79 protein-coding genes (2 of these 79 only partly in view) are annotated in these 115,343 nt (G+C 60.2%); 47 read left to right on the top strand and 32 right to left on the bottom strand.

Going from position 1 to position 115,343, the window contains the following annotated elements; all coding sequences use genetic code 11:
• A protein-coding gene (locus Enr13x_RS06640; protein ID WP_145385281.1) for a c-type cytochrome crosses the window boundary here: on the bottom strand, positions 1-793 show its 5' portion. 35 nt of this gene lie to the left of the window's left edge; 793 of the gene's 828 nt are visible here — the first part of the coding sequence; it begins with the start codon at positions 791-793; the stop codon falls past the left edge of the window.
• A 360-nt stretch (positions 794-1,153) separates the two neighbouring features.
• Here Enr13x_RS06640 and Enr13x_RS06635 point away from each other — a divergent pair, with 360 nt between their 5' ends.
• The 3 genes from Enr13x_RS06635 to Enr13x_RS06625 all read left to right on the top strand — a co-directional run bounded on the left by Enr13x_RS06635 (position 1,154) and on the right by Enr13x_RS06625 (position 7,166).
• A complete protein-coding gene (locus Enr13x_RS06635; RefSeq protein WP_197455844.1) occupies positions 1,154-4,093 on the top strand; it encodes a DUF1549 domain-containing protein in 2,940 nt (979 codons plus the stop codon).
• 6 nt (positions 4,094-4,099) lie between these two features.
• Entirely contained in the window at positions 4,100-5,599 is a 1,500-nt protein-coding gene (locus Enr13x_RS06630) for a DUF1501 domain-containing protein (protein WP_145385279.1), read from the top strand.
• 151 nt (positions 5,600-5,750) lie between these two features.
• The gene (locus tag Enr13x_RS06625; RefSeq protein ID WP_145385278.1) at positions 5,751-7,166 is read left to right on the top strand and encodes a pectate lyase; all 1,416 of its coding nucleotides are present in this window, start codon (positions 5,751-5,753) and stop codon (positions 7,164-7,166) included.
• Positions 7,167-7,245: 79 nt separating this feature from the next.
• On the opposite strand, the gene Enr13x_RS06620 is transcribed toward Enr13x_RS06625, so the two are convergent.
• The 3 genes from Enr13x_RS06620 to Enr13x_RS37750 form a co-directional block, all read right to left on the bottom strand.
• Positions 7,246-10,851, bottom strand: coding sequence for a M56 family metallopeptidase (locus Enr13x_RS06620; RefSeq protein ID WP_145385277.1), 3,606 nt, complete (start codon positions 10,849-10,851; stop codon positions 7,246-7,248).
• Positions 10,848-11,246 carry a BlaI/MecI/CopY family transcriptional regulator gene (locus Enr13x_RS06615; protein WP_145385276.1) on the bottom strand — a complete coding sequence of 133 codons (399 nt, stop codon included), beginning with the start codon at positions 11,244-11,246 and terminating at the stop codon, positions 10,848-10,850. The genes Enr13x_RS06620 and Enr13x_RS06615 overlap by 4 nt, the downstream gene beginning before the upstream one ends.
• A gap of 62 nt (positions 11,247-11,308) precedes the next feature.
• Positions 11,309-11,476 carry a hypothetical protein gene (locus tag Enr13x_RS37750; RefSeq protein ID WP_197455843.1) on the bottom strand — a complete coding sequence of 56 codons (168 nt, stop codon included), beginning with the start codon at positions 11,474-11,476 and terminating at the stop codon, positions 11,309-11,311.
• A 98-nt stretch (positions 11,477-11,574) separates the two neighbouring features.
• On the opposite strand from Enr13x_RS37750, the gene Enr13x_RS06610 reads away from it, so the two are divergent.
• The 3 genes from Enr13x_RS06610 (at position 11,575) to Enr13x_RS06600 (ending at position 19,395) form a co-directional block, all read left to right on the top strand.
• Entirely contained in the window at positions 11,575-13,038 is a 1,464-nt protein-coding gene (locus tag Enr13x_RS06610; RefSeq protein WP_231744129.1) for an SAM-dependent methyltransferase, read from the top strand.
• A 177-nt stretch (positions 13,039-13,215) separates the two neighbouring features.
• Entirely contained in the window at positions 13,216-16,119 is a 2,904-nt protein-coding gene (locus Enr13x_RS06605) for a response regulator (RefSeq protein WP_145385275.1), read from the top strand.
• 207 nt (positions 16,120-16,326) lie between these two features.
• A complete protein-coding gene (locus Enr13x_RS06600; protein ID WP_145385274.1) occupies positions 16,327-19,395 on the top strand; it encodes an FG-GAP-like repeat-containing protein in 3,069 nt (1,022 codons plus the stop codon).
• Positions 19,396-19,657: 262 nt separating this feature from the next.
• Here the strand turns inward: Enr13x_RS06600 and Enr13x_RS06595 are convergent, their stop codons facing one another.
• The 6 genes from Enr13x_RS06595 to Enr13x_RS06570 all read right to left on the bottom strand — a co-directional run bounded on the left by Enr13x_RS06595 (position 19,658) and on the right by Enr13x_RS06570 (position 32,415).
• Complete coding sequence (locus Enr13x_RS06595; protein ID WP_145385273.1) at positions 19,658-22,711, bottom strand: FG-GAP-like repeat-containing protein; 3,054 nt, start codon at positions 22,709-22,711, stop codon at positions 19,658-19,660.
• 10 nt (positions 22,712-22,721) lie between these two features.
• Complete coding sequence (locus Enr13x_RS06590) at positions 22,722-25,637, bottom strand: FG-GAP-like repeat-containing protein (protein WP_197455842.1); 2,916 nt, start codon at positions 25,635-25,637, stop codon at positions 22,722-22,724.
• Between the two features lie 611 nt (positions 25,638-26,248).
• A complete protein-coding gene (locus Enr13x_RS06585) occupies positions 26,249-29,224 on the bottom strand; it encodes an FG-GAP-like repeat-containing protein (protein ID WP_145385271.1) in 2,976 nt (991 codons plus the stop codon).
• Between the two features lie 211 nt (positions 29,225-29,435).
• Complete coding sequence (locus Enr13x_RS06580; RefSeq protein ID WP_145385270.1) at positions 29,436-30,719, bottom strand: DUF1559 domain-containing protein; 1,284 nt, start codon at positions 30,717-30,719, stop codon at positions 29,436-29,438.
• A 379-nt stretch (positions 30,720-31,098) separates the two neighbouring features.
• Positions 31,099-31,296: a hypothetical protein gene (locus Enr13x_RS06575; protein ID WP_145385269.1), complete on the bottom strand. Its 198-nt coding sequence runs from the start codon at positions 31,294-31,296 to the stop codon at positions 31,099-31,101.
• A 345-nt stretch (positions 31,297-31,641) separates the two neighbouring features.
• Positions 31,642-32,415 carry a hypothetical protein gene (locus tag Enr13x_RS06570; RefSeq protein ID WP_145385268.1) on the bottom strand — a complete coding sequence of 258 codons (774 nt, stop codon included), beginning with the start codon at positions 32,413-32,415 and terminating at the stop codon, positions 31,642-31,644.
• Between the two features lie 451 nt (positions 32,416-32,866).
• Here Enr13x_RS06570 and Enr13x_RS06565 point away from each other — a divergent pair, with 451 nt between their 5' ends.
• From Enr13x_RS06565 to Enr13x_RS06550, 4 genes are all read left to right on the top strand, one after another.
• Positions 32,867-33,976: a multiheme c-type cytochrome gene (locus tag Enr13x_RS06565; protein WP_145385267.1), complete on the top strand. Its 1,110-nt coding sequence runs from the start codon at positions 32,867-32,869 to the stop codon at positions 33,974-33,976.
• On the top strand, positions 33,973-35,436 hold the full coding sequence (locus tag Enr13x_RS06560; protein WP_197455841.1) for a tetratricopeptide repeat protein: 1,464 nt from the start codon (positions 33,973-33,975) through the stop codon (positions 35,434-35,436). The genes Enr13x_RS06565 and Enr13x_RS06560 overlap by 4 nt, the downstream gene beginning before the upstream one ends.
• Entirely contained in the window at positions 35,414-35,905 is a 492-nt protein-coding gene (locus Enr13x_RS06555) for a hypothetical protein (RefSeq protein ID WP_145385265.1), read from the top strand. Before Enr13x_RS06560 ends, Enr13x_RS06555 begins: the two co-directional genes overlap by 23 nt.
• Positions 35,906-36,329: 424 nt before the next feature.
• Positions 36,330-37,472: a glycosyltransferase family 4 protein gene (locus tag Enr13x_RS06550; protein WP_145385264.1), complete on the top strand. Its 1,143-nt coding sequence runs from the start codon at positions 36,330-36,332 to the stop codon at positions 37,470-37,472.
• Here the strand turns inward: Enr13x_RS06550 and Enr13x_RS06545 are convergent.
• Positions 37,469-38,752 carry a glycosyltransferase family 4 protein gene (locus Enr13x_RS06545; RefSeq protein ID WP_145385263.1) on the bottom strand — a complete coding sequence of 428 codons (1,284 nt, stop codon included), beginning with the start codon at positions 38,750-38,752 and terminating at the stop codon, positions 37,469-37,471. The two genes, Enr13x_RS06550 and Enr13x_RS06545, sit on opposite strands and share 4 nt — an antisense overlap.
• Before the next feature lie 114 nt (positions 38,753-38,866).
• Between Enr13x_RS06545 and Enr13x_RS06540 the strand changes: the two genes are divergently transcribed.
• A complete protein-coding gene (locus tag Enr13x_RS06540) occupies positions 38,867-39,928 on the top strand; it encodes an ROK family protein (RefSeq protein WP_145385262.1) in 1,062 nt (353 codons plus the stop codon).
• The gene (gene lepA / locus Enr13x_RS06535) at positions 39,925-41,724 is read left to right on the top strand and encodes a translation elongation factor 4 (RefSeq protein ID WP_145385261.1); all 1,800 of its coding nucleotides are present in this window, start codon (positions 39,925-39,927) and stop codon (positions 41,722-41,724) included. Before Enr13x_RS06540 ends, lepA begins: the two co-directional genes overlap by 4 nt.
• A 566-nt stretch (positions 41,725-42,290) precedes the next feature.
• Here lepA and Enr13x_RS06530 read toward each other — a convergent pair.
• Positions 42,291-43,778: an O-antigen ligase family protein gene (locus Enr13x_RS06530; protein ID WP_145385260.1), complete on the bottom strand. Its 1,488-nt coding sequence runs from the start codon at positions 43,776-43,778 to the stop codon at positions 42,291-42,293.
• A 674-nt stretch (positions 43,779-44,452) separates the two neighbouring features.
• Positions 44,453-45,757, bottom strand: coding sequence for a replication-associated recombination protein A (locus Enr13x_RS06525; RefSeq protein WP_145385259.1), 1,305 nt, complete (start codon positions 45,755-45,757; stop codon positions 44,453-44,455).
• 97 nt (positions 45,758-45,854) lie between these two features.
• Here Enr13x_RS06525 and Enr13x_RS06520 point away from each other — a divergent pair, with 97 nt between their 5' ends.
• The 6 genes from Enr13x_RS06520 (at position 45,855) to Enr13x_RS06495 (ending at position 55,300) form a co-directional block, all read left to right on the top strand.
• Positions 45,855-46,337, top strand: a complete 483-nt coding sequence (locus Enr13x_RS06520) for a DUF1499 domain-containing protein (RefSeq protein WP_231744128.1) — start codon at positions 45,855-45,857, stop codon at positions 46,335-46,337.
• 165 nt (positions 46,338-46,502) lie between these two features.
• Entirely contained in the window at positions 46,503-50,066 is a 3,564-nt protein-coding gene (locus Enr13x_RS06515) for a PSD1 and planctomycete cytochrome C domain-containing protein (RefSeq protein ID WP_145385258.1), read from the top strand.
• 12 nt (positions 50,067-50,078) lie between these two features.
• A complete protein-coding gene (locus Enr13x_RS06510; protein ID WP_145385257.1) occupies positions 50,079-51,551 on the top strand; it encodes a DUF1501 domain-containing protein in 1,473 nt (490 codons plus the stop codon).
• 137 nt (positions 51,552-51,688) lie between these two features.
• Positions 51,689-53,146 carry an APC family permease gene (locus Enr13x_RS06505; RefSeq protein ID WP_145385256.1) on the top strand — a complete coding sequence of 486 codons (1,458 nt, stop codon included), beginning with the start codon at positions 51,689-51,691 and terminating at the stop codon, positions 53,144-53,146.
• A 153-nt stretch (positions 53,147-53,299) separates the two neighbouring features.
• Positions 53,300-54,442, top strand: coding sequence for a helix-turn-helix domain-containing protein (locus Enr13x_RS06500; RefSeq protein WP_145385255.1), 1,143 nt, complete (start codon positions 53,300-53,302; stop codon positions 54,440-54,442).
• Positions 54,443-54,463: 21 nt separating this feature from the next.
• The gene (locus tag Enr13x_RS06495) at positions 54,464-55,300 is read left to right on the top strand and encodes a class I SAM-dependent methyltransferase (RefSeq protein WP_145385254.1); all 837 of its coding nucleotides are present in this window, start codon (positions 54,464-54,466) and stop codon (positions 55,298-55,300) included.
• A 376-nt stretch (positions 55,301-55,676) separates the two neighbouring features.
• On the opposite strand, the gene Enr13x_RS06490 is transcribed toward Enr13x_RS06495, so the two are convergent.
• Positions 55,677-56,375, bottom strand: a complete 699-nt coding sequence (locus Enr13x_RS06490; protein WP_145385253.1) for a hypothetical protein — start codon at positions 56,373-56,375, stop codon at positions 55,677-55,679.
• Positions 56,376-56,875: 500 nt separating this feature from the next.
• Here Enr13x_RS06490 and Enr13x_RS06485 point away from each other — a divergent pair, with 500 nt between their 5' ends.
• Positions 56,876-58,156, top strand: a complete 1,281-nt coding sequence (locus Enr13x_RS06485; RefSeq protein WP_145385252.1) for a 6-phosphofructokinase — start codon at positions 56,876-56,878, stop codon at positions 58,154-58,156.
• Between the two features lie 549 nt (positions 58,157-58,705).
• Here Enr13x_RS06485 and eboE read toward each other — a convergent pair.
• Positions 58,706-59,923 carry a metabolite traffic protein EboE gene (eboE, locus tag Enr13x_RS06480; protein WP_231744127.1) on the bottom strand — a complete coding sequence of 406 codons (1,218 nt, stop codon included), beginning with the start codon at positions 59,921-59,923 and terminating at the stop codon, positions 58,706-58,708.
• A gap of 188 nt (positions 59,924-60,111) precedes the next feature.
• On the opposite strand from eboE, the gene Enr13x_RS06475 reads away from it, so the two are divergent.
• From Enr13x_RS06475 to Enr13x_RS06430, 10 genes are all read left to right on the top strand, one after another.
• Positions 60,112-60,564, top strand: coding sequence for a nucleoside deaminase (locus Enr13x_RS06475; RefSeq protein ID WP_145385251.1), 453 nt, complete (start codon positions 60,112-60,114; stop codon positions 60,562-60,564).
• 467 nt (positions 60,565-61,031) lie between these two features.
• Positions 61,032-63,404: a M1 family metallopeptidase gene (locus tag Enr13x_RS06470; RefSeq protein WP_231744390.1), complete on the top strand. Its 2,373-nt coding sequence runs from the start codon at positions 61,032-61,034 to the stop codon at positions 63,402-63,404.
• Positions 63,401-63,979 carry a DUF6702 family protein gene (locus Enr13x_RS06465; RefSeq protein ID WP_197455838.1) on the top strand — a complete coding sequence of 193 codons (579 nt, stop codon included), beginning with the start codon at positions 63,401-63,403 and terminating at the stop codon, positions 63,977-63,979. The genes Enr13x_RS06470 and Enr13x_RS06465 overlap by 4 nt, the downstream gene beginning before the upstream one ends.
• 77 nt (positions 63,980-64,056) lie before the next feature.
• Positions 64,057-65,328, top strand: coding sequence for a competence/damage-inducible protein A (locus Enr13x_RS06460; protein ID WP_145385249.1), 1,272 nt, complete (start codon positions 64,057-64,059; stop codon positions 65,326-65,328).
• A complete protein-coding gene (locus Enr13x_RS06455; RefSeq protein WP_145385248.1) occupies positions 65,325-66,098 on the top strand; it encodes an RluA family pseudouridine synthase in 774 nt (257 codons plus the stop codon). The genes Enr13x_RS06460 and Enr13x_RS06455 overlap by 4 nt, the downstream gene beginning before the upstream one ends.
• A complete protein-coding gene (locus Enr13x_RS06450) occupies positions 66,095-66,607 on the top strand; it encodes a putative molybdenum carrier protein (RefSeq protein ID WP_145385247.1) in 513 nt (170 codons plus the stop codon). Before Enr13x_RS06455 ends, Enr13x_RS06450 begins: the two co-directional genes overlap by 4 nt.
• A 416-nt stretch (positions 66,608-67,023) precedes the next feature.
• Positions 67,024-69,198 carry a tetratricopeptide repeat protein gene (locus Enr13x_RS06445; protein WP_145385246.1) on the top strand — a complete coding sequence of 725 codons (2,175 nt, stop codon included), beginning with the start codon at positions 67,024-67,026 and terminating at the stop codon, positions 69,196-69,198.
• An 8-nt stretch (positions 69,199-69,206) separates the two neighbouring features.
• Positions 69,207-70,361: a bifunctional diaminohydroxyphosphoribosylaminopyrimidine deaminase/5-amino-6-(5-phosphoribosylamino)uracil reductase RibD gene (ribD, locus tag Enr13x_RS06440; RefSeq protein WP_145385245.1), complete on the top strand. Its 1,155-nt coding sequence runs from the start codon at positions 69,207-69,209 to the stop codon at positions 70,359-70,361.
• Positions 70,362-70,839: 478 nt separating this feature from the next.
• On the top strand, positions 70,840-71,838 hold the full coding sequence (locus Enr13x_RS06435) for a hypothetical protein (RefSeq protein ID WP_145385244.1): 999 nt from the start codon (positions 70,840-70,842) through the stop codon (positions 71,836-71,838).
• A gap of 354 nt (positions 71,839-72,192) precedes the next feature.
• Complete coding sequence (locus Enr13x_RS06430) at positions 72,193-73,098, top strand: DUF1571 domain-containing protein (protein ID WP_145385243.1); 906 nt, start codon at positions 72,193-72,195, stop codon at positions 73,096-73,098.
• Between the two features lie 245 nt (positions 73,099-73,343).
• Here Enr13x_RS06430 and Enr13x_RS06425 read toward each other — a convergent pair whose 3' ends face one another.
• Positions 73,344-74,699, bottom strand: coding sequence for a leucine-rich repeat domain-containing protein (locus Enr13x_RS06425; RefSeq protein ID WP_197455837.1), 1,356 nt, complete (start codon positions 74,697-74,699; stop codon positions 73,344-73,346).
• Positions 74,700-75,164: 465 nt separating this feature from the next.
• Between Enr13x_RS06425 and Enr13x_RS06420 the strand changes: the two genes are divergently transcribed.
• Complete coding sequence (locus Enr13x_RS06420; RefSeq protein WP_145385241.1) at positions 75,165-76,574, top strand: Gfo/Idh/MocA family protein; 1,410 nt, start codon at positions 75,165-75,167, stop codon at positions 76,572-76,574.
• A gap of 288 nt (positions 76,575-76,862) precedes the next feature.
• Here the strand turns inward: Enr13x_RS06420 and Enr13x_RS06415 are convergent, their stop codons facing one another.
• The gene (locus Enr13x_RS06415; RefSeq protein ID WP_145385240.1) at positions 76,863-77,282 is read right to left on the bottom strand and encodes a hypothetical protein; all 420 of its coding nucleotides are present in this window, start codon (positions 77,280-77,282) and stop codon (positions 76,863-76,865) included.
• 585 nt (positions 77,283-77,867) lie between these two features.
• Here Enr13x_RS06415 and Enr13x_RS38810 point away from each other — a divergent pair.
• The 3 genes from Enr13x_RS38810 to Enr13x_RS06400 all read left to right on the top strand — a co-directional run bounded on the left by Enr13x_RS38810 (position 77,868) and on the right by Enr13x_RS06400 (position 80,841).
• Positions 77,868-78,065 (top strand): hypothetical protein, encoded by a 198-nt coding sequence (locus tag Enr13x_RS38810; RefSeq protein WP_231744126.1) that lies wholly within the window; start codon positions 77,868-77,870, stop codon positions 78,063-78,065.
• A 352-nt stretch (positions 78,066-78,417) separates the two neighbouring features.
• Positions 78,418-79,389, top strand: coding sequence for a serine O-acetyltransferase EpsC (gene epsC, locus Enr13x_RS06405; protein ID WP_145385238.1), 972 nt, complete (start codon positions 78,418-78,420; stop codon positions 79,387-79,389).
• Positions 79,390-79,698: 309 nt separating this feature from the next.
• On the top strand, positions 79,699-80,841 hold the full coding sequence (locus Enr13x_RS06400; protein WP_145392149.1) for an iron-containing alcohol dehydrogenase: 1,143 nt from the start codon (positions 79,699-79,701) through the stop codon (positions 80,839-80,841).
• A gap of 273 nt (positions 80,842-81,114) precedes the next feature.
• On the opposite strand, the gene Enr13x_RS06395 is transcribed toward Enr13x_RS06400, so the two are convergent.
• The 3 genes from Enr13x_RS06395 to Enr13x_RS06385 all read right to left on the bottom strand — a co-directional run bounded on the left by Enr13x_RS06395 (position 81,115) and on the right by Enr13x_RS06385 (position 84,403).
• Positions 81,115-81,858 carry an ABC transporter ATP-binding protein gene (locus tag Enr13x_RS06395; protein ID WP_231744125.1) on the bottom strand — a complete coding sequence of 248 codons (744 nt, stop codon included), beginning with the start codon at positions 81,856-81,858 and terminating at the stop codon, positions 81,115-81,117.
• 83 nt (positions 81,859-81,941) lie between these two features.
• A complete protein-coding gene (locus Enr13x_RS06390; RefSeq protein ID WP_145385236.1) occupies positions 81,942-83,528 on the bottom strand; it encodes an ABC transporter permease in 1,587 nt (528 codons plus the stop codon).
• Between the two features lie 239 nt (positions 83,529-83,767).
• Entirely contained in the window at positions 83,768-84,403 is a 636-nt protein-coding gene (locus Enr13x_RS06385; protein WP_145385235.1) for a cytochrome c oxidase subunit 3, read from the bottom strand.
• A 172-nt stretch (positions 84,404-84,575) separates the two neighbouring features.
• Between Enr13x_RS06385 and Enr13x_RS06380 the strand changes: the two genes are divergently transcribed.
• From Enr13x_RS06380 to folP, 6 genes are all read left to right on the top strand, one after another.
• Positions 84,576-85,529 (top strand): hypothetical protein, encoded by a 954-nt coding sequence (locus Enr13x_RS06380; RefSeq protein ID WP_145385234.1) that lies wholly within the window; start codon positions 84,576-84,578, stop codon positions 85,527-85,529.
• 2 nt (positions 85,530-85,531) lie between these two features.
• Entirely contained in the window at positions 85,532-85,867 is a 336-nt protein-coding gene (locus Enr13x_RS06375; RefSeq protein WP_145385233.1) for a tetratricopeptide repeat protein, read from the top strand.
• Positions 85,868-86,626 carry a DNA repair protein RecO gene (gene recO, locus Enr13x_RS06370; protein ID WP_145385232.1) on the top strand — a complete coding sequence of 253 codons (759 nt, stop codon included), beginning with the start codon at positions 85,868-85,870 and terminating at the stop codon, positions 86,624-86,626.
• Positions 86,623-88,020 (top strand): tetratricopeptide repeat protein, encoded by a 1,398-nt coding sequence (locus Enr13x_RS06365; protein ID WP_231744124.1) that lies wholly within the window; start codon positions 86,623-86,625, stop codon positions 88,018-88,020. Before recO ends, Enr13x_RS06365 begins: the two co-directional genes overlap by 4 nt.
• Before the next feature lie 143 nt (positions 88,021-88,163).
• Positions 88,164-88,682 carry an LPS assembly lipoprotein LptE gene (lptE, locus tag Enr13x_RS06360; protein ID WP_231744123.1) on the top strand — a complete coding sequence of 173 codons (519 nt, stop codon included), beginning with the start codon at positions 88,164-88,166 and terminating at the stop codon, positions 88,680-88,682.
• 20 nt (positions 88,683-88,702) lie between these two features.
• Positions 88,703-89,566: a dihydropteroate synthase gene (gene folP, locus Enr13x_RS06355; RefSeq protein WP_449337075.1), complete on the top strand. Its 864-nt coding sequence runs from the start codon at positions 88,703-88,705 to the stop codon at positions 89,564-89,566.
• A gap of 453 nt (positions 89,567-90,019) precedes the next feature.
• On the opposite strand, the gene gyrA is transcribed toward folP, so the two are convergent.
• The 5 genes from gyrA to Enr13x_RS06330 all read right to left on the bottom strand — a co-directional run bounded on the left by gyrA (position 90,020) and on the right by Enr13x_RS06330 (position 98,624).
• Complete coding sequence (gene gyrA / locus Enr13x_RS06350) at positions 90,020-92,863, bottom strand: DNA gyrase subunit A (RefSeq protein ID WP_390621061.1); 2,844 nt, start codon at positions 92,861-92,863, stop codon at positions 90,020-90,022.
• Positions 92,864-93,139: 276 nt separating this feature from the next.
• Positions 93,140-94,444, bottom strand: coding sequence for a 3-keto-disaccharide hydrolase (locus Enr13x_RS06345; protein WP_145385230.1), 1,305 nt, complete (start codon positions 94,442-94,444; stop codon positions 93,140-93,142).
• A gap of 91 nt (positions 94,445-94,535) precedes the next feature.
• A complete protein-coding gene (locus tag Enr13x_RS06340) occupies positions 94,536-96,956 on the bottom strand; it encodes an ABC transporter permease (protein ID WP_231744122.1) in 2,421 nt (806 codons plus the stop codon).
• Positions 96,953-97,942: an ABC transporter ATP-binding protein gene (locus Enr13x_RS06335; protein ID WP_145385229.1), complete on the bottom strand. Its 990-nt coding sequence runs from the start codon at positions 97,940-97,942 to the stop codon at positions 96,953-96,955. The genes Enr13x_RS06340 and Enr13x_RS06335 overlap by 4 nt, the downstream gene beginning before the upstream one ends.
• A 235-nt stretch (positions 97,943-98,177) precedes the next feature.
• Positions 98,178-98,624, bottom strand: a complete 447-nt coding sequence (locus Enr13x_RS06330; RefSeq protein WP_145385228.1) for a hypothetical protein — start codon at positions 98,622-98,624, stop codon at positions 98,178-98,180.
• A gap of 411 nt (positions 98,625-99,035) precedes the next feature.
• Here Enr13x_RS06330 and Enr13x_RS06325 point away from each other — a divergent pair, with 411 nt between their 5' ends.
• From Enr13x_RS06325 to Enr13x_RS06310, 4 genes are all read left to right on the top strand, one after another.
• Positions 99,036-99,971 carry a sensor histidine kinase gene (locus tag Enr13x_RS06325; protein ID WP_145385227.1) on the top strand — a complete coding sequence of 312 codons (936 nt, stop codon included), beginning with the start codon at positions 99,036-99,038 and terminating at the stop codon, positions 99,969-99,971.
• Between the two features lie 67 nt (positions 99,972-100,038).
• Positions 100,039-100,785, top strand: coding sequence for a response regulator transcription factor (locus Enr13x_RS06320; RefSeq protein ID WP_145385226.1), 747 nt, complete (start codon positions 100,039-100,041; stop codon positions 100,783-100,785).
• A 201-nt stretch (positions 100,786-100,986) separates the two neighbouring features.
• Positions 100,987-101,388 carry a hypothetical protein gene (locus Enr13x_RS06315; RefSeq protein WP_145385225.1) on the top strand — a complete coding sequence of 134 codons (402 nt, stop codon included), beginning with the start codon at positions 100,987-100,989 and terminating at the stop codon, positions 101,386-101,388.
• A 35-nt stretch (positions 101,389-101,423) separates the two neighbouring features.
• A complete protein-coding gene (locus Enr13x_RS06310) occupies positions 101,424-101,645 on the top strand; it encodes a BON domain-containing protein (RefSeq protein WP_231744121.1) in 222 nt (73 codons plus the stop codon).
• Between the two features lie 114 nt (positions 101,646-101,759).
• On the opposite strand, the gene Enr13x_RS06305 is transcribed toward Enr13x_RS06310, so the two are convergent.
• Positions 101,760-103,190 (bottom strand): IS4 family transposase, encoded by a 1,431-nt coding sequence (locus Enr13x_RS06305; protein ID WP_145385223.1) that lies wholly within the window; start codon positions 103,188-103,190, stop codon positions 101,760-101,762.
• 199 nt (positions 103,191-103,389) lie between these two features.
• Positions 103,390-104,175, bottom strand: coding sequence for a TIGR00282 family metallophosphoesterase (locus Enr13x_RS06300; protein ID WP_145385222.1), 786 nt, complete (start codon positions 104,173-104,175; stop codon positions 103,390-103,392).
• Positions 104,176-104,433: 258 nt separating this feature from the next.
• Between Enr13x_RS06300 and Enr13x_RS06295 the strand changes: the two genes are divergently transcribed.
• Together Enr13x_RS06295 and rpmA are read left to right on the top strand one after the other, a co-directional pair.
• On the top strand, positions 104,434-105,711 hold the full coding sequence (locus tag Enr13x_RS06295; protein WP_145385221.1) for a glutamate-5-semialdehyde dehydrogenase: 1,278 nt from the start codon (positions 104,434-104,436) through the stop codon (positions 105,709-105,711).
• A 165-nt stretch (positions 105,712-105,876) separates the two neighbouring features.
• Positions 105,877-106,122 carry a 50S ribosomal protein L27 gene (gene rpmA, locus Enr13x_RS06290; RefSeq protein ID WP_095738091.1) on the top strand — a complete coding sequence of 82 codons (246 nt, stop codon included), beginning with the start codon at positions 105,877-105,879 and terminating at the stop codon, positions 106,120-106,122.
• A gap of 66 nt (positions 106,123-106,188) precedes the next feature.
• Here rpmA and Enr13x_RS06285 read toward each other — a convergent pair whose 3' ends face one another.
• Positions 106,189-107,370, bottom strand: a complete 1,182-nt coding sequence (locus tag Enr13x_RS06285; protein ID WP_145385220.1) for a Gfo/Idh/MocA family protein — start codon at positions 107,368-107,370, stop codon at positions 106,189-106,191.
• A 424-nt stretch (positions 107,371-107,794) separates the two neighbouring features.
• On the opposite strand from Enr13x_RS06285, the gene Enr13x_RS06275 reads away from it, so the two are divergent.
• A complete protein-coding gene (locus tag Enr13x_RS06275; protein ID WP_145385218.1) occupies positions 107,795-108,577 on the top strand; it encodes a LuxR C-terminal-related transcriptional regulator in 783 nt (260 codons plus the stop codon).
• Between the two features lie 197 nt (positions 108,578-108,774).
• Here Enr13x_RS06275 and Enr13x_RS06270 read toward each other — a convergent pair whose 3' ends face one another.
• The 3 genes from Enr13x_RS06270 to Enr13x_RS06260 all read right to left on the bottom strand — a co-directional run bounded on the left by Enr13x_RS06270 (position 108,775) and on the right by Enr13x_RS06260 (position 112,335).
• A complete protein-coding gene (locus Enr13x_RS06270) occupies positions 108,775-110,256 on the bottom strand; it encodes a sulfatase (protein ID WP_145385217.1) in 1,482 nt (493 codons plus the stop codon).
• A gap of 178 nt (positions 110,257-110,434) precedes the next feature.
• The gene (locus Enr13x_RS06265) at positions 110,435-111,352 is read right to left on the bottom strand and encodes a DUF58 domain-containing protein (RefSeq protein WP_145385216.1); all 918 of its coding nucleotides are present in this window, start codon (positions 111,350-111,352) and stop codon (positions 110,435-110,437) included.
• Positions 111,349-112,335 carry an AAA family ATPase gene (locus Enr13x_RS06260; protein WP_231744388.1) on the bottom strand — a complete coding sequence of 329 codons (987 nt, stop codon included), beginning with the start codon at positions 112,333-112,335 and terminating at the stop codon, positions 111,349-111,351. The genes Enr13x_RS06265 and Enr13x_RS06260 overlap by 4 nt, the downstream gene beginning before the upstream one ends.
• A gap of 435 nt (positions 112,336-112,770) precedes the next feature.
• Between Enr13x_RS06260 and Enr13x_RS06255 the strand changes: the two genes are divergently transcribed.
• Positions 112,771-115,083, top strand: coding sequence for a DUF4159 domain-containing protein (locus Enr13x_RS06255; protein ID WP_145385214.1), 2,313 nt, complete (start codon positions 112,771-112,773; stop codon positions 115,081-115,083).
• An 88-nt stretch (positions 115,084-115,171) separates the two neighbouring features.
• Here Enr13x_RS06255 and Enr13x_RS06250 read toward each other — a convergent pair whose 3' ends face one another.
• Positions 115,172-115,343: the 3' portion of an extracellular solute-binding protein gene (locus Enr13x_RS06250; protein ID WP_145385213.1), read on the bottom strand. It continues 920 nt past the right edge of the window; only the last 172 of its 1,092 coding nucleotides appear in the window; its start codon lies beyond the right edge, outside the window; the stop codon is at positions 115,172-115,174.

Genomic DNA, 115,343 nt, shown 5'->3' with positions numbered 1-115,343 from the left:
GGCGTGGGTGTGAATTGACGAAGGCCGCGATGTCGAAGGCTTGTTGCTCGGTCAGGTCGGCGTCATCGGGCGGCATCGCGACTTTCAACCACGACGCCATTTTGAGCACCTTGGAAAGACCGGCCCCGTCATTGAATGACTGTTCACCCCACAGCGGCGGCCCCTCACCCGACCCACTACCGTCGGCGAGATGGCAATCCGCACAACGGTCGCCATAGAGTGCTTCGCCCCGTGCAACGTCTGGCTTGATCGCGTCGGCGTCGAGCAATTCCAGGCGATTCGGTCCGAGCGGTGCGATCGGGTTCATGTCGATCGGCGTGTGTCGCGACAACCAGGTGATGTAAGCTGCGATGGCGACCGAGACCTTCCCGCCAGGGGCAGGACGCGAGCCATTTTGACTGCGCAAGAAACAGTGGGCGATCCGTTCTTCCAGTGTGATGACCGCCGATTCGCGTGGCGAATAGGCTGGATACGCCGCCGCCACCCCGACAAAGGAAGCGGCTTTGGGATGCCGTCCGGCGTCCAAGTGGCAGGACGTGCAGTTCAAGGCGTTGCCGACCAGTGGCTGCGTCATCGGATGCGAACTTGTTTCCGTAACGAGCGTTTCGCCCAAGCGAACCGTCTCGCCCAAGGGCCCTTGCGGATCGTCCGCCGTTGGCTCAATCAAGCCTTCGTCTGCTGTCCCCTCGGGAACGACGGTTGCTTTCGAGCCTGCATCCTGACTCCATACGCTTGAGCCGATCGTGATCGCGAGCGTGAGCAGACAGAGGATTGTTGCTGAAAAACGATTCATGAAGCTGGTTCCTCAATTGAGATTTCGGGCTCGGCGATCACGCCGCCTTCCATTTCGCAGGTTGCACCATGAGCTTAAGGTGGAGTGGTATTGTAGGGAATCCGGCCCACGCCTTCACCAGCCCCGCACGACTGCATCTCAACAAACGATGTGTGATCAGATCGCTGTTCGAACAACAAAGTCATTTCGTCGAGCCTCCCACGGGGTTGAACCAGTCCATCCGCCCGACTCGCCTCATCACAGGTTTCGCTTCGACGTCGTCGCCATCGGGTGGTTCTCAGTTGTGTTATAATGAAGGCCCCACCGACGGACTTCCGTCACCCTCCCGCCCCGAATCACGCCGGACGACTGGAATTCGTGATGCGATCCCGCTTTGTTTTCGCTGCCGCGTTGTCGGTCTGTCTCGCTGGGCCTGCGGTCAGCCAATCCGACTCCACTGAGCCTTCTGAAACGATTTCGTTTGAACGCGATGTCCGCCCGATCCTGAAGAAACATTGTCTGCATTGCCATGGCGAAGGAGACGAAATCGAAGGCGGTCTGGATCTTCGCTTACGCAAATTCATCCTGGTCGGCGGCGAGAGTGGACCGGCAATCGTCGCCGGCGATCCGGATGAGAGTCCCTTGATCGAACGGACCGTTGCTCAAGACATGCCGCCGGGGGACGTCAAGCTGACGTCCTCCGAACAGGAGGTGCTTGATCGCTGGGTCGAGTCCGGAGCGAAGACACTGCGTCCGGAGCCGGAGTCCATTCCCGATGGAGTGTACGTACCGGCGGAGGAACGCGAGTTTTGGTCGTTCTTACCGATTCAAAATCCTGCGATCCCGGAGGTCTCCGCGGAGGATCGTGTCCGCACTCCGATCGACGCCTTCCTGTTGAGACGCCTCGAAGAACAGCAGCTCAGCTTTTCTCCAGACGCTGACCGGCGGACCTTCATTCGGCGAGCCACGTATGATCTGATCGGATTGCCTCCCACCCCACAACAAGTCCAAGACTTCATCGCCGACCCGTCCCCGGATGCCGTGGAGCACTTGATCGACCGATTGCTTGAATCACCACAGTACGGTGAACGCTGGGGGCGGCACTGGTTGGACGTCGTCGGCTATGCCGATTCCGAAGGCTACACGATCGACGATCCCATTCGCCCGCACGCGTATCACTACCGTGATTACGTCATCAGGGCGATGAATGACGACATGCCATTTGATCGTTTTATCCGCGAACAGTTGGCCGGCGACGAAATGATCGGCTTTCCCAAAAAGAATCTGACGGCCGACGAAACGGAGAAACTGATCGCCACCGGTTTCCTACGCATGGTTCCCGATGGGACGGGAAAAGTCAGCGGCGAAGAATTGCCACTGGCTGAAAACCAAGTCATCGCCGACACGCTGCATGTGGTGGGCAGCTCCCTGCTGGGGCTGACGCTGAATTGTGCGCAGTGCCACAATCATCGCTACGATCCGATTCCCCAGGCGGAATATTTTCAGATCCGAGCGATCTTTGAACCCGCTTATGACTGGAAGAACTGGCGTAAGCCGTCGGCCCGATTGGTGTCGCTGTACACCGACGACGATCGCAAGGTGGCCGCCGAAATCGAAGCTCAAGCCAAACGGATTGATGCGGAATACAAGCAACGCGCCGAAGAGCTGATCGCCGAAACGTTGGAGGATCAACTCGTCCAGCATGTTCCCGAAGCGTTGCGTGATGCACTACGGGTCGCTTACCAAACCCCGGTAGCCAAGCGCACCAAGGAGCAACAAGACCATCTAAAAAGGTATCCCAAAATCCTGAAGATCTCGGCCGGTGCGCTGTATCTGTATGACCGCGAACTTCGTAGCAAGCTGGCGGGGTTGAAGAAAGATCAGGCGGAAAAGACAACCGCCGCAATCGCGGAAGCGCAAAAACGCGCACTCCAGTCGCTCGCCGACGACGTCGCAAAGCAAGTGGCGGCGGCGATTGCGGTCCCTCGCGAAAAACGAACCGAGCAGCAACAAGACCTACTGGCCGAACACGCCGGGCTGGAAGTCACTGCCGGCAACCTTGCAACGTTCGACCCACAGGCCGCTGCCGAAGTGGCGCAGCGGCAATCGGTCATCGACCGGACGAAGGAACGGGCGCCACAGTTGGCCGCGATCACCAAACGCGCCAAAGCACTCCGCGCGACAAAGCCGAAAGAGAACTTCGTGCAGGCGTTGACGGAAGTCCCCGGAAAGGTCCCCGAGACGTTTGTCTTTGCGCGTGGTGATTACCACAATCCGACGGACAAGGTGGCCCCAGCCGCTCTCTCGGTGGTGACCGCAAACAATCCCGTTGAAATTCCCACCAATGACGAAGCTCTGCCCACGACGGGACGCCGTTTGGCCTACGCCAACTCTCTCACCAGCGGTCGGCACCCATTACTCGCGCGGGTCTTGGTGAATCGATTTTGGATGCATCATTTTGGTACCGGGATCGTGGCGACCCCCAGCGACTTTGGCAGGCTGGGTGAACCGCCCTCCCATCCAGAACTGCTGGACTGGTTGGCGACGCGATTCATGGACAGTGGGTGGAGCCTGAAGACGTTTCACCGCCTGGTGATGACCTCGACCGCGTACCGCCAAGCGCTGAGGGTGATTCCGCCCGATCGCACCGACGGCGACAATCGGCTGCTCGGCGACAATCGGCTGCTCAGCGGGATGTCGTTGCGTCGTTTGGAGGCGGAAACGATTCGTGACAGCATGCTGGCCATTAGCGGCAAATTGAACTCCAAATCGTTTGGGCCCCCCGTTCCCGTGATGGCGGACAGGGTCGGGCAGTTCGTCCTTGGGATTGAAAATCTGAATGCCGGTCGCCCGGGAGCGTTGATCGACATGAAGGGGGAAGACTTGCGCCGCTCGGTTTACGCCCAGGTGCGACGCAGCCGCCCGCTCAGTTTGCTCGATAGCTTTGACGCACCGCGGATGGACCCTAATTGTGACGTCCGCCGGACCTCGACCGTCGCTCCGCAATCGTTGCTGTTGATGAACAACGAATTTGTGCACGATCGTTCCCGCGATTTCGCCCGCCGACTTGTCGCGCAAGCGGGGGCGGACCGATCCGAACAGGTCAAACTTGCCTGGGAACTCGCTTTTTGCCAATCGCCCAGCGACCAACAGATCGACTCGGCACTGGGCTTCATCGAGCGTGAGACGGCGGTGCTTGCGAATTCTCCCCAGGCGGCCAGTCTCGCCAAGCAGGACAAGACGCAAACGCCCGCGATGTTGGCGCTGTCCAGTTTTTGTCAGACGCTCTTCAGTTCAAACCGTTTCTTGTACGTTGATTGAATCGCTATGAAATCTCAGCAGCCGACCCGGCGTTCGGGAAATTTCGCCTCCACCACTGCGTCATCGCGACGTCATTTCAACGCCACCGGTGCGATGAGTTTGATGGGATTCGCGTTAAATGCGCTTCTGCAAAACGAGCGAGTCAGCGCTGCGGCGCCGGCAGACGACCCGTTTGCCCGCCCGGAAATGGAGCCCAAGTCGTATGACCTGAAACCGAAGTCGCCCCATTTCGAGCCCCGCGCCAAGGCGATGATCTCGCTGTGGATGCAGGGCGGCCCCAGCCATCTGGATCTGTTTGATCCCAAGCCCGAGCTGCAGAAGATGGACGGGAAGGATTTCGAGGGCGACATCAAGTACGACAACGCGGCGGAGGCCAGTTCCAAACTGATGGCGTCGCCGTGGAAGTTCCACAAGCACGGTGGTTGCGGGATGGAGATCTCGGAGCTGCTGCCCGGCTTGGGCGAAGTGGTCGACGACATCACCCTGATCCGGTCGATGCACACCGGCGTCAACAACCACGGCCAGTCGATTCAAGCGATGCAGAACGGACGTATCGTGACCGGTCGACCCACGGTGGGAAGCTGGCTGACGTATGGGCTGGGCTGCGAAACCGAAAACCTGCCCGCCTACGTCGCACTCATCGATCCAGGCCAGTTGCCGGTGATGGGGGTGGAGAATTGGACCAATGGTTTTCTGCCCTCCATCTATCAAGGGACGGTCATCCGCCCGCAAGCCCCGCGTATCCTGAACCTCGATCCGCCCCAGTACTTAAAGGGTGCCGCACAAACAGAAGCGCTCCACTATCTGGAAGAACTCAACCGCGAGCACCTTGCCCGCCGCGCCGGGTACCACGATCTCGAAGCGAGGATCGCCAGTTACGAACTGGCGGCGAACATGCAACTGGCGGCCAAAGAAGCGGTCGACTTCAGTACCGAGACGCAAGCGACGCTAAACATGTATGGGTTGGAGAACCCCGAGACGAAGGAGTTTGGAGCGAGGTGTCTGATCGCGCGGCGGTTGATCGAGCGGGGCGTCCGCTTTGCACAGATCTTTACCGAAAACCAACGCTGGGATCATCATGGCAGCATCGTCAGCAAGCTGCCCACGGCTTGCAAGAAGGTCGATGTGCCGTCGGCCGCGCTCGTCAAGGATCTGAAGCAACGCGGAATGCTCGATTCCACCATCGTGCATTGGGGAGGCGAAATGGGCCGCTTGCCCGTCATTGAAAACAATTCCGGTCCCTCGCGAGTCGGTCGCGATCACAATACGTATGGCTTCAGTATGTGGGTCGCCGGAGGCGGTTTCCGGCGCGGCCACGTTTACGGCGCAACGGACGAACTGGGACACAAGGCGGTCGAGGACGTGGTCAACCACTTCGATTACCATGCCACCTTGTTGCACCTGTTCGGGCTCGACGCCGAACGATTTCACTATGATTCCAACAACCGATCCCTGTCATTGCTGGACAATCAAGGCGGACGGGTGATCACGGGGCTGTTGGCGTAAGCGTTCAAAGCACGTCATCAGGGGTTTTGAAGGCTAATGTACGACAGCCTTTCCAGGCTGTCGCTGATTTCGACGGCCTGGAAAGGCCGTCGTACTTTGTCGTCGCCGGCGCGTACGGCTCACACGATTACACCGCAACTTTCCTGCTGACATGCGAACGCAACTGATTTGCCTGCTGGTTCTCGTTTTGGCGGTTCCCGCGTCGGCGCAGTCCGATTTAAAATCGCAGGCCGTCACAGCGATGCGTGAAGCCGCTGGCTATTACGTCGAGAACGTCGCGACGCACGGAGGCTATGTGTATCACTACTCGCTCGATTTGAAACAGCGATGGGGCGAGGGCGTGGCGACCACCGATCAGATCTGGATCCAGCCGCCGGGAACACCGACAGTGGGGATGGCGCTGCTGGAGGCCTACGATGCGACCGGCGACCCGTTCTATCTGGATGCCGCGACCGCTGCGGCCGGCGCAGTCGTCTACGGTCAACTCAGCTCCGGCGGCTGGACGAACTGTGTCGACTTGAACCCAAAAGGCGAACGTCAGGCGGACTATCGCAACGGCAAGGGCCGGGGGAAGAACCACTCGTCGCTGGACGACGGACAAACGCAATCGGCGCTTCGCTTCCTCGTACTCGCAGACCTCGCAAGTGGTTTTCGCAACGCGGAGATTCACGATTCCGCGATCACGGGACTCGACGCGCTGCTGGCGGCGCAATTCCCCAACGGCGGATTCCCCCAGGTCTGGACGGGACCGGTCAGCGACCAACCGATCAAGCCGGCAAACTATCCCGATTACGATTGGCGGACCGAAGGCCGGATCAAGAACTACTGGGACATGTACACGCTCAATGACAACGTGACCGGGTACGTCGCGGATCTGTTGATCGACGCCCACCGAGTTTACCGCGACGACCGCTACCTGGACGCTCTGAAAAAACTCGGTGACTTCCTGGTCCTCGCCCAAATGCCGATGCCGCAACCCGGCTGGGCACAACAATACAACTACGACATGCAGCCGATCTGGGCACGCAAGTTCGAACCGCCCGGCGTGTCCGGCGACGAGACCCAAGAGGTGCTGCAAACGCTGATGCGGATCTCCCACGTCACCGGTGACGACAAGTACCTTGAACCGATCCCGGCCGCGGCGAGCTGGCTGCGTCAATCGCGACTTCCCGACGGCCGACTCGCACGCTACTACGAATTGCGGACGAACCGTCCCCTGTACATGCAGCGGCGCGGCGACGTGTATGAATTGACCTACGATGATTCCAATCTTCCCAGTCACTACGGCTGGAAGACCGAATCGCAATTGGCCGGACTCCGAGAACAATACAAACGCGTCCGCGGCGGATTATCGCCGGAACCGGAAGTCTCCCAACGGGACTTGGCGAAGCAAGCTCAGCAGATCATCGGGGCGCTCGACGGTCAGCGACGCTGGGTGGTGACCTTCGATGGTCAGCGTTTGGTGGGACAGGCGAAGATGCCGATCGGAACGCCGTACCTGTCCAGTGCCGTCTTCAGCCAGAACCTGTCCGCACTGGCCAGCTACGTCAAATCGCAAACACGGTAGGTTCGCGGGACGAGACGAGCCGGATGGCAGAATGATTCGGGGCAGAATGATAGGTTTTCGAGCTCGACGTCGGACGGATTCACGGTTGCTCGCCGGACGTTTCGGAGAAGGTTTCGTAGGCGTACTTCACACCGCGATAGAACCCGGAATTCTCAAACAAAAACTCTTCGCTCGACGCGTAGCCGCTTCGATCCTCGGTCTTGGTGACTTGTGCGGTCAACCGTATGATGCCGGTGGTTCCCTCGCGTGTCACGAATAAAAATGAATCACCGCTGTGTTGAGCGTCTCTCGGTTTAGGGACGGTGCGGCGCGGGACAAGCAACTCGACCGGGTTGGACAGCGGGTAGGGTTGTTGGCCAAGGGCCATCGCCGGCAGGTTTCGGTGGTCTTCTTCGCTGATCTTCCAAACACTCAATCCCAGTGGCATCAAGCAATACAGCGGTTCGGTACCACCATCGGGCGTGTAGGTGATGCCCGCCACATCAAACCCTTCACGACGTGCCCAGTCGCGGAATTCGGTGGAATCCAATTGGGTCTTTCCGAGCGGGGGCAGTTCGTTCGGCCAGTCTGCCTGGCGTCCGGTGTCGAGGTCGAAGAAACATTTTTTCCCGGTGTCGTGTACCGATTGAATGATGCCACCGGAACCGCCACTGATGATTTCGACACTCGGACCGGCAAGCGGTTGGCGGGCTCCAGTCGGTGCCACGTCAGCATCAGACGACGGTTTTAGATTCACATCCGAATAGACCGGGTCGTCGACGTGATCACGCCAGTTGGCTTCCCACCAATCCGCCCACCGTCTGGCAACCCGATCGAACTGTTGTTGTGCGGCATCCCGTTGCGTTTTCGATCCTTTCAACCGGATCCAATTCAGTTCCATTTCATTGAATTGTTGATTGGTAAGCCTGCGCAATGCGCCGGTCACTTCTCGAAAGGCCCTGCCGTAATCAAACGTTGTCCCAACGCTGCCTTTACCGAGATCATGTTGTTGCATGAACCGCCGAAGCTCGACGTCCTCTTCGAGCAATAGACCGAAGTCGCTTCGACCGGGCAGGAGGGTGCGTGGGAGGGCCCGGATCAAAGCCGGAACGGCGCGAGCATCACCGATCGCTCGTAGCGCAAAGGCCAACTTGCTGATGGGATGATCACGCTGCTCATTGTCGATCGTTTTGATCAGCGCCGGCAACGCTGTCTCAGGATGCTCGGTCAAGAACTTGATGGCCCGTGCCCACACCATCGTCGGCTCGACTCGGGGGCCTTCGGTGAGAATTCCGATCGCATCGTCGACCGTCTTGATCGGCGTGGCGTTGGTTCGGCGTTTCCGTTCGGCTTCGGCAGATTCTTTGGCGGATACCTGTCGGCGTTTTTCTTCGATGTCCGCTTGCGTCAGTTGATCCGACCAAACGTACTCGAACCATGATTCTCCGGTTCGGTCGGTAACCTTGACGCCTGGATCCGGCAAGGCATCGGCAGCGAACTCTTGCATGTCGAAATCACCGATCAACTCGACTTCGATCTTTGACAGATAGTACTTGAACGTGTCTTTTGCTTGGCCACTGGGATGCACGACGACACGATCGGCCTGCATGGGCCAGCGGACACCCGGTGCGATTTCTTGATAGTCCGAAAAGACGGTGAGGTTACCGGGATGAGTCTGATCCCAGGCAGCGGCAGACCAACGTGCCTGCAGTGCGATTTGTTCCTCGGGTGACAATGTCTGGCGATAGCGGTCGTACTGCTGTCGATTTGCGATCGGTTTGCCGGCCGCTTCGGAAGCGATTTTCCATTGTTGCTCGGGGGAAATCCCCGACAAATAGTGGCGACTGACTGCTTTGACAAGCTTGGTCGTCGTTCCGATCCAGATCTGTTCGCTCCGTTCGGGGCCCGTGTAGACGTCGCAAACCTCGCCATCAATTGTCTCGGTCCCCGAGTGGCGGTAATGCGTTTGTTGTGGCGCGACACTGTGCTCGGCGATCAAGACGGTTGGTCCGGGCCAGGGCAGACGATCTCCGGCGGCCGCCCAGTGTGGGTAGCTGAACGGATGGATGTGTTCGGTGAGTCGTTCGAGGGAGGCGTAGCGGTAAACGTTCTTCGTTTTCTTTTCCTGCGTGGACTGGATCTCACCGATCCAGCCGTTTTGGCCGTCCCAGTAGTGCGATTGACGCCAAGACTGATTGGGCTGGAACACGCTGAGCTGACTCAGCAGCAGCCGCTCGCCCTCCCAGCCAATACGTGATTCGGTACGATTCTTGTTCAATTGCGGATCGGTCAACCGGCTGCCCCGAGCTTTCCACAAGCTCGCCAGGTCTCTCTTGGCGTACGACTGCATTCCGGGGACGTTGATTTGGCGAACGGATTGTCGCAGCGCGATCCGATTGGCGTTTTGCAATCCGAACGTTCGGATTCGTGCTTCGGCCACGGCGCGGTCGGCATCGGTGGTTTTGTTTTCCACGGCAGCGACACCGCTGGCCGGTTCCGATTCCTGCGTCGCCCGCTGCGCATTGGCTTGCCACGTTACCGAAGCCCACGCAAGTGGCACGAGCAGGATGGCCATGGCGATTGCACGGCGCGGAACTTGCAACGGTTCACGAATCGGCTGGCCCAGCAAACGCGCGATCCGTCGACGAAGCTCCGAGGGCGTGTGTCCGTCGGCGGCCACGGTGGCCAGGTTCGTCGATTGATTTGGACACGATGCCTCGGCCACCAGTAAAAGTGCTTGCGCATAACAATAGCGTGAATCGCTGTCACCATCCGGGGCGATCTCGCCGGCAACCTGGCAGGCGATTTCATCGCAACAGTGCTCACGCAACACGCTGATTCGACGACTGATCATCCACAGCGGCGGACTAAAAAAGAGAATCGACTCGGCGAGTCGCTGCAGCAAATTGATCCACATATCTTGCCGCCGCACATGGGCAAGCTCGTGCGCCAAGATCATTTCAAGCTGTTCCGTTGAAAGCCCTGTCATGGCAGACGCAGGCATCAAGATGGTGGGTTTTAACAAACCCAGCACCTGGGGAACGACAATTTGCTCGGCCGTCGCGAGTCCGGGCAACACGGAGAGCGACCATCGATCGGCCAGATGACAGATCGCCGTCAATAAAGGCCCGCCGGTCACCGCACGACTTCGCAGGCGTATCTGTTCGGTGCGGATCACGTCCCATCCGAGTCGGGCCAGCATCAGCAATACACCGAGCAAATACAGCCCGGCAATCCATGAACCAACGCCTAGCCATACATGCCCCACCTTTGTCGTGCTGATACCTCGGTCGTTGATCGCGGCATCGACGGATGGATCCGGTCCATTCATCGCTGTGGATTCGACGTGAGCAATGAGAGGGTCGTTTGACGGCACGTTGGTGGTCTGCGGCACAGACGTATGATCAGGCGACTGGACAGATTGGACGATCGCACCTCCGCCGATCGTGGACGCGTAGGCCGCACGGGAGATCGATTCTTCCGTGGGACGGTCGTGTGCGACCAGAACAAATGTCAACGGCACCACGGCAATGCTCAACAACAACCCGGCAACATGGACCAGATACTTCTGTTCGACCGTTGCCCGCTCCCATCGACAAATCAGCCAGACGAAGAAAGCGATCAATGTGATTTGCCACAGCGAATGAAGAAGTGTCGCGCAGATTTGCCAACTTAATTCTGCCGACAAGACGTCCCAAGCGTTCATTGATTCCGCTCCTTGCGTTTGCGGTTGACCAAGCGTCGGATTTCATCCAGCTCATCGGCATCGATGTCACCGGTCTCGAGCAGGTTCAAAACCATGGCGGTCGGCGAACCTTCGAATAGACGCGAAAGCAGGTCCGAAACCATGCCTCCGCTGACATGCTCTTTCTCGACTTTTGGCGAAAACAGAAATGCTTTGCCGGCCTTTTGACGTCTCAGAAAGCCTTTGCGATGCATGATGTTCAGCATCGTGATCACGCTGCTGTGGGCCAGCGTGCGGCCCGCGCCGGCTTCCAATCGGGCGCGGACTTCACGCACAGGAAGCGGAGATGCGTCCCAGAGCACCTTCAAGATCTCGAGTTCAAGCTGCGTCGGATACTCCGACTCTGGCCGTGCCATCGGTCTCTCCCCTAACAATCGTTTAATTCTTTAGATGATGGTATGGGGCGTCGTTGTCGAAGTCAACGAAAATGCAAAAAGTTTCGCAGCAACGTCTTGGTTGTGTAGTCCTGGAAATGTTTTTGACAGGCTAAGCCGCCTTGCCGGCGACGACCGCGTTTGCCGCCGGGGATTTCAAATACCGCCTGAATCGCTTCGGGTGTGGCCTGCTGGACAACGCTGTGAAGCATTCCCCCCCGGGTTTCTTAAGGTTTTAGCGGCAGGGCGCGAGCCCTCCGGTTCTTCCTCTTTGCCAAAACACCGGAGGGCTCGCGCCCTACCGCTAAAATTGCTTCACAGCGAAAAAATTGAACTCGGCGGAGGCGGAGTGTTCTGCTACCGTCGGCAGGTGATGCCGCCCCGCCAGGTCCGATTGGACGTCTCGGGGGAGACCGCATCGACCGTCACCCCGCTGGAGACTGCAAGGATGGGACTTCCCTTTTCGGCTCAAACGCAACTGCGATCGATCAAAGACGTGCTAGGGGCGATCGCCGACCCGTTGGACCTGAACGTCTCGGTGCGGCTTTGGAACGGCGACGTGGTTCCGATCGGCCGCGACGTGGACGGCCGATACACGATCGCCCTGTCCGGTCCGGGCGTTGTCGGGTCGTTGCTGCGGCGGCCGTCCTTGGAAACACTGGTCCGTCTGTACGCGACCGGTCACATCGCGTTCGAGGGCGGTGACTTGATGGAATTCACCGAGGCGTTGAAGACCGAAAAGGCCAACCGCCGGCGTTTGAAGACGATCTCCAAGACGATGCTGGTCAAGAAGACCTTGCCATTTCTGTTCGCCAAAACCGATGCGGGCGATTTGAGTCATCAATTCGCTGACGACGGCGTCGGCCGCAACGAATCACGCCGCGACAACACCGACTACATTCGATTCCACTACGACGTCGGCAACGCGTTTTACAAGCTGTTCCTGGGCAGCGAGATGCAGTACACCTGCGCCTATTTCAAAGACTGGGACAATTCGTTGGATCAAGCCCAACGCGACAAGATGGACATGATCTGTCGCAAGTTGCGGCTCAAGCCCGGCGAGCGGATGCTGGATATCGGCTGTGGCTGGGGCGGGCTGATTCGGTACGCCGCACAGCACTACGGCGTGAAAGCACATGGAATCACGTTATCGCAAGAACAGCACGACTATGCCCAAACCAAGATTGATGAACTGGGGCTGGGCGATCAGGTCAGCGTTGAGATCTGTGACTACGCGGATCACCAAGGAACGTACGACAAGATTTCCAGCATCGGAATGTCCGAGCACATCGGGATCGCCAACTACCCGCGTTACTTTGACAAGATCAATTCGATGCTCCGCGATCGCGGAATCATGCTGAACCATGCGATCGCACGGCGGGCAAAAAAATCGAAGCGAGACGCTCGCAAAATCCGTCCCGAACGGAAATTCATTTTGAAGTACATCTTCCCCGGCTCCGAACTGACTCCGGTGGGGATGACGACTGATTTCTTGGAGAACAGCGGCTTCGAAGTCCACGACGTCGAATCGTGGCGCGAGCACTACGCGTTGACGCTGAAGTATTGGTGCAAGAACCTGTCCGCCAACCGAGACGAAGCGATCCGGCTGGTCGGCCCCGAACGGTACCGTTTGTGGGTCGCCTACATGGCGGGCGGGTCAGCCGGTTTCTCGGCCGGTTCGATCAAGATCTATCAGGTCGTCGCAACCAAACGGGCCGGCAAGGGGCTTTCGGGCATGCCGCCGACACGCGCCGATCTGTATCGGGCGGCGTAGCCGGACGACGGCTGCGTTGATCTGTTGCATACTCGAAACGCCGTCATCCACGACAGAGACTTCCGGAATCTCTCGCTGAAAGAGATCGACAGAAGAAAGGCGTCGACATCTGGAGTAGAATAACAGCCCCGGAACAGTGCTTCCGCAGGACACTCTTCGACGTCGGAGCGAGACGCGGTGGATATTCGAACCTCCTACATGGATCTCGGGTCGCTACACACGGCCAAGGACCAGCCATTTACGAGAGATCAGCTTGTCAGAACGCTGATCAACGCGGCTCGGCATCTGGTCTGGTGTACGTCGATGGATGGCAAGTTGCTGTATGTGAACCGCGTCGCCGAGCGTGTTTATGGCAGGCCGCTGAAGGAACTGACAGCCGACCCCGATTACTGGCTGGACGCGATCCACCCGGATGACCGCGAGACGGTCGTCGCGAATCTGGACGAGTTGTTGGAAAAAAAGCACATCGAACAGGACTATCGCATCGTGCGTCCCAACGGTTCGGTGATCTGGTTGCACGACCGAGTCAGCGTGGTCCACGACGCCAACCGCAAACCAAAATTCATCGGCGGGATCGGCACGGACATCAGTGCGATTCGCGAATCCGAAGCGCTCTATTCGTCGCTGGTCGAGTGCATCCCGATGCAGGTGGTCCGCAAGGACATGAAAGGCAAAGTCGTGTTCGGCAACCAGCTGTACTGCGATTCGATGGGCAAGCCGTTGGATGAGTTGCTCGGGAAGACCGATTTCGATCTGTTTCCCAAGGACCTGGCAAAGAAGTATCGCCAAGATGATCGCCGTGTCGTCAAAACGGGCAAGGTGGTCAACCATGTCGAAGCCCATGAGAAAGCCGACGGCGAACGGGTTTACATGGAGACCTTCAAGGGACCGGTCTACGACGCCGTCGGGAACATCAGTGGCATCCAGATCATGTTTTGGGATGTCACCCAGCGGCATCAAGCCGAGCAGGAGGTGCGTGAGGCGAAGGAGGTTGCCGAGGCTGCCAAGGAAATGGCGGAACAAGCCAACCACGCCAAGAGCGAGTTTCTGGCAAACATGAGTCATGAAATCCGCACGCCAATGAACGGGATCATCGGGATGACGGAGTTATTGCTTCACACCACGCCGACATCGGAACAACGTGACTACTTGAACATGGTCAAACAGTCCGCCGACTCGCTGCTGCGGCTGCTCAACGACATTCTCGATTTTTCCAAGATCGAAGCCGGAAAACTCGATCTGGAACATCATCCCTTCAGTCTGCGCGATTGCATCGGGCAAACGATCCAGACGCTCGGTTGCCGTGCCGGGGGCAAGGGGCTGGAAATGCTCTGTCATGTCGCGCCCGAGATTCCCGACATGCTTGTCGGTGACGCAGGGCGACTCGGACAGATCGTGGTCAATCTGGTGGGCAACGCGATCAAGTTTACCGAACAGGGCGAAGTCGAAGTGGACGTCAATCTTCAATCAAGCAGTGAAGATTCGGTCGATCTGCGGGTTTCGGTCCGCGACACCGGTATCGGTATTCCGCCCGACCGACAACAAGCCGTTTTCGAGTCGTTCCGCCAAGCCGACGCTTCGACGAACAGGCGATTCGGCGGCACCGGGCTGGGCCTGACGATTTCGAGCCAGCTTGTCGAGCTGATGAACGGTCGGATTTGGGTCGAAAGCGAGGTCGGCACGGGAACGACATTCCATTTCACCGGCCGCTTCGACGTGGTCGACCCGCAACCCGCGGCGGTCGTCACCGAGGCGTTGCACGGCGTGCCGGTGCTGGTGGTGGATGACAACGCGATCAGCCGCACGATCCTGGACGAGATGCTCCGCCAATGGGGTCTCGCGGTGACCGTCGCGGCCGGCGGCGAAGAAGCGATCACGGAACTGCAGCGTGCCGCGGCGGACGGCCGGCCCTATCCGCTTGCCATTGTTGATTGCGCGATGCACCCGATGGACGGTTTCGAAGTTGCCACACGCGTGCGACAGGAGCACGATGTCGCACTGAGCGACTGCCAAATCATCATGCTCTCGTCGGCCGTTAAGGCGGGCGACGTCGAACAATGTCGGCGGCTCGGTGTGGCCCGCTACATGCAAAAACCCGCGGTTCACTCGGACCTTTTGAAAACCATCCTCAAGGCCACCGGGCATTCCGATCCGTCTCACGCCAATTCGAAGGTTGACGCCCCCAAGGCCTATCGCAAGCTGAAGGTTTTGCTGGCCGAGGATGGCGAGGTCAACCGAAAGGTTGCGGTCGGACTGTTGTCGCACCACGGACATGAAGTGCTGGTTGCCGAAGACGGCGTGGAAGCGGTTGCGGCGCTCGATGACCAGAGATTTGACATCGTGCTGATGGATGTGCAAATGCCGAATATGAATGGGATCGAAGCAACCCGGCTGATTCGCGAGAAGGAGCACCAATTGGATCGTCACACGCCGATCGTCGCGATGACGGCCGGCGCGATGAAAGGTGACGAAGAACATTGCCTGGAAGCAGGAATGGACGGCTATATCGCCAAGCCGATCGATCCCGAGAAGCTCTATGACCTCATGGAACAATGCGTCAGCGACCAGACGATCGGCCCCTCCAATGTTCCGGTGGCTGTCGCACGGGACGCTGACAACGCGAACGCGACCCCCAATCCGGACGCGACTCCCGACGCTGAACCGGCCCCCGGCGAGAGTGATGTTTCCGAGCTGACCGAGTTGATGAACGATCCGGCTGCCGCGAAGACGCTCAGCGCGATCGATATGGAAACCGCACGCCAGCGTTGCCGCGGCAACGATTCGCACCTTCGAATCCTTGCCGAAACTCTGATCGGTGAAGCGACGGGCCTGATGAAATCCATGCGCGAAGCGGTCGATTCGCACGATGTTCAATCGATCCGCCGCGGTGCCCACTCGCTCAAAGGCGCCGCATCGGTGTTCGGCGCCAGCGACGTCGTCGAAGCGGCCCTGCATCTGGAGACCATCGCGGAATCGGCAGACCTTGCCGATCTCAATGCCCAAGTCGACAAGGTGGACGAGGAAGTCGGACGTCTGGTCGCAGCTCTGATTCTGCTCTCCAAGCAAAACGCGGAACATTGACGTTCGGCACTGCTGGAACAGATCCGTCGCACCGGGCGAAGCCACGGCTGGTGACCCCCAGCCACCCGCGACAACGAGGTCGTTTTTGTGCGTCATTCTGCTGGCAGGAGTAGTGATCACGCTACACTGGTGTCCGTGCCATTCGTACCTGTCGCCTTTTCCGCTCGTCAGTCAGGTCGGCATCCGTCTCCTCTCGAAGTTCAAAGCGTGATCCAGGACCTTTTCTCCACCCGCGTCGCTCCGGCAGACGCCAATCCGTCTTGTTCGTTTCGCGACCGACTTCGAACTGGAGTCCTGGTCGGCGTGCTGTGTGGGGTGCTGGCGGGCGGCTGCGACAGGTCCCAACCGAACGACACCCCGACATCGGGTGGATCCTCATCAGCAGTGGCCGGACAGACACAGGATCCACGGACGCTGATGGAATCGGCGATGCAAGCCGGGGATTGGCAACTCGCCGATCGCCACGCAAAAGCGGCGTTGATCGCCGACCCCAGCGATCCCGATTTGGTCACGCAGGTGGCCAAGGTCAATGCGTATTGCGACCGCAAACGAGACGCCGCGGAGTTGTTGGTCGAAGCTGCCAGACTGGCGGATTATTATCCAGACTCGCGTGTGAACTTGGCGGTCCAGGCTCTGGTCGAAGTCGGTGAGATCTATCCGGCGATCGATCTGCTGGAGCAATCGCTGGCGGTGCATCCCGACGCGAACCGGCAGCGTCGCATGTTGGTCGGATTTCTGGCCGAGGTCCAGCGCACCGATCGCATCGGTCCGCACCTGAAGGCGTTGATCCAGAATCGTGCTTTCGATCTTTCGCTGCTGTTGGCGACGACCGAACGCTCATCGCGACGTCTTTCGGAGAACACGGCTTCTCGATTGTTGCAACGCAATCCCACCGATCGCCGCGTGCGTCTGTCCGACGCGTTTCTCTTCCTTTATCGACACGACGCGACTCGGGCGATCAAAGTCTTGGAGGATATTTTGCAGCATCATCCCGAGTTCGCGCCGGCGCATGCGATGTACGGACAAGCGTTGGTGTTGGCGGGGCGTTGGGAACAGCTGCCACGATGGAGCGAAACCGCGCCGCCGCGGAGCCCCGATTTTGCCGGCTATTGGCTGACCCTGGGTGACGCGGCGATGCACAACGGGGAAACGGCAGCGGCGGTTCGGGCGTACTGGGAAGCGACGCGGCGTGATTCGAGCAGTAGTGTGGCGTGGGATCAATTGCGATTCGCGATTCAGCGTCTGTGTGCCGGCGAGTCAGAGTTTCGTGAGGCGATTTCCAAGGAGCAGTTGGCGATCGTGTCCGACCATGCGGATGCCTTGCTGACACTTCGCGAGCGTTTCAATGAATTCAGCGGCGGTGGTTCGGTCAGCCAAACGGGGGCGACACAGGTGGCGCGTTCGCTGTTGGACGTCGGTCGTGTCTGGGAAGCGGAAGCCTGGTCCGCGGTGGCGACAACCCTGTCGGAAGACCCCAGCGATGACCTGGAAGCGTTACGAAATGAAATCGTTCGCCGGCTCGGTCAGAGTCAGGATTGGGTTTCCACGCAGACCGCATCGGGGCGTCTTGATTTGGCGTTCCTGCCGACGCCGCAGTTGGGATCTGCATCGGGAGTCGAGCTGCGGTCGTCCGTCATTGCGACGAATCCTTCTCACGATCATCTGCGTTTGTCGGAGCAATCGGATCGTTGGGGTTTGAATGCGGTCGGCCAAGGCAACAATCCGACCAACGCGCGTCTGGCGGCGTTGATTCGTTCCACGGGCGTCGGCGGGGGCGCGATCGATTACGACTTGGATGGTCATCCCGACCTGATGATGATGAACGCGGGGGGGACGATGCTGGAGCACGATTCGATCGCCAACGATTTGATGCGAAACCTTGGAGACAGGTTCGTTCGCGTCAGTCCGTTGGCGGGTGTAGCCGACCGTGGCTTTGGCCAAGGAGTCGCGATCGGAGACTTCAACGGCGATGGTTTTCCGGACCTGTTCTTTGCGAACCTCGGGGCGAATCGTTTGCTGCGTAATGACGGGGACGGCAGCTTCACCGACTGCACCGAACTGCTTCACGACGACACACCACCCGCGTGGTCCACGTCCGCAGCGATGGTCGACATCAATGGTGATTCGATTGCGGACCTGCTGGTGACAAACTACTGCAAGACGGTCGAAAATTTGGACAAGGCGTGCCCCAATGAGGAAGGCGTCTTGGGGCCCTGTCATCCCCTCACCTTCCCCGCCGAGTACGATCAGTTTTTCGTCGCAACGGGGACGGGCGAATTTGAAGACGTGACGGACACGTGGATCGATCGTTCGTCTCCCGGACGCGGGTTGGGGATTGTTGCCGGCGCACTCGATGGTCAAAACCTGGGGATCTTTGTCGCCAACGACATGTCTCGCAACGCGTTTTATACCCGTGCTCCCGGCGAACCGATGAAACTCGACGAAACCGCTTCGGCGCGCGGTGTCGCCGTCGACGCGGTGACGCGGGCCCAGGCGTCGATGGGGATCGCCAGCAGCGATTTTGATTTGGACGGCGACCTTGATTTCTACGTCACCGGATTCGCCCGCGAGTACAACGTTTTCTACGAACAGATCTCGCCGGGGATGTGGAAAGACGAAACGGGGAAGCTCGGATTGGTGGAACCGACGCTCTCCTTGGTGGGCTTTGGTACCCAAGCGATTGACATGGACAACGACGGGATCGACGAGATCATCGTGACCAACGGGCACATCGGCGAGTTTTCCGGACCGGATGTTCCGCCGTACGAATTGCCGATGCAGTTGTTCCGCCGCGGTGCGACCGGTCGATTCGAGTTGGTCGAAGACAACGCCTGGGGCGAGTATTTTAGGACACCGCACGTCGGCCGAGCGCTGTGGACGACCGACGTGAACCGCGATGGCCGAAACGACGTGATGGTCACGCACACGCACGAGCAAGTGCGTCTGCTGATCAATGAAACCGAACCTCAAAATCATCGGATCGCATTCCGATTGGTCGGTACAGACAGCAATCGCGATGCGGTGGGAGCGGTGATCCGTTTTCGCTGCAACGGCCGTTCACGAACGATCTGGTCGCTCGCCGGCGACGGGTACTTTTGCAGCAACGAGAAAACGTTGATCGCGGGTCTTGCCGAGGCGGATCGGGTGACGGATCTGTCGGTGACCTGGCCGGATGGATCCGTCGACCGGATCGCAGCGTTGCCGGCCGATCAGGTGTATCTGATCACACAGGGGCTGGGTGAAGCGTTTTCGTTGGATGAGTATGGCGGGCCGTGAGGTGTCGTGATGCGAGGGCGCAAGCGCGCCGGTCGAGCCGGCACCGGACAGTTCGCTAACAACAATACATGGATGGTAGCGGCGGGGCGCAAGCCCAATACCGCTAAATCGAGAAGGGAACACGAATCATCCTGGCTCCCCTCTCCCCCGATTCCTGGCGAGCCTAAGCGAGTCAGGAATTGGGGGAGAGGGGAGCCATTTTCGGGTAAGTCGCTTCTCGATCGTAGCGGCAGGGCGCGAGCCCTCCGGTCGTGCCGTACACTCACCAAAGTTCAAACGGATCCGGATCGCCTTCGACGATCAACAGGCGGCGATCGGCGGCAAGATTGTTGAGTTGCTGACGCCGTCCACTCGGCCAGCGGATCGAGAGCTGGTCGACTTGTTGACGGTTGCCGAGACCGAACGCCACGACCGCTTCGTTTCGGCAAAAGAATCCGTCTCCGGCGACGACCCATTGTGACAGACTGCGGTCTCCGACTTGCACGTCCACTTTGGCGCCGATCGCATCGCGTTCGCTACGCGTGCCGACCAGTTGAATTTGAATCCAATGGTTTTGCGTCTCGGTGCGATTGATCAGCAGGGCCGATGTCTCACCGAGATGCGTGACCGCAACGTCGATGTTTCCGTCGCGGTTGAAATCCAGGCGTGCCAATCCGCGTCCCACGTGTCGACCGCTCCAGTAGCCCGAGGGATCGGACACGTCGCAAAGCTCGAATCGGTTACCGAGGTTTCGAAACAATTGTGGGGGCTGTTCGAAGGGATCGGGAATGGCGGCGGACTGTTCGATATGGCCGTTGGTCACGACCAGATCAAGGGTACCATCATTGTTGTAGTCGATGGCTTGGGTTCCGAATCCGAGCACCGAAGAACTGGGGCCGGCCAGTCCGAATCCGACGTTGCGGTCTTGAAACATGCCGTCCTGATTCAGAAACAGGCTGACGTTTTCGTCCTGGAAATTCGTCACGTGAAAATCGAGGGCACCGTTTTGGTCGAAGTCTCCCGCGGCCACCCCCATCGACGCGGTCGGCACACCGTCGAATCCGAAGGCACAGCCACGAGACATCGCGACGTCACTCCATCGATTCTCGCCCGCCCCGTTTCCGCGGACCCACAATTGGTTGGGGTCGGTGTCATTGCCGACAAAGACTTCGTTCCCCGGATGGCGATCATCAAAATCGCCGACGATCACGCCCAGCCCGGAGGCCGCTGCGGATTCGGGATCACCGACGAGCCGGAACGACGCTTGTCCCTTGCCATCGTTCGTGATCCATCGATCGGTGCCCGGATTGAACTCTGCCGGCTTAAGATAGCCGACGACTTGGCCAAGCTCGTTGACTGCGGGGCGTTTGCTGAAGGCGGGGTCGTGCAGATAGTTCAACTCGAACACGTCGGGCACGGCGTCGCCGTTCAGATCCGCCATCGCCAATGAAGTCGTGAGGATCGTTTTGTCGTCACGGTCGTCAAAGTTGACCACTCGGAAAGTGCCATCGCCGGAGTTGATCCAAAGCGAATTTTGACCGACGTTTACGACCACCAGATCCGCGAACCCGTCTTGGTTCCAGTCGCCGACGGTGACACCGGTGGAATAACGATTCTGTTTGGCGCCGGCGTGTTCCGTGACGTCCACGAGTTGCCCTTCCGACTGACGATACAAGACGTTGCTTTCGCGACCGATATACATCGGCGGGTCCGCGCCGCCCTGGGTGAAGTAGAGGTCCGTCTGGCCGTCCAAGTCGTAATCGATGACCGCGACGGCACCACCGACGGATTGATACACCGAAAAACCGCGGTCCTGGCTGGCACTCGCGACGTGAAACGCATGCTTCAGGCCGACGTCACCGGCGACGTTCTCAAACGTGGGCTCCACCGAATCGTCGGGTGCGGGGGCCGAGTGGCCAGACGGGGTCGGAATGTTGGATCGTGCGAGATTCATCGCGGGCAGCGGGAATTCATCGAGGCGCATCCCGCACAGTCTGGTCGCCGTCTCGGGAAACCCCTGCTCGGAATTGACCACCTGCACGAGTTCGGTTTGAAGCATTTGCAGGACGTTTCGGGGGGCGCGTTGATAGTGGGCTGCCAATGACTTCCACAAAACACTTTCGAGTCGACGATCAAGTGACTCCAGCAATTTGGCAAGTTTGATCATGGATGCGACAGCGGGCTGTGGTGCGTCGGCGATCCGGTTGTTTTCCTGGGACACGTTGCGCAACGCCTTCCAACGCTCGGACCACTGTTCGGCATCATCGCTGCGTCCGAGCGCTTCCAGCGCGGCCCGCAAACGAACGATCGACCTGAAATCCGTGGGGTCGCGATCGAGCGCTTCCAGCAGGGCGCGGGCGGCCTGTTCCGGCTTGCGTTGGGTCCACCAATAGGTCCCGATGGCGGCCCAATATTCGGAGAACTGTTTCGTGCGGGCATCGACTTTGCCGAGCCACCAATGGAAACGCACATCGTCCTGTGCCTCGGCGGCGGCGCGGCCGTAGAACGCGACGATCGAGGGCGGCTGCTGATCGGCATCGACCGAGTCGTGTAACACGTCGACGGCCGCTCGGAAATTTTCGTCCATGAACAGTTTTCTCGCTTCACCGGAGACGCCGATCGGATGATACAGCTGTTGGTCGGCAGCGACGGGGGGCTCCGAGGGAGAATCGTACATCGCATCGCTGGGCTGAATCAGCGAGTGCAATTCATCCTGACGCACGTTGCCTTGTCGGCACAGTTGGCGAACATGCGCGACGGCTTCATGACGCCTTCCTTGGCGGTTGTAAAGGAAGGCCAGCTTGCGATGTGCTTGGGCGGCTTGGGGGACCTGTTCCAGAATCTTGAGGTAGCCCCGTTCTGCGTCCTGGTAGCGTCCCAATTGAAACGACCAGTCGGCGGCCTGCCCGAGTGCCGGCAGTCCGGCGTCGGGGTGATCAGCGGGAATGGTTTTCAATACGTCGATGGCATCGGCCAGATCACCGCGTCCGGCCGCAAGGTGTGCCATGCGGAACAGGACTTCATGATCGTTGGGGTCGACCAACAGCAACGACCGCAGTGCAGACTCGGCACCGCGCCAGTCACCTTGTTGTTCCAATCGCTCGGCCTTGGCGATCACGCCGGCGCGATCCATTTTGACCTGCGGTGGTGGATCGGCGGTTGCAACCGCTTGTGGCTCAGCGGTGGTAACGCCGTCCGAGGGCAGAGTCGGCAGCGGAGGCCCGTTTTGTGCGTCAGCCGTGACGGCATCCTCGGGAGTCTCGCTGTGCCGACATCCGATCGAGAGTGCCAGTGCAATCGCAATCAAAAACGTCAGGTGGATCGTTCGGTCAGTCACTTGTTCACGCTCAATGGATTTCGTTTCCGGGCCAATCGAGATCCGGTTGGTTCTCGATCAACAGAATTCGCCGGTCGGCCGCGGTCGGACCGAATTGCTGGCGAATACCGCTGGGCCACTGGACCTGGATCTGATCGACCGAATTGGCATCTCCCAGGCCGAAGGACACGACGGCTTCGTTCTTGGCAAGGTATCCATCGCCGCCGATCACCCAGCCGGTCAATTGCCGATTCGCCACTTGGATTGTGATTTTGGCCCCGATCGCATCACGTTCGCTTTCGACGCCGACCAATCGCAGTTGCAGCCAGTGATGTTGCGTCGCGGTTTCGTTCAGCAGCAACGCCGTGGTTTCACCGACGTGGGAAATCACCAGGTCGTTCTTTCCGTCGCGATTGAAATCGAGCGTCGCCAGAGTGCGTCCGAGATGCCCGGTGTCCCAATAGCCGGACGGATCGTCGACATCGACTCGCTGGAAACGTCCCGCCAAATTGCCGAACAGTTGCGGAAGTTGCTCAAAGGGACCGACCATCGATTGGTATCGGTCGATGTGTCCGTTGCTGACCGCCAGATCCGGCAGTCCGTCGTTGTCATAATCCAAGGGTTGGGAACCGAATCCCAGGACAGACCGACTGGGAACGCCAAGCCCATATTCGATGGCCCGATCGCGGAACGAACCGTCTTGGTTGAAGTACAGGCAGACGCTTTCGTTTTGAAAGTTGGCGATATGAAGATCCAACGTTCCGTTTCTGTCAAAATCGCTCGCGGCGATTCCCATGCTGGCCGTCGCGGCACCGGCTGAGGAATAGGCGCTGCCGTTGACGACCGCAAGGTCTGACCAATGGCCCGTGCTTTGATCGCGGACCCACATTTGGTTCGGCGATTTGTCGTTGCCGACGAAGACGTCGTTGCCGGGTTGGCCGTCAAAATCTGCGATCACGACGCCGAGTCCCTTGTGCGCGTCGCTTGCCCGTTGACTGATCGCTTGAAACACCGCCGTCCCTTGTCCATCGTTCGTGCCGATGCGATCCATTGCCGATGCGAAATCCCCCGGACCGACCGCATCGACGACATCGCCGGATGCATCGCGTTGGGGCAGCCGTCCGATCTCGGGATCTTGGATGTAATTGAGTTCCATGATGTCGGGAAGCTGGTCCCCATCCAGGTCCGCCATCGCGACCGAAGCCGGCATCCGCTGCAGATCGTCGCTGCCGGCGAGCGGTGATGTCGAAAAGGTTCCATCCCCGTTGTTGATCAGCAGCACGTTGGCGCCGATGTTGGTGGCGATGATGTCCGCAAATCCGTCTTGGTTCCAATCTCCGGCGGTGCATCCGATCGTGTATCGGCGTTCCGTGACAGCGGCGTCGGCGGTCACATCATCGAGCTGTCCGTCGATCTGGCGATAAAGAACGTCGGAGCGATCGGCGAGAAACTCGGGTGGATCGGCGGCACCTTGGGCACAATAAAGATCCGCCGCTCCATCCAAATCATAATCCAGGACGGCGATGCCACCGCCGGCTTGTTGGTACATCGCAAATCCGTCGGCTCGGGGATCGCGAGCCACTGCGTAGGCATGGGTTAATCCGATCTCCGCGGCGACATTGCGAAAGGCGGCGGGATGCGGTGCGGACTTGAGGGGGGATGGCTTTGGAGGTTGCGCGGCCGGGGAACGGACCGCGACCTCGATGTCGGGAAGCGGATAGGCCCCGAGTTCCATCCCACACAATCGCGTCTGACGACCGGGAAAGCCATCGTCGGCGGAGACCAATTGTTGGCGCTGGGTATTCCAATGCTCCATCACTTCGGCGGGCAGGCTTCGGTAGTAGGCTTCCAGGGATTTCCAGGCAACCGCTTCCAGCTTGCGATCGATCGCGAACAACTGTGACGCCAGTTCGTCGATCGCATCGACATTCGGTGTCTGGGCATTGGAAATCGAATTGTTTGCCGTCAACACCTGGTGCAACGCTTTCCAGCGTTGTTCCCACTTTGCGTAACCATCGGCATCGCCGAGGATCTTGAGCATGTGCAGCAAGCGGTTGATCGTTAAAAAGTCCGTGGGATCGCGATCGAGTGCTTCCAGTGCGGCTCGAACGGCGGCGCGGGGCTGTTGTTGGCCGGCCAGGTAGGCGGTCCATGCGGCCCAGTACTCGGAAAAGTCACGCACCGAATCGTCCGTTTGGCGGACCCATTGCCGAAAGCCGTCATCGTCTTGGGCCTCGGCGAGTGAGCGACCATACAATGCCACGACCGAGGGCGGGGCGGTGTTTTCGGCGACGCTATCACGCAACAACGCCGCGGCCTCGGCGAAGCGTTGTTTGGTAAACAGGACGCGTGCCGTGCCGGATACTCCAATCGGTTCATAGCGGATCGATCCGTCGTCCTTGCCGCCATCCTCGGAAGCCATTGCGTCGCTCAACACGATCAACGAATGCAATTCGTCTTGCCGGAAATCTCCCAATCTGCACAGCTGCCGGACGTGCACCGCTGCTTCGTGACGACGTCCTTGGCGGTTGAACAGGTAGGCGAGTTGGCGATGTGCCCGACCGGCGTCGGGGACAAAATCGAGCAACCGAGAATACTTGCGTTCGGCATCGGCGTACTGCCCGATTTGGAACGACCAATCCGCCGCCTGGCCGAGTGCCGGTAAACCGGCCTCGGGGTGATCTTCGGGAATCGATTCAAGAAACTCGATCGCCGCCGGCAGGTCGCCACCGTTCGCCTTGGTGAGTGCCAATCGAAAGATGACTTCCACATCACTCGGGTCGGCGACCAGCAGACGCTTCAAGACGATGGTGGCCTCGTCAAGCTGTCCCGCTTCGGTCAGTTGATCGGCTTGTTCGAGTTGTTGTTCGCGAGACGGTGCGGCGGGTGGCTCCGCTGACTTCGCAGGCTCAACGGTCGGTGCTTCACGCGACGCCGGTTCTTGCACTGGCTCAGGGGCCGGTCCGCATCCAAGGATGAGCAAGCCCAGCAGCCATGCAGACCATAGAGCACGCAGTGGCGCTGTGATTGGAGGAACGATGGTGTGTGTGGAGTTCATGAAGCCGGGCTCGCCCCAGGAGCAGTTGATTCGGAGTTGCCGACTCCAATGTTTTCCATGTCGATCACCAAGCCATTCGCATGACCGGTTCAAGGATCTCTAACAATTACACTGGCTCCCCACTCCCCAAAAAACGCCGAAGTCGCGAAGCGTCGAGCGTTTTTTGGGGAGAGGGGCTGGGGGTGAGGGGCAACGCATCTGGACCGTAATGGTATCGAGTGATACTTCACAGGCGTCTGCTCTACGACGAGCGATGTGAGCTGCAATATCGATTCCCAGCCCCCTCATCCCCAGCCCTTCTCCCCCACAAATCGACAAGCAAGCTTGTTGGCGATTTGTGGGGGAGAAGGGTGCCATCGTCTTGCAGTAATACAATTGACGTCCTCCGGGCTTCATAGGCCGCATACATCGATTCCGCTACTGGCAGTGAATGCAGTATCAAGTTTAACACGGAGGACCGTTGCGTGGACCGTGTCGGCCAAAGGACCTGCACAGAGTTCTCACCACCGCCGTTCCACTTCTGGTTGGTCCTCAACAACCAGGTACCGATGATTCGCCTCGATCGCGCCGACGTCTTGCACCAACCCCGACGGCCACTGCACTTGCAGACGGACATTCGGGGCCGGTTGTGTCTCGGGAAATGCGAATTGGACAACGGGTTCGTCGCTGCAAAAATAACCGTCTCCGGCGGTCACCCATTCGACCGACTGGGTGTCATCGACCGTCAACACGAGTTTCGCGCCGATGGCATCGCGTTCGCTGGTCGTCCCGATCAGTTCGACTTGAATCCACTCGCCGTCGGCACGTGTTTCGTCATGCAGCAGCGCGAGCGGCTGGTCGAGATGTCCGACCAGGAAATCGGTCGCGCCGTCGCGATCGTAGTCCAGCATGGCGATCGTCCGGCCCAGGTACGTCTGGTCCCAGTAACCGGATTCGTCTTCGACGTCGGCGAGAGTCAAACCGCGGCCATCGGACATTAGCACTTGCGGTGCCATCTGGTACGGTTCCCCCTGGTCTCGGACGTCAAAGATGTGTCCGTTGGTGACGATGAAATCCAGGAAGCCGTTTCGATCAAAGTCGACGGCCTTGGTCCCGAATCCCACGTAGGGATTGGTGGCCGCGGCGAGTCCGTAGCGAACGCTATAGTCGGTGAAATCTCCCGATTCGTTTTGCAGATACAGGTTGGCCGGTTCGAGCGAGTAGTTGGCGATCTGCAGATCGAGTCTGCCGTCACGATTGAAGTCACCCGTCGCGATCCCCATGCAACCGTTGGCCGCACCGCTGAATCCGTTGGCCAGCCCGTTGGTGTCGGCCACGTTGACGAACGAGTTCTCGCCATTTTGAACCAACAAATGATTCGGCCGCACGTCGATACCGACAAACACCTCGTTGTTTCCATCGGATTGAAAATCGGTCACGACGAGCCCCAGCGAGGTGCCAGGACTGGCGATCGAGCGGGTGATCTCATGGAGACGAAATTCACCGTTGCCCAAGTTTTCGAACCAGCGATCGGCGTCGGGATAGTGCGACAGCGGAGTAGGTGAAATCCATTTGCCATCCGGTCCCTTTTTGGGCAGCGCGAATCCGTCTTCCATTTCGATGTAATTGGATTCGAACAGGTCCGGCAGTCGATCGCCGTTGAGATCCGCGATGGCGACCGATGCGGTGAAGCGATCGGCGAACGTCCCCAGCTGGGACGTCTGCTCCCGAAAGGTTCCATCACCATTGTTGATCAGCAAACGGTTGTGTCCCAGGCTGCCCAGGAACAGATCGGGAAAGCCGTCTTGATTGACGTCACCGGCGGCCAGCCCGGAGGAGTAGTGGAAGTCTTCCGCATGAGCGGCGGCGGTCTGATTGGTAAACGCCGAGACCTCGTGACGGTACAGTTCACTGGAACGAGTGCATTGATCGGTCGGCGGGTCACCTGATCCTTGAGCCAGGTAAATGTCGGGCCGACCATCCAGGTCGTAATCCAGCACCGCGATCCCGCCGCCGAGTGATTCATGGATGGGAATGATGGTCAGGTCGATTTCCACGTCCTTGTACCATTGAAATTTCAGTCCCAACTCGCCGGCCCGATTGACCAGACGCGGTGTGGCCGCGACCTGGCGTGGCGGAGCCGACGTCCGAGGTTGTTCCGATGGAGCACGGACCAAGAGTTGTTCGAGCTGGGACTGTAATTCGAAATCCGCCGGGGCGAGCCCCAGCAACGAAACCTCGATCGTCATGTCGGCCACCGACGGGTCTTGTAGCAGCTGGGCGCGCTGTTGGGAAACCATTTGTCGAGGCCCGATTGCGGTGGCGGGCAAGAGGGTCGACGTCCAGCCGAGCGTTTCAAAGGGGCGTCCCAGTTCCATCAGGTAACGCGCCAACTGCGTTCGTTTGTCCTTGTTTGCCGAAGCCTCGCCCACCTCCTTTGCCAAACGTTCGGTTTGTGCGATCTCCACGCCGCGATTTCGAAATTGCGCACTGTCTTCGTGCCGATCGAGTGCCGCCAAGACTTTCGCCAGACGCTGATAACAAACCCGGTCGGTCGGATCGCGGGTGATGGATTCCAGCAGCGCGGCGGCGGCGGCTTCGTGGGCGCGGCTGTCGATTAAAAAGACCCCCAGGGCGGACCAATAATCGCTGAACTGTTTGGCATCCGGCGCAAGGCGGCCATGCCATTGCTGGAACGCCTCCCATTGCTGGGTCTCGGCCAACAGCCGTCCGTAGAACGCTTGGGCGGCGGCACTTTCAAAACCGTCGCGGCTTTGGTCGGCGAGCTGCTCGAGGGCGCGGTCATGCTGTTGCAGGCTAAAGTACCATCGGGCTTTTCCCAGTCCCGGCGCGAATTGGTTTTCCGGTAGTTGTCCTTTGCCCAGCAGGACCTTCATCAGATCGGGTGTCGGAAAAGCCAGGCGGCGGCCGATCAACGAGAATAATTCAGGTTCACTGGCCAAGCCCAGGCGGCACAGCGTCAGGGCTTGATCGCAAGCTTCCTGGCGGCGTCCGACGAAGTTCAACAGCCGCCAGGCTTCGTGGCGCCAGCGCGGTTGGTCCTGCTTGGTCTGGAGCGCTTGCAGCAGCGTGTCGGCGGCTTCGGATGGGCGTCCCAACTTGGCCAGAACCTGATAACGCAGGTCGATGACGGCGGGCCAGACGGACGAGCCGGCGTCGACCGAACGAGCGATCTCGACGGCGGTTTCCAGGTTGCCCCGTGCCGCCTCGACCTGGGCGGTGAGTGCCTTGGCATCGTCGTTGTCGCCGTGACGAATCATCACCGCATACAGCGCTTGGGCGGCAGCGTCGTGGTCACCGCTTTCGGCCAACGCACGCGCGTCCTGTAATGCAGATTGCAGGTCTGCGGCACTGTCCGCAGCGGCGGATGCCTGATCCACGTCGCGGTTGGCGTCTGGATTGGAATCGCGCCGGCAACCCACCAGCAGCAAGGTCACCGCGAGGGTGAAGATCGAAGCAATAATCCGCTTGCACACGATTGGAAAATGAGTTGGGGGTGCCGTTTGCGGCCAAACGACCAATGGGCGACGGAGTTTCAACGTGGCGTAAGCTTCCAGCTTGCGTTCTCCTTGACGCAAGCTGGAAGCTTACGCCACTTTTTATCGTAGGTGACAAACCCAAACAAAAAAACCTCGCCCGCGGACTACACGGACGAGGTGTCTTGTTCAGCAGAATCGTTCTACGACACTACTGGTTCAACTGTTCTTCGATGGTTTCCTTGGAAGCCCGGCTTCCGAGAGATCCCCACAGACCATAGACGCTTTTCTTACCGGTCTTGTAAAGCGCACCGGGGGCTTGGGGCGAGTCCCAAGCACCGTTGGTCGGCGAGCGTTGGTCACCGGATTCGACCGAATCGGTCATGAAGATCACCGCACCGTCACCCATCAGGATGTGGGCACCGCCTTGGTGGCGGCTACTCGGCGGAGCGGAACCGACGTTGTCGTGCCAGCCGTTGAAGCAGACTTCCGAGTTCGGCGGTCGAATGGTGTTGACCATTGTCATCCCCATCGAGGCCCATGCCCAGTTCATGCCACGACCGTTGGTGTTTTCGGCGATATTCGGCGGTGTCGTGCACAGCGTCGCATCGTCACACCAAAACATCGGCTCGTCGGGTTGCAGCTGGTTGCCGTCGATGCAGAACGAGGGGTTCTTCTCAACGTTCCAGCCACCGTTGTTGATCGACAGTGCACCACGTTTGTCGCCGTCACCCAAGTCGGTCACGATTTCGGCCATCGCGATGGTGTTGGACAATCCGTCCAAAACGTCACGGAACTTGGTCGCCTTCTTGCGCGAGAAGTAACCGCGATCGACGGCACTAAACCAGATCGGGCGCCAATCATCTGGCGGCGGAGCCAAGTTGCCTTCTTTGGGGCCGTTGTCCCAAACCTGGCTGAACGAGTCACCGACGCAAGCGGCGTAGTTGGTCCGTCCGCGTCCGGGGCGACCGGTACCGGGGTCGCTGGGGCAGCGAAGCATGGGGATCTCTGTCGCCCAAGGGATGAATCGGTCGGTTTGGTCACCGCGGTCATGCCGTGGGTTGGGACCCATCGGAGTCCACAGACCGGTCGGCGTGTTCGGGGTCGAACCGTCCGTGGTCGCAGATCCACCGTTGGTGATCTGGTCCCAGATCGGTTGCTGCTCCATGAACGGAGTCAGACCGACCATCGCACTCAATTCTTCGTTGTTGGTGGTCACCGAGCCTTCCCACCAGGAGCCGACTCGTGCTCCACTTGAATTGTGCCCAAGCCCGGTTCCGCCGTTGTTGACGGGGTTTTGCTTGTAAGCGGAGTGGTAGTTCTGCAGTGCCAAGCCGATTTGCTTGAAATTGTTACTGCAGCTCATACGACGTGCGGCTTCGCGAGCCGCTTGGACTGCCGGAAGCAGCAAGCCCACGAGAATACCAATAATGGCAATGACGACCAGCAATTCCACAAGCGTGAAACCACTCGTCAACGATTTCCGATGAACCATCTACGGTCTCCAAGAGATGAGAGAATAGGGATGAAACGGATAACACTAAGAACGCTTAAGGAGCATTAGCTTACCCAAGTTTCGGAAGGGAATACGAAAGAAACGGAATGCAATTCGCCGTAATTCGCTAAAAAACAGCGAGGGCGGTGACATCACACTAGCTCTTTCGGGGTGCGAGAATGTTGCATGCAGTTCAAGTTCTCTGGCAAAACCAAAGCGTTTCGTGGCAATGCAGCAGGCCGGCGGAGCAGGTCGTTTGCGACCGATCCAAGCTTGCGAATCATCGTGCGTCAAATTCTCCTCAAGCACATGGCGGGCCCTGAAGCTTTTGCCAGGGGCGGGGAGAATGGCGTCCAATCATCCCGTCGCATTCGGACGACTACTTGCTTCGTGGAGCGGTTGCCCTGGACGATCCGCCACTACGCATTTGTTCTTCGTATTGACGTTGCTGCTCGGCAGCCAGTGCGCCGTCGTCTTCAGCCACCGGTTCAATCACGGTCGGGGAGCCGGATCCGCAACCCGCGAACGTGGGAACGCACAAACCGATCAACGCAACAAGGACAAATAACTTCTTCATTTTGATTCCCTCAGGAAAACGGACGGCCGATGAATGGCTAGTAAAAAAAACGGCAACGCGCAATGACGAACAAAATGCGTCGCCGTGAGCACGGCACAGTGTAACCGTGCACAAAGGTTCGCTGCTCAGTCTAAGACGCCATTATCGCCCCGTAAAGGGATTTTGACCCACAAAACCACGCCCAAAAGAGGGGCTTCCCCTGGGCCCCTGGCCATTGCGCAGATCTGGCTCGGCGGAAAAGACTGCTCCTTCGCCGCACCATTGGTGGTCCGTCAACTTTTGAACTTACGGTGCGTGCCCCGAATGGCACGCTGATCTCGGAACACCGACTCAATCGACAGGCCACTAGAACCCGGCGTGGGCGGCGCCATGAAGCTCGGCCAGTTCCGCTTCGCTCAGTCCCCTGATCCTGCCGGGATCAAACAAATGGTCGCGGGTCAGGTGCGTTCGAAAGGACATGCCGCTGACGAGCGCTTCTTGGATCTCGACCTTCGCGAGCCAGATTCGGATTTCCCGGGTCGTCAAACTACGCAGCCACTCACTCGGCGGTCGGCCGTGCCGACCGCGCCGCTCGTCGCTGGAGCGCCCGGCGTCTCTTTGTGAGCGGTCGCCGAATTCCACCGGCATCGTCTCCGGGTCTCGGATTTCAAAGACCAGATCGGCCAGCGACGGCAAGGTCGTGAACCGTCGGTCTTGCCAGGAATCGATCGGAACCAAGGGGCGTTTCAAACGTTTGCGATCGGCCGGGATCAAGACCACGTCGGGCACCAGGTTTTCGTCCAGGTACCCGGTTTGCCCGTCGTAGGGTTGCCCCGTTTCGCGATCAATGGGGAGGGTCACGCCGGTGGTTTTCCAGACTCCACGGACGAGGTTTTCGCGTTCATACCAACGCCAGGATGCGTTCCGCGCGATCGACCAGTGTTCGGCGAGCGGCTTGCCCCGATTGGCTTGAATCATCAATCGATCGCGGGGGTCGAGATCGGCGACCGACATCGCGGCGGAGGCCGGATCGTCGAGCGCAGCAACGCGGGTGCGTTTGCCCAGGGAAACGAGTCCGAAACCGATCCAGAACGCAAAGCGTCGCCGTGAGAGTGGCCGTGGGAGTGCGTGAGAGTTCATGAAACGGTGGTCGTCTGGTGCGCTGCCATCGTGGTACGAAAACACTGCGGTTGCGGGGAACATCGATTGACGTCCGTGCCAATCGGGACAACGTCCCGTGCCAATGGGGAGACGGCGATCGAACGGGTTTGCAAGTTTCCGTCGGAAACCAGCCGCACGTGTTGCCGGACGTCGATTTTCGTCTTCGGCCAGTCTCGCTGGTGGGGCAGCAATCGGCACGACCGGTCCAATCGGTCTGCGTTGCGGAGGGCTCGCGCCCTGCCGCTAACAACAACACCGTGATTGGCGTCAAAGTAAGTGGCATGGGGCTTCCGCTGCTGGATTTGGACCAGACGACAGGTTGGTCGCAGCGGCGAAGTGGCGCGTGGGTTGGTTCGGCGGGCAAACAGCCCGTATGGCCTGATACAATGCAGCGTCGTCCTTCAGGTGAGCGAATCCCCAGGAGTCCATTTTGAATCGCATCCCCGTCACGGCCGTGCTGATCGTCTTGGTCGTGCTCGGCAACATGGTTTTCCGACACGCCCCATCCGACGTCGCCCCGACGGTGCAGGCGGCCGAACCGACCTATGTCGGTCGCGGGGTGTGCTTGGAATGCCACAGCGAGAACTACCAGTTGCACCGCCACCACGGCCACGCGACGACCTTTCGCAGCACCAAGGATCCCGAGGTCGCGAGCAAGTTTGTCGGCAAGTCGTACGACGCGGGCGAACCGTTTGGCACCTACACCTATCACGCCGACGACCAAGGTTTGTTCGTCCGCATCCCGGACAAGTTTGGGGAGCAACCGTTTCGTCTGGAGTACGCGCTCGGTCACAGGTCGATGACGTTGCTGTCGCTGTTGCCCGACCCGGACGAAGGGACGGTGGCGTTGGAGCATCGGGTGTCCTGGATGGCGGCGGCCAACGAGTTGGGCAAAACGCCCGGCCAGCACGACGGCACGCCGAACACGGCGGCGGAGCTTTTCGGGAATCGGCACGCAGGTCGAATCATGCACAAGTGCGTGTATTGCCATGTCACCACCGGCCAGATCGTTGACCAGCAAATTGTCGACCTGACCCCCAACGTGAATTGCGAGAAATGTCACGGGCCGGCCAGCGAACATGTTCGTCTGGCACGAGCCATGAAAACGCCCCCGCCGTTTTCCGTCGGGCGCGCCGATTGGGATGCCGAATCGGAACTGCAGCTGTGTGGCGATTGCCATCGGATGCCGCGTGACATTTCGCGGAAACAATTGCGTGAGTACCCGGATTTGTTGGCACGTTTTCAACCCGTCGGTCTGCTTCGCAGTGAGTGTTTCGTGCAATCAGGCGGACGGCTCAAGTGCACCACGTGCCACAACCCCCATCAAACCATCTTCGAAACGACTCCGCTGGAACACGAACAGAATTGCCTGGCCTGTCATGCTGAGATGTCAGAGACGAATCCGTCCGCCGCGGCGCATGTCGTCTGCCCGGTTTCACCGACCACGGGATGCATCGAGTGTCACATGCCGGCGCTGAAGTTGGACGGATTGGGCGGCGGCTTTCACGACCATTGGATCCGCGTTCGCGACGACAAATGAAATCAACATCAAACCTTGCCGCCGTTCTGCTGTGCGTCACCGTGTTGCTGGTCGTGGGCTGCCGCAAGGATTCGGCAAAAATGGAAAGCGACCCGACGAGCCCCCAATCGGCATCGGATGCAGCGAGCGTGGCAGACGTTCCGGCATCGACACGCTCGACCGACCGGGCACCCGATGCTGATCGCTCGCCCCCGGATCCACCCGCTGATGCGGCACCTGAATCGTCGGCTGAACCGGCACCGCCGGCGGTTGCCGTGGACGAACCGCAATTGGATCCCGCGGAATTGCACCAGGCGGCTTTGGCGGCGCTCGAATCGGGTGACTCCGATCGCGCGTTTACGTTTGCCCGCCAGGCGAGGTCGGCGGCAGCGGACGATCCGCAATCCGCGTTCTTGATGGCGCGGGTGTTGGCCGAACGCAATCGTTTTCCCGAAGCGGTCAAGATGCTCGATGACTTGTTGGTCGAGCTGCCCGATGCCCGATTGCCGATCTACGGTCAGACCGCGGATTGGCTGGTGCTGCAAGGCCGCTATGACGAGGCGGAAAAACGCTACCGTGCGATTTTAAAGGAAGTCCCCGACGCCAGCATGGCACAGCGGACGCTCGCGCAACTGTTGTTGCGCCGTGGGCGTCGCCTGGAAGCGGCCACGTACCTTCGCCAGTTGTGTCAAAGCGGTGTCGTCGAACCCTCTAACCTCAGGTCGCTGTTGCGGCTGGCCTATCCGTTTGCCGCTGACGCCCAGTCCGACGATCTGGAACCGATCGGACCGCTGGGCCAAGCGAGATTTGAAATCAGCCAAGGCGGATGGGAAGACGCGTTGCAGACGCTCAAGCGGGCCGACGCGAACGATCCAGATCTCGATGCGCTCGTCGGACGGATTCAGGCTCAGTTGCACGTCCAAGGACAGGACAACGAAGCGCTCACCCGATGGGCGCAATCGGCATTGCCGACGCCGAGTGACACGTCGGATTACTGGTTCGCGATTGCCACCCATCATGCGGACCAGGGTGAGCATCAAGAAGCGGTCCGGTGCCTTTGCAAAGCCATCTCGCACGACCCGACCGACGAGGCATCCTATCGGATGATGGTTCGATCATTCAGCGCATTGGGCCTGGAGGACCGAGCCGCCGAAGCGTCCCGCCGCGCCGAGCTGATCGCCAAGACGCACCAAATCGGCGAACAAATGGCGTCCGATCCAGACATCGACGTCGACGCGGTCTCCCGCTTGGCCGAATTGCTGGATCAATTGAAGCGTCCGCTGGAGGCGTTGGCGTGGCGCACGGTACGGGTCGCAATGGAACGTTCGCGCGGTACGCTGTCCGCCCAGGACGCATCGCAGGCGATCGCGAAAATCAATCGCGACCGTTTGCAGCGTCTGCAATCCGATCTGACGGATCCGACCGAAGCCTTCAATTCTTTTCTTTGCAGAGAACACGATGGGACAAACGCCGAACGATAAGATCGAACGATGGATGGCCGCAGCCGGTCAAACCGGAAAGAGTCAGTCGGTCCGTGAACGCGTGGTCGCCGCGGGCGAGTTTTTGGAAAAGACGGGGCGGATGGATGAGTCGAGCGCCTGTGAATGCCTGTCCGGCATCGACTTTTCGCTGCCCGTTCAAGTCGTGCCGCTGCCGGACAAACTGTACGTGCAATATGTCAAGAAACACCGCGGTGTTTGGTTTACCGACACCGGCCTGACCCCCGATTTGGTCGGCTTGGCACAGGGCAATCGGCGGCGCAAGTTGTTCCGCCCGGCGGGCGTTGTGCATGCACTGCGGTCCACCGCGCGGTCGATCCGTGACGACTGGACGATTCGCGCCGACCCGGGGCTTCCGCTGGCGGAGCGACGCAAACTGGCGACGCTGACCCGCGGCGGCGGCGTCCAGTACGTCGTCCCGGAGAAATTTCGGATGATGCCGCACGTTTAATAAAAGACTTCATCAACTCTTCAACCGAGGGTGCCGCGACCGTTGGTGTTTAGCCTTGAGGGACCGTCCAGCTCAAAGCGATCGCTTTTCTGATGTACGATGGCCCTTCCGGGCCGTCGCCCGTGGGGGCTCTGCGCGACGACCACCTCTCACCCATTCGTCCAGATCATTCAGATTCGTCGCGTTTCGCATCGTTCCAAAGCTGGACGGTCCCTTCAGGCGATCCCCGTTCGCCGCGACGCAGCGACAGTGGGCGGCTAAAGCAACGCACGGAAAATAAGTAGAATAGGCTTCCAGGTTCGTTTCTGAGGGATTTCCCCAACCTCTCTTTCCAGCAACGGCCAGATTTTGGTACAGACCGTCGGTTGATAAACTGGGGCAGTTGCGGTTCGATTCGGCGAAAAGTTTGCGGGTGTGATCCAGAATGAAAATTTTGTACGAAGGCGCGATCTTCCAGATCCTGCGTTGGGGTGGTGTGGCGCGTTACTTCAGCGAGCTGATCCACCACTTGCCGGCCGATTGCCGGCCGACGGTCGTCGGCCCGGCCGATGACGAGCCAGAACTCTCCAACCCCCAATTGAACTACTGCGGGGTGCAAACAGAACCGTCGGTTTCCTGGCTGAGAAAACTGACCCGAGATCGGATGCAGCGTCAGATCACTTGGCAATTCGACGCGATCGACGCCGACGTGGAGCATTGGACCTATTACAGCGGATTGTGTCGCCGGGCGATTCGGCGGAGCAACCGTCCGTTGGTCGCGACGGTTTTAGACTTTGTTCACGAGGCCGTTCCGTCGCTCGATCCGACCGGCAAGCACGTGGCCTTGAAATACGATGCGATCGCTGCGGCGGACCATCTGATTTGCATCTCCCAGGCGACCCACGACGAGCTGTGTGAACGTTTTCCCGATTGTCGCGGCAAGGCAACGGTGATTCCGCTGGGGACGTCCCTGTCGGACATCGCGCCCGCGCCGCTGCCGGCTGTTTTGACGGACAAACCCTACGTGCTGTTTGTCGGTCGTCGCAACAGTTACAAGAATTTTGAAGTCGTTTGGAACGCCTGGAAACGACTCCGCGGCACGTTGCCCGAGGAAGCCCGATTAGTGGTGGTGGGACCGCCGATGAAACGCCGCGAGGCGGCGCAACTGCAGTGGGGGGATGACGGCTCGGCGATTTTGATGCCGAATGTCCCCGATGCCCTGCTGCGTACCCTCTATGAGCACGCCCGCGGGTTCTTGTTTCCGTCCCGGGCAGAAGGGTTCGGATTGCCTTCGCTGGAAGCGATGTCAGCCGGGACGCCCGTGATGGTTTCCGATCTGCCGGTGATGCGTGAAGTGGTCGACGAGTGCGGGTACTACTTTGATCCCGACGATGTCGACATGGTTGCCCAGATGATGCGTTCGGCATTGAACAATGCCTTGCCGATGCAGCAGCAGATCGTGCGGGCGGCGCGCCAGCGGGCGGCGACCTTCACTTGGCAAACCACGGCACAGCGCACCGCGACGGTCTACCGAGGGCTGGTGGAGAACGCCAAACCACGCTGCGAACGATTGTTGTGCGCGGTTTAGCGTCCGATCAGGTTCGCAAGTTCTTGGGCGGCGTTGGCGATCGAGTGTTTTTCGTCGACGCCGCGCCGACCCGTCTCGGCTAACGCGCGTCGCCGGCCCGGATCCGCTTTCAGTTCATCGATCGCGGCGCACAAGGCATCGATGCTGTCCGGCGCGACCAACACGCCGCCGCCGGTCGACCGAACCAGTTCACCGAAGGCACCGTGGTCGGGCATCACGACCGGTGTTCCGGCCGCCAACGACTCCAACACAAACAACCCTTTGGGGTCTTCGTATTCGGTGGGCACGCTCAACAGATCGATGTGTTGCAGGAAATGCACCTTGCCGGCCAGATCGGGGCTGCCGTGATAGGTGAACCGATCGGCCAGCCCCGCGTCGTGTAAACGCTTTTGGATCGAGCGCAGGTAGGGTTCGTTTCCGTTGCCCAGCCAACCGGCCGCGTGCAGCGTGATGTTCGGGTCGTCGACGGCGATCCGTTCAAAGGCTTCGACCAGACGATGCAACCCTTTCTCCGGTGCGATGCGGGCCAGGTACCCCAAACGGAATTCGCCGCTGGGAGACTCGTCGCGTCGATCGCCGGTGGCAAACGGTGCCGGATCGATCGAGAGCGGCGTGATGACCAGTTTCTCGTCGGGGATCTCAAACAGCGCCCCCATTTTTTGCGCGTAGAAATGACTGTGGACGCAGAAGTGATCCACGTGCTGGACCAGGTTGGTGCAGAGCTCGATCGCGACACTTCGGGCCGCTTGGGGAAGGTGATCAAGAAAGATGTCATCGCCCTGCAGCATCACGATCAACTTGGCGTCGGGCAACCGCTCGCGCAACTGCGGCAGCCCGCCGCCGATCAACAGATTGGTCAGCACGACGGCGTCGGGTTTCAGGTCCGCGGCGATCCAGTCGGTCAGCCGTTTGAATTCTTCGGCTTGACGGCCGTCGGATCCACGCAACATCGAAATCGACAGGGCGCCGAGTTTGGCCGGATCGACGGCGCCGGCACGCCGCGTCGCCCAACGGATCAAACGCGGGGAATCCAACAGGCCGCGCACCGGTCGGGGCAGGAACCGCAGCCAGGGCATCTGCTGCAGCAAATAGACGTGAATGCCCCCAAGAAAAACCTTCCGATCGGCAACACTTTCTTCGTCCGTCCGAATCGGTGTGTAAACCGGTTGCAGAATGCAATCGACGTCGATGGAGGCCATTGCCCGGGCAATCGCGTTGTCGTGCATGCAACTGCCACAAAACATTCCGGCAGCTCCAGCGGTCAAATACACAACTTTCATGGGGGGGCGTACGGATTGGGGGGAAACTGTGAGAAAACGCTCGTTGTGACTATAGCGGACCGTTTCTATACTCCGCCCTGTCAAACCCAACCAACAGGCATCCGCAACGTAACTATGAGTCTTCGCAGCGACCCGGCGCCCGTCCTCTCGTCTCAAATTCACCCCATTGAGCAGTCGAGTGCACCGTATTATTGGGGCATCGACATCGGCGGCACCGGGATCAAGCTCGGTTTGGTCGATGAACAGGGCTACACGGTCGCTTATGAGAAAATCCCGACCCGTGAAGGTGAAGGGGCTCCGGCGGCGATGCGGCGAATTGCCGACGTGGTCGTGGAGGTGGAGAGCCGTTTGGACGTCGTCGGACAGGTTCCGCACATCGGCTTGGGGGCTCCCGGTCCGATGGATCTTGACCAAGGCCTGTTGGTCGCCCCACCGCAGTTGCCTTCCTGGTGGGGATTTGCCATTGTCGAGTCGCTGACGGAATTACTCGGGCGTCCGATCTCGTTCTTGAACGACGCCAACGCGGCGGCATTCGGAGAATTTTGGATCGGGACGGGACGGGATTCGAAGTCGATGATCCTGTTGACCCTGGGGACGGGCGTCGGCGGTGGGATCATCGTGGACGGCGAGCTGGTCAACGGCGTGAACAGTTTCGGCAGCGAGTGTGGGCACATCTTGGTGGATCCGTCGCCGACCGCCCGGTTGTGCGTCTGGGGCGGAGGCCGCGGGCAACTGGAGGCCTATGCCAGCGCCAGTGCCGTTGTCGACCGCACCCGCGAACGGTTGACCGAGGGCGCCGAGAGTTCGCTGGGCGGCCTGTTGGGCGGCAGCAACACCGAATTGACGGCGAAAAAGGTCTACGACGCCGCCAGCGAAGGCGACGCCGTGGCACTTGAAATTGTGGACGAAACCGCAAAATGGCTGGGGATCGGAATCACGTCGTTGGTGCACGCCCTCGACCCCGGCGTGGTGACGCTGGGCGGCGCGATGAACTTCGGCGGCAGCGGATGCCCGATCGGAGAACGATTTTTGTCCGGCATTGTCGAAGAATTTAAAAGCCGGACGTTTGAAAACGTATTTGACGGCACCTCGATCGCCTTCGCGAACTTGGGTGCCGATGCGGGATACCTCGGTCTGGCCGGGTACGCGCGGAAACAAGCAATGAAACAATCATGACCAAACAGATTCGAAACTTCTGCATCATCGCCCACATCGATCACGGCAAAAGCACGCTCGCCGACCGACTGCTCGAAGAAACGGGAACGGTCAGCACGCGGCAGATGAAGGAGCAATTGCTGGACGATCTGGAACTGGAACGTCAGCGTGGCATCACCATCAAAGCCCGCGCGGTCGCGATGCGCTACAAACGCGGAAACGTGGACTATGAATTGAACCTGATCGACACGCCCGGCCACGTCGACTTTCAATACGAAGTGTCTCGGTCGTTGGCCTGTTGCGAAGGCGCCTTGCTGTTGGTCGACGCCTTTCAGGGCGTCGAGGCCCAGACGGTCGCCAACGCCTACGCGGCGATGGAGCATGATCTGCACATCATCCCGGTGATCAACAAAATTGATCTGACGCACGCGCGGCCGGACGAAGTGGCCGAGGAGATGATGCACTCGCTGGGAACCGATCCGGACGACTGCGTTCGCGTCAGTGCCAAGACGGGCGAAGGCGTGGCGGCGTTGGTCGATGCGATCGTCGATTCGATTCCCGCCCCAACCGGTGACCCGCAAGCGACCCTGCAGGCGATGGTCTTCGATTCCAACTACGACGACTACCGCGGTGCGATCACCTACGTTCGCGTGATGCAGGGAACGGTGCGCAAGGGCCAGAAGATCCGATTCCTCCGCGCCGGAACGACTCATGAAGTCGTCGAATTGGGACAGTTCGCGCCCCAGCGCGTGGCTTGTGACGAATTGGTGGCCGGACAAGTCGGCTATCTGATCTGTAACATCAAAAGCATCGGTGACGTGCACATCGGTGACACCGTCAGCATCGCCGGGGACACCCCCGCCCCGGCGCTGCCGGGCTACGCACGTCCCAAACGGATGGTCTACTGCGGACTGTTCCCCAGCGACGGACAGAACTTTAGCGACTTGCGCGACGCGTTGGAGCGGTTGGCGGTCAACGATCCCAGTTTCGAATTCGAACCCGAGACCAGTGACGCCTTGGGGTTCGGGTTTCGCTGCGGATTCCTGGGCTTGCTGCACATGGAGATCATCCAGCAACGACTGGAGAACGAATCGGACATCGACCTGGTGCAAACCGCGCCCAACGTCACCTACGAAATCGTCAACAAGCGTGGCGAGACGAAGACCGTTCACAAACCTCAGGATGTCCCGGACCCGGGTGACATCGAAGAGTTTCGCCAGCCGATCGTGCGCTGCAATATCATCGTCCCGACCGACTTCATCGGTGCGGTGATGAAACTGTGTCAGGAACGGCGCGGCATTCAGAAGTCGCAAGAATACCTGGGGGCCCAGCGGGCGATGTTGACCTATGACATCCCGTTGGCCGAAGTCGTCTATGACTTGCACGACAAAATCAAAAGCTGCACACGCGGCTACGGAACGCTGGACTACGAGATGGTCGGTTACGAAGCCGCCGATTTGTGCCGGTTAGATTTTTTGGTCAACGGCAACCGGGTCGACGCGTTGAGTATTGTTTGCAACCGGGCCGATGCCGACCGACGCGGACGCGCGGTCGCCAAGAAGTTGAAAAGCGAAATCGACCGGCACATGTTCGAAGTCGCCGTGCAAGCCGCCGTGGGCAGTCGCGTCATCGCCCGAGAGACCGTCCCGGCGATGCGAAAGAACGTGACGGCCAAGTGTTACGGCGGTGACATCACGCGAAAACGCAAGCTGTTGCAGAAACAAAAGGAAGGCAAGAAACGGATGAAGGCGGTCGGCAACGTCGAGATCAGCCAGAAAGCGTTCATGGCCGTGCTGAGCGAAGCCGAAGGGGGCTGAGGCATTTTCAGCTCTCATTCCCACACTCCGCCCTACGCAGTGAACGATTTGTTAGCGGCAGGGCGCGAGCCCTCCGGTGTGTTGGCAACCGATTTAGATTCTCTCCCCCTGGGAGAGACGGCGTTTGCGTAGCAAGCAAACGCCAGAGAGGGCCGGCGCTGCAAAAGTCTTGGCGTTTTGCGCGACGATCAAATCCGTCACTGATACAATTGACGTCCCCTGCCGCATGACACCGCCGGATCGGAGGCGGAGCCTCCAGCGAAGTCCGTCCCCAGGCGGAGCCCGGGAACGAGTGGGGAGTTTCAACCCTCGTTCCAAGGCTCCGCCTTGGAACGCAATGGCGGTGCGGCTCTGCCGCATGACACCGTCAGATCGGAGGCGGAGCCTCCGGCGAAGTCCGTCCCCAGGCGGAGCCCGGGAACGAGTGGGGAGTTTCAACCCTCGTTCCAAGGCTCCGCCTTGGAACGCGATGGCGGTGCGGCTCTGCCGCATGACACCGGCGGATCGGAGGCGGAGCCTCCGGCGAAGTCCGTCCCCAGGCGGAGCCCGGGAACGAGTGGGGAGTTTCAACCCTCGTTCCAAGGCTCCGCCTTGGAACGCAATGGCGGTGCGGCTCTGCCGCATGACACCGTCAGATCGGAGGCGGAGCCTCCGGCGAAGTCCGTCCCCAGGCGGAGCCCGGGAACGAGTGGTGCCGAGCCCGACGCGTTCGCTTCGTCTTTGACGAAGCCGTTTTGGTAGATCGCCACGACCACGCCGCCGATCCCCAGCAGGAACACTTGCACCATCGGGATGATCGTCATGTTGTGGAACATGGCGTTGGGAAAGTAGCACGCCAGAATCCCGATCGTCAGCAGTCCGACACGGCGGCGGTCCAGTGGCAGGGAGCCATCGGTGGCCATCCGCCATCCATAGCCGGCCAGCGTCACGATGACCGCCAGGAACAACCCCAGCCCGATCAGTCCCGAATCGACCAGGAAGGCCAGAAAGACGTTGTGGTGGCTGTAGGATCGAACGCGCTCCAGCGGCAGACCATAATCCCGAATTGTGTGATACGCATCATGGCGTTGAAAATACTGGCCGTATCCGTGACCGGTCAGCGGTTTGTCCTTGAACATCTCCCACGCGACAGTGGCCAACAGGGGTCGCAGCTCGACCGACTTGGCGGCATCGGCGGCCGAGAGCGCTTTGTCGCGTTTGAACGCCATCAGTTCCTCTTTCAATCCCATCGCCATCGCGCCGGCCAGCAACACGGTGGCGGCCAGGCCGATCACGCGTACCCAGCGGGGGCTGTGAACCATGGCGATCATCGCCACCGCGCCGGCGACGCCCAGCCAGCAACTGCGGGTCAGCGTCGCGTACCCGCCGACCAACAGAATCACGCCGATCGCGGCGTAGATCGCCTTGGTCCGGCGGTCGCTGCCGACGAAACAGGCGGCGACCGCGGCCATCGCGACGCCGATGATGAATCCGTTGCCAGCCGGGTTCAACAACGGCCCACGGCCACGGCCGAGAAACATCCAGACGTCGGGGTCGAGGATGTGTTTGGGAAACACAAACGCATGCCAACCCTTGACTTCACAAACCGCGGTGAAGGAGAGATAGACGCCCAGGCCGATCAGCGCGTGCAACAACCACCACAGATCGCTGCGGCGGAACGGAGTGACCCGGGCGACGCAATAAACGGCGATCGGCATGAAGATATAAAACAGCCAGCGGGCGGTCGGATCGACCAGCGTTTCACTCAAATCACCACCGCGGCTGCGCTGGAACAGGTACACGACGAACACCAGCAAGCAAACGTCGACCCGATTGACCGGCGACAGGTTCAGCTTGCCGAGCCGCCACTGGACGGCGGCCAAGCCGATCAGGAACGCCCACAGCAGACGGTCCAAGCTGATCTGGATCGGCCCGTCGAAGGCCAGAAAGGGAGGCCCGAACACGGTCCCGGTCAAAAACAGCAGCGTCAGCAAGCTGGCGAGCCGACCGTCTTTGACGAGCGGGACCAGCCAGACGACGACGGCGAGTGCGAACAGGAGAGCCAGTAAGTTCATCGGAAACACGAATCAAGCGGGCGTGTGTCGCTCGGCTGTCTCAGCCGAGAGTTTGATCGGTGCAAACATGTGACAACGGGTTCCCAACCATAGGTGCCAGATGCATCGTGCCCGGCGGAAATTCGACCGCAATCCCGTGCGGCAGCGGGTGTCCCAGAGCGTTTCGCTGGCGCATTGGGAACAACCGCTACCAGGTCACCTTGGTGGCTCAGCGGGAGACGAACCCCAGCGGGCTACGCCGTGAAGCATCTTTAAACCTAAAGAAAATGGGCAAGAAGGTTGGTCAAAAAATTGGTTGGTCAAAAAATAAGAAATGAGACACCGCACACGAGTACGAGTGCATCAATGAGAATCAACCACAAAGGCCGTGCTGGACGTTGTTGTCGATTCACTGTCCCGTTGGGGTTCCGACGAATAAAATCTGCCTCACCCTAGCGGAACTCTTCATTTTTTGACCACCAAATTTTTTGACCCATTCCCCGTCGTCCAACGGGCGTACTGAATCACATGTGGTGGCGTTCAGCGAGAAGTGTCGAAAAAATGCTTCACAGCGTTGCCCAGCGGGGTTCAAAAAACGACGCGACGTGATCCGGCGGCGATGAGATGAGGCGGAGCCTCCGCGACGGTGTGTTTCCAGGCTGAGCCTGGGAACAAGGGAAAAGCAAGGGCAACCACTACGGTTTCAACCGCTTGCGGATCCATTCCTTCCGTTCTCGCAGCTCGCGTTCAAACCCTCGGTCGACCGGCTCGTAGTAAGAACGATCGACGCCCAAGTAGTCTTGGGCCGCGATGCCGTGCGGGCTGTCGTGGCTGTAGAGGTAGCCTTCGCCGCGGCCTTCACGCTCGGCCGAGGCGGAATGGGAATCGCGCAGGTGTCGGGGGACGGGGACGATTTTCTGGTCGCGAACGTCTTTCCGCGCCGATCCGATGGCCACCGTGGCGGCGTTGCTCTTGGGGGCCAGCGCCAGATAGGCCACCGTCTGCGACAGCATGTATTCGCTTTCCGGCAACCCGACCCATTCACAGGCCTGCATGCAAGCGACCGCCATCGGCAGCGCGGCCGGGTCGGCGTTGCCGACGTCTTCGCTGGCCAAGATGACCAGGCGTCGACAGAGGAAACGCAGGTCCTCGCCGCCTTCGAGCATCCGCGCGAGCCAATAGATCGCGGCGTCGGCGTCACTGCCGCGGATGCTTTTGATCATGGCGCTGATCAGGTCATAGTGATCATCACCGGTGCCGTCATAGCCGGCGATCCGGGTGCCGATCGATTCGGCCGCCGCGTCGCGGGTCACCAGGGGAGGGTTTTGCGGCGAGCTGGAGACCGCGATTTCGAGTGCCGTGAGCGCACGCCGCGCGTCGCCTTCGCAAACGTCAGCCAGGAACGCGATCGCTTCGTCGTCGGCGCGGGCTCCCGTTGCCGCCAGCCCGCGCTCGCGATCGGCCAGCGCCCGCGTGAGCAACTCGGTGATCTCCGCCGGCGAGAGCGTCTCCAACTGGAACACCTGGCTGCGGCTGATCAACGCCCCGTTGACGGCAAAATTCGGATTGCTGGTCGTTGCGCCGATCAGCGACACGATCCCGGCTTCGACGTCCGGCAGCAACGCGTCTTGTTGGCTTTTGCTGAAACGATGAATCTCGTCGATAAACAACACCGGCCGGGGCTCGCCGCTGGCGACCAGGTCGGTGGCCCAAGCCAACGCTTCACGCACCTCCTTGACCCCTCCGGTGACCGCACTCAACCGGCGACAGCGGCTGCCGGTTTCCTTGGCCAGCAAATGGGCCAGCGTCGTCTTGCCCGTTCCGGGTGGCCCGGACAAGATGATCGATCCCAATCGCCCGGCATCGACCATCCGCCGCAGCAGTTTCCCAGGCCCTAGAATGTGCCGCTGGCCGACGTATTCTTTCAGCGTCGTCGGACGCATCCGTGCGGCCAACGGTTTGGCGTCTTCCAAGAAGTCATCTTCTTGGGATTGGAACATCGAAGGCGTATGAGCCATAACGGAATGGAATGGGTGCGAGTGTGGGAGCGTGTGGCGAATTGTCCGAGCGATCAAGCGGCAATGGAACCCCTAAACCATGGTGCGGAAAAGCAAAATGATCGGATGGATCACTCTGGGCGTCGCGTTGGCAATCACCCTGGCGATCATCGTTTCGGTGGTGATGCGGGTCGATGACTGGGGACGTGATTGGACCCAAAATCGAGCCCGCCTGGATCCGGCGGCCACGCGCCCGGGGCTCCGGCCGGTGCAACTCGACGGCACGGTCCAAGACGCCGCGGAACGGATTCGACAATGGACCGAAACGAATTCCAAGTGGGATTGGGTGTCCGAGGACCAAGCGGGTGATGATCGGCTGACTATTAAATTGACTCGCACAACGCCGCTGATGCGTTTTGTCGACGACATCGACGTGGAACTCACCGCGAATCCCGACGGCCAAGCCCCCACCCGCCCAGGCGTGATCGTCAACGCGACGAGTCAATCACGTGTGGGCAAGGGCGATCTGGGCCAGAATCCGAGAAATCTGATCGAGCTGACGACGGCGCTTCGAAACCGATGATCCCGCGGCGTCAATTCCGGAGTGATCGACTACAATGGAAGCCTAGAATGGCATAGGCTGATGAAACATCGGGTCTTTCGCAATCGTTGACAACGCACCGGTCACCGATGACTTCTGCCCGTGTCGTTCGACGAGCCCTTCCCCTTCCCGCCTTGTGTCCCACCGATGCCGATTCGAATTTTTGTCGCCACCGTGATTCTGGCCGCCTGGGGATCAACGGTGTTGCGGGGCGAATCTCCAACTGATTCCGCTGCCGATTTCTCTCGCGATGTCCGCCCGATCCTGTCGGACCACTGTTTTGCCTGCCACGGCCCCGATGAACAGGAGCGCCAGGCAGATCTGAGATTGGACACCGCCGACGGCATCGCGTCGGTGGTCCAAGCCGGCGCGGTCGACGAAAGCGAACTCATCGCGCGGCTGCGCAGCGATGACGACGACGTCTTGATGCCTCCGCCGGAGTTCAATAAACCCCTTACCGAAGCACAAAAGCAAACGCTTGAAGCCTGGGTGGCCGGCGGAGCGGAGTATCGCGGCCATTGGGCGTACGAGCCCCCCGTCAAAGTCGATCTGCCCCCGACGGCGACGCACCCGATCGATCACTTCATCGACGCCAAAGCGATTCAAAAAGGATTGACGCTGGGCACCGCTGCCGATGATGCGACGTTGATGCGACGACTGTGTTTGGATCTGACGGGATTGCCGCCGACGCGTGAACAGATCGATCGTCTCGCCGCCGGCAAATTGGACATTGAACGATTGGTCGACGAACTGCTCGCCTCCCCCGCCTTTGGTCAACATCTCGGACGCTATTGGTTGGATCTGGTCCGCTACGCCGATACCCACGGATTGCATTTGGACAACTATCGCGAAATGTGGCCGTATCGCGATTGGGTCATCGATGCATTCAATCAAAACATGCCGTTCGATCGGTTTGTCACCGAACAACTGGCCGGCGACTTGCTGCCCGATGCGACGCTCTCGCAAAAGATCGCCAGCGGATTCAACCGATTGAACGTCACGACCAACGAAGGCGGATCGATTTATGATGAGGTGTTCGCCCGCAACGTGATCGACCGGACCGATGCGTTCGGAACCGTCTTCCTGGGAATGACCACGCAGTGCGCGGTCTGTCACGATCACAAGTTCGATCCGATTTCACAGAAAGAGTACTACTCGCTGTTCGCGTTTTTCAACAGCCTGGACGGCCGAGCGCTCGACGAAAACAAGAAGGATCCGGCGCCCGTGGTCCGTGTGCCGAGTCAAGAACAGTCCGCGGAACTGGCCGCGCTCGATCAACAGATCGCAGAACTGCGGCGTGAAATGCGTGAGCCGATCGAATCGGTCGATGCCGCCCAGCGAATCTGGGAAGCCGGTTTGAGCGGGACGGATGACGCCGAACTTTCCCCGCGAACCGAATTGCTGTCCCCGAGTGAAGTGGATTCCAAGCACGGCACCGACCTGGTGATCGAAGCCGACGGAAACGTTCGCGTCGGAGAGAAGATTGCCGATCGCGACGTGCAAACCATCACCGCCCCGTTGGCAGCTTCATTGGCCGGCGGGCATTGGCAATCGCTGCAGTTGGAAGTGTCGCCCGATCCCAAGACGGATCGCGCGGGGGTTTCGCCCAACGGCAACGCCGTGCTGACCGAAATCGAGATTGAAACACGTCCGAGTTCGGCGGGCGAAGACGAGGGGTGGGAACCGCTTCCGATTCGCGCGGCATTGGCGAACATCGAGCAGCAAGATGGCAATTTCGCAGTCGGCTTGGCGATCGACGGAAAAAGACATGCGACCGAGGGTTGGGCGATCGCCGGGCATCAACAAACCGGTGGCCGTCACGCGTCGTTCGCCATCCCCGACCTGACCGAGCGGATCGAACAGGGTCACGACCAGATCCGGATTCGCCTGGAATACCTGTCGCAGTTCGCCAAGCATCAGTTTTATGCCGTTCGCTTTCAGCTGTCCGAAGCCGCGATCTCGGTGCCGATCAAGGACCAAATCATCGTCGGTGATCTCCACAGCGTCGGCCCATTCCCCGTGGAAAGCTCCAACCCGGGCATCTACCGCAGCTTCGGTTCCCAACAAGGGGCCTTCAGCGCCGACGAGACGTTCAAGTACGAAGACAAAACTTACGCTTGGGAATTGCGAAACGATTGGACGCCGGTTGCGATTCACACGTTGCCCGTTGCCGGCGAGCGCGTCGCAGTCAACCTGATCCACCAATCATTGAGCTCACCCAAAAAACAGTCGATCGATCTGCTGTTGGGGACCAGCGACAGTCACGTCGTGTTCTTGAACAAGAAGCGAATCGCCCTGTCCGAACGCGACGGTCCGATCAACCCGCTGGGCAAGACGTACACGTTGGAGCTGAAGAAAGGGCACAACGACTTGTACATCAAAACCGTTTCGCTCCGTCGCACCGCTCAGTTCGCCTATGCCTATCGGTCCGGGGCGATCCCGCTGCCGCAGGGCATCGTGGAACTGGCATCTCAGAAACCGAGTGAACGGACACCGGAACAAGCGGCATCGCTGCGAGCCTATTATCGCGAAGTCCAGTGCACGCACCCGGATTGGTTGGTGTTGCAAGACTTGGTCAAGGGCGCCGAAGCGGCGAAAGACAAGCTGGAAGGCCAGATCGCGACGACCTTGGTTTGGAAGGAGCTTGACCAGCCACGTGAAGCCAAGCTTCTGGTCCGCGGGCAGTATGATCAGCCGGGCGAAACCGTTGCTCGACGTGTCCCCGAGTTTCTGCCGCCGATGGCCGACGACCTGCCGCGTGACCGATTGGGTTTGGCCAAGTGGTTGGTCGCGCCCGAGCATCCGCTGACGTCGCGTGTCGCGGTGAATCGTTTTTGGCAATCGATCTTCGGCAGCGGATTGGTCAAATCCAGCGAAGATTTTGGCAGCCAGGGCCAGCCGCCCAGTCATCCCAAACTGCTCGATTGGCTGGCGGTCGAATTCGTCGAGAGCGGTTGGGACGTCAAGCGATTGATCAAGTTGATGGTGACCAGTCGCGCCTATCGCCGAGACGCCACGGTCAGTCCGGAGAACCTTGCGATCGACCCCGAAAACCGGTTCCTGGCACGCGGCCCACGACACCGCTTGGACGCCGAAGTGCTTCGTGATCAAGCGTTGGCCTTGGCGGGGTTATTGAACCCGCGGCTGGGCGGCCCGAGCGTCAAGCCGCCCCAACCGTCGGGTCTGTGGTACGCCGTCGGCTACACGCGAAGCAACACGGCGAATTTCAAAGCCGACGTTGATTTGGAAAAACAGCTTCGTCGCAGCGTTTACATTTTCTGGAAACGCACCAGCGCCCCGCCGCAGATGTCGACCTTCGACGCCCCCAGTCGCGAGTCGTGTACGGCGCGACGCGAACGCACCAACACGCCGCTGCAAGCCTTGTTGCTGATGAACGAGCATCAATACTTGCAGGCGGCGAAGCACTTGGCGGTCCGCGCCCATGTCGAGTGTGATCGGGAAGATCCCTCGGACAAATTGGCTTGGTTGTTCGAAACCGTGACCGCTCGAAACCCCGTCACCGCGGAAGTGGACGAGTTGGTTTCCTTGCTGGACAAGGTGCAAAAACACTATGCCGACGATGCGGCCGCTGCGGCGGATCTGTTGTCGGTCGACGAAATCGAGTTCGACAAGATCGAACCGAGTGAGCATGCGGCCTGGATGATGATCGCCAGCACGCTGTTGAATTTAGACGAAGTGGTCAGCAAGTAAGAGAAGTGAACGATGAATGCTAAAGAACGAATGATCCGCTTGAATCGCCGTTCGCTGTTCTCGCAATCCGCGGCGGGGTTGGGTGCCGCAGCGCTGGCATCGCTGGACACCCGCGCCGATGCGGCACCCAAGGTGTCGGATTATCGGTCACCGACGGCCAAGGGCGGGCTGCCCCAATTGCCGCACCACGAACCCCAAGCCAAGCGGGCGATCTATCTGTTCATGTCGGGAGCCCCCAGCCAGATGGATCTGTGGGACCACAAGCCGAGCATGGCCGACTGGTTCGACAAGGATCTGCCGGATTCGATCCGCCAGGGTCAACGGTTGACGACGATGACCAGCGGGCAAGCTCGATTTCCGATCGCGCCGAGCATCTATGATTTTTCGCCACACGGTGAAAACGGAACGATGGTCAGCGAGCTGTTGCCACACACGGCAAAACACGTCGACGAAATCGCGTTGATCAAATCGATGCACACCGAAGCGATCAATCATGACCCCGCGATTACCTACATTTGCACCGGTGACCAATTGCCTGGCAAAGCCAGTTTGGGGTCTTGGCTCAGCTATGGACTGGGGACCGAAAACGAAAACCTACCCGACTTCCTGGTGATGACCGCATCGTGGACCGGACGGAAGGAGGCCCAGGCGCTCTACAACCGTCTTTGGGGAAGCGGTTTTTTGCCCAGCAAGTATCAAGGCGTGGCGCTGCGCAGCGCGGGGGATCCCGTCTTGTATTTGTCCAACCCCAAGGGCGTCGATTCGAAACTGCGTCGCGAAATGCTGGACTCCTTGGCGCGATTGAACCGTGTCACCGCCGAATCGATCGGCGATCCGGAGACCGATGCCCGAATCGCGCAGTACGAGATGGCGTTCCGGATGCAGACCAGTGTGCCGGATCTGGCCAACATCAACGACGAACCGCAGTACATCTTGGACATGTACGGCGACGATGTGACCACGCCGGGAACGTTTGCCAATTGTTGTTTGATGGCGCGCCGAATGGCGGAACGCGGCGTGCGTTTCACCCAGATCTTTCATCGCGGTTGGGACCAACACGGCAACCTGCCCAAGGACTTGCCGAATCAGTGCAAAGACATCGATCGCCCTTGTTCGGCACTGTTGCAGGACCTGAGCCAACGCGGCATGATCGATGACACGCTGGTGGTTTGGGGCGGCGAATTTGGGCGAACGATGTACTGTCAGGGAAGCTTGACGAAGACCAATTACGGCCGGGACCACCACCCCAAGTGTTTCTCCGTGTGGCTGGCCGGGGCGGGGATCCGCCGCGGCGTGGTCCACGGCGCGACCGATGAATTCAGTTACAACGTGACCGAGAATCCCGTCCACATTCGTGATTTGAATGCCACGATCTTGCACCTGATGGGAATCGACTCGGACCGATTCACCTACGCCTTCAAGGGCCTCGATCAACGTCTGACCGGAGTCGAAGGCGGCGACGTCGTCCACCAGGTGTTGGCGTAATCGAGTGGGAGGGGCTTCTAGCCTGTCAACGTTTTAGCGGTACGGCGTCCTTTTGAAGTCGTCGAAGAAGAAGCTCGCGACGGCCCGGAAGGGCCGTCGTACTTGGAAAATCGGTCGTCCCAAACTGGAGCCAGTCCTTGTCGCATCCCAAAATGAACGCGCCCTCGGCGGCGGCTGTCGTGGCGGCCAGCATGATCGGCGCCGGGGTTTACACGACCAGTGGATTCACGCTGGGTGACTTGGGCACGCCGCATTCTGTGATCGCGGCTTGGGCGATCGGCGGGGTGATCGCAATTTGTGGCGCGCTGTGTTACGGGGCACTCGCCCAGCAGTTCACCGAATCGGGTGGGGAATACCTGTTTCTGGCCCGCGCGATCCATCCCGCGGCCGGCATGATGGCCGGATGGGTTTCGCTGTTGGCCGGATTCACCGGTGCGATGGCCTTTGCCGCGACGACGTTCGAATCGTTCGCCCGCGGGGCGGGGCTGGAATCGCTGGACGGACTGCCCGATCGATCGATCGCGATCGCTTTGGTGTTGCTCGCGGCGATCGTGCACAGTCTGGGGCTCAAGCGTGGGACGCACATTCAAAATGGCGTGGTGATCGCCAAACTGGTGTTGATCGGGCTGTTCGTGCTGATCGCCTACAGCACGCTTTCGACATGGCAGGGGACGACCGTCGCCGCTGCGACCGAGGCAGGGGCTGCGACCGAGGCAGGGACTGCGACCGAGGCAGGGGCTGCGACCGAGGCAGGAGCTGCGACGCCCGGCGGCGGCTGGGCGTTTGCGTTGGTGTTCGCCAACGCATTGACGTGGATTTCACTCAGCTACAGCGGGTTCAACGCCGCGGTCTATTTGACCGACGAGATCGACCAACCGACGCGGAACGTGCCGCGTGCGATGCTGTTTGGCACGGTGGGGGTGGCGGTGCTGTATCTGTTGTTGAACATTATTTTCGTCTACGCCCCGCCGGCGGCCGAGGTGGCCGGGCAGCCCAACGTGGCGACCTTGGCGGCCGAATCGGTCGGTCGGCAGATTCAATCCCGCGGATCGGATTGGGGGTCTTGGGTCGGTCCCTTGGTGAGGCTTGCGATCCTTGTGGGGCTGGGGACATCCGTGTTGGCGCTGATGCAGACCGGCCCCAGGGTTTATCAAAAGATGGCGGCCGATCGCCTGTTGCCACGCTGGTTGAGCGGTCGCGGCGGCGGGAATTCCGGTGCCCAGCGGGTTGCCGGGCCGGTCGAATCGCTGCCGACGATCTGGATCCAAGCCGGTTTGGCGATCGTGGTGATTTGCATCAGCACGCTTCGTGAACAACTGGACTATTTGGGGTTCACCTTGTCGATTTGCGCGGCCCTGTGCGGATCGCTGGTTTTCCTGTTTCGCAACCACGGCGTGCACCCGGTTCGGGTTTGGGGGTACCCGTGGGTGCCGATCATCTATGTTTTGGGAACACTGGGGATCGCGACACTGACGGCGATTCGGGTTCCATTGCAAGCGACGGTGGGATTGGGCACCCTTGGGATCGGGATCGCGGCTTACTTGGTGTCCCGATTTTTGTGGGGTAGCCGGGCCTTCGGCGATCGACGAAACTAACGGGCCTGTTCGCAGCAGCACGAGGCTCATGTCTCGTCAAGCTGGGCGGGGGGCTTGGCCACCGGAGGTGAGAATGTCCCCCACTATGAATTCACCGGTCGAGCGGTTCGCCCGACCACCTTTTCACTGAAACCTCTCGAAATAGACGCGACTATGAGATACGCATTTCGCTTGGCTGAACTGTTGGGCCACACCCCGGATCGTCGCAAACGTCCGGGGACCATCAAATCGATTGTGGAACACACGGGTTTAGACCGTCACCAAGTCGCATCGCTTTTGAAGAACGAGGCCAAGTACATTCCGCTGGATGCCCTGTCGCGGCTGTGCGACTACTTGATCGACCAGGGCCATGCGACGGCGGATCAGTTGCCCGGAGCGCTGTTTGCGGTCAATCCGGAAAACTTTTGGGAGCTGATTGCGCGGCGCAGCGAAATTGAAATCATCGTGGGGGTCCGGGCGACCGATACCAACGCGACTCCCGAAGGAGCTTCGGTGGTCGCCAGCGATTCGGTTCTGGTCGGCGAAGTCCTCAGCGGCGTGTCGACGCTCGGCGGCGTCGCCAAGCACAAGGATCAAGACGGCGACGAAGGATCCGGACGCGAGGTCCCGATGCCCGATCGATTCCAGCAGACGCTGGTCTGGAGCCCGGGACAGGTCGATCCGACCGACGTGCGGCAGCGGGCCGACGAAGTGTTCGACGGCTTTGTCGATGCGACCGGCGATCGCGGCATGATCTGCATCGGCAGCATCAAGAGCAACCCGGTCGTCGAACTGCTGTTCTCCGACGTGTTCGGTTGCACGCCGTTTGTGACCGAAGACGACGTCGATGACGTCTCGGCGCGTTCCTGCCCGTTCTTTCTGCGCTATCGAGATTCCGACCCCAAACCCGACAGCGCTTCGGCGGGCACGCGGTTGAGCAAGAACGAAGACGCGCCGGAACCGGGTTTCTACTACGAAAAAGATGACGGAACCTGGGAATTTGCCGGCGGCAAGAACAAGGACACCGCAATGGTGTTCTACATTTACCGTGAAGCGCTCGGTCGACTCGATATGGTGCTCAGCGGATTCTCCGGACGCGCGACGCGGTTGCTGGCCAGGACGTTGGCGATTCGCGGCGAAGAGTTCTGGCCGCCGGTCTACGAGAAAGGCGGCGACATCATCGGTGCCTACCTGGTCACCTATGAACAACCCGAAGACGAACAGACCCGAGACGACGCGCTGTTCAACCCCAGCGGACCGGCCGAGATCATGCCGCTGCCGACCAAGGCGATCTCGCGTCGACTGGCGCGGCGATAACTCCACCATTGAATTCACAACATGGCAAAATCGAAATCCAAGTCGTCGACCACGATGGCGGCGACGGCGGACAAGTTCGACCTCTACCAACAGTCGGTTCAAACCCCCGAACACGAGGTCGAATTCTTTGAACAAGCCTATCGCGAGGCCTACAAACGCAAACCCCTGACGCTTCGAGAAGATTTTTGCGGCACCTTCGCGGTGTGCTGCAAGTGGGTCGCGTCGAGCCCCCGCCGCACCGCGGTCGGCGTGGACCTGTGCAGCGAAACACTGCAGTGGGGCCGCGATCACAATCTGACCAAACTGAAACCGGCTCAGCAGAAACGCGTCACGTTGCTCGAACAGGACGTTCGCGCCGGCAATACCGAGCCGGTCGATGTGCTGGCCGCGCAAAATTTCTCGTTTTGGATCTTCAAGACCCGTCCCGAAGTCGTCGAGTACTTCAAGATCGCTCGCTCCCATCTGAACGACCAGGGCATCATGGTCATGGACATGATGGGCGGCGGCGAATGCTTTAACGAAGACCACACCGACAAGCGGACGATCAAGAAGGGGAAGAAAGGGTTCGACTATCACTGGAAACAGGAATCCTTTAACCCGATCACCGCCGACGCGAGTTTTTCCATCTCTTTCAAGTTCCCCGACGGCAGCAAGCTGAAACGGGCCTTTGAATACCATTGGCGGTTCTGGACGATCCCCGAAGTCCGCGAGATGCTGGCCGAAGCCGGATTCCGCGAAAGCCACGTCTATTGGGAACGCGAGAACGAAGAAGACCCGGAACTCGATGGCGGATGGTATCGCTGTGGGGCCGCCGACAGCGACCCGAGTTGGATCTGCTACATCATCGCCATCAAATAGTGGCGTAAGCTTCCAGCTTGCGAAGTGGCGTAAGCTTCCAGCTTGCGTCCCCTGCCGTCGCCAGACGGCAGCCGCCTCCCACCAAGCGGGATGTATTCGTTAGCGGCAGGGCGCAAGCCCTCCGGTCTTTCACACTGAAACCGGACGGCTCGCGGGCTGTCGTTTTTGTGAGCCGCGACGCGTAAGCGGCCGGGCACTGCGACGCTGCCCGAGGCCTTACGGCCAGCGGCTCACCATTGACTCAGCAGATCCCGACTCAATCGACAGCCCGCTCGCGCCGTTCCGCTAACACTTTCAGTTGTTCGTTAGCGGCAGGGCGCAAGCCCTCCGGTCTTTCACGCGGCACCGGACGGCAAGCTGGAAGCTTCCCCCACGGCTACCTCGGCTTCGCCCGGGTCAGCTGTTCGAGTGACTCAAACAGCGAGTCCACTTGACGGTCGGTCGGGTCGGGGGCGATGGCCGTGTAATAGCCGGAGTGGATGCCGAGGGCGGCACGCATCGCGGCGGCGCGTTCGGGCGGCGCATCGATCATCACATTGACCATTTCAAAATCGCGGTCCCAGAGGACGCGATCGGCCAGCATTTCGACCAACCCGCTCCAACGATCCACCTCCAACGACTCCACGTCGAGGTCAAAGACCGATTCTCGGTCGGCATCCTGCGAGACCTCTTCCTGAAGCAGCACCTCGTCGTCTTCGTTTTCCAGAAAGGCGTCCAATGCGGCTTGTCGCCAGCGGCAGCGGTACGCTTCCGGCGAAACCGGATGCAACTCGATCTCGAGTTCGATTTGCTGGACGATATTTTGATAGACCGCAGCGACGGCCGCTTCGTTGATGCCGCTTAATTCAAGCGTCTGGTCGGTTTCCTGCAACAGATTGGTGGCCAATAAATCCAGCACGGCGAGTTGTTGTTGCCAGGTCAATTCGTCGAACAAGGTGACGCCGTACTCCCAGGGCTGTTCCTCGGTCTCGCGACAACTGGCCAGTTCCTGGACCATGGTTGCGAGCGAGTCACGCACCAACTCCGCCTCCTCACCAACCAGAAACCGGTCGCCAGATGGAGTGTGCCAAGTCATCGTGAGTATCCGGATCGTGCCAACCGTGCGAAAGAGAAGGAGACCGCGTCACGCCATCGGCCCGGCCGGATCGGCAGGTCGACGTGATCGAGGCAGGGGAGATCTTGATTGATCCCGCGCCGGACTGCAAGCTTTTAGCGCGGACCGGCAACGAAGAAGCCGAATCGGCTGGGGCACGGTATTTTGGGCAGGATCTTTTTTGTTCGCCGATTCTTCGTGTTTTACGCGCCAATCGTTGAGAATCCAGCTCGGGAAAGGGACCGGGCGGCTCAAACGCGGTAATCTGGGTGACTTTTCCGTCCCTCAACCCCGAGTTTGTCGTGCCGAAAACCACCGAATCGCCACAACACCTTGGCGTTGATCGCGGCATCTCTAAAATCTACCCGACGACTTCCCGCTGCAATCCCGCTTCGACGGTCCGAACCGCCCCATCCATGGAATCTGCGTCGGCCTCTTTTGTATAGCAACAACCCTCCATTCCCTGTCGAGTAATGAACACCATGCCAGACCATCACACCCTGGATATCAAGCGCGTTGCCATTCTGTTTGCCGGAGGCCCCGCACCGGCTGCCAACGCGGTGATTTCGACGGCAGCGTTTTCATTCCTGGAAGAAGGCTCGCAGGTTTTCGGGATCAAGCACGGCTACAGCCGCCTGGCCGACTACACGGCCGCGGGCCCGCTGCAAGAAGGCGTCGACTACTTGCGGTTCAGCCACGAATCGCTGACCCACGCCCGCAGCAGTCGCGGCATCATGATCGGGACCGCCCGCACGAACCCCGGAAAACATGTCAGCAGCCCCGAGCACCTGAAAGACCCCGAGCTGGTCGCGCCGCTGCGACGCGTCTACGAAGGCCTGTGTTCACTCGAAATCGACGCGTTGATTTCGATCGGCGGTGACGACACGCTGAAGACGGCCAACAAATTAAAAATGTTCCAGGACAACCTGCCCGGGGACGCCCGCCGTTTCCCGGTCATCCACCTGCCCAAGACGATCGACAACGACTACAGCGGAATCGATTTCACGTTCGGGTTCTTCACCGCCGTGGAAACGCTGGCCGAAGAGATTCGCAACTTGAATTACGACGCCGCGGCCGGAAAGGCGTACTTCCTGTGCGAAGCGATGGGACGCAGCGCCGGATGGTTGGCCTATGGCGCCGCGATCGCCGGTGAAGGCAGTTTGGTGATGAGCGTCGAAGACATCGCCGGCGAGTTGGCGGCCGAAGAGGTGGATCCGGAAACCGGCAAGCCACGCAAGATCATGGTGCTGGACAAGGTGATCGACAAGATGGTCGACATGATGGTTGCCCGCGAGCGCGAAGGCCGTGAGTACGGGACCATCGTCGTCGCCGAAGGGTTGGCAGAGTTCCTGCCGGCGAAATACCTGGAAGGGGTTTCCCGTGATGACCACGGCCACATCAATATCTCCGCGATCAATCTGGGCGCATTGCTGAGCGGACTGCTCGCCAAAGCCTACACGGCGCGAACCGGTAAAACACGCAAGGTCAACGGGCTGCAACTCGGCTATGAAGCGCGTTGCGCGCCGCCGCACGCCTACGATGTGATGCTGGGCTCGCAACTCGGCGTCGGTGCGTACCGCGCCCTCGTGGAAGAGAAACTCAACGGCGTGATGGTCTCGGTCTCCGGCCAGCTGGATCTGCACTACGTGCCGTTCAACAAGCTGGTCGATCCCCAAACGCTGGTCACGAAAGTCCGCTTCATCGAACCCGGCAGCGATTTCCACCGGCTGGCTCGGTTCCTGGAAACCTGCACCGACAGCTGAACACCCCTCGAACACCCCTCGTTCCAAGGCTCCGCCTTGGAACGAGGGGTGCAGTGGCTCGGACCGTCGGAAGAATAAGTGGCGGGGATTGATTGTGGGATAGGCTTCCAGCCTGTCGTTTTCGCCATGACAGGCTGGAAGCCTATCCCACTTATTGTTCCGTGGTGGATCAAGGATCACTCGGCTCGGTTCGCCAAAGGCGATCAACAACATAGCCTGGGGTGAGCCCGGATGAGCCCCAGCGAATCCGGGCGTAACCCCAGGTCCACGATCCACCGAAAACCCTCCCCTTTTCGATCGGCCGGCGGCAGAGCCGCCGGCCGATCGAAAAGGGGAGAGCGCGGGTAGAGCTCTCCTTCCCTGGGGTGGCGGTCACTCCGCTGCGCTCGTTCCCTGACCCCAGGCTATGTTGTGGATGCCCGTTGGGCAAATGCTGCGGAAAGGTTTCCGTCTAAAATTCGGACCGGCAGCAACAACCAATTCTGCACAGCCCAGGCGGAGCCCGAGAACAAGTCGGCTCGACAGGCTGGAAGCCTGTCCCACTGGCCGTCACCCCAATTGGTCGATCAACCACTGCAGTTCGCCGGCGATGTCTTCGGCCAGCCCGCGGCGCCGCATCGCTTCGGGTAACACAGTCCAGGCATACGTCTCGACTTCCAGGTGACCGGTGAAATCGACGTCGATCGCTTCATCATCGAGTGCCGTCAAACACTCGATCACCGCGTCGCGGCTGGTGGTCAATTGGCCGAAACGTTCCAAGAAAATCGGGACGTGAAAATGGATCACCCAGCGGAGGATCTGTTCCAGGTCATCCGGACGAGTTTGCTGCAGCAGTGCCGGTAAGTCATCGGCCAATTGGAACGAGCCGTCGCGTCCGACCTGGCCCGTCTGATGCAAGTACCGGTCTTCGGCGAAGGCGCCCAGCTGCTCCAGCGTCGCCGCAACCTCACCGGCGGCGATCGATTCCCAGTCGGCCACGATCGCGCTGCTGACCTGGACCTTGCCGATGGTGATCCCGGCATCGCGATAGGCCGTCACGACGGAACGTTGCGGTTCGTTCATCACGGCGCTGTGACAGATGTCGTGACAGACCGTCAGATAACGCCGGTGCATCGGATCGGGTAAATGCGCGTCGAAGAAACCGATCAGATCACCGATCGTGTCGATCACGCAGCCGGGCTCCGGTTCGATCGCGACCACGATCCGTTTCCCGGTCTGGTCCTCGAGCCGCCCCAAAAACGCCGCCAGCTCACGCAGCTGGCCGCCGGCAATTTCCACGTCCTCGTGACCGGAGCGATCGCCTGCAAACGGGTTGTCGGGCCAGCCGATCGGCAGCGTACTGATCGATCCCAGCGGTTGATCGTCGTGAAGCAACCGCGACAGGATCGTGGCCAGCCGCTGCGTGTACTGCAACCGCTCTGGATCGGCCCACGTCGGCAGGTAGACGCGCTGCTTGACGTGATCACCATGGAAATTCGCGAACGGAAACCCATTGATGGTGTAGGGCTGCAATCGGTTGGCATCGAGAAATCCACGAAAGACGTCCAGTTGACCGGCGGCCAATTCACGCGAAGCTTGGTCGGGGATCCACAGACCGACGCCCAACGCATCCAAACCGTGTGTTTGGGAAAGTTGTTGCTGGACCGGGACCGCGTACTCCTGAAGATTCGCTCGGATCGAGGTCAAATCGATGCCCGCATGAACATTCGTGCAATAGCCGATCTGACGTTCGCAATGGCGGAGTGGATCTGAATCGTTGATGTTCAATGTGCTAACATGACGGAGGAATGAACGGTCGTGCGTGTCTTCCCGGCCACAGGCCCTTGGAAACCGGCCGCAGGCCGATGAAAAAAGGCCCGTGAGCATGCGACACCGCGTTGCCCATCCGGGGCGACCGTCATCAGGATAACGGCAACACGCCACGGAATGAACGGCGCCATCCCCCGAGTCTTTTTATGCTGAACCAAACGGATCACTATCTGCTGCGACGAGCCTACGAGGAAGCCGTGGCCGGGTTCAACGAAGGGGGCTGTCCGATCGGATCACTGCTCGCGCGGGGGGACGAGGTTCTGGCCAGTGGGCGAAACCAACGGGTGCAACAAGGCGATCCGATCGCGCACGGCGAAATGGATGCGTTGCGCAAGGCCGGGCGTCAATCGACCTACCGCGACACGACGCTCTACACGTCGCTCAGCCCCTGCATGATGTGTAGCGGGGCGATCGTCCAATTCGGCATCCCGCGTGTCGTGATCGGGGAAAACCAAAACTTCGGCGGCAACGAAGCCTTCTTGCGCGAACACGGCGTCGAAGTCGTGATCGCCAATGATCCGGGCTGCATTGCCCTGATGGAGCGATTTATTCGCGAAAAACCCGACCTATGGGCGGAGGACATCGCACAGGAGCCGTAGCGTCGACAGACCGCAATCTGCCGAATTATGATTGGCTCAATGGAAAGGTATCACTCCCGGTGGCTCACGTTCAATGCCATCTACTTTGGCACTAAAGGTGTTAGCGGAACGGCGCGAGCCGTCCGGTCGCGCTTCAAAAACACCGTGAAAGACCGGAGGGCTCGCCCCTACCGCTAACAAAAATCACCCCGCTTGGCGTCAAAGTAGATGGCATTGGGCTCACGCCACCGGCAGACACTGTGCCGGACCTCCAGGCCTAGAAAACACGTCACTAGAAAACACGTCAACTGACAAGCCGAATGACAGACATCGAAAACGTGAGTATTAGAAGAGTTGGCATTTGTCGTCTGCTCCCCGTCCGAAACTGCAAAGCGAGTCCGTCTATCGTGATTCCGGTCACCTGTGAAAACCTCTTGTTCGCGCCCCGTTTGACCGCGTTGCTGTTGGTGTTATCGCTGCTGACGGTCGTGCCGGGCGTCGGCACCGAACAGCTGGCAGCCCAATCCCCGGAATCGGCCAACCGAAAGCACTCCGATCCGCATGATCCCTTCGCCCAGTTAGACCCTTGGTGGCCGACGCCGGGCGCGACGCGCATCGCCTCGGGTGCTCCCGGCCCGGCCTACTGGCAACAGCGTGCCGACTACGAAATCGATGTCACGCTGGACGACGACCAACAGCAGATCAGCGGCGTGGTGAAGATTCGCTATCACAACCAATCGCCCCACACGCTGCCGTATCTCTGGATCCAGCTGGACCAGAATCGATTCCGCCAGGGATCGGACGCCTTGGAAACCACGACGGCGCCGTCCTTGTCACCGCGGATCTCGTTCGGCGCGATGAAATCCATTTTGGCCAGCCGTCGCTTTGACGGCGGGTACCGGATCACCTCGGTGACCGACGGTACGGGCAAACCGCTCCGCCATACGGACATCGGCACGATGCTGCGGATCGATCTGGCGACGCCGATCGCACCGGGCGAACAGTCCGACGTCGCGATCGAGTACTCGTACAAGATTGTCGATGCGAAAGTCATTCGCGCCCGTGGCGGCAAGGAGTACTTCGAGGACGACAAGAACTACATCTACGAAATCGCACAGTGGTTTCCCCGTGTTGCCGCCTACACGGATTTCGGCGCCTGGCAACACAAATCGTTTTTGGGCCGCGGCGAGTTCACGCTGGAACTGGGCAATTACCGGGTCCGGATCACCGTCCCGTCGGAGATGGTCGTCGCATCCACCGGAACCTTGCAAAACCCGGACCAGGTGCTGACCGATCGGTGGAAGCAGCGGTTGGCGAGGGCCGAACAGGCCCAGACGCCGGTGTTCATCATCACGCCGGAGGAAGCCAAGACCAACGAAAGCGTGAGAACGGAAACGACGAAGACCTGGGAGTTTGACGCGACCAACGTGCGCGACTTTGCCTTTGCCGCCAGTCGGAAATTCATCTGGGATGCGTTGGGGGTCCAAGTCGGCTCGCAAACCGTGATGGCGATGTCCTATTACCCCAACGAAGCCGAACCGTTGTGGAGCCAGTATTCGACCGAGGCGATCGCGCACACGTTGGAAGTCTACGGTCGCTACTCCTTTGAATACCCGTACCCGGTCGCGATCAGCGTCAACGGTCCGGTCTATGGCATGGAGTACCCGATGATCTGTTTCAACGGGCCGCGCCCGGAAGACGACGGAACCTACAGCAAGGCAACCAAGTACGGTTTGATCTCGGTCGTCATTCACGAGGTCGGTCACAACTTCTTTCCGATGATCGTCAACAGCGACGAGCGACAGTGGACCTGGATGGACGAAGGGCTCAACACGTTCCTGCAGTACCTGGCTGAACAGGAATGGGAAGCAGACTACCCGTCCCGGCGCGGCGACCCGGAGAAGATCACCGGCTACATGCGGGGCAACAACCAGCGGCCGATCATGACGGGCAGCGAAGAGATCCTGCAATTCGGGAACAACGCCTATGCCAAACCCGCCACCGCACTGAACATCCTTCGCGAAACCATCCTCGGCCGCGAATCCTTTGATTTTGCCTTTCGCGAGTACTCACGGCGTTGGAAATTCAAACGCCCCACCCCCAGTGATTTTTTCCGCACGATGGAAGACGCTTCGGGCATCGATCTGGATTGGTTCTGGCGGGGCTGGTTCTACGGAACCGACCACGTCGACATCGCCATCGACGGCATCCAGTTGTACAAAATTGACTCGGGCGATCCGGATGAACAAGCCGAACGAACGCGGCAGGAAAAGGACCGTGAAGAAGACACGATCACCGAGGATCGCAATCAGGGCATGCGGCGGCGAATCGATTGGCAACCGGGACTGAAAGATTTCTACAACAGCCCCGAGTACGACGAATTAAAAGTCGAAGAGGAAGATCGCAAGTCGTTTCAAAAATTCTTGGACGGGTTGAGCAGCCGAGAGCGGGCGATCCTGCGCCGAACCACCAATTTCTACGTCGTCGATTTCCGCAACGTGGGCGGTTTGGTGATGCCGATCTTGATCCGCGTTCACTACGCCGACAACACCAGCGAAATGATGACGTTCCCGGCCCAGATCTGGCGACGCAACAGCAAACGCGTCAGCAAGTTGATCGTCACCGACAAAGAAATCGTCCGCTTGGAACTCGATCCGAAACGCCAGACCGCGGACGTCGATGAAGGCAACAACCACTGGCCCGAAAAAATGGTGCCCAGTCGTTTCAAGTTGTTCAAGGACGAAAAGAAAAAGAACCCGATGCAGAAAGCCGTCAATGATCAAAAAGAGGATCCGCAGCAAGAGGCGGAGGAGGATTCCTCGGACGAGCAAACCGAGCCCGCACCGGCGAAAGGAAAATGACCAACATGACCTCCGTGATCGTGGCCTTCTGGTCCGCGCTGTTGATGCACCCGGTCCACGAGACCGTTTGTGAACTCGAGTGGAATGCGGAAACGCGCCGAGTCGAAGTCGCGTTGCGGATCGATGTGCTGGATGAACAATGGATGGCCAGGACGATCCAAGCCGACACTGCCGACGACGACACTGCCGACGACGATTGGCGGGCCAACTACCTGCGTTCCAAATTGTTCTTTGATCCCCAAATCGGTCGAGGCGAACGAGCCGAAACCGGGCCCCGCAAACCCGGGCCTCCCGAATCCGGGCCCGTCAAACCCAAGCCTGACAAACTCCGCGGGCGCCCGATCCGCTGGGTCGGTCGCAAACCAGACGGCGGCCACGTCTGGTGGTTCTTCGAAGTCGTTTGCGAAGACGGCAGGCCACCGACATCGATTCAAACGCGGCTGCTGTTTGATCGGCATGTCGATTACCAACACCGCATCGTCGTGCTGGGAAAACCGGTCGCGGACAACGGCAAGCGACTTTCGATCCTGCTGACCGAGCGACAGCCGTCGGCGGCATTGGCATTGGTGCGTTAATCATCGGCCCGGACCTGTCCTGGCCGGCTGCTGCAACCTGTCCCCGGAACCTCTCACGACGCGATCAACCCGTCTCGATGCAACAAGATACACTCACCGCCGAAGTCGTTTCGATCGGCGACGAAATGACCAGCGGCGCCCGGCTGGACACCAACGCCCAATGGCTCAGCCGACGTCTGGGAGAGCTGGGGATTGAAGTCACGTTCCACAGCACCGTCGGTGACACGCTGCAGCACAACATCGACGTCTTTCGCACCGCCGCGCTGCGCGCCGATGTGGTGGTGTGCACCGGCGGTCTGGGGCCGACGCGCGATGACTTGACGCGGCAAGCGTTGGCGGACGTCGTCGATCAACCGCTGGAATTGCGGCAGTCGGCGTTGGACCACATCCACCACTTGTTCGCCCGCCGCAATCGCGAGATGCCCGAGCGGAACGAAGTCCAAGCGATGTTTCCGGTGGGCAGCTTGGAGATTTTCAATCCCCAGGGCACGGCTCCCGGTGTCGACGTCACGTTCGACCGGCCCGATGGTTCGGGCAGTCGCCTGTTCGCGTTGCCGGGGGTACCGGCGGAAATGAAACGCATGTTCGACGAGACCGTCGCGCCGCGGATCTTGGAAAGCGGCGGCGCGCGGCGTCACATCGAACATCACGTGATGAAGTTCTTCGGCGTCGGCGAAAGCGACATGGAGCAGCGATTGGGCGAGATGATCGCCCGCGACCACGTGCCACGCGTCGGCATCACGGTCAGCTCGGCGACGATCTCGCTGCGGATCAGCGCGATCGGCCCCTCAGCGCAGGACTGTCACCGTCAGATCGAATCGACGCGTGCCGAGATCATGCAGCGTGTGGGGGAACTTCACTTCGGCGACGGGGAAGAGTTCGAGCAGTACCACGCGGTGGAACGGATGCTGACCGAACGGGGCGAAAGTTTGGTGAGTGTCGAACTTGGACGCTCGGCGGTGCTGGCCAATTGGTTTGCGTCGCTCGGCGAGTCGTCCACGTATCGCGGCGGATTCTGTTTTGCCAAGCTCGGTGAGTTGGCGACGGTGCTGGATTGCGACGCCGCCGCGGCGCTGGAGACGCTTCGTCGCCGCTGTGGGGCGCAGTGGTTGGTCGCCGTGGACGAGTACCCATCGCTGGAAAGCAGCGACGACCAACCGCTGCCGGCCGCGGACGTGACGTTGATCGTCATCGATCCGACCGGGGCGGTGCTTTCGACCAACAGCCGACTGGGCGGCCATCCGTCGATCATCTACGAACGGATCGGCAAAGCGGCCCTGGCTTGGCTGCGTCACGTGCTGACCGAACCTCGGGCCGAGCGAAGCGACAACCCGACGGCGGCGCGATGAAGGTGTTGTATGAAGACAACCATCTGTTGGTCGTCGACAAGCCGGCCGGGATGCCGACGATGGGCGCCGAACCGGGCATCCAAACCGTCCACGGCTGGGCCACGGATTATCTGAAACGTCGCTATCAAAAACCGGGCAACGTGTTTGTCGGTGTCGTCAGCCGGCTCGATCAACTGACCACCGGGGCACTGGTGTTGGCGCGAACCAGCAAAGCGGCTTCGCGGCTGGCGATTCAGTTCGGCGGCCCCGGCAAGAGCAAGAAAGTGTCTACCCGGGCGCGGAAATTGTATCTGGCGATGATCGCCGGGGATCTGGAGAAAGATTCCGGTTTGCCGCGATCAGGCACATTGACCGATTCGGTGTTCAAAGACGACGCGGCGCATCGCATGCGGGTCGCGCGCCATCACCGATCCGATGCGCAGGAAGCTCGTTTGAACTACTGTGTGATTGACCGCTCGGCGGCGCGGACGCTGGTCGCGGTGCGGTTGTTGACCGGCCGCAAGCATCAAATCCGACTGCAATTTGCCGACCGCGGCCATCCCATTTTGGGCGACACGAAATACGGCTCGCGGAGCCGATTTCCCTGCGGGGTTGCCCTGCACAGCTGGCGTCTTTTAATAGAGCACCCGACGAAATCCGAAATGCGACTGTTTCGTGCGCCGATTCCGAGCGTGTGGCAGCAGGCCCCGTTTTCGGTTCCCAGTGAATCATCGATCGAATCGACTCTGGTCGCCGACGCCGATTGGTATGACGAGGAGAGCAACATTTGACGCAGCGTTCATCGAGCCCCCGTGGTGAGCCACCGTTTCTCCCCAGTCGCATCGTCTCCGGTGGGCAAACCGGCGTCGATCGTGCCGGATTGGAGGTGGCGATTGCCTACCAGATCGAACACGGCGGTTGGTGCCCCAAGGGGCGATTGTCCGAAGACGGTTCGATTCCCAGCCGCTATGAGCTGGTGGAAATGGAGACCGCGGACTATCCGCCTCGGACCGAACAGAACGTGATCGACAGTGACGCCACGCTGATTTTGTATGAACAGCGGCTCAAGGGCGGCACGTTGCTGACGCGTCGATACGCGACACGTTGGAATAAACCGCATCTGTCGGTGGCGATGGACGCCTCGTCCCCGGCCGCGGTCCGCGTTTGGCTGGATCGGGTCCGCCCGCAAACGTTGAACATCGCCGGCCCGCGCGAAAGCAGTTTTCCGGGGATCGGGGAACGTGCGTTGGCGTTCTTGCTGGAGGCATTCGCGGCCACTGCCACGGAGGTGTCTCCGTAGCGCGGTTGGACGCCACTTACTTTGACGCCAAGCGGGGTGTTTCTTGTGAGCGGTAGGGCGCGAGCCCTCCGGTCTTTCACGGTGTTTTTGAAGCGCGACCGGACGGCTCGCGGGCTGTCGGTTTTGTGAGCCGCGCGCCGCGTAAGCGGCCGGGCACTGCGACGCCCGCCCGAGGCCTTACGGCCAGCGGCTCACCATTAACTCAGCAGAACCCGACTAATTCGACAGCCCGCTCACGCCCTGCCGCTAAAAATCGTCATGGCGCAGCCCAGGCGGAGCCTGGGAACGAGCGAGATGGCGAGAGGGGAACGGGCGAAAATCCCCCGTGGCGTTTCCCAGCGGGGCTTTGGCCAGACGTGCCGATCGTGGTAACATTCCCGGCTCATCTCCCCCCATCCTCGATCTCGGCCTGTTCTATGTCTGTCGATCTGTACGCCGTTTGCCCCTGTGGCAACGGCAAAAAAATCAAGTTCTGCAAGTGCAAGGACTCCGTCGGCCAGATGGATCAAGTGCTGACGATGATCGAGGGCGGTCAGGTCGTCCCGGGGCTGGATCGATTGAAATCGATTCTGGAGGAGCATCCCGATGCGGCGTGGGCGCTGGCGATCCGCGGTCGGCTGTTGCTGGATCTTCGCGAGTACGAATCGCTGAGCGAAAATGCCGAACGATTCATTCGGCTGCAACCCTCCAATCCGCTCGCCCTGACGCAACGTGCCGCCGCGCTCGTGTTCAGCCAGGACGTCCAGGGTGCGACCGATTCACTGTTGGAAGCACTCAACGAAAGCGGCCAGGAAGTCGACGCGTTCTTGATGGACGTCGCCCTGATCGTCGCGATGGGGCTGGCCCAAAGTGGCGTGATCCTGTCGGCCCGCGTCTACGCGTTGCTCGCCATCAGTTCACAAGGCTATGAAGCCGAACAGGCCAACGCGTTCTTGGCGCAGCTGGACACGTCACCGGGCGTCAATCATCTGCTCAAGAGCGTGCCGCAATTGATCGAGCGCGACGCAGACGCGGATTGGGGCGAACGTTATGACGAAGCGGTCGGGTTGCTGCGCAGCAACAAGGTGCTGCTGGCGCAAGACAAATTTGAATCGCTTCGACGCACCGCCCCGAATCAGGCAGCGATCCTGTCGGGCTTGTTTCATTGTGCCGTTTGGCGTGGTGATCTGGAACGCCAAACCGAGATGGCCAACCAGCTCTCGCAAGTCGAAGCGTTGGACCTGTTGACGCGTCAGCGTTACCGCGCGATCAGCGGCCTGCTGTCGCCGATCGGAACCCTGTCGGTCAACGCCCAGACGATCCACGTCGAATTCGAAGACATCGATCAAGCCGAGATGGCGTTGATCGCAAGCGACCGAACCGAACAACTCTCCGCCCAACGCTTGTCTCAGTTACAGATCCCCGAAGGCGAAGTCCGGCCCCGCAGCGCGTTTTTCGTTTCCGACCGACCGCTGGAATCGAATGATCAAGACGTCGCGGCCGCCGACTGCCCGGCGTCGATTGCCCTGGTCGCGGTGTTCGGACGACAGACCGATCGGAGCGCCCAGGCGGTCGCATTTGACGTCACCGAAGACCGTGTCGAATCGGTCAAGGGCATCCTGCTGGCTGCGATCCCCGATGGCAACGTGGTCTTGGATGAACCCCATCCGATCCCGATGTCGTTTGCCCTGGATGATCGACCGATTCGTCAAGTGCAACCCAAATCGATGGCCGAGCTGGCACGATTCAATCGCCAGTTCGCAGCCAGCCACGACGGCAAGCGAGCCTGTGACTTGCCGTTGCCGATGCTGGCCGGCAAGTCATTGGCCGCCGCCGCCGATGACGACGCGCTGGCGATGGAGCGGGCAACGGTCGTCCGCGTTCTCGAAGGCCACGAGCGGATCGTCAGCCTGCCGGGAGCGCTTGCGGACATCTATCAGATTTCCAAAGTCGATCCGTTACCGGAACTGCAACCGACCGACGAAACACTCGGCGACGTGTCGGCCGCCGATTTCTTTCGCGTCAATCCGGATCAACTTGCTGCGATGCAGTTGTACGTCCTGGCCAGTAATGCACGGGCGACCGGCGGCATGACCGCCTGCAACCGGTTCGCGTCGAAGCTGGTCGAAAATACAGCCGCCGACGCCGCCAACGAAAGCGAAAACCGGATGGCGATGGAAGGCTACATCCTGTGGATGATGTCGACACCGGAACCCGGCGAGTCGATTTCGATCAGCGATCAAGCGATCCAGTTCGCCAAAGCACACAAGCTGAACTTCGCCTCCATCTTGCTCGCACGGCTTGAACTGTGTTTGTCGATGTCCGATCAGGACGGTTTCCGGCAAACGATCATGGAGATCGAACAGAACTACGGAAACGATCCCTCCGTGATGGCACGCGTGCAGCAGTTGCTGATTCAGTTGGGGATCATTCGTCCCGATGGATCCCTGCGCGAGGCACCCGGAGCACCTGCGGCGGCACCGACCGAGTTCACGCCGGCGGCGCCTCCGGAAGAACGCCCCGGCGGGGTTTGGACTCCCGACTCGCCGGCCGCTCCCAATCCATCCGCTGGTGGTGAAGGCGGCAAGCTCTGGGTCCCGGGAATGGATTGAACGGTCGCATGACGTCGCCCCACCCTCCTGACGACGAACACTGGATGCGACTTGCCCTGGAATTGGCCGTCGGAGGGCAAGGTCGTGTCGAACCGAACCCGATGGTCGGCTGTGTGCTCGTCAAAGACGGGGCCTGTATCGCCCGCGGTTATCACCACGTGTTCGGTGGGCCGCACGCGGAAATCGACGCGTTGCAATCACTGCGGTCGCCGGATCAGGCCGCCGGTGCGACCGCCTACGTCACCCTCGAGCCGTGTTGCCACCATGGCAAGACGCCGCCTTGTAGCGAAGCGCTGATCCGGGCCGGCGTCGCACGCGTCGTCGTTGCGATGCGTGACCCCTTTCCCAAAGTCGATGGCGGCGGGATCCGTCAATTGCGTCGGGCCGGGATCGAGGTCACACCGGATGTCTTGAAAGCCGATGCCGAAGCATTGCTGGCCCCCTATCGAAAACGTGTCCGGACCGGCACGCCGTGGGTGATCGCCAAGTGGGCGATGACCGCGGACGGTCGCATCGCGACCGTTTCTCGCCAAAGCCAGTGGATCACGGGGCCGGAATCGAGGCTGCGGGTGCACCGCTTGCGGGCCCGCGTCGACGCGATCCTGGCGGCGATGGGCACGGTCGAAGCGGACGACCCGATGCTCAACGCCCGATTGATCGACGCCGAGGGTGCGGCGGTGACGCCGCCACGCGTCGCCAAACGTGTCGTGTTCTGCCGTCGCCGACTGCCTGCGCTCCAGTCCAAGCTGATTCAAACGGCCGACACCATCGAGACCTGGCTGTTCACGTCGCCGCGCGTCGACGGCGGCCGATTGGCGGCACTGCAACAGCGTGGGGCAAGGGTGTTTGCATTGGACTCGGATGACCCTCAGGCGATGGTTCGTCAAACGCTCCAGCGACTCGGCGACGAGGGCATGACGAACGTGATGATTGAAGGCGGGGCGGAATTGTTGGGCAGTTTTTGGAACCCCACCTCGGGTGCGTGTCTGGTCGACGAATTCCATGTCTACATCGGCGCCAAACTGTTCGGCGGCGTCTCGGCGCCCGGCCCCATCGCCGGTGCGGGGCTCAGCCCCATCGACCTGGCAACCAAGCTCACGCTCAGCCGGGTGGATCGATTCGATGACGACGTGCGTTTGATTTATCGGCGTGTGGTTGGCTGAACCGGGGCCCGTCCTTTGACGCCAAGCGGGGTGTTTTTTGTTAGCGGTAGGGCGCGAGCCCTCCGGTCTTTCACGGTGTTTTTGAAGCGTGACCGGACGGCTCGCGGGCTGTCGATTTTGTCGGGATCTGCTGAGTCAATGGTGAGCCGCTGGCCGTAAGGCCTCGGGCAGCGTCGCAGTGCCCGGCCGCTTACGCGGCGCGCGGCTCACTAAAACGACAGCCCGCTCGCGCCGTTCCGCTAACTTCTGGGAGTGGGAGTTCCCACTTGGACTGAAGCGAATTCCCGCAGCTACGGCACACTATTTCTCCCTAAACGTGCGTTAATCACACCTCTGGCTAAAGATTGGTTCAACTGGCCTTTCGAGTTCGCCGATATTCAACTATCGAGCACTGAGGAAAGACCGGAAACGTTCAATTTCGGTCTCCAAACGTGCAGATCTTCACGTGGTCATCCGCGTGAAAAGGATCGGTGAAGCGATGAGGTACCCTTACCTGATTGCATTGGCCATGTTGATGGCGATGCCGACCGTGTCGACTCCTGCAGACGAGCCGACCGCCGATCAACGTCTCAAGGCGGCAGGGCAGCCGCCGCCTTGCCCCAAGAAACAGCGGGCCAGACGCCGGCCGCCCGGCGTGTTTTCTGAGTCTGGACTTGCCCGATTTCGGCTCCGTTCGGGACGCATCGAAGTCGATCCGATGCGTTATCGAAAAGGCTCGCAACAGCACCAGACCGATCAGTTCCGCGAATCGATCACCGTTTCGTCGTCCTCCGGCGTGCCCTCGGTCTATTACACCTACGCGGACGATTACCAACGTGTCCAACTCGTTGCCGAGCACGGCAAGAGTTTGCGGATGGAATCGACGCTTGTCGCCACCGGTGAGCAAGCGGTCTTGGAACAACAGGGGCGTCGTGCGATTCGGTGGCACGTTCGTCGCGACCCGACCGCCGAAACTGAACTGGATCGTCAGCTCACCGGCCCGACGCTCCTGCACATCGTGGGGCAGGACGAAGCCGGGTTTCAGATCCATTTCGATTTCCTGATCTCACGCATGCTGCTGGGCCGCAGCCTGATCGAATTGACCCATCGAACCGAAGCTTTCTTGCAACAAAACGCGACCAGCTTGGCCGTCGTCTCGTCGGACGACGTGGACCGATTGATCAATCAGCTGGGTGCTGCAAAGCATGCCAAACGCCGCGCCGCCGCGGTCGCATTGGCCGGTTTTGGAACCAGCGCGATTCCGTACTTGACCACCGCGCTGTCTCGCAATGACTTGGATGTGGAGCAACGGGCGAGGATTCGCACGCTGATTTCACGTTGCCCGCGGACCGACGAAGACACGCCTTCGTCGCTGGCTTGTTTGTTGTCGACCGACCGCGATCATTGGCAGATCATGGCCAAGAAGATGAACCAGACACAATGGATTGCGGCCAACGACCACATCCGCCGCTGTGGTCTGGACGCCCTGACACGCTAGTGCTTTGTCAGCTTTCAATTTTCGAGCCTGCGTTTGTCGAGCGGAAAAGGGGTCAGGTACCAAAAACCAAATGGCCCGCAGGGTGCTTCGCATTTTTGGTACCTGACCCCTTTTCCGCGGTACCCTAAGTATAAAAGTTGACGAAGCACTAGGCGGATTCGGGCCCCTTGCGTGCCCGTGCCGACCAACTCGCTGATTTGGGCCTTGGTGGTGGCGGGGCTTTGCCGTTAGAGTGGTTGCAGCGATTCAATCGACAGCCCGTGGGCATCGACAGGCCGTGCGGCCGATTCCACGTGGCGCCACCCCCGCGCGAATTGTTCGGCAACCTTTCGTTTCCCCCCTCCCAAAAAACAGATGGCACCTTCTAAATCTCGACGTGGCTGGGTTCTGCTGATCCCCGCGCTGCTGGTGGGCACGGTCGCCTTCGCATCGGTGATGCGGAGCAAACCCGATGTCCTCCAGGACGTGGCGCCGACCATCATGCAAGAGCCGCCGGCCGACGCGACCGACCCAACGCCGCGGACCCGCCAGGCGTCGATCGCCGAAGTCCTGGAGCTTGCCGATCAAGCGTTGGCGTCGATGGATGATTCGCTGGAAGACTACACCGCACGGTTCATCAAGCAGGACCGCAGCGAGTCGGGCGTCTTGAACGAGCGGAGCGAGATGGAGGTCAAGATTCAGACACGTCATCGAAACGAAACCAACGATGCGCCGATTCGAATCTATCTCAAATTCCTCGCCCCCGAAGCCACCGCGGGTCGCGAAGTGATCTGGGGCAAAGATCTGTATGACGGGCAAATGGCCGTCCACGAGGTCACGGTCTTGCTCAGCTGGAAAACGCTCTGGCTGGACCCGACCGGGATGCTCGCTATGGCCGGCCAACGCTATCCGATCTACGAAATCGGGATCACCGGCCTGGTCGAAAAATTGATCGAACGCGGCCAACGGGATTTGGACAATCCCGATGTCAGCGTGACGATCACGCGCGATCATGAATTCGACGGCCGGATGTGCGAATTGATCAAAGCCCAGCGCAGCCAACCCGGCGGGGGTGAAGACGACTTTTCACTCGCCGAGATTGTTTATGACCCCGAGCGGTTGCTGATCCTCAGTTACCGCAGCTTCGGTTGGCCCGATCCCGAGTCTCCCGACGATCCGCTGCCGTTGGTCGAATCCTACGAGTACCGAAATCTGGAAACCAATGTCGGTCTGACCGACGCGGACTTCGACATCGCCAACGAAAGTTACACGTTCCCGTAGCATTCTCTTGTTCCCAGGCTCCGCCTGGGAACACACTGTCTCGGAGGCTCCCGTCTCCTGCCCGCGATCGGCGTATGGTGAAAATCAAGTCCGCGCGTTCCAAGGCGGAGCCTGGAAACGAGTCGGCGGGATTCAGCAACCATCGTTTTTTCGAGTACGATGGCCCTTCCGGGCCGTCGTCCGCTGGACTCCCGACGACGACCTGAAAAGGACGTCGTACATCGGTCCACCGACCGCGTCGTCGATCACTCAAAGTCGATGATTTGCAGCGACTCGTTTGCCGCTTCCAATTCATCGAGCGCGTTGTAGCTGATGTTGGTGTTGGCCACATTCAATTTCTTCAGGTTCGGCAGTTTGCCCAGCTGGATGAACCCTTCGTCGGTCATCTGTTGGACGCCGGCGACATTCAGATCTTTCAGCTTTTGGAACTTCAACATCGTCTCGACCGCGGCATCGCTCAGGTCAGTCGCTTTGACGTCCAGGGTTTCCAAGTTGACCAATCCGTCGAGCGCGGCAAAGGCTTCGTCGTTGAGCTTGGTTTCCCAGAAACCCAGGTAGGTCAGCCCGGTCGCGGCACCGAGTTGTTTGATGCCGTCGGGGGTGATCAATCGGCATTCCCCCAGGTCCAGGTACGTCAGCTTGGGATACTCGGCGATGATCGCCAAACCCTCGTCGTCGACCGAGGTGTCACGGAGTTCCATTCGCGCCATGTCCTTGGCAGCGGCGATCTGTTTGATTCCTTGGCCGGTCACATCGCAGCCACGGATGCGAAGCCGTTTCAGTTTCTTCAGCCCCGCCAGCGACGACATGCCTTCATCATTGATCTTGGTGTAATCGAGTTGGATTTGCTCGAGCGTCGGGATTTTGGCAAAGACGTTGAGGGTGGCGTTGGTCAACGAGGTGCAGTAGTTGGCGTTGAAAGATTTCAGGGGCAGCCCGGCCAGCTCTTTCACTCCCGTGTCGGTCACCTTTGATTTTTCCAGCTGCACGTCTTGCAGCGACTTCAGTTTGGCGAGCGCCTTCATGCCTTCATCGCTGATGTTGCTGTTGCGCAAATCGATCGCGCGGAGCTTTTGCAGCGGGGCAAGTTGTTGCAGGCCTTCGTCGGTCACGCCGACGCGACGCAGGAACAACACCTGCAATCCGGGCAGTTTGGCGACGACGTCCAGGGTTTCGTCGGTGATCGCCGAATCGGTGAAATCCAAACGCTCCAGACGCTTCATCTCGGCCAGCACCCCGAGCCCCTCGTCGCTGATGCCGGGGCCGCTAAAGCGGGCCTCTTTGACGTTCGGCAGGCCGGCCAGGCTGGCAAACGTGGCGCTGACGTCCGTGTCGCTGGCGACCGAAACGGAGACGACCGAGCCGTCGCTGTTCTTCTCCAACAGGTAACCGGCGGCTTCCAATTTGGCGACGGCGGCCGGATCGTCTTGCTCCACCGGTTGAGCGGCCGGGGCAACGGCTGTTTTTCCCTCCGCCGCTGCCGTTTTTGCCACATCTGATTCTTTGTGCGGCATGGCGTCGGGGCCGCATCCGATCAGGCCCAGGCTGGTCACGGCGAGTCCGAGCGAGCAAGACAGTCGGGAGGCAAGGCTGCGTTTCATGTTCTTCAAGGGGGGGTTAGGGCGGGGGGATGAGCGTGGCCGATGCATGATCGCCCCCTTCAATGTGACAAATGAAGCGTCCATTGACAACGAAGCCGCTGGGTTTGGCGTTCTGGTGGTGAGCCGAGACGATAACTTCTGCTGCATTTCCCTTGTTCCCGGGCTCCGCCTGGGAACACACTGTCTCGGAGGCTCCCGCCTCCTGAGCGTGAACCGCGTGTGGCGGAGCCACACCGACCCGGCGTTCCAAGGCGGAGCCTTGGAACGAGTTGATGGGCGCATGCCCCCGAAACGGACAGGGGATCGTTGTTTGTTAGCGGGCTTCAGGTTATCCTTGCGCGGCTGTTAAGTCTCTCCAAATGCGCACTCGGGAGCGTTGTGCCGGCGAAGACCGCTCTTCGCCCCCGGCGCCGATCGCTTTGTCGCCGCGCAATCAAGTCATTTCCACTCTGAAGGAATTTTTGCATGACCAAACGGACCAATCGCCGTGGTTTCCTCGGCCGCTCTGCCGCTGCCGGCGCGGTGGGTGTCGGGTACTGGACTGGCACCTCCCCCGTCCTCAAGGCTCAAGAATCAGCTCTCCAGGGCCTCAGTGCCGGCTGCATCGGCGTGGGCGGAAAAGGCGGTAGCGACACCAGCCACATCGCCGAAAACGGCGTCAACATCGCGGCCTTGTGCGACATCGATGGCGACACCGTCAACAAGAAAGCACGCGAGTTTCCCGATGCAGAAAAATTCAGCGACTTCCGCGAAATGCTCGACAAGGTCGGCGACAAAATCGACATCGTGACCGTCAGCACGCCCGACCACACCCATGCCGCTGCCGCCGTGCGTGCGATGCGGATGAAGAAGCACGTGTACTGCCAAAAACCACTGACCTGGTCGATCAGCGAAGCCCGCTTGATGCGAGAAACCGCCGAGCAGATGGGCGTCGTGACGCAAATGGGCAACCAAGGCACCAGCGAAGACGGGCTGCGAACCGCCGTCGAAGTGATCCAAAGCGGTGCGATCGGAGACGTGTCCGAAGTCCACGTCTGGTCCAACCGCCCCGTCTGGCCCCAAGGCCAAGGGCGCCCCGAAGGTGAAGACCCGATCCCCGAAAACCTGAACTGGGATGCCTGGATCGGACCGGCACCGATGCGGCCGTTTAAAAAGGGCGTCTACCACTCGTTCAATTGGCGCGGCTGGGTCGATTTCGGAACCGGAGCCCTGGGCGACATGGCCTGTCACACCACTAACATGCCCGTCATGGCGCTGAAGTTGTGGGACCCGGTCGCCGTCACCGCCCTCAAAAACCCCGGCATCTTCGAAGGCGAAACCTACCCGGCGAGCAGCTCGCTGTTGTTCGAATTCCCCGAACGCGAAGGCCTGCCGGCGTGCCAATTCTACTGGTACGACGGCGGTGAATTGCCGCGTGAAGACCTGATCGGCAAGCTTCCCAAACGATTCCAAGAACAAATCGCCAAGCAGCGCGAAGGGGGGCGCAAGACCAGCGGCGCGCTGGTCGTCGGCAGCAAGGGCATGGTGTTCTCGGCCAACGACTACGGTGCCCAGTTCGACATCTTGCCCCAAGACGACTTCAAGGATTATCAAAAGCCCGATCCATGGCTGCCGCGAATTCCGTTCAAGGCCGGCAACGATCAACGCCAAAAATGGGAGTTCGTCAGCACCATCAAGGGTGAATACGAACCCGGCACGATGTCCAACTTCGGCTACGCCGGTCGCCTGACCGAAACGATCCTGGTCGGCAACCTGGCGCTGCGTGCCGGTGAAGGCAAACGCATCGAATGGGATGCGAAAAATCTGAAGAGCACCAACGTTCCCGAAGTCAACGAGTTCGTCGCCCGCGAATACCGCAGCGGCTGGGAACTGTAACGGATTGCCGCATTCGTTGCGTTTCTGAGGATTCCTGCGCGACTCTCCTGCGGAGAGTCGTGCAGTTTGAAAGTCACCCTCCTGGCAGGAGGGTCGAGCGAAGCGAGGGGAGGTCGATCGGTGAATCGCGGCGTTCACTTCACTTTTGACGGGCGACCCCAAGCAACAACGCCGACCCTCTCCTCGCTGCGCTCGACTCTCCCAGGGGGAGAGTGACGAAAACCCTTTAAAATCAACGACGTAAAAACTGCACGACCTCTGTGCGGGAGGGTCCAGCGGCCTCCGCGACTAGCGGAATCGCGAATCGCGGACCGCGCGTGCGGCCGAGGCTCCGTTGCGGGCCACAATCTCTTTCAGCGTCGGCACCGCGACACCTCGTTTGCCGGCTTCGACACGCAACGCCCGTTCGTAGGCGGGCAGCGGAAAATACGGGCTCTTGCGGCGTGCGTAGCGTTCCAACGCCAACACCAGGCGTTTTTCCAGCTTGTTCTGGTCGACCAGTTTGACGATCTCCCGCACGTACTGGCGTTGATCTTCGCTGGTCGCACGCAGACGGCTGATCAGGTAATCGTCCAACGCCGCCCCTTGCGTCGGCGCGACAATCGCGGTGTTGGTGATGCCGGTTTGAGCCGCGACGCTGGGAACGAGTCCGATCGTGGCGAGCAACAGCGCTGGGGCGATCACGGCCATCCTGGGTGACAGTTTCATCAATCGTGTGGGGGTTCAAGGATTCGAGTGACCGGTGGTGGCTACCAGATTGGGCCGCTGCGACACAAGACAGACTCGCGATGCGATGAGACGCCGCCGCATCCAGGTTTGCTAGCAACACCTAGGTAATTTACGGGATTTGTTCGTTTGCGATTTTGAAACCCTGGTACGGGTCGCAGGGATTGTGTGTACCGAGCCGATCGCGACGTCGATGGAAGACGTGTACCAGAGAATCCCGCTGTGGGCTGCGAGGGTGAAGCATCGGACGATGATTCACCGGGAGCGGCCTGCAACTCTGGTCGAATACATCAGAGGGCGTCGTCAGATCACGAATCACGTTTCGTGGGTTTGGCGCAGCCACACAAGCAAGATGCCCAAAAGGACTCGGCGATGAACCGTTGGCTATGGATTGGATCGTTGGCCGGTTTGCTCATGGTAAGCACCGGATGTTTACACAATCAGACACGCAAAGGTTGTTCGACCGGTGCCTGCAGCTCGGGCGCTTGCTCCAGCGGCACCGGCTTGCTCGGCAAGATGAATGCCGGAGGGTGCAATTCGTGCGGCAGTGGCTGCCGAACCGGGTGTGTGCCTGGCAAAATCGGCTGGCAGCAGGGCGGGCTTGATTACAGCTCGCACCTGGGACCGGGGACGCTGGGCAGTCGCGCCAACACGACGCAGACGTACAACTCTGGTCCGCCGACCGGTCAAACGGCCTATCCGTACTACACCGTGCGAGGCCCACGCGACTTTTTGCTGAACGATCCGCCGACGATCGGTCGCTAGGAAGTGGTCTGGACACCGGCCGTTGGGTCGATGCCAGCTGCGTTGACACCAAACGGGTGATTGTTGGTGAGCGGTAGGGCGCGAGCCCTCCGGTGTTTCAAGGTGTCTTCAAGCCGAAACCGGACGGCTCGCGGGCTGTCGATTTGAGCCCGACTGCGTCAGCCAGTTGAAGTGCCTGACTCCAGTTGCTGGGGTCAGCCGCACGGGGTCAGGTCAGCCGCACGGGGTCACGGGAGTGGTCAAGTCCGTTCGCGGCCCTACAATGAAATCGTCCGCGAACCATGCGTCGCCGCGGGGCTTCTAGATCCAGTGGCGTGGACCCTTTGATTCCAAGCACACGCGAGACTTTGTTGTGGCATCCGACGTCCGATTGAAAGAACAGCTGCCGCGTTTGACTGAACGTATTGTTGCGACCTACACGCCCGATGACGCGATCAATCACCTCGGGCATTGTGCGCTTCCCAGTTATGAAGCGATCATCGCGATCCTGTTGGACATCAAGGACATTCTTTATCCGGGCTATCGGCGCAAGGTCGGGTTGCATGCCGGCAACATCGCCTACCACGTCGGCAGCACGATCGATTCGCTGCACGACCAGCTGACGACCCAGATCGCTCGGGCATTGCGTCACGAAGATCGCGTCCGCAACAAGCACAACGACTGCGAGAGCGAGACGGATTACGAAGCCAAGGGCCAGACCATGGCGATCGAATTGCTGGAGCGGATCCCGGCCTTGCGAAAGACCTTGGCCACGGATGTTCAGGCCGCCTACGAAGGCGATCCGGCCTGCCAGACGACCGATGAAGTCGTTTTCTGTTATCCCGGCATTGAAGCGATCACGGTGTATCGGATCGCCCACGAACTGGTCCGGTTGGACGTGCCCTTTATCCCGCGGATGATGACCGAGTGGGCGCACAAGCAAACCGGGATCGACATTCACCCCGGTGCCACGATCGGCGAGTACTTTTTCATCGACCACGGGACCGGCGTCGTCGTCGGCGAGACCTGTGAGATCGGGGACCACGTCAAACTCTATCAAGGGGTGACGCTGGGCGCCCTGAGTTTCAAGACGGACGACAGCGGCGAATTGATTCGCGGCCAAAAACGGCATCCGACGATCGAGGACGGGGTGGTGGTGTATGCCAACGCGACCATTCTGGGCGGTCGGACGGTGGTGGGACACGATTCGGTGATCGGATCGAGCGTGTGGATCACCCGCAGCGTCTCGCCCAACACGACCGTGGTGCTCGAGCAGCCGTCCTTGCGAGTCCGCGGCGGCGCCTCGGTCAATTCGGTCGACGAGCACGCCAACTATCAAATCTAGTGCTTTGTCAGCTTTCAGTTTTCGAGCCTGCGTTTGTCGAGCGGAAAAGGGGTCAGGTACCAAAAACCAAATGGCCCGCAGGGTGCTTCGCATTTTTGGTACCTGACCCCTTTTCCGCGGTACCCTAAGAATAAAAGTTGACGAAGCACTAGCGTTGGCGGAGCAAATCCGGAAACGGGCATCCCCAGGCGGGGGCTGTGTCAACGTCTGACCTGAAGTTGACGCAGCGTGGGGTTACCCGATCGACTAAAATTCTGCGAGCCGTTTTTTGCTGCCCCTTCGCCGATTCGCCCGAGTTCGATGACCAAACTGCCACCCTTTGACGCCACGACACGCACCCGAATTGTTTTTGGGCAGGGTGTCTTTTCCCGGCTCGGTGAGCTCGCCGCGGGGTTCCGCCCCAAGTGCGTGTTGGTGGTCAGCGACTCCGGGTTGGTCAACGCCGGCCACTTTGGGCACGCGGTCGATCATCTTCGCGCTGCGGGACTGCACGTGGAGTCGTTTCATGACTTCGCCGAGAATCCGACCTGCGCGATGGTCGATGCCGGCGTCGCCAAGGCGGCCGAAGTGAAACCGGACCTGTTGATCGGTCTGGGGGGCGGCAGCAGCATGGATTGCTGCAAGGGCATCAATTTCGTGTACTCCGGCGGCGGCACGATTCACGATTACCACGGGGTCGGCAAAGCCACCGCGGACATGTTGCCGATGATCGCCGTGCCGACGACCAGCGGCACCGGCAGCGAGGCCCAGTCGTTCGCCTTGATCAGCGACACCGAGACCCACGTCAAAATGGCGTGCGGCGATCCCAAGGCCGCCTGCAAGATCGCCTTGCTCGATCCGGAACTGACGCTGACCCTGCCTCGCAGTGTGACGGCATTGACGGGCATCGACGCGATTTCACACGCCATCGAAACCTATGTCACCAATCGACGCAATCCGATGTCGATCACCTATTCGCGCCGCGCCTTCGGGTTGTTGGCCGAAGGGTTTTCGCGGGTGCTGGAAGCCCCCGATGACCTCGACGCCCGCAGCCAGATGCAACTCGGTGCGTGTTTCGCCGGGATGGCGATCGAAACCTCGATGCTCGGTGCCGCCCATGCGACCGCCAATCCGCTGACCGCACGGCACGACATCACGCACGGCCAAGCGGTCGGGTTGATGTTGCCCGCCGTCATTCGGCTCAACGGCCAACAGCATCCCGACTGGTACGCCGAACTGCTGCGTGACGTGGATCCGACGGTGACCGAATCGGAGGCGCCCGACCGGCTGGCATCGATGGTCACCCGCTGGCTGGAGCAGGCCGACCTGGCGACCAGCTTGAATGCGTTGAAAATCCCCGCCAGTGGGATCGAGAGTTTTGTCGAAGAAGCGCTCAAGCAATGGACCGGCACCTTCAACCCGGTGCCGCTGGACAAAGCCAACGCCGAATCACTGTACCGCTCGGTGGCATGAGCCCAATGGGGTAAGCATCCTGCTTGCCACCCACGACGGCAAGGAGTGGGGTAAGCATCCTGCTTGCCACCCGCGTCGGCAAGGAGTGGGGTAAGCATCCTGCTTGCCACCCGCGACGGCAAGGAGTGGGGTAAGCATCCTGCTTGCCACCCGCGACGGCTCCGCCGGCGACCCCCATTGCCCGCCAGGAGGCCGGAGCCTCCATCGCAGCGTGTTCCCAGCCAGGATCCTGGGAACAAGGAAATGACGCTGCCCGCTGGCAGGCAATCCGTTCTAGGCAGCGTGGGTGGCGAAGGCTGGCGTTTCGTGCACGCCCGGTTCGCTGTGAATCAATCCGTCTTGCATCCGCCAACACACGTCGGCCGAGGCGGCGATCTCGTCATCGTGGGTGATCATCAAGATCGTCAGGTTGTCGCGCTCTTTCAGATCCGCCAGTAGACGCAGAATCTCTTGTCCGGTCTCGGTGTCCAAGTTGCCCGTCGGCTCGTCGGCCAACAACAACTTCGGATCGGTCATCAGGGCCCGCGCGATCGCGACCCGCTGCATCTCTCCACCGCTCATTTCACTCGGACGATGGTTCGCGCGGTGCAGCAGACCGACGCGATCGAGCATCGTTTCGGCACGGCGACGATTTTCCGATCGCGATCTAAAGTAGCTCCAGACGCTCTGCCCGATCATCGCCGGGGCGAGCACGTTCTCGATCGCCGAGAGTTCCGGCAGCAGATGATAGAACTGAAAGATGATGCCGATTTCGTGGTTGCGATAATCATCGCGGACCGCACGCGGGGCGTTGTCGATTCGATTGCCGCGAAAGAAAACCTCGCCTTTGTCGGGGCGGTCCAGCGTGGCCAACAAGTGCATCAGCGTACTCTTGCCGCTGCCGCTGCGGCCGACCAGCGCGGTGACCAGACCTTGTCGGACTTCAAGATCCACGCCGCGCAAGACGGGGACATCGATGCGGTCCTTGTGATAGCTCTTCTTCAGTCCGCGCGCGGTCAGAACGATGGGGGTGGGCATCAAACGATCTCAAGTCATGGGGAGGGGGTGGGCAACGCAAATTCGCCAGATCACCAAAAAGGTGTCGGACACCTTTTTTCGCATCATTCGAAACGCAGCGCTTGAACGGGATGCATGCGTGCCGCCCGCATGGCCGGCAACACGCTCGCCATCACGGCGATGGCAACGGCGCCGCACATCACCCAAACCAGCGTGAAGGGATGAACGATCGTGGGGATCTCGGTGAAGTAGTAGACCGTCGGATCGAACACTTCCTGGCCGGTAAACAGTTCCAGCAACTCGGCGATGTCGTTGATGTAGTGCACGAATAACAGCCCACCGATCAGGCCGGCACCGCTGCCCACAAATCCGAGCAGCAATCCGTAGGTCATGAAGATGCTGCTGACGCCGCGTCCGGAGGCGCCCAATGCCTTGAGGGTTCCGATGTCGCGTGTTTTTTCGACCACAATCATGAAGAACGTGGCGAGGATTCCGAAGCCGGCGACGGCGATGATCAGGAACAGCAGGATGTTCAAGATCGTGGTTTCCAAACGCACCGCCGACAGCAGTGGGCCTTGCAGGTCGCGCCAGGTCTGGATGTTGTAGGCGTACAACTCGGGCGGAAAACGATCGCGCAAGGCGTCGCGGATGGCGTTCAGATCCGTGCCTTCGGCCAGTTTTAATTGAATCGTGGTGACGCTGCGGACGCCGGTTTCCGGATCGATCATGCCGCGGAATTCTTGCAGTTGATCCAGGCGGACGAACGCAAACGTGCTGTCGTACTCGCTCATCCCGGATTCATACAAATCGACGACGGTGAATTTCTGGTTGATGACTTTCGTTTCGCCCGCCGCGTTGGGAAACATCATACGAACGTCGTCGCCCGGTTGGGCGTAGTAGTGATCCTGGACTTGGCCGGCGTCGTCGCGGTGGCGGACGCTGCAGGTTGAAATCCCCAAGATGATGCCAGGGAATTGTTCCTCCATCGGATCCAGGGAGGCGACCAACGGCCCATCAGCACCGGACATCAACTCCTGGGAGAATGAAGGTCCGAAGGATGGTCCTTCGGCGGCGTTTGCGGCGGCTTCGTCCTGCTCGGACGGCTCGCTTTGGCCATTTGCCTTGCGATGCAACTCGGCCATCATCTGTCGCTCTTGGGCGACCATTTTTTCGATGCGACGTTCTTCGCTGACACGGTCACGGCGGTGACTCCAACCGGCCGCGGCGAGTTCCTTGCGGTCGGGGGCATAGCCCGAATCGCGGAGCTTGAAGCTGGCCGATTTCTGGTTTTCCGGATGCAGCAGGTATTTGCCGAAGTCGCTGACGCTGTCATAGGTCACCGGGTCCAGTCCGATCAAATTGACGTGCCGGCCGATTTGTTGGCCGCGGAAATCGATCCCCAGCATGGCGGGGACGCTGACGCTGACCGAGGATCCGACCAGTGCCGGGCCACAGATCCGCTCGATTTCACGTAGGTGGGCGTCGGGATCGGGCATGCCGCCGGTGGCATGGCATTCGATCATGACATCCGACGCCAGACCGTGCAGCCGTTCGTGCATCTCGGTCGAGAATCCGCTCATCACGCTGTTGACGACGATCAACGTCGCCACGCCCAAGGTGACACTGATGATCGACGCCAGTGCGATGTAGCGTGTTTTGAGATAACGAAAGCAGAGTAACCAGCGATACATTTAGCCCATCCTTTGGCTCGTGTCGGTGCTGTGGCATCCGTTGCAACGTTTGCCGCCGGAGTCTACGGGACCGACGGGATCGGCGTAAAGATGAAGTCTAGGCTCTGTCCCTAAAGTCCTGCGAGCGAAAAGGGGGTCAGGAGTCAATAGTGCGAAGCACCCGTAGGGCCGTTCCGGCTATTGACTCCTGACCCCGTTTTCGCGGTTTACTGGCGGTGAACGTCGTTTAGGGACAGAGCCTAGAACCCGAATCCGCCCGTGGTCAGCCAAAACGTGACGATCATGCAGACCCAGACGAGATCGAGAAAGTGCCAGTAGTGGGCGGCGAAATCGACCGGCCAGTGCCGTTCGTGGTCATACATCCCGGTCGCCGAGCGGGTGGTGACGATGCCCAGCGCGACGATGCCCCCGAGCACGTGCAGGGCGTGCAGAACGGCCAGCACCACGACCATCCCCGCCACACCGCGGCCGGGGCCTTCAAAGGTCGCCGGTCCGAGCAGGATTTCGGTCATCGCCAGGCACTGGACGACCGTAAACACCACGGCGGCGGTGGTGCTGATCCCCAGCAGCCAAGCGGTCGCGCGAAACCGATCGCGACGCACCGTCCGCGTCGCGGCGTGGACCAGAAAGCTGATCGCGATCAGGCAAACCGTGCTGACCAGAAAGGTCTTGGGAAGCGGCACCCATTTCAGCGGATCGTCGCTTCGCGAGACCGCGTAGAGGGCATAGAGCAGCAGCGTGGCGCCGAAAAAAACGAACAGCGAAAGCAAGAACAGCCACCCCCCCTGCTTGACCCGGCGGTCCACCGGTAGCAAGGGGCGCGGCGGGGCACCGCGGTCGTTGAAGGAGTCGGTCACATTAATTTCTGCAGCCATGTATCGTGAACGCCGGTAACGGATTGCGCGTGCAGGCGGTATGCTTGGCAATGATAGTCTGGCGGACACTGTTCCGCTGCCCGCTGCGTTTTAGCATCCCACGTCCCGCCCCCCTTTCCAACCGCATTTTGCCTCCGGCAGTTCATCCCCCCACGAGGCAGCGTTGCCCCCTATGAGCGAAGTACGCGACTTTTGCAATGCAGATTTACCCGGGCTGGCCAGGGTTTGGAGTGAGCATTGGACGGCCGCCCAGTCGCCGCCGCCGATCAGTACGACCATCATCGAGCGGGCGATTTTGTCGCGTGCGTTTTTCTCGCCCAAGGATCTATTGGTCGCGACCATCGACGGCCGCGTCGAGGCCTGGTGCCATTTTAGCCGACCGGGAGACCATGGCGACGAATGGTCGGGCATGCCGGCCAGTGACGTTGCGATTCTTTCGGCGATCTGCTTCACCCACGCAGGACTGAAATGCTGTGACGATCTGCTAAAGGCGGCCGAGCAACGGATCCAGCAAGAGGAATGTCACTCGATTTTGGCCGGTCCGATGCGGGACCAGCAATGTGGCTACGTCGGCTTGTCCCCCATCGGTCACGGCATCGGGATTCCGGATGTCGATGTCCGCGCCGCATCGCTGTTGAGTCGGCATGGCTTTTCGCCCGAAAAAAGTTTCCAGCGGATGGTGGTCACCACGGCCCCCTATCGTCCGCCGGTCAGCCGGGAAATGATGCAGTTCCGGCGCACCACTCGGGCCGAACGGTCCGCGGTGGTTCCCCAACAAGGCCGCTATGCGTCGGCGATGGCCCACCTGGACATCGAACACCATCAATTGATCAACCACCGCAACGGGGATCGTCTGGCCAACGTCCGGTTGTGGTTGAGTGACCCGGAAGCCCAAGTGATGAGCTGTTCCGAGGCGATCTTGGATTTATCGGTCATCGAAACGCCGGGCGAACTGACTTCGGCGGAAACCTTTCTCGTCGCGGCGCTGATTCAGTCGATGGCGACGCGTTGTGTCTTTCGCGTCGAAACGGCGATCAACGGCGAACATTCGATCCTGAAAGAACAACTCTCTGCACTTCATTTTGAAAACACACAGCGCGGCCAGCGGTGGACCAAGGAGCTTTAGGCGTGTCACGCAAAGAAAAGATTTTGGCGATGCTCCAGGACGACCCCACGGATACGTTTCTGCGCTACAGCTTGGCGATGGAGTTGCGGAGCGAGGGGGATCACCAGGGGAGTCTGGATAAACTCGACGAATTGATGCGCGACGCGCCACCCTACGTGCCGGCCTTTTTCATGGCCGCCCAACAGCTCGTCGACTTGGGACGCGTCGATCAGGCGCGGACGCGTTTACGTGACGGAATCGACCAGGCGCGCGGCCAGGGCGATGGGCACGCCGCGGCCGAAATGAGTGAATTGCTGGCAACGCTCGGCGAATTGGGCGAAGAAGACGACGAGCTGTAAATGGCCGCCGAGCAAACCACGGCGGTCGTGCTCCGGACGATCGAATTCAGCGAAACCAGCCTGGTCGTCACCCTGCTGACCCGCGATTTTGGCCAAGTCGCCGCGCTGGCCAAGGGTGCGCGCCGTCCCAAGAGTTCCTTCGAAGGTTCGCTTGACCTGTTGGCCGTCTGTCGTGTAGTGCTGATTCGGAAATCCTCCGATGCGCTCGATTTGTTGACCGAGGCAAAGCTCCAGCGTCGTTTTCGCGGGGCGGAAAAGTCGTTGGATCGCGTTTATGCCGGATACTACATCGCCGAAATGCTTCGACTGTTGACGGACAATCACGACCCCCACCCCGGGCTTTACGACCTGACGCTCAGCGCGCTCGGGCAGATCGACGGGACGGGCAATCCCGCGCTGGCGCTGCTCGGTTTTGACACCGCCGCGCTGCGGTTGCTCGGCCATGCGCCTGCGACGCGAAGCTGTGTCGACTGCGGTGGTCCCGTCAGCGGTACCCCGCGGGTCGCGTTCGCTCCGATCGCCGGCGGCGTCGTGTGTCGCGATTGTCGCGCACGTCAGCACAGCCTCGTGACGGTCAGCCGCGGAACGATTGAACACCTGGAACGTTTGCTTGCACCCCACACGCGGCTGCCGATCGAAGTTCCCTCGGAGGTTTATCGGGAGATGCGTGGCTTGATCAGCCGATATATCCAAACAATCCTCGGCTCGATTCCGAAAATGCAACCTTACCTGCCCGCCCGGATGGAACCGGTGGAATGAATAAAAAGAATCAACAAATGGACCGTTCCCGTCGCCTCCCCCAGTGGGTGTGGCGGCCGAGCTTAGGCGCAAGTCTGCTGGCAGGCTCGTTGCTGGCAAGTACGACCGGATGTCAGTCGCCCGGCGCCGCGTCGCGCAGTTGGTTGCCCAAATTGCCGTTCCGCTCGGTGGCCACCAGCGAAACGGAAACGCCCGAGCCGGTGCCGGCGGAGGAGACGCCACGCGTCGCTTCCAACCCGGTCACCAACGCCGGCGGCAAACTGGTCAGCGGATTGCCCAGCACCAACCGATTGGTCGGTTACGTCACCGGTAAAAAGCACGAAGACATCCCGCGAGCGAAAGAGTACTACCGCCGCGGCGACGAACTGTTCCGACAAGCAGCCCGGGCTCCCAAGGCGACCCGCACCGGCATGTTCGCCGAAGCCGCCGAGTTGTTCGAAAGCGCCGGCAAGGAAGCACCCGGATCGGGATTGCACCAAGATGCACTGTTCATGCAGGGCGAGTCGCTGTTCTTTGCCAACGATCTCAACGCCGCGCGCGACGCGTTCGAAAAATTGCAAAAGGACTTTCCCCGCAATCGCCACGGGGATCGGGCGGCCGCCAGACTGTTTTCGATCAGCAAATACTGGATCGACGTTTCCAAGTCCGGCAGCGACGCCTGGTACTCACTGAATCTCTTCGACACCACGCGACCGCTCCGTGATGCCGATGGACACGCGATCAGGGTGCTGGACCAGATCCGCTACGATGATCCCACCGGCAAACTCGCCGATGACGCCACCATGGCGGCCGCGGCGGAGCACATTCGCAACGAGCAGTATGAGCAGGCCGATGAATTTTTGACCGACTTGCGTGAGACGTTCACCGACAGCGACCACCTGTTCCTGGCACACCTGTTGGGGATTCGCTGCAAACTGGAAATCTACGGCGGGCCGGAGTACAGCGAACTGGTGCTGGACGAAGCCGACGAGTTGGTCAAGCAAACCCGGCGTCGCTTCCCCACCGAACTGCGCGAAGAAAAGTACAACCAATTGCTCGCCCGCGCGGCGGCGGAAATCGCCTACCACAAAGCCGAGAAACTCGCGTTCCGAGCCAAGTATCGCGAGCGCAGGAAAGAGTTCGGCGCCGCAGCCCAGCTGTATCGCAAGATCCTGCGTGATCATCCCACCACGCCCCAAGCCGAGCGGGCCCGCGAGGTGCTGGCACAGATCGAGGATCTGCCCGCGACGCCGACGCAGAACGTCGCCATTCGCGCCATCGCCAAAGCGTTCCCCTCGTCCAAGCGATCGACGCCTCTGGTCACCGTCGACTCCGTGCAAACCAACGATGAAACCCCGGACGAGTCTCCCCAGGAAACTCCATCCGAAACCACCGGCAAAAAACTGCTGCGATAATGCACCGCCCGATGCCCCCCCAGTCCAACATGAGTGTTGGTGTGCAAGCTATAGGGACCGCCCAGCTTAGGACGATCGGTCTTTCGAGTACGATGGCCCTTCCGGGCCGTCGTCCGTTGGACTCCCGACGGATGCCCAAAAAGGTGTCCGACACCTTTTTGGTAGTTTGGGGGGTTTTGCTGCTGGGCGGGTGCTCGGCGTATCAGTTCGGGGCCGCGGCGCTGTATCCACGTGACATTCGCACCGTCCATATCCCCGTGGTTCGCAACGAATCCTTCCGCCACGACTTGGGCCCCCAATTGACCGATGCCCTGGTCAAAGAAGTCGAACGACGAACGCCCTACAAGGTGGTCAGCAATCCGAACGCCGATTCGGTTCTGCGCTGCAGCATCACGGCACAATCGAAAGTCGTGTTGACCGAAACCAGCAGCGACGACCCGCGAGCGCTCGACAGCGCGATCACGGTCGGGGCCACTTGGATGGCACGCGATGGCCGACGGTTGATGCAGAACAGCTTGGCTAGCAGTGAGAGCGACAGTATCGGTTTCAGCCAAAGTGTTCGCTTTGTCCCCGAAGCCGGCCAGTCGATCGATACGGCCAACCAGGAAGCCATCGACCGCTTGGCGCGACGGATCGTCTCTCAAATGGAATCTCGCTGGTAAGTTTTTTGGAGAAGACAGCGGTGCCAGAGCGCCAATCCGGATCGGCCAAGGTTTGGGACATCGGTCAGCGTGTCTTGACGTTCCAGCGTCGGCCGCTGGTGATGGGGATCCTGAACGTGACGCCGGACAGTTTTTCCGATGGCGGACGGCACGACGATCCCCGCGCCGCGATCGAGTTGGCGTTGCAAATGCAGGCCGATGGCGCGGACATCATCGACATCGGTGGCGAAAGCACACGCCCCTACAGCGATCCGGTCACGGCGAATGAAGAACTCGCTCGCGTGTTGCCGGTCATCGCAGGGCTGGCCGGACGGTTGTCGATTCCGATCAGCATCGACACGAGTAAAGCCGCGGTGGCCAAGGCCGCCATCGATGCCGGTGCGGAAATCATCAATGACGTCACCGGCCTGGAAGGCGATGCGGCGATGCCGGCCCTGGCCGCCGATGCCCAGGTCGGCGTCTGCGTCATGCACATGAAGGGCACACCGCAGACGATGCAAGACGACCCGACTTATGACGACGTGGTCGAAGAGATTTACCAGTACCTGCAACAGCGAATGGAGTTTTGTCTCGGTGCGGGATTGCGGCGGGAGCGAGTCTGCCTGGACCCGGGAATCGGATTCGGGAAAACACATGAGCACAACCTCCGGCTGCTGCAACGGACCGCGCGGTTTTGCGAACTCGATGCACCGATCCTGATCGGTCACTCACGCAAGGGTTTCATCGGGAAACTGCTGGGCGACAAGACCGCCGATCGAACCGCCGCGACCCTCGGCGTGTCGCTGGCCGTGGCCGCCGCCGGCGCGGACATCATCCGCGTCCACGATGTCAAACCGACCGTCGATGCTCTGACGCTGTTTCGGGCCTGCGGCGCGATCGGTTGATTGGCGTCAGACGTTTGATTTGCCATCTCTTTTGACGCCAAGCGTTTTTTTTCTTAGCGGCAGGGCGCGAGCCCTCCGGTGTTTCGGCAAAGATGAGGAACCGGAGGGCTCGCGCCCTGCCGCTAACACCTCCTAGAACACGGGAACAAAATCGTTCACGGCGTAGGGCTCCGCCTGGGAACACACTGTGATGGAGGCTCCCGCCTCCCGGCCGCGCACCGCGTGTGGCGGGGGACGTCAACTATATAAGTGACGGATTTGATCGTAGCGGGAGTCGTCAAAACTTTCGCAGCTCCGGCCCTCTCTGGCGTTTGCTTGCTGCGCAAACGTCGTCTCTCCCAGGGGGAGAGAGACTAAATCGGTTGACAGAAGCTGCAGCAAAAGAATCGACGTCGAGCGCCACACCGCCAGAAGCGTTCCAAGGCGGAGCCTTGGAACGAGTTAAGCCGGTGATCACTCCTCGGCGTCTTCGGACGACTCATCATCGCCGGCCGGTTCGGGGCTCTCGCCGATGGCTTCGGTCGTCCCGTCGGACTCAGCCGATTCGGTGGAGACCGCCGCGGGTTGCGGCGAAGTCGGCGCCGGCACTGCGTCGCCTTCTTCGGCCTCTTCTTCCGGCGGAATGCGGACCGCGGCGATCAGCGTGTCGTCGGCGTCGACGTTCATGATGCGAACCCCTTGGGTGTTGCGTCCGATCACACTGATGTCACGGGCGGCGACGCGTTGCAGTTTTCCCTTGCCGGTCATCAGGAAGACTTCATCGTGATCGTCGACGCGAGCGATGGCGATGACTTTCCCGTTGCGGCTGCTGGTTTTGATATCGCGTAACCCTTTGCCGCCGCGACGCTGGGTGCGATAGCGAGCCGACGAGGAACCGTTTTCGGTCTCCGCCGCCTCGCCGTCTTCGTCGGCGATCGCATTGGGCCCGAACGGTGTGCGTTTCCCGTAACCTTTCTCACAGACGGTCAGCAACGTTGCATCCGGTTCGGCGACGACCATGCCGACGACGGTGTCATCACCGACCAGCGAGATGCCTTTGACACCGGAGGTGTTTCGTCCCATCGGACGGGCATCGGATTCTTTGAATCGGATCGCCATCCCCGACGCGGTCACCATGATCACTTCGTCGCCGGGGCCGATCACGTTGGCCGACACCAGTTCGTCGCCTTCGCGCAGTTTGATGGCGATGATGCCGCCGCGTTTGGGACGACTGTATTGCTCCAGCGGCGTCTTTTTGACCAGGCCGCTGCGGGTCGCCATCACGACGTAGTAGCCTTCTTGATTGAAGTCCCGGACGGCCAAACAGGAGGCGATCTTTTCGCCCTCTTCGAGCGACAGCAGGTTGACGATCGCGCGGCCCTTGGCGTCACGCGGCAACTGCGGCAGGTCATAGACCTTTTGCCAGCGGACTTTGCCGGTCGTGGTCAAAAACAGCAGGTAGGCGTGGGTGCTGGCGACGAACAGATGCTCGATCGGGTCTTCGGTGTCGGTCTTGGCACCCTTGAGTCCCTTGCCGCCACGCCGCTGGGTGTTGTAGACGCTCGACGGCGTGCGTTTGATGTAGCCTTCGTGGCTGATCGAAACGACCATCGTCTCTTCGGTGATCAGATCTTCCAGGTCGATGTTGCCGAGTTCTTCGTTGCTGATCTGGGTGCGGCGGGGCGAACCGAATCGCCGCTTCATCTCTTCCAGGTCGTCCTTGATGATGCCGTAGACCCGCGCCTGGCTGCCAAGGATATCCAGGTAGTCGGTGATTTCTTCGAGCAGCTGCTTGTGCTCGTCGGTCAGCTTTTCCTGTTCCAAGTTGACCAGCTGCCCCAACCGCATCTTCAAGATTTCGTCGGTCTGGACACTGGTCAGGGTGTAGGTGTCCGACTCGCCGCGTTCGAGTTGGAATTGACGAAACCCTTCGTCGCCGAGTGCCCGCTGCATCATCGATGCAGGGCATTCGATGCCCATCAGGCGTTGCTTGGCTTCCGGTTGCGTCCGGCTGGTGCGGATCGTTTGGATGATTTCATCGATGTTGGCCAGTGCCAACAGCAGGCCTTCGACGGTGTGTTTGCGTCGCCGCGCCTTGGCCAACAGGAATTGGGTGCGTCGCCGAATCACGGTGATGCGGTGCCGGATGAACTCCTGCAGCATCTCCTTGAGCGTCAATTCGCGCGGCTTGCCGTCGACCAGCGCCAAGAAGATCATCGAGATCGTGTCTTGCAGCGGCGAGAATTGATACAGCTGGTTCAGGATGACATCGGGGTCTTCGTTGCGTTTGAGTTCGATCACCAAACGCACCGGTTCCTTCAGGTCCGATTCGTCGCGGATCCCCGAGATGCCCTTGATGCGGTCGTTGTTGACCAATCCGGCGATCCGCTCGACGACCCGGTCTCGGTACTGTTGATAGGGAATTTCCGACACGATGATGCGGTGCCGGTTGCCCTTCATTTCCTCGATGCGACACTTGGCGCGGACGATGATCGTGCTGCGTCCGGTCTTGTAACCGCGGCGGATCCCGGCGCGGCCGCAGATGATGCCGCCGGTGGGAAAGTCCGGACCGGGAACGATTTCGCACAGTTCGTCGATCGTGGTTTCCGGTTCGTCGATCAGCTTGATGACCGCGTCGCAGATTTCGGTCGGGTTGTGTGGCGGAATGCTGGTCGCCATCCCGACCGCGATCCCGCCGGACCCGTTGATCAACAAGTTGGGGTACTTGCTGGGCAAGACGGTCGGTTCGGTCCGCGCCTCGTCATAGGTCGGGATGAAGTCGACCGTGTCCAATTTCAGGTCGTCCAGCATCGCCGCGGCGACGGCCGACAAGCGGGCTTCGGTGTACCGCATCGCCGCCGGAGGCAGTCCGGCGATCGACCCGAAGTTCCCCTGTTTGTCGATCAACAACGAACGCATGTTCCACTCTTGGGCCATCCGAACGAGCGTCGGATAGATCACCGATTCACCGTGGGGGTGATAGTTACCGGAGGTGTCGCCAGAGATCTTGGCGCATTTGACCCGCTTGCTGCCCGGACCGAGGTTCAGGTCGTTCATGGCGACCAAAATTCGCCGTTGACTGGGTTTCAACCCGTCGCGGACGTCCGGCAGGGCACGGCTGACGATCACGCTCATCGCGTACGTCAGGTAGCTCTCGCGCAATTCGTCTTCGATCGGCAGATCGATCATCCGCAGGGCACCCTCGCCCCCGATGTCACCACCGCTGCGGCCGCCATTTTCGCCGTCATCCTGAGGCTCCGGCGCCCCCCCCGAACCGTTCTCTTCGTCTTGGCCGTTTTCGTCGTTTTCGTCTGCCACGTGGTGTCCTAGCGGAGAGGTAGAAAACCGCGGAAATCCCGGTAAATCACGGGTTCGCGCAAGCCGGAGAGTCTACCACTTGGACGCCTGATTCACAACGGTGGAAAGGCCGGTTGGCAGTGGGCACTCGTTCCCAGGCTCCACCTGGGAACGCAAGGCCGGTGTGGCTCCGCCACACGCGGTGCGCGGTCGCGAGGCGGAGCCTCCGAAACAGTGTGTTCCCAGGCAGAGCCCGGGAACAAGACGGCTCGTCGACGCCGGGCGTGGCGATCGCCCTTACAGCTCGCGGATCGAGAGTCCGCGGAACTGAACGGCGTCTCCATGGCCGGCGAATCCGAAGTGACCCTTGGGCCGGTCCTTGCCGGGATGGGCGCTGTCGGCCATGTAGTCGGTGATCTTTGACAGGTCCGTTTTCAAGATCACCGTGCCATTGAGTTCGACCGTGATGGTGCTGCCATCGACGGTGACCTCTTGGAAATTCCATTCGCCGACCGGACGCAAGAATCCTCGCGTTGCCGCCGCCATGCCGTAGGCCGAACCGTGGTACTGGCGTTTGTCAAGGTTTGCATATTTCGTCGCCGTATTGTCCAGCACCTGCAGCTCACACATCGCCTCGTAGGCCGGGTTGCCTTTCAGGGGCGCGCGAATCGCCAGACCGTTGTTGCCTCCCGGGGGTAAACGGAATTCGAGTCGCGCGACAAAGTTCGCGTACTCCTTTTCCGTCAGCAGGTTTCCCCCCGTCCCCTTCTTGCACACGATCGCGCCATCGACGACTTCATAGTTGTTCGTCGCGCCCACCCAACCGGTCAGATCGCTGCCGTTGAAAATCGACTCGAACTGATTGGCATGTTTCGCCGCCAGTGTGTTGTTGGCCTCTTGGGTGCTCAGTTCTTTGATCTTCAGGTTTCGCCAGCGAATCTCACCGCCGTGTGTTTGCAATTCGATCGGACCGCTGACGAACAGCGGCGATTGGCGGTCCCAAAAATTCTCCATGATCGCATGGTCGACGACCAACTGGTCGTTCAGCCAAACCGTCGTCCGCGCACCGACCTGCAGGACGCGAACCGAATTCCATTCGCCGAACGGCTTGTCGGCATGAACCAACGGATCTTTGCCCGCGGCCCCCGCGCTGTTGTTCCAAAGCCCACCGCTTCCCTTGTCGGCACCGAGTTTGAACTTGGCGGTTTCGGTGGAGTCCCAGATTTGAACTTGGGGGGTCGCTTTGAGATAGATTCCGCTGTCGGCCCGCGGAACGGTCTTGTATTCCAAATGCAATTCGTAATCACGGTAGTCTTGATTGGTGACCAAGTAGGCGCCGTGTCCGTCATTGACCAACTCACCATTTTCAACGCTCCAATGCTTTTCGGCGTCGGCTTGCCACTCGGCCAGCTTGGCGTTGCGTTCTTCCTCGGACATTTCGGCCAGCTTGATCGGGCTGAAATGGGGACGCCCGTGCCACCCCTCCAGGTTCTCGCCGTTGAACAGGGGTTGGAAGGCGTCGGGGGATTCGGCCTGCGTGACCGGAGGCAACGTGACAAAGGCTGCGATCGCGGCAGCAAAGACCAGGCGGGTGAGTTTCATGGCGGGGTGGATGTCTAGCGGGTAGAGAACTGGAAGGCCGCTATCATAACCAAACTTGACGGTCGACAGACTGGGCTTGAACGATAGGGCGTTAAAAATCGCGTCGTGCGAAGTAAAGGCACGACAGGGTCAGCATCACGGCCAAAAAGAGGCTGCAACTGACGACCGGCCGAACGATTTTTAGCTGCACCACTTCCTGTTCGTCCTGCGCCACGTCGCCGATGGCAAACGACGTCTTTCCGCTGACCAGTGCCGCAACGGTCTGACTCAATTCCCCCGTCTGCGGCGTCAGCGTCCGCAGCGGTGTGATGACGTACCGATCCACACTCCGCCAACTGGTCAGGGAGGGGCGAATGGCCCGCTCGATCGCCGCCGGAGCGGTCGCGTCGGCGGCGATTGTGACAAAGTCGATCGAATCGATGTGGTGCGCGATCGCCAAACGCTGGGATGGCTCGTCATACTCGATCGCCGTGACCTCGCTCTGTGGCAACGTTTCCAACTCCACCCGATCCCCGCTCCGCGTCGCGACCGAGACGCTGCCGTCGGTCGTCAACAAGGCGAATTGATCGGTCGCCCCCAATCCCTCTGCGGCCACGACCGTCTGATCCTCCGGCCGGGGGAACTCGGCCAACAACGCCAACGTCTCGGCCTGGTACCAACGCACCGGCTCGTCGGCACGGGCAAGCAAGACCGACCGGCCGGTCGCCGCCATCGTCGTCCGCGCCGCGTCGTTGTCATCCAACATCAAATCGGCGGCCAGCGTCGCGGTCGCCCCCTCCGCTTGCTCACCGCCAGCGGGCACGTCCAGTCGCATCAGACGCCCGCGGGCGTAAACGACCAGCGAGCGGCGGTCGGCAAGCACGTCCAGTCGCACCGGATCGGTCAGCGTGACGCCCTGGGGCAAGATCGCGTCAAAGGCTTCGGTCGCACCGCCCTGCATGCGAATCAAATCGGTGATCCAAGCCGTCACCCCGATGTTCGAAACCTCGATGTTCGGCGCCGCGCCGCCGACATCGAAATCGCTGTCGGATTCAGCGGGCCGGTCGTCGGACGATGGCTCCGGTTGCCCACCGTCGATTCCCGATTCGTCCAACGCCTGTTCCAGCGTCGTTGCCATCAGCCCGGTGTTGTTGAGCGCGATCAGGAGGTTACCGACAACCAGCAATCGCCGCGTCCCGTTGGGCAGCCGCAGTCCCGGGTTGGGTTTCCAGTCCTGCGATCGGTCCAGCACCAACAAGTCCAGCGATCCGCTGCCGTACAGATTGAATCGACCACCCCGAATCCGCGCCGTGGCGATCTTTCCGGGGGCGATGCGGACCGGTGGCACGATCAGATCGCGGCGGCGGAAATCACCTTCGATCACGTCGGCCCATTGATTCGATTCGCTGTCGAATCGCTTCAGTTCGCCACCGCGCGTCGCGGTCACGATGTCTTGACCGTCAAAGGACATCTGCGCGATGCGGTCGGGGGCCCGAACGAGCGCGTCAAAGTATCCGCCGATGAATCCGATCACCAAAACAAAGGCGCCGAACATGCACGTCACACCGATCGACAGAATCGGGGAACGCCAGCGCAGCCCGGCGAGCAGGGAGACGCTAAAGAACACCGCAAACAAAAACACCGCCACCGGGATGCACCACAACACCCGCGCGTTCCAAATGTCCAGCCGAAACCCGGAGATCAACCACAGACCGACCACCAACTGGCAGACACAGAGAAAAACGAAGGCACAACCGCCGACGAACTTTGACAACAACAACATCGTTCGCGAGATCGGTTTGCTCAACAACAGGTGCAGCGATCCCGGTTGCAGCATGTCGGGAATGATCGACGCGGTGACCAAGATGCCTAAGAAGATCAAGGCGAACCCGAGCAACCAATCCATCATGATCGGGACGACAAATTGATTGATCAAGGACACAAATTGCTCCTTGCCGATCAGAAAGAACGCCGGAAAATCGAATCCCGCGTAGGACAGCGTGATCGACCGCGCCGACATGGCGGTGAAGACGCCCGGCAATGCCGCTTCGATCCGCAGCCGTGCCCGTCGGCGACGTTCCGGTTCGCTGATTTCATCCTCCGGAACCTCGTCCAACTCGCGCAGCTCACGCAGCCTGACCGTCGTTCGCCAGGCTTCGGCATCGTACCAGTCTTCGTCGTCCAGGGACTCGTTCAGAGAATCGGCCAGCGCGCCCTTGTCGATCCGAACGTCTTCGCCGCGGGCGACCTGGCGAAGTTTCCGTTTGATGTCTTCGGGAAACGTGCGGGCCAGCCGCCCCAGCGCCGTGTCCGATTCCTGGGGATCGACCAGCCCCCGCGCAAGCATCGCCTTCATCTGCGTGCCGTTGTCCAAGTCGAACCAACGAAACGTCGTCGTGTAATCCTCGTGGTATCCGATCGGCGCCAAGGCGGCCAAGAAGATCCAGATCGCCACCATCGCGATCCAGAGAATCCGCGACGAGAGTGCCGAATGAAAGGAGTCCACGATCACGGCCAGATAAGGTTTGATCATGACAGCACCTCCTCGCCGGCGACCGCATCGATCGCATCGGTTCCCACCAGACGCATGAACGTCTCCTCCAACGATTCACGACGGACTTCCAAGCGAGCGATCGATTGATCGGATCGTCGCAGTCGGTCCACGACCGCATTGATTTGATCCTGATCGACGACGGCGATCGACAATCGGAACGCGTCACGCACCCGGGTCGATTCGATCTCGACTTGCATCGAGTCGCCGAAGATCGCGTGCCAGTCCGGCTCCGTTTCGCCGAGCACTTCGACGATCAATTTTTGCTGGTCGCGGTGCGCCAGTTCATCGATCGGTCCGATCGCTTTGATTTCGCCTTTGGCCAGAATCGCCACCCGCGTGCAAACCATTTCCACTTCCTGAAGGATGTGGCTGTTCAGGAAAATCGTCTTCCCGCCCTCACGCAACCGATCGATCACCTTGCGGACTTCGTTGCGGCCGACCGGATCGAGGCCGTCGGTCGGTTCATCCAGGACCAGCAGATCGGGGTCATGCAGCAGCGCCTGGGCGAGTCCGAGTCGTTGGTACATTCCCTTGCTGAATCGACGGACCGATTCGCGATCACGCCCCTCGAGCCCGACCAGCTTCAACAGTTCGTCGCTGCGCGAATGGATTTCGGCCGACGTCATGCCACTCATCCGGCCGTAGTACCGGAGCGCCGATCGGGCCGAGTGATGGCGATCGACACGCAACGATTCCGGCAGGTAGCCGACGCGCGAGCGGGCGGCCGAGCTGCCGATCGGTTGCCCCAACAATCGGGCATGGCCGCTGGAGGGTTTGACCACACCCAACAGCATCTTGATCAGGGTCGTTTTCCCGGCCCCGTTGGGTCCGAGCAAGCCGAACACCTCCCCCGGATAAGCCTGCAGCGAAACGCCGCGAACGGCGTCGATGCGGCGGCGTCCGGTCAGCGACAGACTGCGATACGTCTTTCGCAGCTGATGAACATCAACGATGGGGTCTGGCACGGCGGATCTTGAAAGAGTGGCGGCGTGCCGATCAGTATAACGCCATCGCCGGACATCCGCCCCGGGTGCTTTGCCATGGCCGGCACGAGCGGGCTGTCGATTGAGTCGGGATCTGCGGAGTCTATGGTGAGCCGCTGGCCGTAAGGCCTCGGGCAGCGTCGCAATGCCCGGCCGCTGACGCGCCCGCGGCTCTCAAAAACGACAGCCCGCCAGCGGGGTGCGCCGTCGCGGACGTCTAGCTGGCAACCGAGCCGAACATCAGATAGCCCAGCCAAACCACCGAGACGGCGATCACGGCGGCAGCCAACAAGCGGTGCCCGGGGTGACGCCAGTCCGGCCGTTGGACTTCACGCTCATACAGGCTGCGAAACCGCTCACGCTGGTTCTCGGTCGTGAACACGCCGTCTTCGACCAACTCGTTCAAGCCGAATTGAGTCGAATACTCCACGACTCCATAGACGCGATGACGGCGGTCCAGTTCGTCGACGCCGACGCCTTCGAAGTACCAAAGCTGGTTACCGAATTCGGTCTCTGTTTCGGCGCGGTTGTCGATGCAACGCAGCTGCAAGATCTCACTGCGCTGGGGGCAGAAGCGAGCACGGACCATGGCACGATTGCAATCGAGCCTGACCTGGCGGATGGTCGCTTCTGAAAACCGGATGACCTGCACGTGGCTATTCATAGATCCCTCTCTTCATTTCCCGCCTAGTGGAAACTAAATTCACTTAATCCGATTATTGCCGGGAACCTAAGTTCCGTCATGGGCAGAAAACCAAAAAAGCGGACCGAATCTTGATTTTTGTAAGTTGGGTCGCTTCGGCGTCGGTCAAACTGGCGGACCCTCGTCGTCTTTGTCGGTTCAGGACTGCGGTCAGATGAACACGTGCACAGACAATTTGCGGCTCCCCGAAACGGGGTGCGGCTAGCACAAACACGACGGGCTTTGCCAAGAGTGTCGGTTGCCGCGCGAAGCTGACGCAAGGCTGATTTATCGGCGGGCGCGGAGAGACCGATCGAGCGCCGCGGAGGCGCGGGGTCGCTGTTGCGAATCCGGCGTCACAGGTTCCTTCTCCCTCCCCCTTTCCGACTAGACATGCTCGAACGCCGTTCCCTGCGGGCGCCCGTCACCCTGGGCGTCGTCCTGATCGTCCTGGTGGTGATCCTCGGTGCGATCTGGGCGATCTCCAGCTTCATCGGATCCGAACGCAGCGGGCTGTTCTGGACCCTGTTCATCCTGGGCAGCCTGTTGCTGCTCAGCATCCTGGCCGGCGTGATCGTCTATTTGACGCTGACCATCAAAGCCGTTCGCTTGAATCAACGGCAATCCAATTTCATCGACTCGGTCACCCATGAACTGAAAAGCCCGATCGCGTCGTTGAAGCTCTACCTGCAGACGATGTCCCGGCACAGCGTCGATGAATCCCAGCAACGCGACTTCCATCGCATCATGCTGGATGATGTCGAGCGACTCGACGCCCTGATCAACCATCTGCTGGATGCGGCGCGGATCGATCGCGGCAATGAACCGGAAGACGACGAGGTGTTTCGGCTGGACCAGTTGCTCGCCGAATGTGGCGAAGCGGCGTGCATGCGTTATCGGTTGCCGGTGGAAACGGTCCAGGTGGATTGTCCGCCGGTGACGATCCGCAGCCAATCGGTTCAATTGGAAATCCTGTTTCGAAACTTGATCGACAATGCCATCAAGTACGGCGGTTCGCCACCCGAAGTCATCGCGTCGATTCGTCCCGTCGAAGGCAAAGAGGACCACGTGGTCGTTTCGATCACCGACAACGGCGCCGGAATCCCTTACGACAAACGCCGCAAAATCTTCGGGCGTTTTGTGCGGTTGGGCAACGAACTGGAACGCAGCACACCGGGCACCGGCCTGGGGCTGTACCTGGTGCGGACGGTCAGCAAAGCCGTCGGTGCGAGCGTGCGGATTCGGGGGCGTCGTGAAATTGATGGGGTCGCGGGGACCGTTTTTGAAGTCACAATGAAACAAGCCGTCTTGGGCGAGCCGACGGAATGATCCGCACCAGGGTGGTCGCCCAGCCCGACGTGTTTCCCGTTCTCGTTTCCATCTAGCCATCCCTACCATGCGTCCTCATATCCTTGTCGTCGAAGATGAAAAGCACTTGGGCGTCGGCATCAAGTACAACCTTGAAGCCGACAACTATCGCGTCACGTTGGTCGAAGATGGGCCGACGGCGCTACGTTTGATCGATGCGTCCAACGAACCGATTCATCTGATCGTCTTGGATTTGATGCTGCCCGGGATGAGCGGCTACACGGTTTGCGAGACGATTCGCGACGCCGGCGTGACCACGCCGATCCTGATGCTGTCGGCGCGCACCCTGGCCGAAGATCGCGCCCGAGGCTTTGACGTCGGGGCCAATCAATACATGAACAAACCGTTCGAGCTGGATGAATTACTCAGCCGGGTGAAGAACCTGCTCCAACACTCCCCGGCGTCGTCGGCAAAGGCGTCGCCGCGTCGCGTCCGCGAGTCGATCGAACAGATCGAGTTCGGCGATGTCTCGGCACACTTTCTCAACCACGAGGTCACCGTCGGGGGCAAGTCGGTGCCGATGACGCCCAAACAACTCAAACTGCTGAAGTACTTTGTGGAGAACCCCAATCGCGTGATCAGCCGCAGCGAACTGTTGAGCGAAGTGTGGGAGATCAGCGGGAATCTGCAAACCCGCGCCGTCGACCAAACCGTCGCCCAGCTGCGGAAGATCATCGAACCCGATAGCAGCCAACCGGTGCACCTGCTGACCATCCGCGACGCGGGGTATCGGTTTATCCTCGGACCGACGACCAATGACGACGACGGCGCATAAAAAAAGCCCCCGGTCCAGTACGAGATCCTAGGGGGGCGGAGGATAACGCGCTATGGGACCGGGAGCCGGTGGTTTTTCGGGTGAGTGGATCGCCACTCGATTCGGTTCGACGCGGTCCCTTGCTTCCTTGCCGGGACCTGCCGAACGCTTGCCAGTTTCTCGCCGCCTTCACCGTCACACCTGATTCGATCCGTCGAATCGGTGCCGTACGATTTGTCCGCAGCTACCGAAGAATCAATCAATGATTTCCAAGGTGCCAGTGCAGGATCACGCCAGCGAGTCGCTTCGATCGCCGGGCTTCGCTTGGCTCAAGGCCAAGTGTCCCAGCGATGGGCGGAAGATACGCGCGCCCCTTTGCAGCGGTCAAGGCGGATCATGCGCGGATCGAAAATTGTTTTCTCGAATGTATTTGCTAGCAATTTTCGGATTGTCCGTCGACCGTCAACGGCGGCGTCGCCTGCACGCGTCGGGCCTGTCGTTTTTATTTCAACAAGCGTCTCGAATGCAGCAGCTGTGCTCAAAACGGCGTCTCCGATGATGCAGGGAATGCTTGAATTCCAACAAATTCCTGTAGGCAATTTCCTTGCAATGTGTGATATTTGATTGTCAGCCATTCACCAATGCAGCAGAAATCTTTTATGACAACGATGCAAGCTCAAGAGATCGTCACGGCGGCTTCGGCGCTACTTGCGAAAAGCTCGGTTCAGGAACTTCGTTCGCTTCGCGTGGATGAAGATTCCAATGAACTACGGCTTCGCGGCAAGGTCCGCAGCTTCTATCACAAGCAGTTGGCTCAAGAGGCGGTGCTGCCCGTCGCCGGGTCGTTGCAAGTGGTCAACCACGTCGACGTTCACCACTAGCGTTTCGTCAACGTTTAAAGCGGACAATGCACTAGTGCTTTGTCAGCTTTCAATTTTCGAGCCTGCGTTTGTCGAGCGGAAAAGGGGTCAGGTACGAATGGCACGGGCATAAGCCTAAGCTGCTGTGGCGTAACGGTTTCGGTTCGGGTTGCGTTTCGTTTTCATGAGTTTGTAGTTTTTCTGCCTTCGTTTGAGTTCGCGTTTTTCTTGGCGTCCAGGTCGATTGCCGACGACCAATTCGGAGATCGTTTCGAGCAGGTTGTCAAATTGTTCGCTGCCCCGTCCGGAGCGGAGCCTGAGACAAGCCGCAAGCTCTTCAATCGCCTGCATTGCGCCAGTAAAGCTCAGCCTTGTCGGGCATCGCCCGAACTTCAGCGCAGATGCCATGATCGCAGCGCGGACTAGATTGAATCCAATCATGTGGCAGTGGATTTCCTTGCGAACCATTTGCGGGCTCTTGCATCGCAAGTGCTCCATCTGCATTTGAGTTTTCAGGCTTCGGATGTGAAGCTCCACCTGCCATCTCCTTCGAAACAATTCAGCCAGATCTTCCGCGGCATAGGTTTCGGCATCCACCAACGTCGTGGCTAGAGTAATTTCCCTTGTTCGAAAACCTTTCTGCTCAACCTTGTACTTCAGATGACGGACAAGGACTAAGCAAGGAAACTGATCGTATTCTTTCTTGCTCATCCACTTCGGACGCGCCGGTTTGTGGTAGGCGACCAATTGATCCAGGTAGCCAAGTTTGAGCCCGCGACGAAAATCGATTTTGCGAAGTTGGTGCGCCCTGGCCACCAAGTCGATACCTCGCATCGGCCCCAAGGCAAGCAACCAGAAGTTTGCGTAGTAGCGGTCAGCCAGCAAGATTCGCCCCGGTAAAATGCAGTCCAAAATCGTTCGCAGTAGCGATGTCTCACCAGTCTGTTTACCTCGGTAAGGTCCCACTGCCGTACGTTGGATTGCACCTGTCGCAAGGGAAAACAAGCCAATCATCCTGGCGATCGGAAAACCGCAGCCAGGCTTTTGGCTTTTCATTTGCGGGTATTCTTCTTGGTTCTCGTCGGTGTCTGCCATCGTCAGGGTCCAGCCATCAACCATTTCGACAATCCGGTCTTGAAACAGCCAAGCTTGGTCGGTCGCCTCTTCGCATCGTTTCGCGGTCCATGAAAGCAGTCTTTCGAAGAGCCGCTCTGGGAGATTGCCACGAGCCTTGCAGTACGACGTTGTTTCGCTGCTGACGCGAAGCAACCCCTTCGCGACGCGGTACGCGTTGAAGCGGGTGACCGCCTGTTGGCAACTGTGGTCTGCCGAAAGGACCTGCGAAATGAACAACCAAACGGTGATCATCGGATGGTAGATGCGTTCGCGGTATTCGTACTTCAGTTCAGCGCAAATCCTTGCCACCTCAACCTGAGGCAGAAGGAGGTCCAAAACCAGTGATGAGGCTTTTCGCAATTTGCTTTGAACTTCGAAGTCAGCATCGGTAGACTGATCGTTCACGGTGAGTCCTCCAGTGAAGTGATGTGGTTGATAACACCATTGCACCGGAGGCTCGCTGTGTTTTCAATTCATTTCGGCACGCAAAGTGCGATTGCGATTTGATATCACTGCCCGTTGTGCTAGCACAGACGCAATTGCACTACATCTAGTTGATTCCACTTAAGCCCGTGCCATTCGGGTCAGGTACCCTAATTATAAAAGTTGACGAAGCACGAGGCCGGCGCTTGATCGACCGGCCTTTTTTCTAATTGACGATCACGCGTTGTTCGAATCGTTCGATCTTCACCGCGCGGCCTTCGGCGTCTGATTCGACGATCGCACCACACAGGCGGACATCACCGGTCGCGACGTGAAAGTGGCAGGGCTCGGCGGTGCGAGTCGTGTGGGTGACCCGTTCAATGTCCCTTCCGATGATGCTTTCGTAGGGACCGCACATCCCGACATCACATTGAAACGCGGTTCGGCCGGGAAGGATGCAGGTGTCGGCGGTGGGGACGTGGGTATGGGTGCCCAGCACGGCGGTGACTTTTCCGTCCAGGTATCTGCCGAGGCACTGTTTGTCGCTGGTGGCTTCGGCGTGCACGTCGACCAAAATTTGATCGGTATGCGGTTCGATTTCGGCGAGCACTTCATCGAGTGCCCTGAAGGGACAGTCCACCGGTCGCATAAAAACGCGTCCCATGATGGAGACGATCGCCAGGGGGCGGCGTCCGCTTCGTTTGATCAGTGTCCAGCGGCGGCCGGAGGCTTCGTCGGGGTAATTGGCCGGCTTGACGATGCGATCACTTTTTTCCAGCGTGGTGACGATCTCTTTGCGACGGAAGATATGATCGCCCAGGGTGACCCCGTCGATGCCGCTGTCGATCAACCGCTCAAATTGTTTCGGCATCAATCCCGAACCGTCCGACGCATTTTCCGCATTGGCGATCACGTAATCCAGGTCCAACTTTTCGCGGATCCGCTGGGTGTTTTGCAGCACCGCATTCATGCCGGGTTTTCCTACGATGTCTCCAAGGAATAGGAATTTCATACCGGCCGAATCGCTACGGGTTGGAAAAATGCGGACGTCGATTGCACGGCAGGGGGCCGCCCCTCCCGCACGGTCAAACGGTATCGGCGTCGTCGCCTGTCGTCAACGAGCAAGCCCCCAAGTCACACCGGTGGCGTCCTGCGCCGCCTCGACAGGCCGGCCAACGGAGGTTCCTTCCCGGCACAGTTTGGCTATGGTGATAGGGTTCCCAGCACGATTGCGTGATTCCTTCCTTTCTTTCATCACATTTTCACGTCCATGAATACGGCCGCGCCCACTCTCGACCTCGCCGCGTACTGTCGCGACACCGCGAAACGCGCCAAAGAAGCATCCGCGGAACTGGCGACCCTGGATGCGGAGATCAAAAACCGTTGGCTGAACGAATCGGCCGACGCGTTGGTCGATTCGGTCGACCAGATCATCACCGCCAACGCATTGGATCTGGCCGCAGCGCCGGGTTACGGATTGACCGATGCGGCCGTGGATCGATTGAGGCTGGATGCGGACCGCATCGGTGCGATTGCGACGGCGCTCCGCGAAATCAGCATGCTGGCCGATCCGGTCGGCGAGGTTTTAGACGGCTTCACCCGGCCTGGAGGGCTGCAGATTCTGAAAAAACGCGTGCCGCTGGGCGTGGTGTTCTTCATTTACGAAAGCCGCCCCAACGTCACCGCCGACGCCGCGGCAATTTGCGTCAAGAGCGGAAACGCGGTGATCTTGCGTGGTGGCAAAGAAGCGATCCACAGCAGCCGTGCGATCGTCGACTTGCTCACCGCCACCGCAGAAAACTGCGGCTTGCCGGCGGCGGCCGTCCAACTGGTTTCGACCACCGATCGCGCGGCGGTCGGCGAATTCCTGTCGCTCCATGAGTCGATCGATGTGGCCATCCCACGCGGCGGCGAAGGCCTGATCCGCCGCGTCACCGCCGAGGCCACGATGCCCGTGATCAAGCACTTCGACGGAAACTGCCACGTTTATGTCGACCAGTCGGCCGACGTCCAGATGGCCGCCAAGATCGTTCACAACGCGAAATGTCAGCGGATGGGCGTCTGCAACGCCTGTGAATCGCTGTTGATCCACGAGTCGATTGCCGCCGCGGCGCTGCCGGTCATCGCGAAGCGTCTGCAAGCCGAATCGGTGGAAATTCGCGCCGACCAGGCGGCCGCAGCGTTGATCCCCGACAGCGTGCCCGCCACCGAGGCCGACTGGGGGACGGAGTACCTGGGGCCGATCATCAGCGTTGCCGTCGTCCGATCCGTCGACGAAGCGATCCGGCACATCAACCGATACGGATCCCATCACACCGACGCCATCGTGACCCGCGATCTGGCGGCGGCCGAGGCGTTCACCGCAGGCGTGGACAGCTCCGCGGTGATGGTCAACGCGAGCACGCGATTCAACGATGGCGGCGTGTTCGGGCTGGGTGCGGAGATCGGAATCTCTACCGACAAATTCCACGCCCGTGGCCCCTGTGGATTGCGCGAGTTGACGACCTACAAGTACATCGTCAAGGGCGACGGCCAGATCCGCACGTGAGGCAAGCCCCCCCTCTTGAGAGGCCGTGCAGTTTTTCAGTCGTTGAAAACCAAGGGGTTCTCGGCAAAATCTGCGCCATTCTGCCCCCGGAAACGGGTTGAACTCGCGGGGAACTGTCGATATTCTCCTGGACCCCTAAAAAACTCAACGATTCAGGTCTATCAGATGGCACATAAGAAAGGTCAGGGATCCAGCCGCAACGGCCGTGATTCCAACGCACAACGTCGTGGCGTCAAAAAGTTCGGCGGCGAAGCAGTCAACGCAGGCAACATTCTGATTCGTCAGTGCGGCACCCGCTGGCGTGCCGGACGCGGAGTCGGCCAGGGCAATGATTACACCCTGTTCGCGCTGGTCGACGGAAAGGTTGAATTCGACCAGAAAGGCCGTCGCATCAACGTCGTCTCGGCGTAACGCCAAAGTGGGATAGGCTTCCAGCCTGTCGATACCAAAGTGGGATAGGCTTCCAGCCTGTCACATCTACCCCACGCCCACCTGCTCTGATCCATCATCACCCGCGACATCGACCCATCGTTGCTCGCGGTGACTCTTCAAGATCGCCTCACAGAGCAAGATTTCGCGGTGCCCGTCCAGAAACGTGGGGTACGGCGCCGGCTCGGACAGTTCCCCGCTGGCGAGCGAACCGTAGAAGCAACGAAACAGTTGTTTGAAGGTGTCGGGGAAGCCTTCGTTGTGACCGCCGGGATAGCCTGAGATCTCTGCAGCGGAAGGATCCATTTGCGCCGGGTCACGGACCAGGCATGCGTTGGGCTGATCTCGGTTTCCGATCTCCAGCAGATTGGGCGACTCGCTGTTCCAGGCCAAGGATTGCTTGGACCCGGCCAGTTCGTAGCGGAGGCAGTTCTTTTTCCCCGCGGTCGTCTGTGAGACCCAGAGGCAACCGTTTGCCCCGTCGGCAAACCGCAATAGGATCGCGCCGCAATCTTCGGTCGTGACCTGAACCGGTTCGGTTGCAATCTCGGCGGCGTTCCCCGCGGAGTAGGTTTGGACCGGGCCGGTCGGCCGCTGCCGCGCGGAGTGGACCGTCCGCAGGTCGGCGCAAACCGATGTGATGTGTCGGCCGGTGATGAATTGGATCAGGTCCAGCCAGTGTGTGCCGATGTCGGCGACGGCTCGCAATTCCCCGCCGTCGGTGGCCAGCACGCGCCAGTTGAAATCGGTTTCCTTGAGCAGCCAGTCTTGGACGTAGGAACCGGTGACGTGCAACAGGTTTCCCAGCGAGTCATTGCGGACGCGCGCGGCCGCTTCGTGACACAGCGGATAGAACCGGATGTTGTAAGCGACCGCCGCGGCGCGACCGCTGTCCCTGGCGATGCGAACCAATTCGCCAGACTCGGTCGAGTTCATGGCCAGGGGCTTTTCGCAGACGACATGTTTGCCCGCACGCAGCACGGCCTTGGCTTGGTCAAAGTGGAACCGGTTGGGTGTCGTCAGGTGGATGCAATCGATCGACGGATCCCCCAACGCCTCTTCGAAGCTGCTGAAGTCTGTCGGCAATCCAAGACGCTCGGAAGCGGCCCGTGATTTTGCCGCTGTCGACCCCACGATGCCGGCGACCTCTACGCCGGCGCGACGCAACGCTTCCACATGAACCGGCCCGATGAAGCCGGTCCCCACCACCACTGTTCGAAACTCAGCCATCGGTCACCCGCAACATGTTGGGAAATCAAACCACGCCACACAGTGTGTCGCGCCTGCGCGATCGGTTCCAGGTGAGGGCACGGCAGAAAAAGGCAGAGGGGCTGAGTACTCAGTACTCAGGACTCAGGACTCAGGACTCAGGACTCAGGACTCAGGACTCAGGACTCAGGGCTCGGGACTCAGGACTCCGCCGCCAGGTGAATTTTGCGCTGTTTGCGGCGAGCCGCATGCGTGGATCACGCACGTGTGTTTGACACTGCGTGATGTGCGCGTGTGCCAAATAACACCCGCGTATGACACGCCCTCGCGGTGGGTGAGGGCGAACGCTCATACAAGCCGATGCAACTGGTGATGAGCAAATTCCTTACGCGGTTGTGAATGTTTTCCGCCGCCACCACCGACGCCAACGCACGAAGGCGAATTGATGATGAACCAACACGAAACCCCGATGGGTCTGCCCCCTGCTCCGCGCCCGGCCGTTTACGCGGCCAGCAAGGATGCCGGCTGGCTCTCGAAGGTCGGACAGGCGGCCCAAGCAGAGAACTGTCGTTTCCAAACCTCCACCTCCATCACCTCGCTGATCAACCAGGCTGCCGCCGATAGCGACGTCGCTTGCGTGCTTTTGGACTACGACCCACGCATTCAACAATGGACCAGCATCGAACAGTTGTTGTTCGACAAGAACGTGGTCGCGCCGGTCATCTTGGTCTTGGATGAATCGAGCGGCATGGCGGCTTCGGAAGCCGTCGCGCGGATCGCACACGTCGTTGCGATCAACTCGATGGAACTGCCCGAGATCATCGAAACGATCCAGCATGCGATCGGGCTCAGCACGCTCGTCGAGCATCAATTCGACGTCTTGCGCTGCCATCGGTTGTATCAAGGATTGCCGGATCGTCAGCGACAAATCGTCGACTATGTCGTCGAAGGCGCACCGAACAAGCAGATCGCGACGAAGTTGAAGGTGTCGGTCAAGACGATCGAACGTGAGCGACAAAAAGCGTATCGCCAGCTGAATGTGCGGAGCACCGCCGAGATGACCCGCGTCGTGATCCTGGGCAGCCTGCATGACGTGGTCTTCCCCGCGGCCAAGCCGGCCAAGCCCTCCGGAGGACTACGGCTGGATTCGCGCAGCAACGGCGTCGGCCCGATTGCCCCGATCACAACCAAGCCGACGAACGCCTTCAATTCGCAGATCCCGCGCTGACGCGTGGGATCGCAAGCTGGAAGCTTGCGCCACTGGGTATCACGTGGGGTAAGCTTCCAGCTTGCCTTCCGGGAAGCGACAGCTTCCCGCCTTCTGCGAAAGACACACCCAACCGCAAGCTGGAAGCTTGCGCCACTGGGATCGACAGGCTGAAAGCCTGTTCCACGGGATCGCAAGCTGGAAGCTTACGCCACTTCCTAGAGTCTGGCGGGATTGACCGCTGCGCTGGGGATCTTGCCGCTGGCCTTCTCGCGCAGCTCCGCCCGCAACGCTTCGATCACGGCTCGGTGCCTTGCATCGGGCTTGATCGCCAGGTTCTCAAATTCCAACGGGTCGGCGCGGTGATCGTAGAGCTCGATGCCCCGTTCGCCCTCGGCCCATTCGGTGTAGCGATAACGGCTGGTGCGAATGCTGCACCCCATCACTTGCGTGTCGAGCCGGTCATCGGCGGGACGCAGGACTTGAGTGATCGCTCGGCCGTTCCATGTCGCCAGCGGATCGTCCAGCAACGTGGCCAGATCTCGACCGGCCAGTTTGGGCGGCGCCTCGATTCCCGCGGCGGAGACGACCGTCGGGTAGATGTCCACAAACTCGACGATGCGCCGGCACGGTTGGCCATTGCCCGCAGCTCCGGGAACGCGAATGATCAACGGTGACCGAGCCGATTGTTCGAACAAAGTTCGCTTCTGCCAGATCCCGTTGTGCTCGCCGAGGTGATACCCGTGGTCGCTCCAAAACACCACGATCGTGTTCTCGGCCAATCCCAATCGCTGGACCGCATCGAGCAGTCGCCCGACTTGCGCGTCGACAAACGAGACGCAGGCATAATACGCTTGGGTGGCTTTGCGGAGCGTCAAGGGATCCAGGTTGTAGTTCGGGATCGGGCAATTATGCGCGAAGGCTGCGGTCGGGATGTCGTCGCGGTCACCCGGTGGTGCATACGGCAGCGAAACCGTGTCCAGCGGGTACAGGTCAAAGTACTTTTTCGGCGCGACGTAGGGTGTGTGGGGGCGAAAGAAACCGACACCTAAAAAGAACGGCTTGTCGCGGTTGGCCTCCATCAACCGAATCGCTTCGCTGGCGATCATCCCGTCGGTTTGCTCTTCATCGCGGCCGTCGGCGGCAAGCCATGAAAGCGCCGCGCTGATCTTTCGATGCGGTTCGGCATTGAAGATCAACGCTTCGTCGGCCTTGTCTCGGCCCTTGGGATTGACGGTCTGGTTCCACGAGGGCGGATCATCGAAACCGTCGGTGCCGATCGATGCGGGGACGTTGTAGTGATAAATCTTGCCGACGCGAGCGGCCAAGTAGTTCCGTTTTTGAAAGGCTTGGGGCAAGGTCACCACGTCGGGCAACTGGTCGCGGAAGTGGCGGTCCAAATCATAGACGCCGATTTCGTCGGGGCGCCGCCCGGTCATGACCGACGCCCGCGTCGGATTGCACAGCGGCAACTGGTTGTACGCGTTCAAAAAACAAACACCCGATGCAGCCAGCCGATCGATGTTCGGCGTCTTTGCCAGCGGATCGCCATAGCAACCCAGTGTCGACGCCAAATCGTCAACCGCGATGAACAGAACATTGGGCGGGTCGGCGGCGCCGGATCGCGTCGCAAAACCAACGCACAACAGAACGAAGACTGAAACGCGGATCGCGCGGCCGATCAGAGCGAGTGTGGGCATGAGAAAGGCAGAATGATGACAGGTTGGATCGTGGGGGGGCAAAACGATGGTGGCAAAACGATCGGGCGGCAAACGATCGGGTGGCAGAATGATCGGGTGGCAGAATGTATTGACCCGATCGCTCCGTGTCTCCTTGTCTCCTTGTCTCCTTGCCTCCTTGCCTCCTTGCCCCCACCCACTAAAACCGCCCCTGTCGCTGCGTCAGATACTCCGTCAACGCGGTATCAAACGGCATGCTGGTATCCAGCGGGACGTAATCGATTTGCAGTTGGTTGCAGCCGTCGCGGTAGGCGTCACGGAATTCCGCCAGGGCCGCCAGGTAGTCTTCGCGAAACCCCGTTGCGTCGACGGAGACGCTTTGGCCGGACTCCGAATCGGTGAACTGCACCGGTCCATCATAGGGGAATTCGACTTCGGCTGCGTCCAAGACGTGAAAGACGATGACGTCGTGTCCGGCGTGCCGCAGCCGCGCCAGCGCCGAGACGACTTCGGCGATTTGTTCTTGCCAGTTTTTTTCGCCGTCGTCGCTGGGCCACAAATCACTGAACAGCATCACCAGCGAATGTTGTTTCAGCATCGCGGCGACTTGCGTCAAGGAAGCGGGGACATCGGTGGCACCGGCGGGTTTCAGGTTCGAGAGCCTGGCGATGACGTCGCCCATGTGTCCGCGGCGAGACCGAGCCGGCAGCGACGCGTGGACTTTTTCGTCAAACGTGATCAACCCGACAGGGTCTTGCTGCATGATCATCAAGTACGTCAGCGCCGCGGCCAAACATGTCACGTACTCGAATTTGGTCATCGACTGGTTTTCGGTAAATCCCATCGATTTGGACAGGTCGATGACCAGGTAACCGACCAGGTTGGTTTCCGATTCAAAGCGTTTGACAAAATACTTGTCGGTCTTGGCGTAGACCAACCAGTCGATCAGCTTGGGATCGTCACCGCGGTTGTAGCGTCGGTGTTCGCTGAACTGGACCGAAAAGCCATGAAAGGGGCTGCTGTGCAAGCCTTGCAGAAAGCCCCGCACGACCATCCGGGCGCGCAAGTCCAGCCGCTTGATACTCTGCAACGCTTCGGGCGAGAGCAGGGAGCTCATTTGGCCAGCTTTTCAGGTTGCGGTGGTTGGATGTCATCGAGCAATCGCGTCACGAGCGAGTCGCTGTCCATCCCTTCGGCGGTGGCTTGGAAATTAGTCCCGATGCGGTGCCGCAGGACAGGCAGGGCGATCCGCCGGACGTCATTGACGTCGACACTGAATCGGCCTTCCATCGCCGCCATCGCTTTGGCACCGGCGATCAAGTTTTGTCCGGCACGTGGCCCCGCGCCGAAATCGACCAGGTCGCGAATGTACTGCGGCGACGCTTCATCCGACGGCCGGGTGGCCCGGACGATACTGGCGACATATTTGATCACGAACGGATTGACCGCCACGCTGGTGACGAGCTGTTGGACATTCAAGATCGCTCGTGCCGACAAGACCTTGTTGACCGTGGCGGTTTCGCCCCGCGTCGTCGTCGTCAGGATTTGCTCCTCTTCGGCCGCCGAGGGGTAGTCCAATTTGATATTGAACATGAACCGGTCGAGTTGGGCTTCCGGCAGCGGGTAGGTGCCCTCTTGCTCGATCGGGTTTTGGGTGGCGATGGTGAAGAACGGCTTGGGCAGGGCAAAGGTTTCACGCCCTACGGTGACCTGGCGTTCCTGCATCGCTTCGAGCAGCGCGGCTTGGGTCTTGGGTGGGGTGCGGTTGATTTCGTCGGCCAGCAAGATGTTGGCAAAGATCGGGCCTTCGACAAAGCGGAAACTTCGCTTGCCGTGTTCGTCTTCTTCCAGGACTTGCGTGCCGGTGATGTCCGAAGGCATCAGGTCAGGTGTGAACTGAATCCGTTTGAACGACACGTCCAGGATGCTGGCCAGCGTGCTGACGATCAAGGTCTTGGCCAATCCCGGCACGCCTTCCAGCAAGCAGTGACCGCGGGTATAGATCGCGGCCAACAATTGCTCGATGGTTTCGGATTGTCCGACGATGACCTTGGAGAGTTCGCTGCGGATCGTCGCCTGATGGTCGGAAAACTCACGCAGGACGTCGCCGAGGTTGCGTCCGGGTTGGCCGCCCGGTTTGCCGGCCGGCGGATGGGGTGGAGTCGGGGCGCTCACGATAGGGCAGCTACCTTGCAATTAGATTTTGAAGAATGTCTCGGCACAGACCGAAAGCTGAAAAACGCCGGCGAGGGGCAATGCCTACCGAATCGAATGATATCAACCGGATCGCACCGGCGTACGGCTACGCTGTGAAGCATTTTTTTAGCGGTAGGGCGCAAGCCCTCCGGTGTTTTGGCAGAGAGGAAGAACCGGAGGGCTCGCGCCCTGCCGCTAAAACCTCAAGAAACACATGGGGAAAATGCTTCACAGCGTTAGGCGTACGGGCGTCACCGACGTACGGGTCTCACCATCGCCCGCGCGGTCCAACCAGTGTAAGATGCAGGCATGGGTTACTGGTAAGGGGGGGACCACCGATTGTTACGCCGCATCACTCTATTTCTGTCTGTCGTTGTCACGTTCGGGGCCATTCCCTCCAAGGTCCACGCCGAGGTGGATGCCGCGGCGGTCAGTCGTGCGATCGATCGTGGGGTTACCTATCTTCGCAGCAGCCAAAACGATCGCGGCGGCTGGGATGAGTTTCAGGGCCAGTCGTGCGGCCTTTCCTCCCTGTGCACACTGGCGCTGCTCAATGCCGGCGTCTCGCGTGACGACCCTGCGATCAAGCAAGCGATGACGTACCTGCGGGCCACGGTTGCCGAGAGCACGTACTCGGTCGCGCTGCAAACGCTTGTGTTTTGTCAGCATGGCTCGGCCAATGATTTGCCGCGGATTCGAAACAACGTGACCTGGTTGACCGAAGCTCAGACGGCCACGGGGGCGTGGAGCTACGGCGGCAAACGACAATTCGGCGGCGACCCCTCGAACGCGCAATTCGCGCTCCTGGCCCTTGGGGCGGCCCAAGACCGTGGTGTTGCGGTCAAGCCGGAGGTGTTTGAGCAAGCGATCGACTATTGGGAGTTACAGCAAAATCCCAACGGCGGCTGGAGCTACACCGGCGGTGCGCCGACGGGAAGCATGACCTGTGCCGGGATCGCCTCGCTGATCATCGCCAACGGCCGCCTGGGCAATGCCAGTTCCTCGGTCAAGGACGGCAAAATCGAATGTTGCGGGGGGGATCCCACGGAGCAAGATCCGATCGCCCGCGGCATCGATTGGCTGGGGAAACGATTCAGCGCCGAAGTGAATCCCGGCGGCAGCGCCGACACCTACTACTACTATCTCTATGCCATCGAACGGACGGGGCGGCTTTCCGGACGCCGTTTTTTTGGCGGTCACGATTGGTATCGCGAAGGCGCCGAACGACTGATCCGCCAACAGGACGGCTTTCAAGGGTTCTGGGAAGGCGGACAGTGGGAACGTCCCACCGTCGCCACGTCGTTCGCGTTGTTGTTTCTATCCAAAGGCAAACGCCAAGTCGTCGTCGGGCAATTGGAACGCGACCAGACCGACCGGCCGGAATGGCAACCCCACCCCGACGCGTTGCGGCAATTGGTGCGACATGTCGAACGGGCTTGGGGACGCGACCTGACCTGGCAAACGGTCCAAATTGAAAACGCCAGCTTGATCGATTTGCTGCAAACACCGGTGTTGGTCATCAGCGGCAAAGAAACTCTGGCATTGAGCGCCGAGAAAAGCGAGTTGCTGAAGGATTACGTGGACCAGGGCGGCACGATCGTGTTTGACGCCAGCGGTGACAGCGGATGTGGCAACGCGGCAAATTTTCAAAACAGCGTCGCCAACCTCTGCGCCCAGTGGTATCCCAACGCCCCGCTGGAACGCTTGCCGACATCGCATCCGGTGTGGAACGCCGAACGCAAGGTGGATGTCTCCGCGATGCCCAACGGGTTTTGGGTTTACGGTGTCCAAGCCTGCTGTCGTACCGCCGTCTTTTATGTTCCGCAAAGTCTGACCTGTCGCTGGGAATTAGGCGACCGGTTGTTTCAACGTGGTGAAGCCGACGATCCGGTTCGACGCCAAATCGATCATTCGATTCGAATCGGACAAAACATCATCGCGTATGCGACCGGGCGTGAATTGAAAGACAAGCTAGACGCCCAGATCGTGCTGCAAGCCGACGCGATGGAATTGACCGAGCGGGGGACAACGCGAATCGCTCGGCTGGATGTCGGCGCCGGCGGCGAAGACGCACGCCGCGCGCTGCCCAACGCCTCGGCCATCCTCCGCAAGCAAACGCAGGTCGCGATCAGCGTGCCCGAAGACCCGGTCCGGTTTGACGAACAAGACTTGGCCGAGGTGTCGGTGCTGTGGGTCCACGGCCGACGCGACTTTGTGTTGACCGCCCAGCAACGCGACGCGCTGGGCCAATTCGTCCAACGCGGCGGCGTGATTCTGGGCACCGCGATCTGTGGCGACGAAGCGTTCGCCCAAGCGTTTCGCCGTGAGTTTGCGGCGGTGCTGGGCCAAAACTCGCTGCAATCGATGCCCTCGGATCATCCCATGCTGACCCCGCAGTACTTCGGTTACGATTTGCGTTCGGTCACCATCCGGCGGATCGGTCGCGGAGCCAGTGGGCAACAAATCCGCCGGCAAACCTCACCGCCCATCCTGGAATACGCCGAGGTCGATGACGTGGTCGCGGTGGTGTTTTCACCGCTGGACATCAGTTGCGCGTTGGAAAGTCAAAATTCCGTCCAGTGCCCCGGTTACGGAACCGAAGACGCCGCGAAAATCGTCACCAACATCGTCCAAATGGCGCTCAATCAGTAGGATTTGTAGGGCATGCTGTGCATGCCATTTTCGCGTAGGGCATGCTGTGCATGCCATCCGTCACGCACAGCGTGACCTACACGTTTCTTCAATCCGGGAACACCGCCATCACTTCTTCGGCCCACTCGGTCCAGCCTTCCGCGGCGGCTTCGAAATCAACCTTCATCCAACGCACCGGTTCGCTCGGCATCACACGCGGCCGGTACTCGCTGTCGCGGCTGATCGGTAATTGGCTGCTGTCGCCCATCGCCAGTCGGTCT

It is taken from the genome of Stieleria neptunia, assembly GCF_007754155.1.
Taxonomy (GTDB): Bacteria; Planctomycetota; Planctomycetia; order Pirellulales; family Pirellulaceae; genus Stieleria; species Stieleria neptunia.
Note: the sequence above shows the minus strand (reverse complement) of the source record. Positions and strands in the feature narration are given on the sequence as shown.

Excerpts from the sequence above, each read along its gene's own strand:
- Enr13x_RS06285 (WP_145385220.1), bottom strand. The coding sequence starts at position 107,370 with ATGGCTGAGTTTCGAACAGTGGTGGTGGGGACCGGCTTCATCGGGCCG.
- Enr13x_RS06330 (WP_145385228.1), bottom strand. The coding sequence starts at position 98,624 with ATGAATAGCCACGTGCAGGTCATCCGGTTTTCAGAAGCGACCATCCGC.
- Enr13x_RS06555 (WP_145385265.1), top strand. The coding sequence starts at position 35,414 with ATGGGACAAACGCCGAACGATAAGATCGAACGATGGATGGCCGCAGCC.
- Enr13x_RS06490 (WP_145385253.1), bottom strand. The coding sequence starts at position 56,375 with ATGACTTGGCACACTCCATCTGGCGACCGGTTTCTGGTTGGTGAGGAG.
- Enr13x_RS06455 (WP_145385248.1), top strand. The coding sequence starts at position 65,325 with ATGAAGGTGTTGTATGAAGACAACCATCTGTTGGTCGTCGACAAGCCG.
- Enr13x_RS06570 (WP_145385268.1), bottom strand. The coding sequence starts at position 32,415 with ATGAACTCTCACGCACTCCCACGGCCACTCTCACGGCGACGCTTTGCG.
- Enr13x_RS06435 (WP_145385244.1), top strand. The coding sequence starts at position 70,840 with ATGAGGTACCCTTACCTGATTGCATTGGCCATGTTGATGGCGATGCCG.
- Enr13x_RS06310 (WP_231744121.1), top strand. The coding sequence starts at position 101,424 with ATGACAACGATGCAAGCTCAAGAGATCGTCACGGCGGCTTCGGCGCTA.
- rpmA (WP_095738091.1), top strand. The coding sequence starts at position 105,877 with ATGGCACATAAGAAAGGTCAGGGATCCAGCCGCAACGGCCGTGATTCC.
- Enr13x_RS06630 (WP_145385279.1), top strand. The coding sequence starts at position 4,100 with ATGAAATCTCAGCAGCCGACCCGGCGTTCGGGAAATTTCGCCTCCACC.
- Enr13x_RS06540 (WP_145385262.1), top strand. The coding sequence starts at position 38,867 with ATGAGTCTTCGCAGCGACCCGGCGCCCGTCCTCTCGTCTCAAATTCAC.
- Enr13x_RS06615 (WP_145385276.1), bottom strand. The coding sequence starts at position 11,246 with ATGGCACGGCCAGAGTCGGAGTATCCGACGCAGCTTGAACTCGAGATC.
- Enr13x_RS06460 (WP_145385249.1), top strand. The coding sequence starts at position 64,057 with ATGCAACAAGATACACTCACCGCCGAAGTCGTTTCGATCGGCGACGAA.
- Enr13x_RS06550 (WP_145385264.1), top strand. The coding sequence starts at position 36,330 with ATGAAAATTTTGTACGAAGGCGCGATCTTCCAGATCCTGCGTTGGGGT.
- Enr13x_RS06275 (WP_145385218.1), top strand. The coding sequence starts at position 107,795 with ATGATGAACCAACACGAAACCCCGATGGGTCTGCCCCCTGCTCCGCGC.
- Enr13x_RS06560 (WP_197455841.1), top strand. The coding sequence starts at position 33,973 with ATGAAATCAACATCAAACCTTGCCGCCGTTCTGCTGTGCGTCACCGTG.
- recO (WP_145385232.1), top strand. The coding sequence starts at position 85,868 with ATGGCCGCCGAGCAAACCACGGCGGTCGTGCTCCGGACGATCGAATTC.
- Enr13x_RS06295 (WP_145385221.1), top strand. The coding sequence starts at position 104,434 with ATGAATACGGCCGCGCCCACTCTCGACCTCGCCGCGTACTGTCGCGAC.
- Enr13x_RS06340 (WP_231744122.1), bottom strand. The coding sequence starts at position 96,956 with ATGATCAAACCTTATCTGGCCGTGATCGTGGACTCCTTTCATTCGGCA.
- Enr13x_RS06365 (WP_231744124.1), top strand. The coding sequence starts at position 86,623 with ATGAATAAAAAGAATCAACAAATGGACCGTTCCCGTCGCCTCCCCCAG.
- Enr13x_RS06320 (WP_145385226.1), top strand. The coding sequence starts at position 100,039 with ATGCGTCCTCATATCCTTGTCGTCGAAGATGAAAAGCACTTGGGCGTC.
- Enr13x_RS06380 (WP_145385234.1), top strand. The coding sequence starts at position 84,576 with ATGAGCGAAGTACGCGACTTTTGCAATGCAGATTTACCCGGGCTGGCC.
- Enr13x_RS06530 (WP_145385260.1), bottom strand. The coding sequence starts at position 43,778 with ATGAACTTACTGGCTCTCCTGTTCGCACTCGCCGTCGTCGTCTGGCTG.
- Enr13x_RS06495 (WP_145385254.1), top strand. The coding sequence starts at position 54,464 with ATGGCAAAATCGAAATCCAAGTCGTCGACCACGATGGCGGCGACGGCG.
- Enr13x_RS06270 (WP_145385217.1), bottom strand. The coding sequence starts at position 110,256 with ATGCCCACACTCGCTCTGATCGGCCGCGCGATCCGCGTTTCAGTCTTC.
- Enr13x_RS06620 (WP_145385277.1), bottom strand. The coding sequence starts at position 10,851 with ATGAACGCTTGGGACGTCTTGTCGGCAGAATTAAGTTGGCAAATCTGC.
- Enr13x_RS06635 (WP_197455844.1), top strand. The coding sequence starts at position 1,154 with ATGCGATCCCGCTTTGTTTTCGCTGCCGCGTTGTCGGTCTGTCTCGCT.
- Enr13x_RS06415 (WP_145385240.1), bottom strand. The coding sequence starts at position 77,282 with ATGAAACTGTCACCCAGGATGGCCGTGATCGCCCCAGCGCTGTTGCTC.
- Enr13x_RS06430 (WP_145385243.1), top strand. The coding sequence starts at position 72,193 with ATGGCACCTTCTAAATCTCGACGTGGCTGGGTTCTGCTGATCCCCGCG.
- Enr13x_RS06580 (WP_145385270.1), bottom strand. The coding sequence starts at position 30,719 with ATGGTTCATCGGAAATCGTTGACGAGTGGTTTCACGCTTGTGGAATTG.
- lepA (WP_145385261.1), top strand. The coding sequence starts at position 39,925 with ATGACCAAACAGATTCGAAACTTCTGCATCATCGCCCACATCGATCAC.
- Enr13x_RS06325 (WP_145385227.1), top strand. The coding sequence starts at position 99,036 with ATGCTCGAACGCCGTTCCCTGCGGGCGCCCGTCACCCTGGGCGTCGTC.
- Enr13x_RS06625 (WP_145385278.1), top strand. The coding sequence starts at position 5,751 with ATGCGAACGCAACTGATTTGCCTGCTGGTTCTCGTTTTGGCGGTTCCC.
- Enr13x_RS37750 (WP_197455843.1), bottom strand. The coding sequence starts at position 11,476 with ATGCTTCACAGCGTTGTCCAGCAGGCCACACCCGAAGCGATTCAGGCG.
- Enr13x_RS06500 (WP_145385255.1), top strand. The coding sequence starts at position 53,300 with ATGAGATACGCATTTCGCTTGGCTGAACTGTTGGGCCACACCCCGGAT.
- Enr13x_RS06300 (WP_145385222.1), bottom strand. The coding sequence starts at position 104,175 with ATGAAATTCCTATTCCTTGGAGACATCGTAGGAAAACCCGGCATGAAT.
- Enr13x_RS06265 (WP_145385216.1), bottom strand. The coding sequence starts at position 111,352 with ATGAGCTCCCTGCTCTCGCCCGAAGCGTTGCAGAGTATCAAGCGGCTG.
- Enr13x_RS06475 (WP_145385251.1), top strand. The coding sequence starts at position 60,112 with ATGCTGAACCAAACGGATCACTATCTGCTGCGACGAGCCTACGAGGAA.
- Enr13x_RS06445 (WP_145385246.1), top strand. The coding sequence starts at position 67,024 with ATGTCTGTCGATCTGTACGCCGTTTGCCCCTGTGGCAACGGCAAAAAA.
- Enr13x_RS06390 (WP_145385236.1), bottom strand. The coding sequence starts at position 83,528 with ATGTATCGCTGGTTACTCTGCTTTCGTTATCTCAAAACACGCTACATC.
- Enr13x_RS06545 (WP_145385263.1), bottom strand. The coding sequence starts at position 38,752 with ATGAAAGTTGTGTATTTGACCGCTGGAGCTGCCGGAATGTTTTGTGGC.
- Enr13x_RS06525 (WP_145385259.1), bottom strand. The coding sequence starts at position 45,757 with ATGTTCCAATCCCAAGAAGATGACTTCTTGGAAGACGCCAAACCGTTG.
- Enr13x_RS06465 (WP_197455838.1), top strand. The coding sequence starts at position 63,401 with ATGACCAACATGACCTCCGTGATCGTGGCCTTCTGGTCCGCGCTGTTG.
- Enr13x_RS06510 (WP_145385257.1), top strand. The coding sequence starts at position 50,079 with ATGAATGCTAAAGAACGAATGATCCGCTTGAATCGCCGTTCGCTGTTC.
- Enr13x_RS06425 (WP_197455837.1), bottom strand. The coding sequence starts at position 74,699 with ATGAAACGCAGCCTTGCCTCCCGACTGTCTTGCTCGCTCGGACTCGCC.
- Enr13x_RS06385 (WP_145385235.1), bottom strand. The coding sequence starts at position 84,403 with ATGGCTGCAGAAATTAATGTGACCGACTCCTTCAACGACCGCGGTGCC.
- ribD (WP_145385245.1), top strand. The coding sequence starts at position 69,207 with ATGACGTCGCCCCACCCTCCTGACGACGAACACTGGATGCGACTTGCC.
- Enr13x_RS06515 (WP_145385258.1), top strand. The coding sequence starts at position 46,503 with ATGCCGATTCGAATTTTTGTCGCCACCGTGATTCTGGCCGCCTGGGGA.
- Enr13x_RS06520 (WP_231744128.1), top strand. The coding sequence starts at position 45,855 with ATGGTGCGGAAAAGCAAAATGATCGGATGGATCACTCTGGGCGTCGCG.
- Enr13x_RS06420 (WP_145385241.1), top strand. The coding sequence starts at position 75,165 with ATGACCAAACGGACCAATCGCCGTGGTTTCCTCGGCCGCTCTGCCGCT.
- Enr13x_RS06575 (WP_145385269.1), bottom strand. The coding sequence starts at position 31,296 with ATGAAGAAGTTATTTGTCCTTGTTGCGTTGATCGGTTTGTGCGTTCCC.
- Enr13x_RS06485 (WP_145385252.1), top strand. The coding sequence starts at position 56,876 with ATGCCAGACCATCACACCCTGGATATCAAGCGCGTTGCCATTCTGTTT.
- Enr13x_RS06395 (WP_231744125.1), bottom strand. The coding sequence starts at position 81,858 with ATGCCCACCCCCATCGTTCTGACCGCGCGCGGACTGAAGAAGAGCTAT.
- Enr13x_RS06345 (WP_145385230.1), bottom strand. The coding sequence starts at position 94,444 with ATGAAACTCACCCGCCTGGTCTTTGCTGCCGCGATCGCAGCCTTTGTC.